This is a genomic window from Microbacterium sp. LWH11-1.2 (assembly GCF_038397745.1).
Classification (GTDB): domain Bacteria; phylum Actinomycetota; class Actinomycetes; order Actinomycetales; family Microbacteriaceae; genus Microbacterium.
The window spans coordinates 4,084,236-4,196,236 of sequence record NZ_CP151636.1; the positions used below are offsets into that span (position 1 = coordinate 4,084,236).

Genomic DNA, 112,001 nt, shown 5'->3' on the forward strand with positions numbered 1-112,001 from the left:
GCAGGTGCCAGCCGAGGAAGCCCCCGGCACCGGTGACGGCGAGTCCGCTCACGAGTCCGACCCGCTCACGGGGATCCCCGCCAGGCGGAGCTCGTCGCGCACCTCGGGGAGCGTCAGCAGCAGCTCCTCGACCTCGCCGACCGACATCTGCTGCACGGTGTGCGAGTCGTAGTCCTCGAAGCGGTTCTGTGCGACGTCGCCCTCTTCGAAGTAGACACTGTAGTTGAGGTCGCGGTTGTCGGCGACGACGCGGAAGTAGTCGCCCATGTCGCGGGCGCGAGAGAGCTCTTCCCGCGTCGCGAGCGCTTCGGACAGCTTCTCGGCGTGCCGGGTGCCGATCACCTCGAGCTTCGCATCCGAGCGGAAGAGGTTCAGCACCGCCTGCGCGAGGGTGCCGATCGAGGTCGCCCTCGCCTTGCGGACGAACAGGTCGCCCTGCGAGGCGTTCTGGAACGCGAACTCGACGAGGTCGACCGAGTGCGCGAGCGACATCATGAAGCGCGTCATGTCGGGGTTCGTGACGGTGATGTTCTTCCCCGCCTTGAGCTGACGGATGAACAGCGGGATCACCGATCCGCGCGAGTACATGACGTTGCCGTAGCGGACGCACGAGACGGTCGTGGCGGTGTTGGGGTTGTTCAGGCCGTGCGACTGCGCGACCTTCTCCATCAGGGCCTTGGACATGCCCATCGCGTTCACCGGGTAGACGGCCTTGTCGGTGCTGAGCGCCACGACGGAGCGCACACCGTTGCGGTCTGCCGCGCGCACGACGTTCTCGCTGCCGTGCACGTTCGTGCGCACGGCCTCCATCGGGAAGAACTCGCAGGACGGCACCTGCTTGAGCGCCGCGGCGTGGAAGATGAAGTCCACGTCGCGCGTGGCACGGTCGACGCTGTCGTAGTCGCGCACGTCGCCGACGTAGAACCGCAGACGAGAATCGGGGATCTCATGGCGCATAAGATCCTGCTTGGCCTCGTCGCGGCTGAAGATGCGGATCTCGGAGACGTCGCGCTCGAGGAGCTTCTTCGCGACCGTGTGGCCGAACGATCCCGTTCCGCCGGTCACCAGCACCCGCGCTCCGCCGTATGACTCGCTCATCGTCGTCTACTCGTTCCCTTCGCGGCTGCCGAGAGCAGCTCTTCGATCCTTGCGATTCCCGACTCGCGGGAGAAATGGTCGTCGTACATCGTGCGTCCGCGCCGGCCCATCGCCGCGCGCTCATCGGAGGTGCGTGCGGCCGCCGAGCGGAATGCCACTTCGAGCGAGTCCACGCTCTCGGCATCCGCCGTCAGTCCCACGTCCCCGTCTTCGACGAGGCGGCGCACATCGCCCTGGACCGTGGTCACGACGGGAACACCCGCCGACAGCACGGCCTGGAACTTCGAGGGGATGGTGCCGCGGAAGACCGGCATGTCCTTCAGCGAGACGAGCGCGTAGTCGGCGCGCGCGTAGACCTCCGGCATCCGCTCGCGCGGGACCGGGTCCTGGAAACGCACGTTGTCGGCGCCCAGGTCGCCGACGAGCGACTGCAGGTCGGCCTTCACCACGCCGTCGCCGACGAGCGTCAGCGTCACGCCGGCATCCGCCGCAGCGTGAGCCGCTCGGACGGCCGTGTCGAGGTCCTGCATGTCGCCCACGTTGCCCGCATAGACGATCTCGGCGCGCGGCTCCTCGGCCGCGGGGAGCACGGATGCGACGGGCTCGCCGGCATCCGCCCAGTTGTAGACGAGATGGGCGCGGTCGGCCGGCACACCTCGCGACACCAGCGTCGACACCATGGTCGGAGCGATGCCGATGACACCCGCGGCCCGCCGGTAAGCGCTGCGCAGCCACGGTCCGAGCGCTCCGGAGATGACCCGTTCCTTCGTGCCACCGGACATCATCGACGAGCCGACGATCGAGTCGGGCCACAGGTCCTGCACGTGCAGCACGTACGGGCGTCCGCCCGTGACCCGCCACAGCCAGGGGCCGAATCCGGCCGTCATCTGGGTGGCGTACACGTAGACGACATCCGCTCCGCGGGAGAGGCGCCGGGCCGTCGCCGAGCTGAACGCGAACGAGAAGTAGTTGAGCATGCGCTTGAGCGCGCTCTGCGAATGGTCGGCGAACAGCGGGACCCTGCGGATCTCGACCCCGCCGTCCTGCTCCGTCGAGCGCCAGCGCTGTCGATAGCCCGGGAAGACCTTGCCGGTCGGATAGTTCGGGAAGCCCGTGAGCACCTTCACCTGATGCCCGCGCGCGGCGAGCCCCTGAGCGAGGTCCGCCGGCAGCGGCACAGCCTCGGGCGGGTAGTACTGCGAGACGATCAGCACCCTCATGACGCCGTCCCGTCTCCGAGCAGGCGAGCCGGCACGCCGACCACGACCGTCCCCGCCACGACATCCTTGGTGACGCAGGCCGCAGCCCCGACGGTCGCACCCGCCCCGACCGTCAGCCCCGCGAGCACGACAGAGCCGGCGCCGAGAAGCACTCCGCTCTCGACGACGACGTTGCCCGAGACGATCGCCCCGGGATTGACCGAGACGAAGTCGGCCAGCGTCGCGTCATGGCCGAGGATGCTGGCCGGATTGAGATGCACGTGGTCGCCGATGCCGACGTTCGTCGAGACCTGCACACCCGAGGTGATGACGACGCCGTCGCCGATGCGCGCCCGCGATCCGATCACCGCGCGCGGGTGGATGAGCGTCGTGGCGCGCAGCCCCGCGTTCGAGAGCCGCTGAGCGACGGCCTCGCGCACCGACGGCGAGCCGATGGCCACGACGAAGCGCTCGTCCCCCGCCGCGGTCGGCAGCCATTCCTCTTCCGTGCCGAGATAGACGATGCCGCGCTCCGCGAGACGGCCGAGGTCGACCGGGCGCGGCCCGGAGTCGACGACTCCGAGAAGCTGCAGGGGCTCGCCTGCGGCGATCAGAGCCTCGACGACATCGAGGGTCTCTCTGCCGAAGCCGCCGGCTCCGACGATCACGATCCGCTCAGCCATGCGCCTCACCGAACTTCGTCATGGTCACGTGCCCCTCAGCCGAGATGCCGTCGCGCTTCACGACCGAGCCGACGGTCCGGGCGACGATGCGGAGGTCGAGGCCGACGCTGCGGCGATCGACGTAGCGGACGTCCTGGGCGAACTTGCTCTCCCAGGAGATCGCGTTGCGGCCGGTCACCTGGGCGAGGCCGGTGATCCCCGGGCGCACCTCGTGCCGCCGGGCCTGCTCCGGCGAGTAGCGCTCCAGGTACTCGACCAGCAGCGGCCGCGGGCCGACGATGCTCATGTCGCCGCGCAGCACGTTCCAGAGGCTGGGGAGCTCGTCGAGGCTCGTCGAGCGCAGCCGCATGCCGAACGGCGTGAGCCGGTCGGCATCCGTCACCCATCCGCGGGCCTCGTCGACCGAGCGCATGGAACGGAACTTGTACAGCGTGAAGATGCGGCCGTCCTTGCCGGGGCGCTCCTGCGCGAACACGACGGGGCGTCCGAGCTTCACCGCGACGAGCACGGCCGTGGCGACGATGATCGGCGAGAGCACGACGAGCGCCACCGCGGCGGCGACGATGTCGAGACCCCGCTTGACGACGTCGTAGGGACGGAAGCGGGCGCTCATCGCGTCAGGAAGCCGCGGATCGCCGCCAGCACGCGCTCACGCTGCGGCGATGTCAGAGCGGAGCCGCTCGGCAGGGTGAGACCGCGGGCGAACAGGGACTCGGAAGCACCGCTGGTCTTCCGACGGGCGCCCGCGAACACGGGCTGCGCGTGCATGGGCTTCCAGAGCGGACGGCTCTCGATGTCATCCGCGGCGAGGGCGGCGGCGAGCTCGGAGGGCTCCCAGCCGGTCTTCGCCGGATCCACGACGATCGACGTGAGCCAGACGTTGTCGGCCTCGTCGCCCTCTGCCCCGAAGACCTCGACGCCGTCGACATCCGCGAACAGCTGCTTGTACAGCTCGCGCACCTCACGACGACGCGCGATCATCGCATCGAGGCGGGCGAGCTGCGCGCGCCCGAGAGCCGCGAGCAGATTGCTCATCCGGTAGTTGTATCCGATGTCGGTGTGCTCGTAGTGCACGACCGGCTGACGGGCCTGCGTGGCCAGGTACCGCACGTGCTGTGCGAAGTCCGCGTCGTCCGTGAGCAGCATCCCGCCGCCGGACGTGGTCATGATCTTGTTGCCGTTGAAGGAGACGATGGATGCTCGGCCGAAGCTGCCTGCCGCGCGCCCCTGGTGCGTGGCGCCCAGCGACTCCGCGGCATCCGACAGGACGGGCACCCCGAACTCGTCCGCGATCGCGAGGATCGCGGTGTAATCGACGGCCTTGCCGAGCAGATCGACCGGAACGATCGCCGACACCCGCTCGCCCGCTTCACGGAGCTCGACGAGCGCCTCGCGGAGCAGCGCGGCATCCATGTTCCCCGTCAGGGCGTCGGCGTCGATGAAGTACGGCTCAGCACCCGTGTAGACGATCGCATTGGCGGTGGCCGCGAAGGTCATCGACGAGGTCAGCACGACGTCGCCGGGCTTCACTCCCAGAGTCAGGAGACCGAGGTGCAGGGCCGCGGTGCCCGAGCTGAGGGCCACCGCATGGGCGACGCCCACGCGTGCGGCGAGCTCGCGCTCGAAGGCGTCGACATCGGGACCGAGCGGGGCGATCCAGCCGGAGCGCATCGCGGCGACGACGGCCTGTTCCTCGGCCTCTCCCACGTCGGGCGAGGACATGTAGATCCGTTCGCTCACGCCTCTGCGCCCTTCGGGAGGCGGATCGGCTCGATCACGACCGTGTCGTTGTTCCGCGGGCTCGCGAACATGCGTTCCATCCATCCGGTCTTGTCGAGTCGCTCGGGGGTGATCACGTCGGCGCGCGTGTGCGACACCTTCGGGTGGAACGGACGCTCGAGGTTCTCGCGGGACCCGACGAGCTCCTCGTGCAGCTTCTCGCCCGGACGCAGGCCCGTGAACACGATCTCGATGCTCTTGCCCGACATCGCGACCATGCGCTTCGCGACCTCGAGGATCGACACCGGCTCGCCCATGTCGAGGATGAGCACCTCGCCGGCGCGGCCGATCGCTCCCGCCTGGACCACGAGCTGGCAGGCCTCGGGGATCGTCATGAAGTACCGCGTCGCATCGGGGTGGGTCACGGTGATCGGGCGACCGTCGGCGATGAGGCGCTGGAACGTCGGCAGCATCGACCCGCGGCTGCCGATGACGTTGCCGAAGCGCACCGAGAGGTAGCGCATCCCGGTCTCCTCGCCGGCCCAGGCGGTCAGCTTCTCGGCGACGCGCTTGGAGTGCCCGAGCACGCTCGTCGGGTTGGCCGCCTTGTCCGTCGAGATGTTGACGAACGTCGAGACGCCCACGCGGCGCGCCGCGTTGAGCACGTTCAGCGATCCGATGACGTTGGTCTTCCACGCCTCGTCGGGGTACTGCTCGAGCATCGGGAGGTGCTTCAGCGCTGCCGCGTGGAAGACCACCTCGGGCTTGCGCTCGTCGAAGATACGGTCGAGGAGCTCGACATCGCGGATGTCGGCGAGGACCACGTCGTTGGTGTCGAGCAGCCCGTGGCCGGAGGTGCCCAGCTGCGCGTCCTGCAGCCCGGTCTCGTCGCGGTCCAGCATGATCAGCTCGCTCGGGCCGTACTTGGCGAGCTGTCGGCAGAGCTCGGACCCGATCGATCCCCCGGCACCGGTCACCAGAACTCGGCGGCCCGTGACGTAGCCGGCGATCAGCTCGACATTGGTGTCGACCGGATGCCGGCCGATGAGGTCTTCGATGCTGATGTCGCGGACGTCGCTGATCGACTGCTCCCCCGACGCCAGCGTGTTGAGCGAGGGCGTGACGGCGACACGGAGACCGGCGGCCTCGGCGCGGTCGCTGAGCTTGCGCAGCAGCGCGCTATCGGCGCGGCCGATCGCGATGATCGCGAGCTCTGCTCCGGTGCGCTGGGCGGCCTCCGCGAAGTCACGCGTGGTGCCGATGACCGAGACGCCCCTCAGCCGCAGGTTGCGCTTGTCCGGGTCGTCGTCGATCAGTCCGACGGGGCGGATCGGCGACGTCGGATCGGTCGTCACGTTGGCGAGCAGCTTGTCGGCGATGAAGCCGGCGCCGACGATGAGCGCAGGCGAGGCGTCCTCCCCGGGCTTGCGTGCGCGCTCGATGAGGAGGCGCGCGAAGTAGCGCACGCCGAACATCAGCAGGAGCACGAACGGGAAGGCCAGCAGGAGCGTGCCGCGCGGCACGCCGACGGCCGGACCGATCGGGATCACGATGAGCGAGAGCGCGACGGCCTCGATCACGACGATGACGCCGACGGCGCGCACCTCGTCGAAGGACCCGTAGGTGAAGCGTCCGCGGTACAGCGCGGTCGCGTAGCCGATGACGATCTGGATCGCGCCGGCGATCAAGGCGAGCACCGTGGTCGAGATCCAGCCGCGTGCGTCCATGATGAACTCGAAGCGCAGAGCGACGGCGAGCACGACGCCGAAACTCCAGGCGAGTCCGTCGACGATCGCCGCCAGCATCCGGCGTCGCTTCTGTGTCACGGACACCTCCGCGACAACCGGTATATCGCCGGTCGAAGTATCGACGAACGACTTTTTCGCATTCAAGACTGGAAGCCCCCTCAGACTTACTCACTCCCCTGGAGATATGTTCTCACAGGTATTGAGCAGGTCCGTGAACTATGGCGTCCCTTCGCCCTCGGGCGGCGTCTCGGGATCGACCGGGGTCTCCGGCGCGGGCGGGTCCGTCGGAGTGGTCGGATCCGCCGGCGGCGTGGTCTCCTCGGTCACGGGTCGCCGGGCCGTCTGGCGCGAGCTCTGCTCCTGCTCCTGCTCGGCATCCACGCGCGCCTGGTCGGCGACCACGGCGACGAACGCATCGTGGTAGCCCTGGAGCACCGTGGCACCCCCGGGACCCCAGAGCCCGGTCGCGCCGATGCGGGCCGCAGCCTCCGACAGTCGGGCCTTCAGCGCCTCGTCCGCCTCGGGATAGGCCGACTTCGCGGCCTCCGCCGCGCCGGCGAAGCTCGCCGCATAGGCCGCCACCGCGGCGTCCGCGGGAGGGCGGAGCGCGTCGAACTGCGTGCGGATCGACCGCATCTCGGTGGTCGCGCCGTCGAGTGCGACGAGCTTCTCCTGCGCGCGGTCGATCGCGCTTCCCACGTCTTCCAGCGACTCCTCGTCGATGTCGCCGCGTCGGTACTCCGCGGGCAGCTTCGGCACCGTGATCGCCGCGAGGCCCGCTGCATAGACGTCGACCGCCGCGACGGCAGACGCCAGCGCCGCGGGATCGGTCACCGCGATCACGCCGCCGCCGTCGGATGCCGGATCCGGTGCGGTACTCGTCGACACCAGCGCGCTGCGCAGGGATGCAACGGCCGCCGTCTGCGTCTCGATGTCGGCGACGATGCGGTTCCTCGTCGACGTCAGCGCCTGATGCGCGTTCTGCAGCGTCGCCTCATCCGCCTCGAGCGACACGAGCGAGCTCGCCGCCGGACTCGCGGTCGCCATCTGCACGCCGCCGACCGCCGCTGCCGCGACCACGGCGACGACGGCGAGCGCACCGACCGACGTGGCCAGCGGATCCCAGCGCCGGCGGGAGCGCTTCGCGGGACGCCCGGCATCCGCAGACCCAGCCGCGATCGGCGCGGCGTTCTGCGCGGCGACCTCGACCCGGCGCATCAACTCGTTCGTGTCCGCCAGCGGCCGCACGGGGCCGCGCGTGTCGCGGGGCTCGCCGATCATCTCCCGCAGGCGCCGGACCGTGTGATGATCGTCCAGCGGCGCGCGCCCGGACGCACCGTCGCGCGGGCCGTTCGGGAAGAGTTCGCTCAGACCAGTCATGGTGCCTTCATAGGAATCGGTAGTCTCAGAAGACGATACCGTCGATCCGCGCCGAACCGACCGGGAGAGCCATGGAGTTCCACGACTACGTCCGAGTCCTGCGACGGCAGATCATCCTGATCATCGCCGGCGCGGTCATCGGTCTCTCGACAGGCGCGCTCGTCGCGATGCTCACCCCGCAGCGTTTCGAAGCCTCGGCCGACGTGATGGTCACGGTGCAGCTCAGCGACACCGCGACCCCCGCCGAACGGGCGCTCGCCACCAGCTACGCGATGCAGACGGTGGGCACCTACCGTGCGATCCTCACCAGCACGCTGGTGCTCGAGCCGGTGATCGAGGACCTGAACCTGTCGACCACGCCCGCCGGTCTCGCCGGTCGCATCCAGACGAGTGCCGCACTCAACAGCGCGATCATCACGATCAGCGTCGAGCACGGCAACCCCGGCCAGGCCGCGCGCATCGCGAACGCGGTGAGCGAGAGCTTCACGACGGTCGTCACCGAGACCCTCGAGAAGCGCGAGCAGCAGACCGCGTATTCCGTGCGCCTCGTGACCCTCCAGGCCGCACAGGTCCCGACCACGGCCGTCGCGCCCAACATGCAGCTGTCGCTCACCCTCGGTGGGATCATCGGTCTCGCCGCCGGCATCGGGATCGCGCTCCTGCGTGCGACGCTCGACCAGCGGGTGCGCACGGCATCCGATGTCGAGGCCGCCGTCGCGGTGCCCGTGCTCGGGCAGATCCCCCTGGATGCCGACACCGGCGACCACCCGCTCGCCGTCAGCTCGGCTCCCCACGGACTCAGGGCCGAGGCGTTCCGCGCCCTGCGCACCAACGTGCGCTTCCTCTTCACCGAGGGTCAGGGCGTGTTCGTCATCACCAGCTCCGGCCCCGGTGAGGGCAAGTCGACGACAGCAGGCAACCTGGCCCTCGCGTTCGCGGATGCCGGTCACCGCGTCGCGCTCGTCGACGGCGATCTGCGCCTCCCGCGCGTCGCCGAGTACTTCGGCATCGAAGGCGGGATCGGTCTGAGCGACGTGCTGGCGGGTCGCGTCGAGCTGAACGACGTGATCCAGCCCTGGGGACGCAGCGCGCTGTTCCTCCTCCCCGCCGGGACCGTCCCGCCGAATCCGGCGGAGCTCCTGGGCTCCCGTGCGATGGCGCAGCTCGTCGAGGCGCTGACGGCCGCGTTCGACGTCGTGATCATCGATGCCCCGCCGCTGCTGCTCGTGACGGATGCCGCCGTCATCGCCCGCGTGGCCACCGGGGCCATCCTCGTCGCGGCATCCGGATCGACCCACGCCACGCGGCTCTCCGACGCCGCGAAGAGCATCGAAGCCGTCGACGCCCGCGTGCTCGGCACCGTCGTCACGAAGGTGCCGGTACGCGGTGCCGAGAAGAATCCGTACGGCTCGGAGGCCGAGCGCGTCAGCACCTGACGCGCGACGCGCGGTGCCGGAGGGCGACGCGCGCCATGAAACAATGTCGAGAATCGTCATGCGGCTCGTCTCAGCAGACGGGGACCGCACACAACAGGGGGAATCTGCCGCGTGGAACTTCGCGACTATGTGCGTATCCTGCACCGCAACTGGATCCTGATCGTCATCCTGCTGATCCTCGGGCTGGCCGGCGGCGCGGGATACGCCGCGCTCCAGCAGCCCAAGTACGTGGCGTCCACCCAGCTGTACGTCTCGGTCCACACCGAGGGCGCCGCCACCGGTGACCTCGTGCAGGGCACCACCTTCGCGCGTCAGATGGTCACCAGCTACGTCGACGTCGTCAGCACGGCGCTCGTGCTCGAACCCGTCATCGACGAACTCGGCCTCGACGACAGCGTCGCAGACCTCAGCGGCCGGGTGACGGCCACGACCCCGCTCAACACCGTGCTGATCGACATCACCGTCACCGACGGAGAGGCCGGGCAGGCGGCGGAGATCGCCAACACGGTCGCCTCGAGCTTCCAGGACGCGGTCCAGGAGACGCTCGAGCAGCCCGCCGTCGAAGGCGCCGTCAGCCCGGTGCAGATCACCGTGACCGAACCGGCCGTCACTCCGACGCAGCCGACCAGCCCGAATGTGCGGATGCTCATCATCCTCGGCGGCATCATCGGCCTGGCCGTCGGCATCGCGATCGCGACGCTGCGGACCGTGCTCGACAACCGCATCCACACTCTGCACGACATCGAAACCCTCACCGACCGCCCCGTGCTCGGCGGCATCGCCTTCGACCCGGAGGCGACCAAGCGTCCGCTGATCGTGCACGCCGACCCGCGCAGCCCCCGCGCCGAGTCGTTCCGCAGCCTTCGCACCAACCTGCAGTTCCTGAACGTCGACGCGGGACCGCGGATCTTCGTGATCTCCAGTGCCGGCCCCGGTGAGGGCAAGTCGACGACGACCGCCAACCTCGCGATCGCCCTGGCCGAGACCGGTGCGCGCGTCGCCCTCGTCGACGGCGACCTGCGCCTGCCGCGCGTCGCCGACTACATGGACATCGAAGGCAGCGTCGGGCTGACCGACGTGCTCATCGGGCGCATCGACGTGGCCGACGCCCTGCAGAAGTGGGGCACGAACGACCTGTACGTGCTGCCGAGCGGGCAGGTGCCGCCGAACCCGAGCGAGATGCTGGGCTCCGCCGCGATGGACCAGGTGCTGGCACCCCTCGGCGAGTACTTCGACTACGTGCTCATCGACGCACCGCCGCTCCTGCTCGTGACCGACGCCGCGGTCGTCGGCGCCAAGACCCGCGGAGTCATCGTCGCCGCAGCATCCGGCAAGACGAAGAAGCAGGAGCTCGAGGGCGCGGTGCGCTCGCTCGAGACCGCCGGCGTCAACCTGCTGGGCGTGGTCGTCACGATGCTGCCGACAAAGGGCCCGGACAGCTACGGGTACGGTGCCTACACCTATGGCGCGACCCATCCCGAGGACGCGAGCCCGAAGAAGCGCAAGCGCGCCAAGACCCCCGCCTGACTTCTCCTCCCCTGCCGCGGCGCTTTCGACGCTCCCGTGGCAGTTGTGGTGGGTGTTCGGCCGGAATACCCACCACAAGTGCCACGGGAGCATCGCTCTGCCTGTGGAGGAACGGGGCGCGGAGAGAGACGGCGGCGGATGCTGGGGGCATGACCCGGATCGGAGAGCTGCCGCCGTCGCTCGGACAGCACTTCAGCGTGTCCACGGCACGGGAGGAGGGCGTGCTGCGGAGCCGATTGCGCGCGAGCGACCTGGAGTCGCCGTTCCGCGGGACGCGTCGACGCGCGTCCGCGCTCGAGACGACGGATGCCGCGACCGACATCGGCCCGATGACCGGACCTCATCGGGCCGAGCAGCTGCAGCGCCGCGCCGGCGCGCACGGGTACGCGCCGCGGATGCACCCGGAGCACTTCTTCGCCCTCGAGACCGCTGCAGCACTGTGGGGTGCTCCCCTCCCGCTCTTCCGGCGCCTCGGAGAAGACGACGAAGAACTGCCCGTGCATGTCGGGGTCTTCGGCACCGGCTCGCTGCCGCGCCTCGCAGGGGTGACGGGGCATCGTATGCGCCCCGCGACGACCGCGGTCTGCACTCTGGAAGGACTGCGCGTCACCACTCCGGCCAGTACTTGGGCGAGTCTCGGCACTCTGCCCCTGCACGACCTCGTCGCCCTGGGGGACTACTTCTGCCGAGTGTGGCGGCCGGGGTACGGTCGACCTCGCACCGACCGGCAGCCGCTCACGACTCCGGCTCGGTTGCGCGCCGCCACGGCATCCGGTCGACGCGTCGGCGTCCGCCGTCTGCGAGAGGCGCTCGCACTCGTGCGCACCGACTCCTGGTCGCCGCGCGAGAGCAAGGTGCGCTGCATCCTGGTCGAGGCTGGGCTTGCGGAGCCGGAACTCAACATCGACGTGTTCGACGACGACGGCCGATTCCTCGGCTGCGCCGACATGGCCTACCCGCGAATGAAGGTCGCCGTCGAATATCACGGCATCTGGCACAGCTCGACGTACGCGCGCGACGTCGAGCGGATCGCCCGTCTACGGGCCGCGGGGTGGACAGTGATCGAGGTGACCGCTGATCTCGTCCGCCGCCCCGCCGACCTGGTCTCTCGCGTCCGCCAGGCTCTCGGCTGACCGCTCCCGTGGCAGCGTCAGCGCTTCACCCGGAACACGACCCAGTGGTACAGGACGAAGCGCAGCAGCACGACGATCACGATGCTCACGAGGTTCACGACGTTGACCGCGAACGCGCCGGGCGTGCGTCCGAGCGACGCGGCCACCAGCTCGACACCGACCCAGACGAGCGCGGCGCCGATGGCCGTGCACACCGCATTGGTCGCGAGGAACAGCGCGACCTCGGCGATGCGGCCCCGGCGGTCGCGGTGGCGGAACGTCCACTCGCGGTTCCCGATGTAGGCGTTGATCAGCGCGACCAGTGACGCGGCGATCTTGGCGGCGACGACGTCCCAGCCCCACACGTAGACGAGAAGGTTGAAGACCCCGATCTCGATGAGGGTGCTGAGCGCCCCGACGACGAGGAAGCGGCTGCCGACGCCGACGAAGCGGCGCAGTCGGGAGGGAGGATTCATGGCTCAACTAGGCTACTTGCAGAATGCCCTGCGCCCGGCCACCCCTAGGACCCCCGTGACACTCACCCATCTCGCCATCGTCATGCCCGCCTACAACGAGGCCGAGGGCATCCGTGGCTTCATCGACGAGATCAGGGATTCCGTGGCCCCCCTGGCCGACCGCGTCACGTTCCACATCGCCGACGACCGGTCGACGGATGCCACGGCGTCGGTGTTCGACGACGTCGCCGACGTGACGGTCGACGTGCAGCCGGTGAACCGCGGGCACGGCCCGACCGCCCTCGCCGCCTACCGGGCAGGGCTCGCCGCCGACCCGACCGTGCTCATCCACGTCGACGGCGACGGGCAGTTCTACGGCCGCGACTTCCCCCGTCTGCTCGCCGCCCTGGACCAGGCGGATGCCGATGTCGTGCACGGCGTCCGCGACGGGCGCACCGACCCCTGGTACCGGAAGGTCCTCACCTCGGCCGTCGGCCTGCTGATCGCCCTCGCCGCCGGCCGCCGCATCCCCGATGTCAACACTCCGCTGCGGGCGTATCGTCCCGACGCCCTGCAGACTTTGATCGACGCGATCCCCGCCGATGCGACGGTGCCGCATGTGCACTTCTCGCTGGCCGAAGCCCGCGCCGGCTTCACGGTGCGCTACCTGCGGGTCGCCAGCATCCCGCGTCGCGGCGCATCCACCACGGGCACGATGTGGGGTCGCGGCAACGGTGTCAGCCTGCCGCCCAAGCGCCTGCGTGCCTTCGTGCGCACCGCGCTGGGCGAAGCCTGGACGCTCTCCCTGCGCCCCTCGGCTCCGCTGCGCGGCATCCGTCGGCCGGAGCCCGTCTCGCGATGACCCGCACGCGCACGATCCTGTTCTGGGCGGTCGCGGCCGCCCTGCTGATCGGACACGTGATCGTCGCGTGGCACAGCCTCGTGGTCTGGCGCTTCTGGGAGGACGAGGCGTTCAACCTCACCGTCCCCCGCAATCTCCTCGCCGGTCTCGGCTATTCGAGCGACGGCGCCCTCTCCGGCTCGACCATCACGCCGTTCGATCCGCGCATCTCCACGGGGCCTGTCGTGCTGCTGCCGGTGGCCCTGCTGCTCGCCACGGGCATCGACCCCGTGCTGGCCGCGCGCCTGGTCCCCCTCGCGTACTGGGTGCTGCTGCTCGCCGGACTCGCCGTCATCGGTCGGAGGATCGCCGGGCGGTGGGCGGCGCTGCTCGCCGTCGCGGTGCCGCTCGCGTTCACGGCCGGAGCCGGCGTCTCCCCGATCCAGGGGCCGGGCGACCTGCTCGGCGAGATCCCTGCCGCCGCACTCCTCGTCTGGGCGCTGATCGTGCTGCCGCGGCGCGCCTGGCTGGCGGGACTGCTCGTCGGACTCGCCATCCAGGCCAAGCTCATCGTGCTGCTCGCCCTCCCCGCGTTCGCGGTCGCCCTCTGGGCGCTGTCGGACGGCACGGGCTGGGCGCGCCTGCGCGATCTGCTGCGACGCGCCTGGCTCCCGCTCGTCCTCGTCGCCGTGCCGACGCTCGTGTTCGAGCTGGCGGCGCTCATCTCCCTGGGCGCCACCGGATTCGTCGAGCATCTGCGCAACCTCGTGAACTTCGTCCGCAGCGGCGGGCAGGGGGACGCGGCGACCTCCATCATCCAGAAGCTCGGCGAGCTCGCGGACTCCTGGTCGCTGCCCGGAGTGATCGCGGCCATCGGAGCGGTCATCGCGATCGGACTCGCCGCCACGGGGATCGTCCTCCGCTGGCGCTCGGCCACCCCTGAGGAGCGCGTCGTGATCGCCTACGCGCTGGCGGCGTTCGTCGGCGCGCTCGCCTTCGTCGGCTGGTGGGCGACCGCGTCGCGGCTTCCGCTCTGGGTGCGGCATCCGGCTCCCGGCATCTTCGCGTTCTTCCCGATCATCGCCGCGGTCGCGGTCTGGGCCGTCGTGCGGATGCCGCGGGGCAGGGCCGTGCGGATCGCCGGTGTCGTGGCGGCATCCGCTCTGGCGCTCGTCGTCGCGGCCGGCGGCGTGCTGCACGTCGCGGCCCAGTTCGCCCCGCGCACCCTCATCACGCTCGACGAGCAGCGCGCGGGAGTGGCTCCGCTCACCGCCTGGGTCGAGGAGAACGACGTGGAGTGGCTCGCCGCAGATCCCTGGGGCGCGGCCGTCGCGCCGATCGTCCTCACCGGGGCGCACGTCGGCCTGTTCGACGCCGTGGCGATGCAGGACGCACCGCGCCTCACCGGCCTCGCCTGCACGACCGAGACCCTCGCCGACAGCGGCTACTTCCGCATCTGCGCCGCGCCCTGAGCGCACGGCGGAGCCCCCGCAGACGCGCGAAACGCCCCCGGCCCGAAGGCGCGGGGGCGTTTCGACGTCGTACCGCAGACGGTCGTGTCAGAGAGCGAGGCGCTCCTGCACGACGCCGGCCAGACGATCCGCGTACTCGCGCACCGACTCGGCATCCGCCGCTTCCACCATGACGCGCACGAGCGGCTCGGTGCCGGACTTGCGCAGCAGCACGCGCCCGGTCTCGCCGAGCTCGGCTTCGACCTCTCGGACGGCCTGCTGCACGTGCTCGTCGTCGGCCACGCGGTCCTTGTCGACGTCGCGGACGTTGATGAGCACCTGCGGGTAGACGTTCATCACCGAGGCGAGCTCGGCGATCGACTTCTTCTGACGCGCCATCTCGGCCACGAGGTGCAGACCCGTGAGGAGTCCGTCGCCCGTGGTCGCGTACTCGCTCATGATGACGTGACCCGACTGCTCGCCGCCCAGGGCGTAGCCGCCCGCGTTCATGTCCTCGAGCACGTAGCGGTCGCCGACGGCGGTCTGACGCACCGTGATGCCGTGCTCGCGCATGGCGACGTGCAGACCGAGGTTGCTCATCACGGTCGCGACGAGCGTGTCATCGGTGAGGTGCCCGCGCTCCTTCATCGAGACGGCCAGGATCGCCATGATCTGGTCGCCGTCGATGTGGTTGCCCTCGGCGTCGACAGCCAGGCAGCGGTCCGCATCGCCGTCGTGGGCGATGCCGATGTCGGCGCCCAGACGCACGACGGCCTCAGCGAGGTTGTCGAGGTGCGTCGAGCCGACGCCGTCGTTGATGTTCCAGCCGTCGGGGTCGGCGCCGATCACGGTCACCTCGGCGCCCGCGTCGCGGAACGTCTCGGGAGACACACCGGATGCGGCACCGTGGGCGCAGTCCAGCACGACGTGCAGGCCGTCGAGCTGGTTCGGCAGGGATCCGAGGAGGTGAAGGACGTAGCGGTCCTCGGCGTCGGAGAACCGCTCGATGCGGCCGACGCCGGCGCCGGTCGGGCGGAGCATCTCCCCCGACATCGCCTCTTCGATGCGCTGCTCGACCACGTCGGGCAGCTTGCGCCCGCCGCGCGCGAAGATCTTGATGCCGTTGTCGGGCGCGGCGTTGTGAGACGCCGAGATCATCACGCCGAAGTCGGCGTCACGGTCTGCGACGAGGAACGCGAGCGCCGGCGTCGGGATGACGCCCGCCTCGAGCACATCGACGCCCGAGGACGCGAGCCCCGCCGACACGGCGGCCGTGAGGAAGTGTCCCGAGACCCGGGGGTCGCGGGCGACAACTGCGGTGAGTCGCTTGCCTTCGGCTTTGCGAGACTCCGCAGTACGGCCCTGGCCCAGGACGACAGCAGTCGCCTGGGCCAGGGTGAGCGCCAGGTCGGCGGTGAGGATGCCGTTGGCAAGTCCTCGCACGCCGTCCGTGCCAAAGATCGGCATCGGAGCAGTGGACCTTAACGCTTCGAGTACTGAGGCGCCTTACGGGCCTTCTTGAGACCAGCCTTCTTGCGCTCCTTGACGCGAGCGTCGCGCGAGAGGAAGCCGGCCTTCTTGAGGGTCGGGCGGTTGTTCTCCTCATCGATGCCGTTCAGCGAACGGGCGATGCCGAGACGGAGCGCGCCGGCCTGACCCGAGGGGCCACCACCCGAGATGCGGGCGATGACGTCGTAGGCACCGGTGAGGTTGAGCACCGTGAACGGGTCGTTGATCAGCTGCTGGTGCAGCTTGTTCGGGAAGTAGTCCTCGATCGTGCGGCCGTTGACCGTGATCGTTCCCGAGCCGGGGACGATGCGCACGCGGGCGATGGCCTGCTTGCGACGGCCGACAGCGGCACCCGGGACGCTGAGCACGGGGCGGGGAGCCGCCTCGACTGCTTCGGTCTCGGGGGTCGACGTCGAGAAGTTCTGGGGGGTTTCGGTGGTGTCCTGGATGTCAGCCACGAGTATGTCCTTAAGTCTTTACGGCGCTTACTGGGCGACCTGGTCGAGGGTGTACGGCTGGGGCTGCTGCGCGGCGTGCGGGTGCTCGGCACCGACGTACACCTTGAGCTTCGACAGCTGCTGACGGCCCAGGCTGTTCTTGGGGAGCATGCCACGGATGGCCTTCTCCACAGCGCGGATCGGGTTCTTCTCGAGGAGCTCGGCGTAGGTGACCGACTTGAGGCCGCCCGGGTAGCCCGAGTGACGGTAAGCCAGCTTCTTCTGGAGCTTCTGACCGGTGAGCGCGACCTTGTCGGCGTTCACGATGATGACGAAGTCACCCGAGTCGATGTGGTTGGCGAAGGTGGGCTTGTGCTTGCCACGCAGGAGCGTAGCGGCGTGCGAAGCCAGGCGGCCGAGAACGACGTCGGTGGCGTCGATGACGACCCAGTCACGCTGGACCTCGCCGGCCTTCGGGGTGTAAGTGCGCGTCACGATAGTGCTGCTTTCTTGTTCGAACGGAGAAGTTCGTGAATCCCACTCCGGGGTGGTTCTTCCCCAGGGGGAGGAACACGCCAGTGGAGGGCTCACGTTCGGATAGTGCATGTTCCCCGCAGTGAGGAGAAGGGCACCAAAGAGACAGCATACGCCACCCGGTGCCCTTCCCCCAAACCGGCCTCAGCCGATCGCGACGCGCTCCCCCGCCGCCAGCGCGCGGAGCCGGTCGCCCTGCCCGGCGTACTCGAACATCGCGACGAGCCGCTCCCGGGTCTCGGAGAAGTGGAACCAGCCCTCCGCGTGCACCGGGACGATGACGGCGGAGGAGAGCACCTCGGCCGCCTCCAGCGCGGTGCGCGCGTTCAGCGTCAGGTCGATGTCTCCGAAGCGCCCCACGTTCGCGGCTCCGGCGAAGAGCACGGCGACCCCGATGCCGGGGAATCGCGCGGCGATCTCGCGGACCAGGTCGACGGAGGCGTTGTCGCCGGAGACGTACACCGTGGGGTGACCCTCGGCTTCGAGCACGAATCCCGTCACCGGACCGGACAGGGCCTCGGCGCCCTCGGGCCCGTGCAGTGCCGGCACCGCGGTGACGACGACGTCGCCGACGCGGTGCTGCTGCCAGGGGGCGAGGCCCGAGATGCCCGAGATGCGCGTGGCCGACTCCTCGGTGCCGAGCACGAGCGGCACCTCCTCGAGCAGCGCCCGTCCGGCCGTGTCGAGGTTGTCATCGTGCTGGTCGTGCGACAGCAGCACGACGTCGATCGCACCGAGCGCGGATGCCGGCACCGCCGGGCCCGTCAGCTTGCGGAGCACGATCGGACCCTCGTACGAGCCCGGCTCGTCGAAGGTCGGGTCGGTCAGGAATCCGAGTCCCGCGTAGGTGAAGTGGAGCGTGGGGCCTCCGACGAGGAGAGCAGAGATCTGTGTCATGGATCGAGTCTCCGCCATCCTCCGTCGCGGGCCCAGTGGCCTGAACGCACACTTCCGATAAGATCGGGCCATGCTCTCCCCCGCTTCCCGCTCTCGCGTCGCGGTGCTCGCCTTCCCGCACATCAGCCCCTTCCACCTGTCCGTCCCGACGCTCGTCTTCGGCGGAGCCGGGCTCGACGGCGTGAGCGGCCTCTACGACGTCGAGGTCTGCGCCGAGCAGCCCGGATCGATGCCGACCGCGGCGGGATACGGCATCCGGGTCGAGGCCGGGCTCGAGGCGATGGACGAGGCCGACCTCGTCGTCATCCCCAGCTGGCGCCACGGGTCGGAGCCCTCGACCGAGCTGCTCGACGCGGTGCGGAGAGCGCATCGTCGCGGTGCGCGCATCGTCGGGCTCTGCCTGGGAACCATCGTGGTCTCCGCGTCCGGCATCGCGGATGGGCGCGAGGTGTCGACGCACTGGGCCGCCGCCGACCGGCTGTCGGCCGCGGAGCCGCAGGTACGGGTGCGCGACGACGTGCTGTGGTCCGATCTGGGCGACGTGGTGACGTCCGCCGGCGCCGCGGCAGCGCTGGACTGCTGCCTCCACATCGTCCGCTCGGACCACGGGAGCGTCGCGGCGGCGGCGCTGGCCCGCTCCCTGGTGCTCGCGCCTCACCGCACGGGTTCGCAGGCGCAGTACATCCCCGCTCCGGTGGTCGCCGTGTCGGCCGACGACCCGATCGGCGGGGCGATGCGGTGGGCGCGCGAGCGCCTCGGCACGCCCATCGATGTGGACGGCTGGGCGGCGTCGACGCACATGTCCCGGCGCACGTTCACGCGACGCTTCCGCGACCGCACCGCGACGAGTCCGCAGCAGTGGCTGCTCGACCAGAGGGTCGAGTTCGCTCGCACCCTGCTCGAGAGCGGCGACGACACGGTCGAGAGGGTCGCGGAGCTCGCCGGCTTCGGCAGCGCGGTGTCGCTGCGTCTGCACTTCCGTCAGAGACTCGGCGTCAGTCCTGCGGCGCACCGTGCGGCATTCCGCACCGGCGCGGCCTGAGCGGGCGGCTCTCAGTCCGGCTTGACCGTCACCAGGATCGGTCGATGGTCGCTCGACCCCTGGGGCAGCGTGGTGATGCGCTCGATCTCGAAACCCGTCGAGGTGGCGAAGTCGTAGTGCCCGCGGAACACGCGGTAGCGCGTGTAGGTGTGGTCGTCGCTCAGGGTCAGCGCATACCCGTGGTCGCGAACCGCCTGTCCGAGGTTCTCCTTGAAGATCGGGTAGTTGTAGTCCCCGACCATGAGCTGCGGCAGCCCCTCGCCGAGTGTCGCGAGCTCGGTGAGCGCGGCACGGATCTGATGACGGCGGAGGGAGTTGAGCGCTGTCAGGGGGGCGGCGTGGAACGAGGCCACGATGAAGTCCTGACCGTCGTCGATGTCGCGCAGACGCGCCCCGAGCACGCGCTCGTGCGCCGGCTTCGCGATCCGGTCGTGCAGGGACTTCTTGAGCCCGAGCATGCGGATCCCCTGCAGGTGATAGGTGCTCTCCCGATAGAAGAGCGCGATGCCGAGCCGGTTGCCGTGCGTGGCGTCCGCGAGGACGAGTCCGCCGATCCGCGGCGGGAGCTCCGGCACGTCGCACTCCTGCAGGCAGAGGATGTCGGGGTCGTGCTCGCGCACGAGAGCGGCGAGCTCGCCCGCGGCCCGGTGCTTCTGGAGGTTGTACGAGATGACCTTCATGACCCCTCCCACGCTACCCGTCGCGGCTGTGCACCGGCTCCGATCACTCGTCGTATCCCCAGCGGATGCCGAGCACCCCCGGCCCGAATCCGTGACGCACGAGGTGCACGGAGCCGCTCTGCACCGGCCGCATCGACGACGTGAAGTCGTCGTCGGTCTCGATGTACTCCTCGCACCAGGACGGAAGGGCATCCGGGTGGAAGCGGACCCAGATCAGGGTCTCGCGCGCGGGCCGCGACGTCGCATGCCAGGCGGACTGGCGCGGCGGATAGCCGGGCGGGAACGTCTCGGTGAACTCCACGAGCGTGGTGCCGCCGGTCGTGATCGGCTGATCGAGCGCGATCACCACCCCGGAGAGAAGATGGCCGGGATGCAGGTACTCCCGGTCGATGCGACCGCCGACGACGTCGGTGATCACCGACATCACCTCGGTCTCCTCGGGAGCGACGTCGACGAGCGGGAGCTCTGTGATCACGCCCTGCGTGGCCTGCACGAGCGAGCGCATCACGACGCTCTCGACTGCGCCGCTCGCTCCGACCCGCACGGTGACATGGGTGGAGAGATCGCGCAGCGCCTCCTGCGGGGAGGACTTCAGCGCGCGCAGCGTCTCCTCCGTCTCCCGGTTCTCACGCTCCTCGTCGAACGGCAGCCGAGGCGGCGCCACCGGTCCGAGTCGTGTCGACGGCCCGAGCAACGAGCTCAGGTGCCCGCGGGCGAGTCCGAGGCGATCCTCGATGCCGTCGACCGCGCTCAGCGACTGGGCGCCCTCCGGCTGTCGGTCACCCGACCGCCAGTAGCTGAGGGTCGCCATCGACACGAGGTTGCCGTCGTCGGCGAGCCCCTGCTGGAGCCGTGACAGCGTGATGCCGCGCTCGGAGATCGCCGCGCGCAGGGCCGCGGCGAAGGCCCCTGTCCGGGCGTCGATCCGATCCGTCACGTTTCCCCCGTCGTACCGTGAAGAGGTCTGCCGGGTTCAGCTTACGGTCGGTCGGCGCCGTCGCGGGGAACGGCTTGCACGACCTCCGAGACGACGGATGCCGTCAGGCGCCGTCGTCTTTCGCGTCGCGGCGAGCGCGCGTCTGCTCCGCGCGGGCGGCGAGCAGCTCGTCGGCCGGGTAGCCGACCTCGGTCAGCGTCAGGCCGCGCGCCGCCAGCACCTTGAACTCGCTCGTGCGCGTCAGAGCGTCCCTCAGCACCACGAGGTCGCCGATGTCGAGCCGCCCCTCTCCGACGGCGACGCATCCGCCCACGAGGGCACGCACCATGCTGTGGCAGAACGCGTCGGCCTTGACCTCGGCCACGAGCACGCCGTCGGCGTCGCGCGTCCAGCGGTAGTCGAGGAGGGTGCGGATCGTCGTCGCCTCCTCGCGCGGCTTGCAGTAGGCCGCGAAATCGTGGAGTCCGATGAGGGTGCGGGCCGCGGCATCCATCGCCTGCGCGTCGAGTCGTCCGCGGATGCTCGTGGTGTCGAGCCGCCGCAGCGGATCGAACCCGGCCTCCGCATCGGCGAGCCGGTAGCGGTAGCGACGCCACACGGCGGAGAATCGGGCGTCGAAGCCCTCGGGAGCGAGCGACGTCCGGGTGACCGTGACGTCGGAGTATGCGCCGAGCACGCCGCGCAGGCGTCCTGCGATCGAGCCGGCGGGGTCCTGCGCCGCGCGACCGTGCCGGGCTTCGATCCGTGCCCACTGCGCCTCGTCGAGGTCGACGTGCGCCACCTGCCCGGTGGCGTGCACACCGGCATCCGTGCGTCCGGCGACGACGAACTGCACGTCGGAGCCGACGATGCGGGCGAGCGCGGGCTCGAGCGTTCCCTGCACCGTGCGGAGCGTGGGCTGCTTCGCCCAGCCGCGGAAGTGGGTGCCGTCGTAGGCGATGTCGAGCCGGATGCGCACGGAGCAAGCCTAGGGCAGACCCCCGCGCCGCCCGGTGACGCTCAGATGCCGCCGTCGATCGAGCGGATGGTCACGCTCGGCTCGTCGGGCACCATCACCTGCGTCTCGCGGTTCAGGCTCTCACCGCGGAAGAACCGCTTCGAGCGCGGGAACAGGTACCAGACGAACATGAGCACCAGTCCGATGGCGAGGGAGCCGATGCCGATCACGAACGTGCCCCCGATGCCGAAGAGCACGGTGTAGCCGTAGTCGACGTCCCACATGTCGATCGCGGACTGGATGAACGCCCACGCCAGCATCAGGCCGCCCAGCAGCGGGAACAGGCCCTTGAAGAAGAAGTCGCGGGCCGACCGGGTCAGGTCCTTGCGGAAGTACCACACGCACGCGAAGCCGGTGATGGCGTAATAGAAGGCGATCGCGAGCCCGAGAGAGAGGATCGAGTCCTGCAGGATGTTGTCGCTGATCAGCGTCATCCCGACGTAGTAGGCCACTGCGACGACGCCCATGACGATCGTCGAGAACGACGGCGTCTTGTACGTGGGGTGCACGTCCTTGAACTTCGCCGGCAGCGCCCGGTAGACGCCCATCGCGAGCGTGCCGCGGGCGGTCGGCAGGATCGTGGTCTGGGTGGAGGAGATCGCCGAGATGACCACGGCGACCACGAGAACCCACCCGAACGGGCCGAGCAGACCGTCCTTGATGGCCAGGAAGAAGTCGTCGGCGTTGGCCTCGTTGCCGAGACCGGTGCCGGTCTCGCCGAGCCCCGCGTACATCATGGCGGCGATGGTCACGCCCACGTACGTGAACAGCAGGATGACGGTGGTGAGCAGAGCGGCGCGGCCGGGGATGCGCTTCGGGTCCTTCGTCTCCTCGTTCAGCGCGAGGCAGGTGTCCCAGCCCCAGTAGATGAAGAGGGCGAGCAGGATGGCCTCGGTGAATCCGGCGAAGTCGGTGAAGGCGAACGGGTTGAGCCAGGCCATGTCGAACGGCGTCGGGTCGGGTGCCGTGCCGGCGAAGAACTGCCAGAGCGCGGTGACCACGAAGATCGCGAGCGCGAGGTACTGGATGCCCAGCAGGATGTTCTGGATGCGCTCGCCGATCTCGACCCCGCGCCAACTGACCCAGGTCATCGCGGCGATGAAGAGCACGGCGACCAGCACGACGCGCCAGTCGTTGTTCTCCAGGTCCTGACCGATCAGCGACCAGAAGTAGACCGAGGCGATCTGCGCGAGGTTGGCGAGCACCACCATGCCGGCGACCGCGACTCCCCAGCCGCCCATCCAGCCGACCCACGGACCGAAGGCCTTGGTCCCCCAGGTGAACGTCGTACCGCAGTCCGGCACCGCGTTGTTGAGCTCGCGGTAGGCGAAGGCGATGAGCAGCATCGGCACGAACGCGATGATGAACGCGATCGGCGCCTGAGCACCCACCGCGAGGACCACGAATCCGAGCGTTGCGACGAGCGAGTACACCGGAGCCGTCGAGGCCAGACCGATGACGGTCGATCCCCAGAGTCCCAGTGTTCCCGCAGCCAGACCCTTGCCGTCGGGTCGTTCCAGATGAATCGGCGTCGTTGCTGCCATGTCAGAACAGTAGAGCCACTGCTGTTCTCGCGTCAATCGTTTTCTTTCACCGACTGATTCCGCACTTCGATGCCGGGTACTACGACGGATTCCGCAGGTTCAGTCGCGCCCGAGCATTCCGTCGGCGTGGTCGGCGACCCACTCCATCAGCGGCAGCATCCGCTCCATCAGATCGCGGCCGAGCGGAGTCAGGCTGTACTCGACGTGCGGCGGCACGGTGGGCAGGGATTCGCGGTGCACGAGACCGTCGTCGGCGAGCGTGCGGAGAGTGGACGCGAGCATCTTCTCGCTGATGCCGTCGACCGCACGGCGCAGCTCGCCCCATCGATGCGTCCCGTCGGAGAGGGAGGAGAGGATCAGCACGCCCCATTTGCTCATGATGTGGTCGAGCACGACCCGGGTGCCGCATCCCTGATCGAAGACGGCAGGGGTGGACTCCTTGATCTGCGCGAAACTCACCGACATGTAGGTACCTTACCTGAAAGTGGGTACCCTCCGGGTGGAATGCGCCGAGGGGTTCCGGGGGTTGTCGAGGGTGTCATCCACGAAAGGACTCCCATGACCACCCTCGTCACCGGCGCCACCGGAAACCTCGGCCGCCTCATCATCGCCAGCCTCATCGAGCGCGGAGCCGATCCGCAGTCCATCGTCGCCGGCGCGCGCGACGTCGCCAAGGGCGCCGACCTCGGCGTGCGCGTGGTGCACCTCGACTACGCGGATCCCGCCTCGATCGCGGCGGCGTTGGAGGGCGTCGACTCCGTCGCGCTCGTCTCCGGCTCCGAAGTCGGTCAGCGCGTCGCTCAGCACCAGGCGGTCATCGACGCCGCGAAGACGGCAGGCATCACGAAGCTCGTCTACACGAGCGCGCCGAAGGCCTCGACGAGCGACCTGGTCCTGGCCCCCGAGCACAAGGCGACGGAGGAGCTCATCGCCGCGTCGGGTGTTCCCGCCGTGATCCTCCGCAACAACTGGTACACCGAGAACTACGTCGCCGATCTCCGCCGTGCCGCCGAGACCGGGGTGCTCGCCGCCGGCGTCGGCGAAGGACGGGTCGCCTCGGCGAGCCGGAAGGACTTCGCGGATGCGGCAGCCGTGGTGCTTCTCGAAGACGGTCACATCGGTCAGGTGTACGAGCTCGGCGGCGACGTCGCGTGGAGCTACGGGGAGCTCGCCTCGGCGATGTCGGAGGTGTCGGGGCGTCCGGTCGCGTACCAGGCCCTCACCGCCGAGGAGCAGAGCGCCGCGCTCGAAGCCGCGGGACTCGATGCCGGGACCATCGGCTTCGTGGTGGCCCTCGACGCGGGCATCCGCGGCGGTGCGCTCGCCGACACCGACGGCACCCTCGCGCGCCTGATCGGGCGGTCGACCACGCCTCTCGTGGACGGGCTGCGCGCCGCGGCCTGATCACCGCCGCTGAGACAGCAGTGCCGCCCTCCCCTGTCGAGGAGGGCGGCACTTCCTGTCGGCGCAGGATGCGTCAGGCGGCGTCGCGCGACTGCACGTACACGACCGTGAGCGTGATGCTCTCCCTCTGCAGCCCCGCGGCGCGGAGCACAGCGTCGACCCTCTCGTACGCCTCGCGCAGGACGACGCCCGATGACGCGGTGACGTCGACGCCGAGCGAGGCCTCGACGGCGACGCCCTCGTCCCTCACGACGACCGAGACGATCGGCCGTTCGTCGTCACCGACACCGAGCGCGACAGCTCCCGCGCGGAGCAGGTTGGAGACCAGCGAGCCGGATCGGTAGACGTTCCGGACACCCGGCGTCGCCCGCACGGCCCCTTCGATCTCCTGCGCGAGCCCGGTGCGGACCTCCGGCGTCATCGCTTCCGCTCCGTTCACGACGAGACCTCCTGGATGTCGCGGATCGCGATGTCGATCGCGACGATGACGAGCTCTGTGTGCAGGCGCAGTCGCCTGTCGATTTCCGCGCGGAGACGATCCGCGAGAAGCGGGATCGGCTCGCCGTGGAAGACGTTCGCCTCGATCTCGACCCGGATGGGTGTCCCCGGCACCGTGACGTCGCCATCGAGTCGGCAGCGCCCGAGCAGCAGTCCTGGTACCGCGTTCTCGGCCGATCGGATGAGGCCGCGCACCGCGCCCTCGGTGATCGCGAGATCCGCGCCCGGCTCCGGCGACCCGAGCGGGATCCTCCGGCCCGCGCGCGCATCGATCGCGATGCCCGCGAGGATCCGGTCGACCCAGCCCGCCTCGACCTCGGGAGCCGCCGCGGCATCGGCGTCGATCAGCTCGCCGCTCAGTCCGTGGAGACGCTCGAGGGCGTCGAGGGCCAGCTGACAGCCCGGCGACTCCTCGATGGAGCGGTTCAGCGGCTGTCTGCCGGCGTCGAGGTACTCCGTCAGCTCCTCGATGGTGTGCCCGTCCAGATCGGTCGGCTCGAGTCCGAGTCGACGGCGGTCGGGGGTGCCGTGGTCGTCGCTCATCGCCACTCCTCCATCCGTACGATCATGTACTTCCTCGCACGGGCCAGCAGGCCGCGTGCGGTCGTGACGGGTATGCCGAGCTCCTCGGCGATCTCGTCGTACGAGTAGCCGCCCATCTCGCGGAGGACCCAGCATTCGCGCTGTGCATCCGGGAGCTCGCGCAGTGCGGCCCCGAGTGCCGCGATCCCGGCCCGCGCCTGCACGACCTCATCCGGTGAGGTGTGCGCGGGGGCAGGGCGGTCGAGGTCGTCGATGTCGACGACGGGACGGAGCGCGCGAATCCGGTCGACGGCCTTGCGGCTGACGATCCTCATCAGCCAGCTCTTGACCTTCGACGGATCCTCGAGCTCGGAGAACCGCTGCCATGCGGTGACGAACGCCTCCTGCACCACGTCGTCCACGTCGGCCGAGGCGTTCAGCATCCGGTGGGTGTACGCGCGCATCATCGGCGTGTACCGCCGGACGAGCACCGCGAACGACTCGACGTCGCCATCCATGGCGCGTCCGGCCACGATGCGGTCGTCGGCGTGCTCGAGCGCGCTGCGAAAGCGTTCGTCTGCCATCTGCTCACCTCCTCGTCCCGATCCCCCAGGAGATTCGGAACGGATGCGCCATCGGATCGGATCATCGCGCATCGACTCAGTCGTCGTCCGTCGCGATGTGCACGTCGTTGACCGTGACGTTGACCTCGGAGACCTCCTTGCCGACGAAGTCGACCATCGCGCGATGGATCGCAGCGCGCACATCGTCGGCGACCTTCTGGAGGGAGACCGGGTACTCGGCGACGATGGTCACGTCGACGGCGACCTGTGTCTCGCCGACCTCGACGGCGATGCCCTGCGTGAGGTCGCTGGTGTTGAGCGCATCGCGGATCGCGCCGACCATGCGGGCGGCTCCTCCGCCGAGGGCGTGCACGCCGCTCACCTCGCGCGCAGCGATGCCGGCGATCTTGGCGACGACGGCATCCTCGATCGTGGTCGTGCCGAGCGCGAACGCCTCATGAGGCGCGACGGCCGGGGTCCCGGCCTGAGCGGCATTCGTCACATTCGCCATGGTGGGCTCCTTCGTACATGTCTCGCATCCGCGCGGGGTGCGGGTCGCAGGTCAGCGACACCACTAGGACGGATGCCGGGCGCCGATCGTCACAGATCCGTCCGACATTTCTCTGTGAAGCGTGCCGCCGGGACTCACAGTGCACTCCAAGCTTGAGAGTGCAAACTTGCACTCTATGGAGCAAGGTGCAGATTCACTGAGAGAGCAGCGCAAGCGGGAGACCTCGCGTGCGCTGACGAAGGTCGCCAGGCGGCTCACGGCAGACCGAGGCTTCGCCGGCTTCACGGTCGAGGAGCTCTGCGCCGAGGTCGGGGTCTCCCGGCGCACGTTCTTCAACTACTTCGAGAGTAAGGAGAACGCGGTCTTCGGCTTCGCCACCATCGACTCCCGGCAGGAAGCCCTCGAGGAGACGTTCCTGACGGAGCGCGGAGAACTGCTGGACGACTTCCTCCGCCTGACGATCCTCCGGTTCGGACTCTTCAACCCGCTCGAGGACGCCGTAGAGCTCTTCGCGGTCGTCGAGCAGGAGCCGCGGCTGCTGAAGGCCGCGTTCGAGCAGATCGCGAAGAACGAACGCCGCGACATCGAGCTGATCGTGCGCCGCATGGGCGATGTCGCCGATGCCGACCTGCGCGCCGAGGTCATGGTGCACTCCGTCGGCGCCCTCGTGCGGCTGTCCATGGACCAGCTCCTGCACCACCACTCGACCGATACCTTCGAGGCGCTCATCACGCGACGTCTCGAACTCGCCCGCTCCGTCTACGCACCGACACAGAAAGTCGACTGAATGTCCGCCACCGCCACGAAGGATGCGCCCTTCCTCCTCACGAAGCGCCGCATCTGGATCATCTTCAGCGCGCTCATCGCCGGGATGCTGCTCTCCAGCCTCGATCAGACGATCGTCTCCACGGCGATGCCGACGATCGTCGGCCAGCTCGGGGGCGTCGACCACCAGGTCTGGATCACCACCGCGTACCTGCTGGCGACCACGATCGTCATGCCCATCTACGGCAAGTTCGGCGACGTGCTCGGCAGGCGGAACCTGTTCCTCGTCGCGATCGCCCTGTTCACGCTGGCATCCGTCGGCTGCGCCTTCGCCACCGACTTCTGGATGTTCGTCGTGTTCCGCGCTCTCCAGGGCCTCGGCGGCGGCGGCCTGATGATCCTGTCGCAGGCGATCATCGCCGACATCGTCCCCGCCAATGAGCGCGGCAAGTACATGGGCCCGCTCGGCGCGGTGTTCGGCCTCTCGGCCGTCGCCGGCCCCCTCCTCGGCGGATTCTTCGTCGACCACATGACGTGGCAGTGGGCGTTCTACATCAACATCCCGGTCGGCATCGCCGCGTTCATCATCGCCCTCGTGGCGCTGAAGCTCCCGAGCAAGAAGGCCGAGAAGCCGATCGACGTCTTCGGCGTGATCTTCCTCTCGATCGCGACCACGTGCCTGATCTTCTTCACGGACTTCGGCGGCGACGCCGAGTTCGGCTGGGACTCGCTGGCCACCTGGGCCTGGGGCGCCGGACTGATCGCCGCAGCCACCGCCTTCGTCATCACGGAGTCGCGGGTGCAGGACCCGATCATCCCGCTGAGCCTGTTCCGGAACCCGATCTTCGTCAACGCGACGGCCATCGGCCTCGTGCTCGGCATCGGCATGTTCGCCGCGATCGGATTCGTGCCCACGTTCCTGCAGATGTCGTCGGGCACCTCGGCCGCGGCATCCGGTCTGCTGATGATCCCCATGATGGTCGGCCTCATCGGCACGTCGATCTTCTCCGGCATCGCGATCTCGAAGACCGGGAGATACCGGATCTACCCGATCGTCGGCACCATCCTCACGGGTGTCGCGATGGTGTCGATGACCACGCTCTCGGCGGCCACGCCGATCTGGCTCATCTGCGTCTTCCTGTTCGTGTTCGGCGCGGGACTCGGGCTCATCATGCAGGTCGTCGTGCTCGTCGTGCAGAACGCGGTGCCTGCGGGCGAGATCGGCACAGCGACCAGCACGAACAACTACTTCCGCGAGGTGGGAGCCTCGCTCGGCACCGCCGTGTTCGGCACGATCTTCACCACACGGCTGACCGAGAACCTGCTCGGCGTGTTCGCCGACGCCGGGGCATCGCCGGATGCCGCATCGCAGGCCGCGTCGACGATCGACCCCTCCACGCTGAACTCGCTGCCCGACGAGGTGCGGGACGGCATCGTCACCGCCTACGCCGACGCGCTGGCGCCGGTGTTCTGGTACCTCGTGCCGTTCATCGTGCTGGCCCTGGTGCTGTCGCTGTTCCTCAGGCAGATCCCGCTCTCCGACCAGGCAGGACTCGTCGCCCGCGGCGAGGCCATCAGCGGCGCGGAGGCCGAGCGGCTGGAGGCCGAGCTCCGCGGCGGCGGACCGACGCATGCCGCGTCGACCGATGCCGGGAGCGATCCGGCCGGCTCGGAGGGCGGCGGCGAGACGTCGCCCGCCCGCCGCTGACGCGGGACCGGCGCGGCATCCGCTCGTGATCCTGTCAAGGGGCTACCCGTCTCCTCCTGCTCCCGGCATCCTTCACAGTGAGGACAGGCAGGAGAATGATGGAGCAGGCGTCAGACCCACGGTTCGTGCTGACCCCGGTCAGCACCGAGGCCTGGGCGATCCACGACCTGCAGTATCCCTACGGCGATCACCGGCGGATCGTGTGCCGGATCTACGAGGACACGCCGACCGATGTCGAGGTGCTGTGGTTGCGCGACCTCCCGCTGGCCCCGCGCTATCCGTCCGTCGACGACGTCCTCGAGTCGGTCCGCCGCTTCCAGGACGCATCCCGCGCCACGCGCCCGATCCCGATCCCGCACCGGCCGCCGCCCTCGCTGCGGCGCGGAGAGCGCGGGTGATCCGCAGGGTCCTCTAGGAGGTGCTCGAGCTGCCGGAGCGTTCGGTCAGGTAGGGCTCGATGGCTGCCGCGAGCTTCGCGGGCGTCATCGACTGCAGCCAGATGCGTCCGGGGCCGTGGATCTCGGCGAGGAACAGCGAGTCACCGAAGAACTTGTTCTTGATGCCCTTGATCGAGGTGAACTGCAGATCCATGTTCGCGTCGAACATGGCGAGGTGCCCCGGGTGGATGAGAAGCGACTGACCCGCCGCGAGCGTGTACTCCGTGATCTCCCCTGCGAGCTGCACCCACGCCGTACCGGAGCCGGTCAGCTTCTGGAACACGACGCCGGCGCCGCCGAAGATCCCTGCGCCGAGCTTCTTCTGCAGTCCGACCGTGACCTCCACATCGCGTGTGCTCGCCGTGTACGAGCCCGCCTGCACCATGAACTGATCGGCCGCGTCGATGTCGATCTGACGGATCGTGCCCGGCAGCTGCGCCGCGAACGCGACCAGGCCGCCCTGCGCGGGAGCGGTGTACTCGGTGAGGAACAGCTGCGCGCCGCCCAGCACGCGCTTCAGACCGCTCATGAAGCCACCCTGTCCTCCGGTGCCGTGCACGGTCGACGTGTCCAGGGCGAACCCCGGGGACATCCAGGCCACGTCCCCACCCTCCGCGACGATTCTCTCGCCCGGGTCGAGCGTGACCTCGAGGACGGGCATGGTCGTTCCTGAGATGGATGACTTCATGCATCCGACCATAGACGCGGCGACGACCGGCGCGCCAGCCTCTTCCGCCCCGCGGTCAGTACTCCCATTCGGCGTGCGCGTACTCCCCCAGGTCCGACGGCGGCCCGGTCCTCGGGTCGTCATCGATCGCGATGACGACCCGGCTCGACCGCGAGATCAGCGCGCTGAGGCGAACGCCCTGGGAGATGAAGCCGACGAAGGTGCCCTCCGATCGCGCGGCATCCTCGATCCGGCGCATCAGGTCTTCGAGGTCCTGCCCGGGACTGAGCAGGAAGTCGTGACCGTCGATGTCGACGTGGGTATGAGTTGTTGCCGGTGCAGGGCTCATGGGGTGAACGTACGCGCCCGCAGCCGACTCCCTCAGGGGGTTGCGCTCACGCCTCCGATGCGCACGGCCATGAGGTCACGGCTTCCGGGGGTGGTCATCGACCTTCACGAGCGTGCGTCCGCGCAGGGTGTAGACGACACCCTCCTCGTCGACGTTGAGGTGCGGTCCGCTGTACCAGCCGCCGTTGATGGCCGCCACGACGGTGGTGACCTCGAAGGACTTCGGGTCGATGCGGAACAGCGTGGTGTCGGAGACTCCGTAGATCACGCCACGAGCCGCCTTCATGGCCACGAACCCGGGGGCGATGGACTTCAGATCAGCGGTGTGGACGATCTTCCGACGCGGGCGGTCGATCACGAACAGGGTGCCCCGCTGCGTCAGCGCGAAGAGGTGTCGACCGTGGCTCGCGAGAGCACCGATCCCGTTCGCCTGCGCGGTCTCGATTCGCCAGAGCTCTCGATGAGCGATCGGATCCCACGCCACGATCGTGCCGCGCGGGCCCGTCTTCTGCGCGTTGTCGCCGCCGAGATAGGCGACGCCGTCCACGGAGACGACCGCACGGACGAGCTGCACGTCATCGATCGGATTGATCGCGTGCGTGCTCGCGCCCGTACGGGGGTCGTACGTCCAGAGCGAGCCACCGCCCTCGGTGTCGGCCTGCGCCGCCACCAGGAGCAGCCCGTTGCAGTCGTCCCAGTGCGTGTCGAGCGGCCGGTTCTGCTCGGAGGGGAACGACGCCACGCGGCGGATCGGCTCCCCGGAGGAGGGATCGTAGGACCAGATCCCCTGCGAGTTGTACTGACCGGTGAAGAGCACACCGCCGATGACCTCGGCATCCTTCGCCTCACCCGGTGCACGGAGGTTGATGACCTCGCCGCTGCCGAGATCGTGGCGCGCGATGCCGCCGTTTCCCCCCACGTACGCGAAACCGGCGCCGACCGCGATGCCCATGCAGGTCTGCGCACTGATCGGCGCGCCCGCATCGCCGAGATCGACCTCCGACCGAAGGGTGCCGTCGCGGTCGAAGGCCGCGACGACCGCGTATCCCGACACCGCGACGAGTCCGCCGTCGTGGGCATCGAGGCCCCAGATCTCGCCGAGCTCGATGGTCAGCGGAAGCTGCTCGACCGCCGCCGCTCCCGGTGACCAGCGCAGCACGCCCGCCTCGTTCGCGCAGTACACGTCGCCGTCGATCACGGCGAAGCTCTTGGCGGTCTTGCCGATCGAGGTGACGAGCTCGTACGACGTGTGATCCGCGAGCGAGATCGCGGCGATCTTCGACTGTTCGAGGGAACCCGCGGTCGATGCGAGCAGCCGATCGCCGTCGACGGCGAGTTCGCGGATGCTCGGGTCGTTCACCATCTCGGACGGCGTGATGTCGGTGAACGCGGCCGACGCGCGGTCGTACGCGTAGAGCGCCGCCCGGCTGGTCTCGGTGCCGCCGCCGAGCGTGCTGCCGGCGCCGAAGTAGACCGTCTGGTCGGTCGCCGCCACCGCACGGGCCAGCGTCGCCTTCGGATCGGGTACCCCGAGGCTCGTGACGGCCCCGGTCGACGGGGAGTACTGCCAGAGGGCCGGCGCGCCGGTGCCACCGCCGCCGACCGCGAAGACGGTGCCGTCGGGAGAGACGGCGAGATCGCGCACATCGCGGTCGCCGATCCGCCCGATCGAGACGGCGGGAGCGGAGAGATCGGCGAGGTCCCACCGGTAGAGGTTGTCGTTTCCCGCGGCCTTCTGCAGGATGCCGGCGTAGAGGACCTTCCGCACCGGATCGACCGCCAGCGCCTGGATGCTGTGCCCCGTGGCGAGCGTCGTCGAATGGGTCACCGTGCCGGAGGCGACGTCGAAGGCGAGGATGCCGGTCGGCTCGAGGTTGCGCGAGCCGATGTAGCAGACGCCGTCGAGGAGCACTCCGCTCATGAGGGAGTACTGCAGGATGCCGGGGCCGATCTCGGTGATCGTCGTCGAGCCGCGCCCGGCTCGCACGAGCGACGAGGCCTGAGCGGGCGACGGCGAGACGATGCCGACAGCGGCAGCGAGCAGACCGCCGGCTCCGGCGAGCAGCACGGTGCGGCGGGACATCGCGGTGTTTTCGGACATGGTGGAGCTCCTTGGGTCGTCGTTGAACTGCGGAGGGGTCGGGGACTCGGGTCGGAGAAGTGCGGTCAGGCGGTGATGGCGAGGAGATCCGGTGCGATCTCGTGCCGGAGCGGCTCGCCGCGGGCGATCCTCCGGAGCTCGTCGAGCATCGACCCGGAGAGCCGACCGAGCTCCGCACCGAGGGATCCGGCGATGTGCGGCGTGAGAAGGGCGTGCTCCGAGGCGTACAGCGGATGGTCCGTCTCCAGGATCCAGGGGACGGTGACGTCGAGGATGGCGAAGAGCTCGCCGTCGACGACCCTGCGGGTGAGGGCCTCCTGATCCACCAGTTCGCCCCGCGCCGTGTTGATCAGGGTCGCACCGCGGCGCATCATGCCGATGCCGCGGGCGTCCACCAGATCACGGGTCGACGGCAGCGAAGGCGCATGCACCGAGACGACGTCGCTCGTGCGCAGGAGCTCATCGAGCGGGACCGAGGCGACGCCCAGCGCTGCCGCCTCGGCGTCGCTCAGGTACGGGTCGTAGACCACGACCTCGAACGTGTAGGCCTTGAGCATGTCGATCACGATCCGGCCGATCTTCGACGCGCCGATGATGCCGATCCGCTGCCCGTAGTTCCCCATCCCCGGGAAGGCGGCTTCGATGTCGAAGTCCTCCTGGAGGTCCCGGTATCGACGGGCGATCGGGAGCACGCGTTTGCCCGCGAGGACGATCATCGCGACCGCGTACTCGGCGACGGGCACGGCGTTGGCCGCGGCCGCCGAGCTGACGCGCACCCCGCGGTCGAGGACTGCGCGATCCAGGTAGGGCTTGACCGTGCCCGCCGCGTGCAGAACCGCCTCGAGTCGAGGTGCGGCATCCAGCAGCGCGGCGTCGAGTCGTGGTGCCCCCCAGCCGGTGATCAGCACCTCGACGTCGCCGAGGATCCGACGCGCGGAAGCCGAATCGAACTCGGTGAGGTGACCCGCGACCTCGCCGACGCCCGCGTACTCCGTCATCGTCCGCGCCGAGAACACGCGCTGCCTGACGGATTCCGGCATCGCGAAGGCGATCACGGGGCGGCGGCTCATTTGACGCTCCCCGCGGAGAGGCCCGCCCGCCAGAACCGCTGCAGCATCACGAACGCGATGATCAACGGCAGGACCGAGACGAAGGATCCGGCGATGACGAGGGTCGAGAACTCCGGGTTCTGCTGCACCTGGCTCTGCCACAGCGCGATGCCGACGCTGGAGGGGAACAGATCGCGGTTCTGCAGCATGATCAGCGGGAGCATGAAGTTGTTCCAGATGCCCACGAACTGGAAGAGCGCGATCGTGACGAACCCCGGCACGAGCATCGGGAGTCCGACCTGGAGGAAGCTGCGGATGGGGCCCGCTCCGTCGACGCGCGCGGCCTCGAGAGTCTCCGCGGGCAGATAGCCCGAGGAGAACACTCTCGCGAGGTACACGCTGAACGGGTTGCACAGGGTCGGGATCAGCACCGCCCAGATCGTGTTCGTGAGACCGATCGACGCCGCCAGCAGATACAGCGGGATCACGGTCGCAGTGTTCGGGATCAGCACGCCGACGAGGACCGAGGCGTAGAGGCCCCGCTTGCCGCGGAACTCGAACTTGTCGAAGGCGTACCCGGCCATCAGGGAGACGAACCCTCCCACGACGGCGCCGACTCCGGCGTAGAGGATGCTGTTGCCCAGCCAGCGCAGGAAGATGCCGTCGTCCTGGCCGAGCAGTCGCTGCATGTTCGCGACGAGATCCGACCCGAAGGCGAAAGCGTCTCCGGAGTAGAGCTCGCCGGCGTTCTTCGTCGCGGCGAACACGAGCCACAGCAGCGGCAGCACCATGTAGGCCGAGCCGAGGATCAACAGGCCGTTGACCGCGACCTTCGACGGCAGGTGACGCCCGCCGGCGAGGTTTCGACGAGGGGCCCGCGGCGGTTTCACGGGTGCCGCGGCGCGGGGCACGGGACGATCGATCACGGCGGTCATTGCGCCCTCTCCTTCGAGGTGAATCGGGTGACGACGAACGACAGCAGTCCGGCGAGCAGGGCGAGGATGATCGACGCTGCTGCGGCCTGAGGAAGGTCGTTCCGGTTGAAGGCCGCGTCGTACGCCCACATGTTCGGCACCCAGGTGCTGGTCACCGCGGTCGTCGCGGAGGACAGGATCTTCGGCTCGGTGAACAGCTGGAGAGAGCCGATCACGGTGAACAGGAGCGCGACGCCGATCGCCGGCCAGACCAGAGGAGTCTTGATCGAGAACGCGGTGCGGATCTCCCCCGCGCCGTCCACCCTTGCGGCCTCGAGGATCTCGCGCGGCACGGCCTGGAGCGCGGTGAAGAGGATGATCACGTTGTAGCCCGCCCACTCCCACACCGCGATGTTCACCATCGAGGGGAGCACGAGCTGCACGGAGAGGAAGTCGATCCCGATGCCACCCGATTCGAGCGCCTTCACGATCGGGCTCACGCCCGGGGTGTACAGGTAGGCCCAGATGAGAGCCGCGATCACTCCCGGAACCGCGTGCGGCAGGAAGAGCAGCAGCTGGAATGCCCGCTTGGCATAGGCGACGGCCGAGTCGAGCAGGAGCGCGAGCACCAGGGCGACGACGAGCAGCGACGGAACGTAGAGCAGGCAGTAGAGGGCGAGGCGCCCGAAGCCATCGGTGAAGGTGCGATCCGCGAGGACCTCGACGTAGTTCCCGAGACCCACGAACTCGGTGGTCGAGCCGCCGAAGCCGAGGCCGCTGCGCTTCTCGGCGAACAGACTCATGCCGATCGCGTAGATCACCGGGGCGATCATCGTCAGGGCGAAGAGCGTGAAGAAGGGGATCAGGAAGACCGAGGCGGTGCGCCCGCCCGTTCCCGGGATCGTCTTCCTCGTCCGCCGCTTCGCGGGTGCCGGAGTTGTCATCATCGATGTCCTTCGATCTGAACCGCCGGGCGGGGTCCCTCCCCCTGCAACACCCGCCCGACGGAGCATCCGCTTATTCCTTGATGTCGAGGCCGAGCTTCTCGAGCCCGCCGACAGTGGCCTGCTGCGTGGCCGTCAGCGCGTCGCCCAGCGTGGGCGACGCGGTGACCGAGTCCTTGAGGGCAGTCGCCGTGAGGTCGTACTTCGGCCCCCAGGCCCAGGGGCCGAGGTTCGCGGACGCCTCGTCGAAGACCTCGTAGATGTCGTTGCCGTAGTAGTCGACGGGTGCGACGGATGCCGCGACGTCGGCCAGCCCCGGGAACGCCGGGTACGCGGTGCCGACAGCACCTCGCGCCTCGATGGCGTCGGGCGACGTCACGAGCCATTCGAGGAACACCGCCGCTGCGGCGGCGTTCTCGGAGTTCTCCGGGATCGCGAAGCTCGTGCCGCCGCTGAGCGCGCCTGTCGGCTCGCCGTCCCACGACGGCGGAGCGGCCGCGATCCACTTGCCGGCCATGCCGGATGCCTCGGTGCGGGTCTTGAGCGCGGACGCACTCCAGGAGCCGCCGACCCAGCCGTTGACCACACCGCTGTTGAGGTCGGCGGTCCATTCGTCGCTGAAACCGAGCTGCGCCTTGACCAGTCCGTCATCGATCAGGCGCTGCCAGTAGTCGGCGACCTCCTGCGACTTCTTGTCGTCGACCGAGACCTTCCAGCTCTCGTCCTCGACGCTGAACCACTCGGCTCCGGCCTGCCACGCCATGGGGGCGAGCTGCGGCTCGTTGGTGAAGAAGCTCGTCAGGTAGGCGTCGGGGTTCACGGCCTTCAGCGCGCGCGCCGCCTCTTCGAACTCGTTCCAGGTGGTCGGGACCTCGACACCGGCCGCCTCGAGGACATCCTGTCGGTACCAGACGACCATGGGCGGGGCGTCGTACGGCAGCGCGTAGGCGGCGTCGCCGAAAGTGACCAGGTTGCGCACCTGCTCGTCGTACTCCCCCAGGACATCGCCGGAGACCAGATCGCCGACGGGAGCGAGCTGCTCGGCTGCGACGAATCCGGGGAGCCGGTCGTATTCGATGCCGACGATGTCGGGTCCGCTGCCGGACTCGATCGCCGCGGACAGCTTGGTGTAGCCGCCGTTGGCTCCGTTCGGGATCTCCTCGAAGTTCACGGTGATGTCGTCCTGACTCGCGTTGAACGCGGCGGCGACATCGGCCATGCCGCTGAGGAACGACCAGAAGGTGACCTCGCCCTTCGGAGTCTCGGTCTTCACGGGTTCGGCTGCGGGACTGCTCGCAGCACAACCCGCGACGAGTGCGGAGGTGGCGACCAGTGCCGCCACAGAGAGGGAAGTTCGACGCAGGGACATCGCGGGTTCTCCTTCGAATCGTTGACCGTGCGAGTCCGATCTTTCGTCACCCGAAGCGATTCACCAAGGAGAGCGGTGGATTTCTCACAAAACCTAACATTTCACCCGGCGCGGACGGACGACTCCCGCACCACCAGGGCCGGGAGGAGCGCCATGCGCACCGGCGTGTGGGCGGAGGCGGCGGGGCGCTTCAGCTGATCGACGCACAGTCGCAGCGCGGTGTGCCCGAGCTCGTGCTTCGGCGGCGCGACGGCGGTCAGCGGCACGGTCGCGAAGGCGGCGACCTCGTCATCGTAGGCGACGACAGCGAAGTCCTCGGGGACGCGCAGCCCTCGCTCCAGGACCAGGTCGAGGAAGGCCATCGCATCCGCATCGCCCAACAGGATCGCCGCAGTGATCCCCTGCTGCACGCAGTCGTCGAGCAGGTCGCCGAGCTCTGCGATGTCGGCGTTGTCACCGATCCGCGGGTGCGGGAGGTCGCGGCGGAGCCAGAGCGCGGATGCCGGGTCCATCGCGGCCATCGCGCGCCGGAACCCCGCGTCGAGCCCGGCGACGGTCGCCGCGGGCCGCGCGGCGAGCGCGATCGCACGGTGCCCCTGCTGCGCGAGGTGACGCACGGCGACCTCGGCGCCGTGCGCGTGATCGGTGCGGACCCATTCGAGGCGTCCGGCGAGCTGGTCCTCGACCGACCTCTCGACCATCACGACCGGGATTCCCGCCTCCTCCAGCATCCGCTGCAGCGGCGAGCTCTCGGCGATCGCGTCGTGCGGGGTGATCATCAGCGCGTCGACGCCGCTGGCGATGAGGCGCTCCGCCTGACGGAACTCCTCCTGCGACGAGTAGTTCGTCGCACCGACGACGAGGCGGCAGTTCGCCTCATGGGCCGCCTGGCTCGCCCCGCGGATCACCTCGGGGAAGTAGTACTGGGTCGTCGGGACGATCATGCCGATGGTCGCCACCGGTCGGGGGCGGACGCGCGCCCCCGACCCGTCTTCGCGCGACTGCTGCTGGGCGACAGCGAGCGAGATCGCTCCCCCGTGAACGCGGGCGAGCAGGCCCCTCTGCTCCAGAGCGACGAGGTCCCGCCACAACGTCATCGGGGTCACGCCGAGCCGCGCCGCGAGGACGGCGCTGGTCAGCGAACCACGCAGCTCGAGCTCGCGGAGGATGGCATCGTGCCGGGCGGCAGCAGTCATAACCACATCACGATAGTGGATGCGCCTCTTCCGGCCAGTCGGTGACGACGACCTTGCCGATCGTCTGCGATGCCTCCACGATCTCATGCGCCCGGCGCATGGTCGCGGCATCCAGCGGCGTGAGGTGCTCCGTCATCGTGGTGCGGATCACCCCTTCGTCGACGAGTTCGGCGACCTGCTCGAGGAGCTCGTGCTGGTAGTGATCGGCGGGGTCGGTCACCGGACGGGTGAACATCAGCTCCCAGTGCCAGGTCACGCTCTTGCCCTTCAGCGCGTCAATACTGCCACCGGTCTCGTCGATCGAGACGACCTCGCCCCGCGGACGGATGACGTCGGCGATCGCGCGGACGTTGCCGGGCGTGAACGACGTGAAGACGTAGTCGACGCCGCTCGGGGCGATCGCGGAGACCTCGTCGACGAAGTCGCGGCCGACGACGTGATCGGCCCCCATCCGCTCCACCCATTCCACCGACTCCGGGCGCGAGGCGACCGCGATGACGGTGAGCTTCGTGAGCGCCTTGGCGAACTGGATGATGAGAGAGCCGACACCGCCGGCCGCACCGATGACAAGCAGAGTCCCCTCGCTCCGGCCGTCGAGACCCAGCTTGTCGAAGAGCGCCTCCCACGCCGTGATCGCGGTGAGCGGGAGCGCTGCCGCCTCCGCGGTGGACAGCGAGCGAGGAGCGTGGCCGACGATGTTCTCATTGACGAGGTGGTAGCGGCTGTTGGTGCCGGGGCGATCGATCTGTCCCGCATAGAACACCCGATCCCCCACGGCGAAGCGGGTCGCCTGATCGCCGAGGCCGACGACCACGCCGACCGCGTCGTAGCCGAGGATCCGATGCGCACCGGAGGTCGGCGAGCCCGCACGGACCTTCACATCGACGGGGTTGATCGAGACGCCCTCGACCTCGACCAGAAGGTCTCTGCCGGTGGGCGTCGGGACCGGCAGCGAGAGGTCGGTGAGCGATTCGGAGTCCGAGACGGGGCGGCGCCCGCGCGCGCCGATCGCGGGCATGCGGTCAGGGAGGGAGGAGGTGTCGTTTGCCATGACGTCACGCTATCCGAAGGCCCCCAGTTACCCGCAAGCGCCCCAAGTATCCAAGAGATACCATGGAGGGATGCCGACCGAGACCGTCTGCCGCATCGACGCCCCTCACGACGTGTACGACGCGCAGTGTCCCTGTCGCGGGGTGCTCGATCTGCTCGCGGACAAATGGAGCGCCCTGGTGATCGGCGCGCTCAGCGAGGGACCGCAGCGCTTCGGCGAGCTCAAGACCCGGCTGCAGGGCATCAGCCCGAAGGTGCTGACGGCGACCCTACGACGCCTCGAAGCGCGAGCGCTGCTGGTGCGCACGGTCTTCGCCGAAGTCCCGGTCCGCGTGGAGTACTCGCTCACCGACCTCGGCGTCGACGCTGAGAAGCCGTTGCGCGCGCTTCGCGGCTGGGTCGAAGCCAACATCGAACGTTTCCCGGCGATCGACTGACGGGGCCGCAGGTCTCAGGCCGAGACGTCGGCCTCGAGCATCCGAGCGGTGCTGACCCACTGGGATTCGATCAGCGACGGATCGTTGCGCAGCTTCGCGAGCAGGACGAGGCCCTCGAGGTTCGCGACGACGGCCGTCGCCATGTCGCGCCGCTCGTCCCCCAGCACGGCGGCGATCATGTCGACCTGGGTCTCGAAGATCTCCTGGAGACGCTCGCGGATGACCGGCTCCGTGGATGACAGCTCCAGGGCCAGGTTGCCGAACATGCACCCGGCCACGGCTCCGACCCCCGCCTGCGCTTCGCGCTGCACGGCGGCGGTGGCCTCGAAGAGCCGGTACAGGCGATCGACAGCGCTGCCCTCGGACGACAGGATGCTCGACCACTCCGCCTTCTGACGGCGCCAGTGCTCATCGATCACAGCGACGGCGAACTCCTGCTTCGAGGGGAAGTAGTAGTAGAAGCTGCCCTTCGGCGCACCCGCGGTCGCGCTGATCTCGGCGACGCCGATCGCTCCGTACGAGCGCTCGCCGAACAACCGCTCCCCTGCTTCGAGCAGCCGCTCCCGCGCATCCGATGTCCGACCCATTTGACAAGTATATGACCGATCGTCTATAACGGTCAATGTTAATAGTTGACCGATCGTCTATAGGAGAATCATGTCTGTTCAGAAAGTCGCGATCATCACCGGCGCGTCGCAGGGAATCGGCGCCGGACTCGTCGCCGCCTACCGGGAGCTCGGATACGCCGTCGTGGCCACGTCCCGCTCGATCACGGCGGGCGATGACCCCGGAGTCCTCGCCGTCCCGGGCGACGCCGCGGATCCCGCCACCGCCGCGAACGTCGTCCGCGCGGCCGTCGACCGCTTCGGACGGGTCGACACGCTCGTCAACAACGTCGGAGTGTTCACCGCCAAGCCCTTCACGGACACGACCGATGAGGACTACGCGCTCAACCTGGGCGTCAACCTCGGCGGCTTCTTCCACTTCACTCGGAACGCGATCGTCCCGATGCTGGAGCAGGGCGGCGGCCACATCGTCAACATCACCACGACGCTCGTCGAGTCCGCGCGATCCGACATCCCCTCCGTGCTCGCCTCCCTCACCAAGGGCGGGATCGCGGCAGCCACCAAGTCGCTCGCGGTGGAATACGGCGATCGCGGCATCCGCGTGAACGCCGTATCTCCCGGGATGATCCTCACTCCCCTGCAGGGCGGGGCGACGCCGGAGCAGCTCGCCGCCTTCCACCCTCTGCAGAAGGCCGGCACGGTGGATGACATCGCTCGCGGGGTCGTCTACCTCGAGCAGAACGAGTTCGTCACCGGCGAGTTCCTGCACATCGACGGCGGCCAGAGCGCGGGGCACTGATCATGACCGCACACACGACGGCAGCCGCAGCCCGGATCGCACCGGCGCTGACCCGATGGCAGCAGGGAATCGGCGCCGGGGATCTCGATCGCATCGCCTCCGCGTTCACGACGGATGCCCTGTTCCAGGGGCTGCGTCCGGAGCACTCGATCGGGCGTGCCGGGGTCGTGGCGTACTACGACTCCCAGCCGGTCCCCCTGACGGTGGAGTATGACGTCCTTCGGGCGCACGACCTGGGAGATGACGCGGTCGTGGCCTACCTCGAAGCGCTGTTCCACCTCGAGGGGCGCGAGGACATCGCGACCCACATCACGCTGGTCTTCGAGCGCGAGGCCGACGACCTGCTCATCTCGCATTACCACGTGTCCCGTGTGGACTGAGCGGAGGGGGTGGCGTCCCAGGACGGACACCACCCCCTCGTTCGACCGCTTCACCGGCACCGAAGTAGATTTGCCAGGTGACTGTGGAGATCCGCGCCCTGACCGATGCCGACGTCGAGCCGGTCATCGACCTCTGGCACGAGACCGGCCTCACCCGCCCCTGGAACGATCCTCGCGCCGACATCCGCCGCGCCCGCGCGGTGTGGCCCGAGCTGCTGCTCGTCGCCGTCGACCGGGACACCGTCGTCGGCGCCGTCATGGCGGGATACGACGGGCACCGCGGGTGGCTGTACTACCTCGCGAGTACGCCGGCGCGCCGCGGTGAAGGCATCGGTCGACGGCTCGTGCAGGAGGCGGAAGCCCGGCTCGAGGCGCTCGGATGCCCGAAGGTCATGCTGATGGTCCGTCCGGGGAACGACGCGGTGCTGGATTTCTACGACGACCTCGACTACACCCGCGAGGGCACGCTGCTCACCGGCAAGAGGCTCATCCCGGACGACTGAGGGCGCGTTCGCCCCTCGAGCCCGAGCGGTGCTTCAGCCCTCGGCGACTGCGTCTCGCGAGGCCCGCTTCTCGCGACGACTCGCAACGATGCCGCGCACACCGCTGACCAGCAGGACGATGCCGAGCAGCACCATCACGCCGAACGTGACGAATTGCCACCACTCTCGCGCTGCCGACACGAAGGACACGCTGAAGATCAGCGCCGCGACACCGAGGAGAGATTTTCCCCAGGCGAGGCTGACGGACGTGGTCTCATCTGGCATGGGCATGCAGCGAGCCTAACCATCGCGGAGGATGCCGTCGGGCAGAAACGACAAAGCCCCCGGAAACCGGGGGTCTTGATCTGTAGCAGGAGCGGGGCTTGAACCCGCGACCTCACGACTATGAGTTCGATGCGGTGGGCCGGTGGGTACTCGTTGATCGCCGTCTGCCCCGTGATTCCGCGCATACAGTCATGGTTGATGACAGCTGAATGAGGGTGGTTTCAGCGGAGCTCCCGGCACAGAACCGGCACGTCGCAACTACACCAGGTACCGCAGAGCCTCTTCAAGGCGATCGCTCGATTCGCTCCTCGCTCGCCACGACCACCATGCGTTGCCGACGCGCCGCTCGGGGTTTCCTCGCCGAAACCGCTGCAAGAGATTGAAGGCGACTTCATCCGCGATCCAGACTTTCTCAAGTGGGACGGTATCCAGCCCGGCTGCCACTAGAGGGCTGAGTACTCTCAGGATCTCTTCTCTCGCTCGCCGCTGGCCGACTTGGAGACGATCGTTTGCGTGAAGTGTGCGATACGCCTCGCCCGACAGCGAGATCATCTCATCTGAGAGGTCCGTTTCCGGGTCCACCAATGAGATCGTCCCGTTTTCATCACGACGCCAGGCGCGCCCCGTGTGGTCGCGGAACAGGAGATACGGGCGTGGCGCATGGACCATGTCGAGAAGGCATTCGCCTTCACCAGATAAGTGGAACGTTGATCTCCCACCGGGGCCAATGCTCCAGTTTCCGAACTGAGGACGGAGAACAATTCGCAATGTCATGACCGGTGATACATCATGGATCGGAAGCTCAGACCGGTTCTCAAGTACTAGCCGACTGCCCCAACATTCGTCGAGGCTGCGAGACATAAGCCAACCCATGCCATAGTCCTCCCCGACCCACTCAGGCACGTGATCGGGACATGGTTCTAACCACCAATGGACTTGCAGTGCTTGCTGTTTCAGTTGAAACTCTGCACGCTCGCGAGCTTCCGTCTGCCGAGACTTTCGATCTCGAAAGTACGTCGTCAATGTGATTGCGAGCGTGGCGACTACTGCACCGACCGTACCCAGCGCCGTCAGTTTGTCGGCCCACGAGAGCTGCGGCGCCCCCGGATCGGAACCAAGCAGCGGGAGCAAGGTGAGAGCAAACCAAAGAAGAACGAGTCCGAGAAGCGTTAGGCCTACCCGTGCGGCAACGCGTTTCTTGCGTCCCGGTTGATCGAAGGCTCGTTCCATAGCCTCATGGTAGGAGCAAACGACGGTGACTTGGGGGTCTCGTCTGCAGAGATGTCTGCTCCACGACCACGGCTAGGCTGGTGCCAACTCCAGCGATGAAGGAAGACAATGAGCCTACCGCCCTTGCCGTTTGACGACACGGAGTTGCAGGCTGCCTTCACCGGCCGATCTCTGGCTTTACCGCCGCTTGGGCGCGGTTCGTTCAAGGTTGCGTACTTTGCGGGCGACGGATCTGACGCGGTCGTCAAGATCCTGACGGACCCGCTGCCGGGAGACATCGATAACACCGAGGTCGACGCCTCGCTTTTGCCGGAGCGATTCGCTCGAGAGGTTCGGGCGATGCAATTGACGGATTCACCTCACCTCGGAACGGTCCTGGTCGAACCAACCGCCGTCCAAATAGGTGGAAGTCGCTTCGTTACCTATGAGGAACCGTTCTACGGCGGAGGAACCTTGGCGGACCGTCTTTCAGCTAGCGCAATGAGCGCGCCCGACGCCGAAAGCCTGGTCGTGTCGTTGCTGAAAGCGGTCAGAGAGCTCTGGGCGCATGACATCGTCCATCGCGACATCAAGCCGGGGAACATCATGTTCGACGGTCAGGGAAACGCGGTGCTCATCGATCCAGGGATCTCGCTCCACGTAGGTTTGGATGACCTCACCGACTCGTCCCAAACGTCGCCGATGACGCTCGGATACTCTGCCCCAGAACAGCACGAAGCACGCAGATACGCTCAGATCGACTTTCGCACGGACCACTTTCTAGTCGGAGTCGTCGGATATTGCGCGGTGACCGGTGGGCATCCGATCCTTGAGCCAGGGATGGACCGCAACGCCTTCATAGTGAAGCTTCTTTCGTTCGACAAGATCGACACAAGCGGCCTTCCGTGTTCAGATCGCCTGAAGCAGGTACTAGCTCGCTTGCTCGCTCCGAAACCTAACCGGCGATTCCGGACGACAAACGAACCACTCGAGATCTTGGAAGTGTCATGAACCTCTATCTGCAACACGGGTACGGCAAGGGGAACAAGATTCAGAGCCTTACGTCCTCAGGTGCACTGAGAGGAGTAATCCTCAGCCCCGGAGACGAAGATGCCGCGTCGCTTGCTCGAACGGCGTCCGAGGCGAAACGATTGGGTCTTCGCGTGTGTGTCGACCCGCAAACCTACGTCTACTCCACCGCCCCGAGGGGGGTCGGGCGCAAACATGAATCACACGGAATACAGTTCGATGATCTCCACTGGTCACAGCCGGTTTCCGCGATCATTCAGCAGGTTGCGCGTGTTGGCGAGATGCACGACCGGGTGAATCCGGGCGGCGTAAAATTCGCACCGACTGTAGTCCAGGCATCATTCGACGACGTTTGGACGTCGACAGCCTTTCAGCTCGCAAGAACTGCTGCGAGCGAGTGGGGGAAGGATCGAACCGTCGCAACCCTCGCTATCGAAGACACTGCACTGGATACCTGGCGGCAGATTGACGAGTGGCTCGACGTCGCCACAACGCTCGAGGTCAGAGGCTTCTACATCCTCGTCGGGCGCAAGGACACGTCCTATCCTCCGGCGGCGTGGGCCTCGGAGCGGCTGGCAAATCTACTGCGCATGATCTACGTCTTGACCGAGCTCAATGAGTACGAGGTGTGCTGGGGATACGCAGACGGAGAAGGTCTCGCCGGCCTTGCAGCTGGCGCTTCTGCGCTCGGCGCGGGTTGGAACTACTCGCTCCGTCAGTTCAAGCCGTCAAAGTGGCAGCCAACGGACCGAAAGGGTGGCGTCGCCCCTAACGCTCGGTTCTACATGGAACGCCTCTGGTCTCCAATCTTGGCTTCGGCCGAAGCTGACAACCTCTATGATTCCGACCTGCAGGACCAGGTCTTCACTCCCGAAGAACTGCAGCTGATCACTGGGCGGAGCTTCGACGAGATCGGGGTGGTCGACGCGCAGCTCCAGTTCTTGACCGGTCTGTCACGGCAGGCACAGTTGATCACAGGCATCGACGGCGTAGCACAAAGGCTCGATTACGTTCAGAGTTCGCTAAGTGCCGCGGAAGAACTTTTCGGCGCAATCGACAACGAGGGCATCCCGATGTCTGGGCGTTACCGCGGCAGAGTTCGCGCCTTGGCCTCGGGAATCGAGCGCTTCCGCGGCGCGGAGAGCCTGTAGGCACTACCGGATTCGAACGCACGGATGAGGAGTTCCGCAAGCCACAGTCGGCGGTACTCGGGAAGTGGCTGGTATCGGGCTGGCATTTCCCAAACTATGCGGCTATCCTCCGCAACAATGAGCCCGGCCCCGAAGCGTTCGAGAGTGGTCCTTGACGCGCGGTGTGCGGTTTCAACTGGCATGCAGATTGCGGCGCGGTGAGCAGAGACCCGAAACTTTCCTAACTGCTGCAGCGCACGCTTCGCGTCCTGCATCTTGACCTCAATTGCCATCGAGTCCGTCACGACGTTCGCGGCGCTTCGTACGGTTGCTTCAGTCCACCCTTGTCGGGCCAGCTCAGTACGGAGCGTCTGCGCATACTTTCGTGTAATTCCAGGCGCACTGTGAGAACTCGCAGCGAGAACACGCGCCGCAGACACGGTCGGAATTCGCAGTTTGCGGACTTGATGAGCGGCAACCGCAGTCGCCGACGCACGAACTATCAACACGTCTGGTACACCGAAGCCCGTCTGGGGTTCGAGGATCAACCATGAAGACCGTCCAGGGCCTGGTGGGAAGAGGGCGCCAGCGCTTGCAGCAAGCCTCCCAGTGAGCACTGCTTCATGGGTCGGCACACCAACTCGGCGCTCCTCACTGCTGGCGAATGCTGTGCTGTTGAGACTCGCCAGTGAAGCTTCGTCAGTCATACGACGATGAGTTCCAGTCCGTGGTGCCCGGGGTCCAGAGTCCGAGGAGCGCCCTGACCGGAGCGAAGCGAGGACCGGACGCACCGCAGGAACTCCGGACCCCGGGCACCGGTTCGCCGAAGGCGAGCCTTGAATGAGTAAAGAAAGTTCCCACAGCTCCACTATCCCCTGGATGAGCGCGATGCCCTCGCGCGCGCGGTCGCACGTCCGACCCTGAGTCTACGGTTGACCCGTGATCTTCCGCCCAGCCGACCGCGTCTACGTCGACGAGTCCAAGGCACGCGGATACTACGTGGTGGCGACGGCAACCTCGATCGGAAACCTCCGCGTGTCCGAGAAGGCCCTCCGTGAACTTCTCAAGCCCGGCCAGCGACGTATCCACTTCAAGAGTGAGAGCGACAGCCGGCGACGACAGATCCTCTCGAGCATGTGCGCGCTCGATGTGCGTGTCTCCGTCTGGATCGTGAAACGGAGACCTGACAAGGAGGCTCGACCTCTGTCTCTCGGCTCGCTCGTTGCGGAGGCGGTCAAGAGCGGTGCCGCACTCCTGGTCATCGAACGAGACGAGTCTCTTGAGCGCGCAGACCGTCGACTGATCGCCGAAGTGATCCGTCGCGCCGGAACATCCGAATTGCAGTACCGGCACGTCGCGCCCCACGAGCATCCGCTGCTCTGGGTGAGCGATGCCGTGGCTTGGTGCTATTCGAACGGCGGCGACTGGATCCGTCGGGTCGATGCGATCGTCGATGCACGGGTCTTCCGACTCTAGAAACACGTGAGCCTGGCTCGTCTACCGTCCGGAAGACTGCCAGGCTCCGAGGGCTACTGCCCGCCGTACCCCAAGTGTAACGCGCAGGCACCGACAGCGGCCAGCGTTCATCTGCCGCGCCGCGTCCGGCACAGAACCGGCACAACCCTCCCCCGCGCCGCTCCGGCCGTCGGGCAGAAACGACAAAACCCCCGGAAACCGGGGGTCTTGATCTGTAGCAGGAGCGGGGCTTGAACCCGCGACCTCACGATTATGAGTCGTGCGCTCTAACCAGCTGAGCTACCCTGCCGCGAGGCATCCGTCCGCGTGTGAGAAGAATGCTGCGAGCCCCGAGTCAGGATTGAACTGACGACCCCTTCCTTACCATGGAAGTGCTCTGCCACTGAGCTATCGGGGCGTGCTGCCCCTCTCGGGGCAACCACACGAGAATACCATCACCATGGCGTCCTCATGAAATCAAGGCGGGTCAGTACGAGGACCGGCCCGCGTTCGTGCGGAGCCACGGCAGCGGATCGATGGTCGATCCGTTGACGATGAGCTCGAAGTGCAGGTGTGCGCCGTAGGAACGGCCCGTGTTTCCGGTCTTGCCGACGATGTCGCCGACCTTCACCGTGTCGCCGGCCTTGACCTGCAGCGAGCCGTACTGCATGTGCGAGTAGTGGCTCGTGATGACCGCGCCGTCGATCACGTGATCGATGTAGACGGTCACGCCGTAGGCGTCGCCCTGCTCGGTCGCGATGCGCACGGTTCCGTCAGCGATGGCCTGGATCGGAGCGCCGTCGCCGGGGACGAAGTCGATGCCCTCGTGCAGACGGCCGCTGCGCATGCCGTAGCCGTCGGTCATTCCGACGCCGACGAGGAACGGCCACTGGATGGCCGCGTCGGGGTCGTTCGTGAAGACCTCGTTGGAGTAGTTGATGCCCTGCTCGGCCGCGACCTGGACGAGCGAGATCGTGCTGAAGCCGTCGGCGCGCGTGAGGGACTCGTTCTGAACGCCGGCCGGAGCGACGAAGGCCTGGATCTCATCGGCGGACTCACCGTCGGCGGCCTGCTGGGAGGAGGCGACGAGCGAGGTCGCGGCAAGGGACGTGCCCTGGGAGGCGGCCACAGCCTCGGCGGGGAGCGTCATCGAGACCGCGAGCAGACCCGCGAGGCTCATGACACCGACCGTCGCACCGACGGCGAAGACCTTGCGTGCGCTGCGCTCACGGCGGCTGGCGGCGGGAGCAGCCGCATCGCTCTCGCTCTTCGCGTCGGTCGCGGACTGGCCGACGGCCGGCTCGGACGGAGCGGATGCCGTGGGCACGGGCCCGGTCGCGCGGAATGCCCGGGACGCGCGCTCGAAAGCGTCGGCGTCCGCCGTGTCGTCCGCCGCCTCCGCGCTCGTCGCTGCAGGCATCTCGAAAGCCTCGGAGGCCTCCGGCTCGGAGAGCTCGACGAGGTCTTCGACCTTGTCGGTCTCGGCCGGGGCGTCGACGGTGACGGGCTCGGCTGCGTGCTGAGGCGCGTCGTCGATGCGGGTCAGGGGCGCGTCGTCGATCGGGGCGTCGGCGGCCACACGCTGGCGGGCGGCGCGGCGGGAGAGCGGGGCGACAGCGGCGAGGGCGATGACAGCCTCAGCTGCTGCGACAGATTCCGTCGGTCCCACCGCAGGGGCCTCAGAGGCCGTGGTGCGGAGTCGGCTGGACCGGCGCGTGGGCGCAGAGGCAGCCTGGGGATTCTCGAAGGGCAAAGCGTTGTTCTCTCAGTCGTGCGTCAAGCTCGGGGGCGCTAACTCAGCTTTCACCTTCGGGTGGTGAAAGTAACGATCGCGTAAAACCCTATCGGTATCCGCCTGGGAATGCCATGAACAGGTCAGTGTTTCTCCCCCAGAAGAGCGAGGAGCCGGGCGTGCACCTCGGGTCCTCCGGAGATCAGCATGGGCCGCGCCGAATCGACATCGTGGCGCGAGACGAGGCCGCCGGCCTCCTCGACGAGGAGCGCTCCCGCCGCGAAATCCCACGGCTTGAGCCCTCGTTCGAAGTAGCCGTCGAGTCGTCCCGCCGCCACATAGGCGAGATCGAGGGCGGCGGATCCCGACCGGCGCAGATCTCGCGCCATCGTCATCACGCGTCGCACGGTCGCGAGGTCGCCGTCGTGGGTGGCCGGGTCGTATCCGAAGCCGGTGGCGAGGAGCGCCCCGGCCGAGGTGTCGGACGTCACCGCGAGTCGGGTCTCCCCCGCCCAGGCGCCGTGCCCGCGGGCCGCCGTGAACAGTTCCCCGAGCGCCGGGGCGTTGACCGCGGCGGCCAGCGCCTCCCACGACCCGGGTTCCGCCGAGCCTCGCACGGCGGCGATGCTGACGTTGTAGGCCGGCATCCCGTAGGCGTAGTTGACGGTGCCGTCGATCGGATCGACGACCCAGGTGATGCCGCTGGTCCCGCTCTCGGCCCCGGACTCCTCGCCGAGGAATCCGTCGTCCGGGCGGGCCGCGTCGACGCGCGCACGGATCAGTGCCTCGACCTCGCGGTCGGCTTCGGTGACGATATCGGCGATCGTCGACTTGGTCGCGGCCAGATGCACGCCGTCACGGCGACGGCGGAGCGCGAGCTCGCCGGCCTCACGTGCGATCTCGGTCGCGAGATCCTTGAGTTCGCCCTCGAGCGTCACTGCGCCGGGTACTGCGGTGCGGGCGGAGGCGGCGGGAATGCGGGCGGAGCCGCCTGCTGCGGTGCGGCCGGAGGCTCGGCGACGGGAGCCTGCGGTGCCGGGGGCACCTCCGGCGCCTGCGGAGCGGGCGGGGCGAACGCCTGTGCGTACTGCGGCGCGGCCGGTTCCGGCGCGACAGGGAACGCTGCTGCCGGAGCCTGCCCGAGCGACTGCTGCTGCGGCGCGACACTCGGGTATCCGGTGTAGTAGGCGTTCCAGTCGGGCGACGCGTCAGGAAGCGCGGGGAGCGGGGTGACGCCGTCGGCGTACGTGGGCCAGGCCGGCGCGGCTGCGATGGCGGCTGATGCCTGCGTCGGCTTCTTCGGCGCGAAGAGCGCGTTCAGGAGCGGGATGAGCGTCGTGCCGACAGCCGCGAGGATCGTCAGCGCGACCACGATGCGCCAGTAGAGCTCGCTGTAGTCGAAGCTGTGCGGGAAGGCCAGGAAGAAGATGAGCAGACCCACGAGGCCGGCCAGGAACACGATCGTCGCGATGTAGATGATGCGGGTGAACGTCGTCACGTGGCGCCGCGCCGCAGGCGTGAAGAGACGCACGTGGAGCAGGGCGAGCTGCAGGATGCCGATGACGAGCAGCAGCTGGAAGAACCGCTCCGCCCCCGTGAAGTAGCCGTCCTCCTCGGGAAGCCAGATCTTCACGGCGCCGACCAGGAGCGCGACGATCCACGTCACCATGCTGGCGAGTGCGAGCCAGTCCGGCCGGTTCGGTGCGAGACCGGCCTCGAGGATCGCGATGCCGGCGAAGGCGGCGAGGAGCAGGATGGTGAGGAACGCCCGACCGATCAGGCCGTCCTGATCGCCGATCAGCACCCAGACCACGCACACGAGCGCCGCAGCGATCAGCGCGCCGATGGCGATCCAGATCGCTCCCCTGATGAGCAGCGACATGTTCTTCTTCTCACCCTGCGTCGTCTGATGCGCGGTGATCTCCGGCTGAGACATGGCCATCCTCTCGTTGAGCGGCGATGCCCTCATCCTGCCACGCGAGCGGCCCGTTGCCCCGGCGGCCGCCCGGACGGGGCGAAGTCACCGCGCGAGTGCGGTCGGTGCAGAAGCAGTCAGACGGATCGCTTCGCGGATGCCGCGGCGAAGGCCGCGACCCGCGCCTGCGCGTCCGGGGTCTCGAGGGCTGCCCCGATCGAACGGGCCTCCTCGCTCAGCTGCTCGACGAACGAGCGCTCCGGCTGGGATCGCACCAGGTGCTTGGCCTGTCCGTACGCGTCGGCGGCACCGGCCAGCCAGAAGCGTGCGATCTCCTCGCCGCGTGCCCGCACGCGCTCCGCCTCGGTCGCGGCATCCTCTCCCTCGACCGCCTCCGCGACCAGTCCCCACTCCACTGCCTCCTGCGCGGTGAGAAGACGGTCCTGCAGGACGAGCTGCAGCGCACGGCGCTGCCCGACGGCGCGGGCGAGCTGCGCCGAGACCGACAGGTCCGGGGTGAGACCGATGTTCGCGTAGAGGCTGCCGAGTCGGGATCGCGATCCGACGACGGCGTAGTCGCTGCAGAGGAGGATGCCGAGTCCCCCGCCCGCCGTCGTCCCGTGCGCCGCGGCGACGACGGGAACCGACGATTCGGTGAGCGAGCGGATGCCGGCGTTGATCACCTCGGCGAGCGCCGTGATGTCCGCCCCGGAAGACGATCCCATCGTCGTGGCCATGTCGATGACGTCGCCGCCGGCGCAGAAGGCCGGGCCCGATGCGTCGAGCAGGATCGCCTTCACATCCGCTCTCGACGTGGCCTCGGCCGTCACGTCCTTCCAAGCGTGAGCCAGGTCGGCGTTGAACGCGTTGAGCCGGGTCGGACGGTTCAGCGTGAGCCGTGCCATCCCCTCTTCGACACGGAACAGGATGGCATCGCTCATGGCTTCTCCTTCGAGCATGGGACGTGTGGGTCCAGCGTAACCGCGATCAGTCCTGCGCCCAGACGCGCGAGACGAACGCCTCCATCCGCCGACGGGTGCCGTCGAGCCGGAAGTCCACCTGCCCGGGTGAGCGCACCTCGTTGGGTGCGAGGGGGTGCGCCAACCGCACGTTCTCGTGGCACGAGAGGTCGGAGCAGATGTAGGTGCCGAAGGAGTCGCCGCGGCGTCCTGCTTCTCCTGTGCGGCGGGCAGAGAGCATGGCCACCTGGTTTCCCGGCTGCATCGTGTGGCAGATGTTGCACATGCCGGAGCGCCCTCGCCCCGGTTCTGACGCGCGGAGCACCACTCCGACGACGCCGCCGTCGTGCTGGATCAGGACGTACCCGCGCTTGGACGCGCTCGGGTCGCGCCACGCGAAGAAGTCGAGGTAGTCCCAGTCGACGAGCACGAAGTCGTGCGGCATCTCGAGGGTGCGCAGCTCGTCTTCGTCCGCGTTGACGAACGATGCCCGGACTTCGGCTTCGGTGAGCGCTCGCATCGTTCCAGTCTATGAACCCTCGGACGTCGTCGAGGCCGGCGCCGCCTCTTCCGCCGCCGTCCGATCGCGGATGAGGAACCCGAATCCGAAGGCGATGAAGAACATCAGCACGCCGTAGACGGCTGCGGGGAGGCTCAGTTCGACGGAGCCGAGCACGGACTGCGCGATGACGATCGCGAGGGTGGCGTTATGGATGCCGATCTCGAACGAGGTGGCGATGGCCTGTCGCCTGCCCACCTGCAGCCACCGCGGGACGAGGAAGCCGATGGTCAGGCTGATCACGCAGAACAGCACCGTGATCAGCGCGAGCTGGGTGAAGTTGGAGATGAGCAATGCCCAGTTCGACACGACGGCGCCGACGATGACGACGATGAGGATGACGACGGATGCTATCCGCACGGGCTTGTCCATCCCTGTCGCGAACCTCGGCCAGAACCGACGGATGAGCATGCCGAGCGCGACGGGGAGGAGCACGATCGCGAACACCTCGAGCGCCTTCGACCACTGCAGGCCGAGCCGGTCGTCGAACGGCTGGAAGTAGGCGATGGCGAAGTTCGTGATGAGGGGCAGCGTGATCACCGCGATCACCGAGTTCACTGCGGTCAGCGAGATGTTGAGTGCGATGTCACCCCGGAACAGGTGGCTGTACAGGTTGGCCGTCGTGCCGCCCGGCGATGCGGCGAGCATCATCATGCCGACCGCGAGGATCGGTGGGAGCTGGAACGCGAGCACCAGGCCGAAGCAGATCGCCGGAAGAAGCAGCAGCTGGCAGAGCAGCGCGATGATCACCGCCTTGGGCTGCTTCAGCACCCGCGCGAAGTCGGCGAGGGTGAGGCTGAGCCCGAGCCCCAGCATGATGATGCCGAGGGCGACGGGAAGTCCGATGGTGGTCAACGCTGATCCCATGGGACTCAGTGTGGCGGATGCAGGGCCTCGGTGTCACGGGGTGATCGTCACCGGAGACGGATCATCGAGTCCCTGCATCAGCTGAACCTGCGTCCACGGGACCGGCGCGTCGTCGAAAACCGGCTGGATCACCTCCCAGATGCGCTCCGCATCCGGACCGACGAAGTACAGCGCGTATTCGCCCGCTCCGATCTCGTTCCCGTCGATCTGGCCGGCATCCGCCCTCGTCAGCGCTTCGTCCGCCGCCAGCTCGGTCTCGAGCATCGCGTCCATGAGCGAGAGGTCGAAGTCGGCATCACGGTCCTCGAATGTCACGACGACCCACTCATCCACCACAGGACTGGCCGATTCCGCGGGAGCGGGGAGGGCCGTCGACGCGCCATTCGAAGGGAGGACGGCCGCAGTCATCTGCAGCACCAGCACCACAGTCCAGACCATCGCCGCGATGAAGACGGCGATCTGGATCGCGATCGTCACGATGAGAGGTGCTGCCCCCTTGCCTCCTCGGCGTCGGATGACGGCGTGGCGTCCGATCACGTAGGCAAGCGGAGACAGCAAGGTCCACAGCCAGTGGAATGGGTCTGCGAATCCGCGACGCTCGAGCTCTCGCGCATCGAGGAAAGCGAACCACACGTACAGGGCGGACGATCCCCAACCGATCACCATCAGAACGAGGAACCAGGGATTGAAGAAGAGGGCCAGCTCTGCGGCGACGAGGCGCTGGGGGTCGGGAGTCGAACCGCCGGTGGGGAACAGCGCCACCAGGTCGACCATCCCTCGCAACATCTGGTCGAGATACACGAACGCCGGGTAGAGGCTCAGCAGCGGGAGAAGCACGATGAGCCACACCCACACCGTGTGCGAACTCGTTCCCGGAGCGGCCTGCGGCGGCAGCGGGTCTGGCGGCGCCCGATACTCGTCGGCCCACCCATACCCGTCCCACCAGCGCGGAGCACCCGCAGCGTCGGGATACCAGCCTGCCGGCGCGCTCACGGCGCCTCGCGAAGGGCGACGGAGACGCCCACGGGGTTCATCATGAGGTCACTGTATCGGGCACGCGGCCGGTCGTAACGCGGGGAGAAACGCGACAAGCCCCGGGCGACCGGGGCTTGTTGCGTGTGATCTGCGCTGGTGGCGAGTGAGGGATTCGAACCCCCGAATGCGATGCAGTCTGATTTACAGTCAGATCCCTTTGGCCGCTTGGGTAACTCGCCAGAGCGCACCCGTCCGACTTCGACAGCCAACCGGGGGCACGAAAGACCATCATACCCGTCAGACGCGGGCACATGAAATCGACGCGTCAGCTGCCGAAGACGCCTCGTTCGGCCTCTGCGAGCGACTCCGGCGTGCGCAGCAGACCGCCCTCGGCGCGGCATGTCGCGGCGGCGATGTCCATGGCCCTGGTGAGCAGCGCGCGCCACTCGACGAGGCGTGCCGGACTCCCCCCGACGAGCCCGGCGGCGACCGCCGAGAGCGTCGCGTCCCCTGCGCCCACCGTGTCGACGACGCGGCCCGGGAGGTCCGAGATCGGTGCCGCCGCGGTGCCGGCGTCCGTCTCGAGGATCGCGCCGTCGGCGCCGGCCGTCGCGAGAACAGCCCCGACTCCGAGGTCGCGGAGTCGGGCGCGCAGCGCGCCGAGGTCGCCGTCGTAGAGGATCGCCGCGTCATCGGCGCCGACCTTGACGATGGCGGCACCCGCAGCAGCGCGCTCGAAGCCCTTCACGAACTCGTCCCGGTCGCTCAACATGCCGGTCCGCGGATTCGGATCGATCGTCAGGCGCGCTCCCGCTGCGGCCTCGAGCAGAGCGTCCACCTCCGCCGGCACGTCGAAGGGGAAGCAGCTGATCGCGACCAGTCCCGCCTCCGCGATGGCGTCGCGGGCCGCATCGGAATAGCGGATGCGGCGCTTCCGGGCCGCTTCGTTGAAGACGTAGTCGGGTTCCCCGTCGGCCGCCCGCTGCACGACGGCGCGCGAGGATCCGTGCGGGGCCGCGCTCTCGATGAGGCGGACGCCGTGATCGGCGAGGTATTCGCGGATGTGCTCCCCGGCCTCGTCCGCACCGACCATCGCGATGAGCGTCGTCGCGACGCCGAGTCGCCGGAGCCCCACGGCCACGTTCAGCGCCGCCCCGCCGACCAGCTCGCGCACACCCGAATCGTCGCGGATCTCGTCGATCAGGGCATCGCCGATCACGACGACGGATCCTGCGACGGAAGTCTCGATGCTCATCCGCCGACCTTATCGCGACGCGCCACCGCGAGTGCGCGGCACGAATGCTGTCGTGCGACCCGCGAGCGCGCTACGGTGTGCCCATGAACGCGCGATTCCCCGCAGGCGCCGCGGCACTCCTCCTCGTCGCGATCCTCACCGCGTGCGGAACGGCATCCGATGGCCCGGGGAATGCCGGCGGATCACCGAGTCCGTCGCCAGGAGCATCCGACGGCCCCGCCGAGACCGGATCGCCGACCCCTTCCCCCAGCCCGTCACCGACCGCGAAGGGCGTCGCCCTGCCGACCGACTGCCGGGCGATCCTCTCCGACGACGTGCTCGCCCAGCTCGAGGGCGTGCCCCTCAACGACGCGGCCTTCGGTCCCTCTGGCGTCGGCACCGACGGGACCCTCACCTGTATCTGGGCGGACCCCCGAGCCGACACGACCCGTCTCGTCACGACGATCTCCGCGATGAACCGCGGCCCGGCTCTCGACATGCTCAACGCACTCGCCGACACCGAGGGGTTCGCCTGCTTCACCCCTGACGGCGGCACCCGGTGCGAGAAGACGTGGCCGAACACGCAGTACCCGGTGACCGACGGACGCACCCTGTTCTGGCGCGACGACATCATGATCGACACCCGCTATTCCAACCTCGCGCCGTCCGGCTACACGTCGTCGATCGTCTCGCACCTCTTCGACTGACGACCGCGCGCCGGCCGGCGGGCGGGCGCTCACCCGCGCTGCACCGCCGGCACGCTGTCGTCCGTACCCTCGGAGCCGTCGTCGAAGACCGCGACGCCCTCGTCCTCACCCGGCTCCTGCGCGTCGAGCTTCTCCTGCTCGCGCCGCGCCCGCCGCTCTGCGCGCTTGGCCATGCGGCGCTCACGCGAGCGTTCGAGCAACAGGTACAGGATCGGCACGAGCACCAGCGTGAGAAGGGTCGAGCTGATGAGGCCGCCGATCACGACGATCGCGAGCGGACGGGAGATGAACACCCCGCCTCCCGTGATCCCGAACGCCATCGGGAGCAGCGCGAAGATCGTCGCCGTCGCCGTCATCAGGATCGGGCGCAGACGCAGTCGCGTTCCGTGGTAGACCGCCTCAGCGAGATCGGCCCCGCCCTCCCGCAGCTTGTTGACCAGGTCGAGCAGCACGATCGCGTTGGTGACCACGATGCCGATGAGCATCAGGAGTCCGATCAGCGCCGGGAGGCCGAGCGGCGTGCCGGTGAGCAGCAGCCCGACGATCGCTCCGGTGGCGGCGAACGGCACCGCGATGAGCAGGATCGTCGGCTGACGCAGATTGCGGAACGTCATGACCATCACCAGCAGGACCAGGGCGATCGCGGCGAGCATGGCGAGGCCGAGCTGCCCGAAGGCGTCATCCTGATCGGCAGCGACACCGGCGACCTCGAATCGGGTGCCCGCAGGCAGATCGAACTTCGCGGTCGCCGCGTCCAGCGCCTGCGTCGCCGCATCGAGCTGCCCGCTCTTCGGCGTGACCGTGATCGTCACGACGCGTTCGCCGCCGATCCGCGAGATCGACGGTGCCGTCATCTCCTCGGTCACGGTCGCGACATCGGCGACGCGCACGGCCGTGCCGCGCACCTCCGCCGCGGCCTTCTGCTCGGCCTCGAGCCGGGTCGCCTCCTCCTGCTGCGCGGCGGCCTCCGTCTGACTCTCCCGGAGCTGCGTCAGCTGCGCGTCGGCGGCCTCGACGCCGGCCTGTGCCTGTCCGATCGCGGAGAGCATCGCGGCGATCTGCTCCTGACGCTCGCGCTCGGCGTCGATCGCCGCCTGTGTCTCGGGCGTGACCGGATCCGGCACGACGGGCGCTGATGCCTCCAACTGGGCCAACTGGCCTCGGAGGGTGCTGATCTGATCGCGGAGCTCGGAGCGCTGGTCGGTCGTGTCCGCGATCTGCTTGTCCATCTCGCGCTCGGCCTTCGCCTTCTGCTCCTCGGCCTTCTGCTTCTGCTGCGCCTCGAGCGCGTCGAGTGCTGCCTTCTGCGCCGCCGCGGTCTGCTTGGACGTGACCGGGAGCGCCATCGCGGCGACCGCGTCGACACCTCCGCTGACCGCGGCGGTGCGGATGACGATGTCACGCTCTCGACCGTCGAGCATCACGCTGCCGGCAGGCGTGCCGTTCAGCGCAGCGGTGATCGCCGACGCGATCTGCTGCTGATCGAAACCGAGCGCCGCCGCCTTGAGAGGATCGACCGTCACCTGCACGAGCGGCTGCTCGCCGCTGATGTCGCTGGAGGCGTTCTGGATGCTCCCCTCCTTCTCGAGAGCCTTGATCAGGGACTCGCTCGCCGCCGCGAGCGCCTTCGGATCGTCCCCGATCACGCGCAGATCGATTCCCGATCCCGCGCCGCTGGAGTCGGCCGTCTGCACCTCGAACTGCTCGGGATCTCCGAGCTCCTCGAGCTTGCGGTCGATGCCGTCCTGCACATCCGCGACCTTCGCGCCCTTGTCGAGCGTGACGTCGAAGGTGTTGACGTTCTCCTCGCCGGCGCCGGTGGATGCCCCGGGGATCGTGGAGCGGACGCTCTCGACGCCCGTGACCTTCTGCAGTGCGCGCTCGACGGGCTCAGCCGCCGCCACACGGTCCTCGACCGTTCCCGCCTCCTCCGGCGTCTGCGTCACCGTGATGCTCTGCTGGCTGGACTCCCCGAGGAAGTCCGTGGGGATCTGCGTCGCGAGGACGAACGTCGCCAGCAGCACCGCGGTCGAGGCGGCGAGCGTGATGACCGGCCTCCGATGGGTCGCACCGAGGAACGACATGAACCCCCGCTGCAGCCTGTCCTCCGGTGCGCTCATCTCGGCGCGGGCGAACGCACCTGCATCCTCGACGGGCGCCTCCGCCTCCGCCGCGGCGATCGCGCCGCCTGCCGTCGCCGCTGCGGCACGTCGCGCGCCGCGTGACCGCAGGAAGACGTACGCCAGGACCGGGACGATCGTCAACGCGACGACGAGGGACGCGGCCAGCGCGATCGTCACCGTGATCGAGAACGGACGGAACAGCTGTCCGGTGACGCCCGACACGAACGCGATCGGCAGGAAGACCGCGATCGTCGTGGCCGTCGAGGCGATGATCGCTCCCGACACCTGCTTGACCGAGGCGACGATGTCCGCCGCCGTCGGCACCTTCCTCTCCGCATGTCTGTTGATGTTCTCGATGACGACGATCGAGTCGTCCACGACGCGTCCGATCGCGATCGTGAGGGCGGCGAGCGTGAAGATGTTGAGGGTGTTGTCGGTCCAGAGCAGCGCGATCATCGTGATCAGCAGCGAGAGCGGGATCGACACGGCCGCGATGATCGTCGAGCGCCAGGACCGCAGGAACGCGAAGATGATGACGACCGCGAACAGCAGCCCGAGTCCGCCCTCGGTCGAGAGGTCTTCGATCGACTGCTCGATGTAGGGAGCCTGATCGAAGATCGGGAGGAACTCGGCCTTCAGCGAGTCGCTGTACCGATCGAGGATCGCGGTGACACCGTGCGAGATCTCGACGGCGTTCGAACCGATGGCCGGCATCACCTGGATCGTGAGAGCCGCCTTGCCGTTCACGCGCGACAGCGAACCGGTCGGCTCTGGCTGCAGCGTGACGTCCGCGACATCCTGGATCTGGACCGCGCCCTCGGCGACCTGCACGGGAAGCGCCGCGATCGTCTCGATGCTGTCGACGCCAGGACCGACGTTGACCGCCACCTGGCCCTCGTCGGTGCCGACCTGACCGGCGGACAGCACGGCGCTGTTGCTCTGCAGCGCCGCCAGCACCATGGCCGGGTCGACCTTCAGACGGTCGACGTCGGCCGGACGCAGCGAGACCTCGATCCGCTGCGACTCGCGGCCCTCCAGCGTGGCCGCGCGCACCCCGGCCACAGCGCGGATCTCGGGCAGGACGCTCTGCTCGAGGGCCTCCGCGAAGGTGTCGGCATCCGATGTCGAGCCCGCGCTCAGCACCATGGCCGGGATGTCTGCGGCGGAACCCGACTGCACGATGACGGTCGAGTCCTTCGGCAGCGCGGTCTTGGCCCCGTCAACGGCCGCCTTGATCGCGCGGAGCGTCTCCTCGGCGTCGAGCTCGAACGGCCAGTTGACCATCACCTGCGCACTGCCGCTCTGAGTGGTGGAGCTGACCGAGGTCAGCCCGCTCATGCCTCCCAGCGCCTCTTCGACCGGCTCTGTGGCGAGCTGGACCATCTGGTCGGGCGCGAGCCCGCTGGAGCTCACCGAGATGTACGCTCCCGGTTGCGTCATCGACGGCGTCAGCTCCTGACGGAGCGAGGACATCGCGATGATGCCGAACACGGCGACGGCGATCGTGATCAGGCCGACGATGGCACGGTTGGCGAGGCTGGCGCGCGTGAGGAATGTCATGTGTGGCGAGGAGTTTCGTTCGGTGCGACAGGGCAGAGGCGCGGCCCTGTCGCGGCTCCCGGCCGCGGTCGTGCGCGATTCCTGGCCGCCGTCGAGCAGCGATGAGTCCAGCCAATCGTCTCCGGTCCACCCCGGCATCCGCCGGTGGTACCGACCGGGTCCGCCTACGGGACGATTTCTCCTCCCCCGTGCGAGGGAGGAGGCGCGTGAACGCACGAAGAAGGCCCCGGGGCGAACCCCGGGGCCTTCTTCACTTCGTCACACCTCAGTTATAGGTACCGGGCGTGATGTCGTCCGTCGAGAACGCGTCGAAGTCGACGTAGCCGAAGTCGCCGTCGGCGTACGCCCCGTCGGATGCGAAGATCCGGTTCGGGTAGCGCTCGCTCTTGGCTTCCTCGGTCGCCTCGACCGTGACGTCACGGTACTTCGAGAGTCCCGTTCCGGCGGGGATGAGCTTACCGATGATGACGTTCTCCTTGAGACCGACCAGCGGGTCGCGCTTGCCCTGCATCGCAGCCTCGGTGAGCACGCGGGTCGTCTCCTGGAACGACGCAGCCGACAGCCACGACTCGGTCGCGAGCGACGCCTTCGTGATACCCATCAGCTCCGAACGACCGGAAGCCGGACGCTTGCCCTCGGCCACAGCCTCGCGGTTGATCGCCTGGTAGCGCTTGAGGTCGACCATCTCACCCGGGAGCAGGGTCGTGTCGGCGTGATCGACGACGGTGACCTTGCGGAGCATCTGACGGACGATGACCTCGATGTGCTTGTCGTGGATCGGCACACCCTGCGAGCGGTACACGCCCTGGACGCCGCCGACGAGGTAACGCTGCACCTCGCGAGCACCCATGACGCGCATGATCTCCTTGGGGTCGAGCGTTCCGACCAGGATCGGCTGACCGACCGTGACGTGCTGGCCGTCTTCCACGAGCAGCGTCGCACGACGCAGCACCGGGTAGATGACCGGCTCGTCGCCGCTGTCGGGCGTCAGGATGACCTTCTTGCCCTTGTCGGTCTCGTCGATCGTGATGCGACCGTCGGCCTCGGCGATCGGGGACGCACCCTTGGGGGTACGAGCCTCGAACAGTTCCTGCACACGGGGAAGACCCTGCGTGATGTCGTCTGCCGACGCGGAACCACCGGTGTGGAACGTACGCATCGTCAGCTGGGTACCGGGCTCACCGATCGACTGGGCCGCGATGATGCCGACGGCCTCACCGATGTCGACCGTCTTGCCGGTGGCCAGCGAACGGCCGTAGCACTGCGCGCAGACACCGACGGCGGAGTCGCAGGTCAGGACCGAGCGGACCTTGATGGTCTCGACACCCAGACCGACCAGCTTGTCGATCAGGACATCGCCCACGTCGTCGCCGGCCGAGGCGAGGACCTCGCCCGAGTCGCTGACGACATCCGAGGCCAGGGTACGGGCGAACACCGAGTTCTCGACGTTCGCATCGCGGACCAGCTCACCCTGCGAGTTCGGAGCGGCGATCGGGAGCTCGAGGCCCTTCGACGTGCCGCAGTCCTCTTCGCGGATGATGACGTCCTGCGAGACGTCCACCAGACGACGGGTCAGGTAACCCGAGTCGGCGGTACGCAGAGCGGTGTCGGCCAGACCCTTACGGGTACCGTGCGTCGCGATGAAGTACTCCGCCACCGACAGACCCTCGCGGTACGAGGAGATGATCGGACGCGGGATGATCTCACCCTTGGGGTTGTTCACCAGACCACGCATACCGGCGATGTTCCGGATCTGCAGCCAGTTACCACGGGCGCCGGAGGACACCATGCGGTTGATGGTGTTGTCCTCAGGGAAGTGCGCCTTCATCGCGGCCTGCACCTCGTCGGTCGCCTCGGTCCAGATCTTGATGAGCTCCTGACGACGCTCGGCGTCGGTCGTGAGGCCCTTCTCGTACTGGGACTGGACCTTCGCGGCCTGCTTCTCGTAGCCCGCGACGATCTCCGCCTTGTTCGGCGGGGTGAGGATGTCGCTCAGGGCGACGGTCACACCGGAGCGCGTGGCCCAGTAGAAGCCGGCGTCCTTGATGCGGTCCAGCGATGCGGCGGTCTCGACCTTGGGGTACTCCTCGGCCAGCTTGTTGACGATCTGCGACAGCTTGTTCTTGTCAGCCTGCTCGCGGACGAAGGGGTAGCCCTTCGGGAGCGTGTCGTTGAAGATCGCCTGACCCAGCGAGGCGTCGACGAGACCGTGACGCTCGTAGCCCTCGGGCGCGTCGCCCTCGAGGAACGTCAGACCCGGGATGCGGATGCGGACCTTGGCCTGCAGGTCGAGGCTGCCCTCGTCCTTCGCCAGGATCGCCTCTCCCACCGAACCGAACGCACGGCCCTCGCCGGCTGCGCCCTCCCTGACCGTGGTCAGGTGGTGCAGACCGATGATCATGTCCTGCGAAGGCAGGGTGACCGGACGGCCGTCGGACGGCTTCAGGATGTTGTTCGACGCGAGCATCAGCACGCGGGCCTCGGCCTGAGCCTCGACCGACAGCGGCAGGTGCACGGCCATCTGGTCACCGTCGAAGTCGGCGTTGAACGCCGCGCAGACGAGCGGGTGGAGCTGGATGGCCTTGCCCTCGACGAGCTGCGGCTCGAACGCCTGGATGCCGAGACGGTGCAGGGTGGGTGCACGGTTCAGCAGCACCGGACGCTCGCGGATGATCTCCTCGAGCACGTCCCAGACCTCGGGACGGGTGCGCTCGACGGCACGCTTGGCCGCCTTGATGTTCTGCGAGTGACCGAGGTCGATCAGGCGCTTGATCACGAACGGCTTGAAGAGCTCCAGAGCCATCTGCTTGGGCAGACCGCACTGGTGCAGCTTCAGCTGCGGTCCGACGATGATCACCGAACGACCCGAGTAGTCGACGCGCTTTCCGAGCAGGTTCTGACGGAAGCGACCCTGCTTGCCCTTGAGCATGTCGCTGAGCGACTTCAGGGCGCGGTTGCCGGTACCGGTGACGGGACGACCACGGCGACCGTTGTCGAACAGGGCGTCGACGGCCTCCTGCAGCATCCGCTTCTCGTTGTTGACGATGATCTCGGGAGCACCGAGGTCGATCAGACGACGAAGACGGTTGTTGCGGTTGATCACACGACGGTAGAGGTCGTTGAGGTCGGAGGTCGCGAAGCGGCCACCGTCGAGCTGCACCATCGGGCGCAGCTCCGGCGGGATCACCGGGACGACATCCAGGACCATGGCGGCCGGGCTCATGCCGGTCTCCAGGAACGAGTTGACGACCTTCAGACGCTTGATCGCGCGGATCTTGCGCTGACCCTTGCCCTCGGAGATCTGCAGGTGCAGGTTCTCCGCCTCGGCAGCGAGGTCGAACGCCGCGAGGCGACGCTGGATCGACTCGGCGCCCATGTAGGCCTCGAAGTACTGACCGAAGCGGTCCTGCAGCTCGTGGAAGACGTCGTCCTCGGGACGGAGTGCGCCGACCTCGAGCGTGCGGAAGTCCTCCCACACGCGCTCCAGCTTGAGGATCGCCTCGTCGGCGCCCTTGCGGATGAGGGACATCTCCTTCTCGGCGGCGTCCTTCACCTTCTTCTTGGCGTCGGCCTTCGCACCCTCGGCCTCGAGAGCAGCGAGCTCCTCCTCGAGACGAGCGAGGCGCTCGGCGATCTTGGCGTCACGACGGTCGCCGAGCGTCTTCAGCTCGAGACGGATGTTGTTCTCCTGCGTGCCCAGGTCGCGGTGACGAGCATCCTCGTCGACCGAGATGACCATGTAGGCGGCGAAGTAGATGACCTTCTCGAGGTCCTTCGGCGCCATGTCGAGCAGGTAGCCGAGACGCGAGGGGACACCCTTGAAGTACCAGATGTGGGTGACGGGAGCGGCGAGCTCGATGTGACCCATGCGCTCACGACGGACGGAGCTCTTGGTGACCTCCACGCCGCAGCGCTCGCAGACGATTCCCTTGAAGCGGACGCGCTTGTACTTTCCGCAGGCGCACTCCCAGTCGCGGGACGGGCCGAAGATCTGCTCTCCGAAGAGACCGTCCTTCTCCGGCTTCAGGGTGCGGTAGTTGATGGTTTCGGGCTTCTTGACCTCGCCGTAGGACCACGCGCGGATGTGGTCTGCGGTCGCCAGGCCGATGCGAAGCTCATCGAAGGTTGTGGACTCGAGCACTAGTTCTCCTGTGTCGGAAATTCTTTTTGAGAAGTCTGGCGCCGGCAAGCTCAGTCACCCGGGTGGGCTCCTGAGCTTGCCTGCGGATTAGATCTCGTCGATCGAGGCGGCCTCGAAGCGGCTGGAGATGTTGATCCCGAGCTCCTCCGCTGCGCGGAAGGCCTCGTCGTCGGTGTCGCGGAGGTTGACCAGCGTGCCGTCGGCCGAGAGGACCTCGACGTTCAGGCAGAGCGACTGCATCTCCTTCATGAGCACCTTGAACGACTCGGGGATGCCCGGCTCCTGGATGTTCTCGCCCTTGACGATCGCCTCGTACACCTTGACGCGGCCGAGGATGTCGTCGGACTTGATCGTGAGGAGCTCCTGGAGCGCGTATGCGGCGCCGTAGGCCTCGAGGGCCCACACCTCCATCTCACCGAAGCGCTGTCCACCGAACTGCGCCTTACCACCGAGCGGCTGCTGGGTGATCATCGAGTACGGACCCGTGGAACGTGCGTGGATCTTGTCGTCGACCAGGTGGTGCAGCTTCAGGATGTACATGTAGCCCACCGAGATCGGAGCCGGGAACGGCTCACCCGAGCGGCCGTCAAACAGCTGCGTCTTGCCGGTGGAGTCGATCAGGCGGACACCGTCGCGCGTCGGGAGCGTCGCGTCGAGGAGACCGGCGATCTCCTCCTCGCTCGCACCGTCGAACACCGGGGTCGCGACCTTCGTGCCGGGGGCGGCCTCGAACGCGTCCTTCGGGAGCCGTGCGGCCCACTCCGGAGTGCCCTCGACCTTCCAGCCCTGGTTGGCGATCCACCCGAGGTGGGTCTCCAGGACCTGGCCGAAGTTCATTCGACCCGGGATGCCGAGCGGGTTCAGCACGATGTCGACCGGGGTGCCGTCCGAAAGGAACGGCATGTCCTCGATCGGGAGGATCTTCGCGATGACACCCTTGTTGCCGTGACGGCCGGCGAGCTTGTCGCCCTCGGTGATCTTGCGCTTCTGGGCGATGTAGACCACGACGCGGCGGTTCACGCCGGAGCCGAGCTCGTCGTCGCCGTCCTCGGCGTTGAACTCCTTGACGGCGATGATCGTGCCCTGCTCGCCGTGGGGCACCTTCAGGGAGGTGTCGCGGACCTCGCGGCTCTTCTCGTTGAAGATCGCGCGGAGCAGGCGCTCCTCGGCCGACAGCTCGGTCTCGCCCTTCGGCGTGACCTTGCCGACGAGGATGTCGCCGGGGCGGACCTCGGCGCCGATGCGGATGATGCCGCGCTCGTCGAGGTCCTTCAGCAGCTCAGGGCTGACGTTGGGGAGGTCACGGGTGATCTCCTCCTTGCCGAGCTTCGTGTCGCGGGCGTCGACCTCGTACTCCTCGATGTGGATCGAGGAGAGGGTGTCGTCCTTCACGAGGTCCTGGCTGAGGATGATCGCGTCCTCGAAGTTGTAGCCCTCCCACGTCATGAAGGCGACGAGGAGGTTCTTCCCGAGGGCCAGCTCGCCGTTCTCGGTCGCGGGGCCATCGGCGATGACCTCTCCGACCTCGACGCGCTCGCCGGCGGAGACGACGACCTTCTGGTTGTACGACGTGCCCTGGTTGGAGCGGTCGAACTTGCGCAGGTGGTACTCCTGCGTGCCGCCCTCGTCGAGCATGACGACGACGCGGTCCGCGGAGACCTCGGAGACGACACCGGCCTTGTCGGCGGTGAGCACGTCACCGGCGTCGATGGCCGTGTAGCCCTCCATACCGGTTCCGACGAGCGGCGAGTCGCTGCGGAGCAGCGGCACAGCCTGACGCTGCATGTTGGCACCCATGAGGGCGCGCTGTGCGTCGTCGTGCTCGAGGAACGGCACGAGCGAGGTCGCGACCGACACCATCTGGCGCGGGGAGACGTCGATGTAGCCGATCTCCTCGGGCAGGAACAGGTCGACCTCGCCGCTGCCGCCCTTGGGGCGGGCCAGGACGTGGCTCTCGCGGAAGCGACCCTTGGCATCGAGCGGGGCGTTGGCCTGCGCGATGTTGAAGTCGACCTCTTCGGAAGCCGTCAGGTAGTCGATGTGCTCGGTGACGACGCCACCCTCGACCTTGCGGTACGGGGTCTCGATGAAGCCGAACGAGTTGATTCGCGCGAAGGTCGCGAGCGCACCGATCAGACCGATGTTCGGGCCTTCCGGCGTCTCGATCGGGCACATGCGGCCGTAGTGCGACGGGTGGACGTCACGCACCTCGACACCGGCGCGGTCACGGCTCAGACCACCGGGGCCGAGCGCGGAGAGACGACGCTTGTTGGTCAGACCCGCGAGCGGGTTGTTCTGATCCATGAACTGCGACAGCTGCGACGTTCCGAAGAACTCCTTGATCGCGGCGACGACGGGGCGCACGTTGATCAGGGTCTGCGGCGTGATCGCCTCGATGTCCTGCGTGGTCATGCGCTCGCGGACGACGCGCTCCATGCGGGACAGACCGGTGCGGACCTGGTTCTGGATCAGCTCGCCGACCGCGCGGATGCGACGGTTGCCGAAGTTGTCGATGTCGTCGGTCGCGAGACGGATCTCGGCCTTCTTGCCACCGCGGATGCCCGTGAAGGTCTCCTCGGTACCGGCGTGCAGACGCACGAGGTACTTGATCGTGGCCACGATGTCCTCGACGGTCAGGACCGAGGAGTTCAGCGGCTGGTCGAGACCGAGCTTGTGGTTGATCTTGTAACGACCGACCTTCGCCAGGTCGTAGCGCTTCGGGTTGAAGTAGAAGTTGTCCAGCAGCGCGCGGGCGGCCTCGGCGGCGACCTGCTCGCCCGGACGGAGCTTGCGGTAGATGTCGCGGAGCGCATCTTCCTTGGTGACGATCGTGTCCTTCGCGAGCGTCTCCTCGATCGAGGTGTAGCCGGCGAACTCCGCGAGGATCTCCTCGCTCGTCATGCCGAGCGCCTTGAGGAAGACGGTGACCGACTGCTTGCGCTTGCGGTCGACGCGCACGCCGACCTGGTCGCGCTTGTCGATCTCGAACTCGAGCCATGCGCCACGGCTCGGGATGACGCGCGCCGACACGATGTCCTTGTCGGACGTCTTGTCGGGGGTCTTGTCGAAGTAGACACCCGGCGAGCGCACGAGCTGCGAGACGACGACGCGCTCGGAGCCGTTGATGATGAACGTGCCCTTGTCGGTCTGGAGCGGGAAGTCGCCCATGAAGACCGTCTGGGTCTTGATCTCACCGGTGAGGTGGTTCATGAACTCGGCCTCGACGTACAGCGGAGCGGCGTAGGTCTTGCCACGCTCCTTGCACTCGTCGATCGAGTACTTCTCCGGCTCGAGGTACGGGTTCGTGAACGACAGCTGCATCGTCTCGCCGAGGTCCTCGATGGGAGAGATCTCCTCGAAGATCTCGCCCAGACCCGAGTTCTCGTTGACGTCGGTGCGGCCGGCCTTCTTGGCCTCGGCCACGCGCGCCTTCCAGGCGTCGTTGCCGACGAGCCAGCCGAAGGACTCGGTCTGCAGAGCCAGAAGGTCAGGGACCGTCAGGGTGTCGGAGATCTTGGCGAACGAAAGACGGGATGCTCCGCGTCCGTTCTTGGTGGTGGTGGATGTGGATGCGTTGCGAGCAGCAGCCAAGGGAATAACCTCCGTGAGCCCCGCAGGGCTTCTCGATTCCTTTGTCGTCAGGTGGAGTGTGCGCTCAAAGACTCAACGAATGCCGACCACCATATGAGGGCAGGGAGAAGCGAGCGCAACTACCAACTATACGTGTGATTCTGCGACATGGCAAGCTCAGTCCTTGACCAATCTCGGAAGCTGCGGTAAAAGCATCCGAGATCGGCCGGTCAGGACGCGATGTTCAGCTCGTTGCCGGGGATCGAGGCCAGCAGCTTGCGCGTGTACGGGTCGCGCGGGTTCGTGAAGATCTCCTCCGAGGAGGCCGCCTCCACGAGCTTGCCGTCCTTCATCACACACACGTAGTCGCTGATCAGTCGCACCACCGCGAGGTCGTGCGAGATGAACAGGTAGCTCAGGCCGTACTCCCGCTGCAGCTCGCCGAGCAGCTTCAGGATCTGGTCCTGCACGAGCACGTCCAGCGCGGAGACCGGCTCGTCGCACACGATCAGATCCGGCGAGAGCGCGAGCGCCCGCGCGATCGCGACCCGCTGTCGCTGCCCGCCGGAGAGCTCCGACGGGTAGCGGCGCAGCATCGACTGCGGCAGGGCCACATCGTCGAGGAGCTGTCGCACGCGCTTGCGCCGGTCGGCACCGCTCCCCCTCTTGTAGAAGTCCAGCGGCTCGGCGATCAGTCGCTCGATCGTGAACATCGGGTTCAGGCTCGAGTACGGATCCTGGAAGATCGGCTGCACCTGCTGGCGGAAGTTCTTCGTCTCCGCCCGGCTCAGCGACGAGATGTCCTTGCCCTCGTAGCGGATCAGCCCGCTCGTGGGCTCGATCACCTTCAGCAGCATCCGCGCGGTCGTCGTCTTGCCCGAACCGGACTCCCCCACGATCGCGACCGTCTCGCCGCGCGGGATCGCGAGCGATACGTCGTCGACGGCCACGAAGTCCTCGCCGCGACCCCTCACCGGGTAGACCTTGGTGAGGTTCTCGATCTCGACGATGTTGTCCTTCGGCTTCGCCGCCTCGGCTTCGTCCGCAGCCTCCGTCCGCTCCTCGACGTGGAACGCCTCCGGCCGCAGGCGCGCGGCCGCGACCGACGGCGCCGCCGCCACGAGGGACTGGGTGTACGGATGCTGCGGAGCCTCGAGGATCTGCCGCGCAGGGCCCTGCTCCACGACCTTGCCGCGGTGCATCACGACGACCCGCTCGGCGCGCTCGGCGGCGAGACCCAGGTCGTGCGTGATGAGCAGGACCGCCGTTCCGAGCTCTCGCGTCATCGCGCCGATCTGGTCGAGGATCGTGTGCTGCACGGTGACGTCGAGCGCGCTGGTGGGCTCGTCCGCGATCAGCAGACGCGGCTTGCACGCCAGGCCGATCGCGATGAGCGCTCGCTGGCGCATGCCGCCGGAGAACTCGTGCGGATACTGCTTCGCACGACGCTCCGGGTCGGGCAGCCCCGCGGCGGTGAGCGCCTCGACGACCTTCCCCTGCACGTTCTGCCGGTTGGCGAGACCGTGGGCGAGCAGCGTCTCCGCCACCTGCGTCCCGATCTTCGCGACCGGGTTCAGGTTCGACATCGGATCCTGCGGCACGAGACCGATGTCACGACCGCGGATCATCCGCAGCTCGTTCTCCGGCGCGTGCGCGATCTCCCTGCCGTCGAGACGGATGCTGCCCGAGGCGACCTTCCCGCCGCCGGCCAGCAGTCCGATGATGGCCATCGCGGTCGTGGACTTGCCCGAGCCGGACTCCCCCACGATCGCCACGGTCTCGCCGGCGGCGATCTCGAGATCCACTCCCTCGACGGCGTGCACGACGCCGTCCATCGTGGCGAAGTCCACGGCGAGGCCCTGGACCGACAGCAGCGGTGCGGTCGACATCTGATTCTCCTTCGCGGCGTTCATCGCGCCCTCGTCCGGGGATCCATCGCCTCGCGCAGCGCCTCACCCAGCAGGGTGAAGCCGAGCGCGGTGACCGCGATGCAGATACCGGGCAGGAACGCCAGCCATGGTGCGATCGCGAGCTCCGCCTGCGCGTAGGTGAGCATGCGGCCCCACTCCGCCGTCTCGGGGCGACCGCCGCCGAGACCGAGGAACGACAGCGCGGCCGCGTCGATGACGGCGGTGGCCAGCGTCAGCGTGCCCTGCACGATGACCGGGCCGATGGCGTTCGGCAGCACGTGCGACATGGTGATCTGTCCGCGGCCGAGTCCCAGCGTCTGCGCGGACAGCACGTAGTCGCTCGACCGCTGCTGCAGCATCGAGGCGCGCAGCAGGCGCGCGAAGATCGGCACCTGGGACGCTCCGATGGCGATCATCACCGCGAACGGCGTCTGACCGAGGATGGCCGCGATCGACACGGCCAGCAGCAGGTTCGGCACCGACAGGATGATGTCGACGACGCGCATGATGACGGTGTCGACCCATCCCCCGAACGTGCCGGCGAGCAGGCCGAGAACCATGCCGCCCACCAGGCCGAGGGCCGTGGAGATCACGCCGACCAGAAGCGATGCCTGCGCTCCCCAGATGAGCTTCGAGAGCACATCACCGCCGAAGCGGTCGAGACCGAGCGGGAACTCCGGCAGCTCACCGGGACCGGGGATGTGCGTCGGGGTGATGAACTTCGCACCGGGCAGCGCCGTCTCCGGATAGGGAGCGAGCAGGGGTGCGAGTGCCGAGACGAGCAGGAAGGCGAGCACGATGGCCGCGCCGATCCACGCCGTCGGGTTGCGGCGGAGTCGGCGGAAGACGTCGCGCCAGAACCCTCCGGATCCGTCCTTGAGACCGGCCTGGGCGATCGCGACGGTGTCGATGACGCCGCCGCTCTCCGCCGACGGTCCCTGTGCGGGTGGGAGTGCGACGCTCATGATGCGGCCTCCGTGCGGACGATGGTGAGGGACATCACTGCACTCTCACTCTCGGATCGATGAAGCTGTAGGAGACATCCACCGCCAGGTTGATCAGCGCGTACGCGATCGCGATGAAGATGATGAATCCCTGGAGCACGGGGAAGTCCCGCGTGAAGATCGCTCTCGCGAGGAACGAGCCGATCCCGGGGAAGGCGAACACGGTCTCGGTGAGCACCGCGCCCGAGATGAGCAGACCGGTCTGGAGGCCGATCGTGGTGATCACCGGGAGCATCGCGTTGCGCAGGATGAAGCGGCTGCGCAGCGTCGACGACCCCACGCCCTTCGCCCGACCGGTGCGCACGTAGTCCGCGTTCTGCACCTCCAGGACGCTGGCCCTGGTGATGCGGACGATGATGGCGAGCGGGATCGTGCCGAGAGCGAGCGCCGGCAGGATGAGATGCAGGATCGCATCCCAGGACGCGTCGAACTCGCCGGTGATGAGGCCGTCCCACACGTAGAAGCCCGTGGGATGGGTGGCGTCTATTCGCGGATCCTGCCTGCCGTCGGACGGCAGCCAGCCCAGCTGCACCGCGAAGACGTACTTCAGGATGAAGGCCAGGAAGAACACCGGGATGGTGATGCCGACGAGGCTCAGCACGACGGACGCGTGGTCCGTGAGCTTCCCGTGACGGCGCGCGGCCCAGTAGCCGAGCGGGATGCCGACGCCGACGGCGAAGATGAGCGCCATGACGCTCAGCTCGAGCGTCGCAGGGAAGCGGCGGAAGAACTCCTCCACCACGGGACGGTTGGTCTGGATCGACGTGCCGAAGTCTCCCTGGAGGAGGCGTCCGATCCAGATGAAGTACTGCTCGAGCAGCGGCCTGTCGAAGCCGTAGAGCTCGTTGACTCTGGCGATGGCGTCGGGAGTCGCCTTCTCACCGAGAAGAGCGACGGCGGGGCCGCCGGGGAGGGCCCTGACCCAGGCGAACAGCAGGATGCTGAGCCCGAACAGGGTGGGGATGAGGAACAGCAGTCGCCTGCCGATGGTGCGCAGCAAAGAGATCTCCGATGATCGGAAGGTACGCCGTGTTCCGGTTCTCGCGATGCGCGAGAACCGGAACACGGCTCCTCAGATGGTCAGACCTACTTGGTGAGGACGATGTCGGTGAAGACCTCGTCGTTCACGGGGCTGGCCGGGTAGCTCTTCACGCGCGGGTCGAACGCCAGGGTCGGCGCCGGGTGCGCGAGCGGGACACCGGGGATGAACTGCGCGACATCCTCGTTGATCTGCTCGTAGAGCGGGGTCTGCTCGTCGAGGCTGGAGACACCGCGTGCCTCGGCCAGCTTCTGGAACAGCTCCGGGTTGTTGAAGCCCCACTCGGAGCTCTCCTGACCGAAGAAGACGCCGACGAAGTTGTCGGTGTCGTTGTAGTCACCGGTCCAGCCGAGCAGGTGGATGCCGTGGTCCGGCGTTCCGGTGGTGCGGTCGAGGTACTCGACCCACTCCTCCGAGACCGGGGTGGTCTCGACGCCGACCTCGGCGAGCTGCGAGGACAGCACGGTGAAGATCTGCTCGGGGTCCGGCATGTAGGGGCGCGACACGTTGACCGGGTAGTTGAAGTCCAGCTTCAGCGGGTTGGCCTCGGTGTAGCCCGCCTCGGCGAGAAGCGACTTGGCCTTCTCCGGGTCGAACTCGTAGGTCGTGACGTCGGGGTTGTAGCCGTTGACGACCTCGGGAACGAACTCGATCGCCTTCTTGGTGCCCTCGGGGAGGACCTGGCTGATCAGCGCATCCTTGTCGATCGCGTACGACAGCGCCTCACGGACCTTGGGGTCCTGGAGCGCCGGCACGGCCTGGTTGAACGCCAGGTACAGGATCGTGAACGGCGGGCGCGACACCATGGTGAAGCCGTCGTCCTCGAGTGCCTTGGTGTCGGCGGGGCCGACGAGGTCGTAGCCGTCGATCGAACCGGACTCCAGCGCCTGGCGGCGGGCGGTCGGGTCGTCGATGGTGCGGAAGATGATCTCGTCGACCTGTCCGGCGTCGCCCCAGTAGTCGCCATAGGCCTTCAGGGTGACCTGCTCACCCGGCGCCCACTCGTCGAACTGGTAGGGGCCGGTGCCGACCGGGTGCCCCATGGCGTACTCGGAGAGCTGCGGGGCCTCGGCCGAGCCGCCGACCTCGTCTGCACCGAACTCGGCGAGCGCCGACGGGCTCTGCATGCCGAACGACGGCAGCGACAGCGAGGCGACGAAGCCGGCGAACGGCTTGTTCAGCTCGATCGTGACCTTGCCCTCGCCGTCCGGGGTGCAGGACTTGTAGACCGCTTCCTCGGGGTTGGACGAATAGCCCTTGAAGAGCTTGTTGTAGTAGTACCCGAACGCCTCGGACGCGGCCAGACCGGTCCAGTTGTACCAGCGGTCGAAGTTGAAGCACACGGCCTCGGCGTTGAACGGCGTGCCGTCGTGGAAGGTCACGCCCTCCTTGAGGGTGAAGGTGTGGGACATGCCGTCCTCGGACGACTCCCACGACTCGGCGAGGAGCGGTGCGGGGTCTGCGGTGCCGGGCTCCGTGCCCACGAGGCCCTCGAAGATCTGGCGGGAGACGCGGAAGGTCTCACCGTCCTGAGCGAACGCGGGGTCGAGGCTGGCCGGATCGGACGATGCCGCGAAGACGAAGGTGCCGTCGACATCTCCGGATCCTTCTCCACCGTCGTCTCCCCGCTCGCTGGCGACGCATCCCGCCAGGACGAGAGCGGCGAGCGCTGCTCCGGTGACGGCGATGAGACCTCGCCGACGTGTGACTGTGTGGTGCATTCTGTGACCTTCCCTGTAGGGCGCTTCTGCACGTTCCGGGGCCTCTTCGCCCCGGACACGGTGATTCCTCGACGCTACCCAGTGAATTCTCAGATACCAAACACCCGCATGTTGCGATCCGGTATCGACATCTCGCGACTCGGTGTCATCCGGTAGTGTCCACATCGTGCCCGACTCCTCCCCTCTCGTCGTCTGCTTCGGTGAGGGCATGGTCTCCCTCGTCCCCGCCCTCGCGGCCCCGCTCGAGGACAACCGCACCTTCCACCGCTCGCTCGCGGGCGCGGAGTGGAACACCGCGATCGCGCTGGCATCGGCCGGCATCCGCACCGCTGTGGTCTCACGCGTGGGCGACGACGGGTTCGGGCGGTTCCTGACGGCGGAGCTGCGCCGACACGGCGTCGACGACTCCGCGGTGGAGATCGATCCGGATGCTCCGACCGGACTCTACGTGAAAGAGCTCGCGCCTCGACCCGACGGCGCCGTGGACGGGACGATGCACTACTACCGTGCGGGGTCCGCCGCGGCAGACCTGTCGCCCCAGACGCTGGAATCGCCCGCGGCATCCGCTCTCCTCGCCGAGGCGGCGCTCGTGCACACGTCCGGGATCACCCCGGCCCTCTCGCCGTCGGCCCGTGCCGCGCAGGAGTCGCTGTTCGCGGATCGTCGCCCCGATCGACTGCTCAGCTTCGACGTGAACTGGCGTCCGGCGCTGTGGCGCGCCCGCGAGGAGGAGGGCAGGGCGCTGATCAGCGAGTTCGCCCGCCGGTCCGATGTCGTGTTCTGCTCGCGCCCCGACGCCGAGGCCGTGTTCGGGGCCGGCGATCCGGATCGGCTGCGCGCACTGTTCCCGCAGCCCCGGTACCTCCTGGTCACGGATGCGAACGGCGCGGTGGCGTTCGACGGCGCCGAACGCGCCGAGAGCTCCGCACTGGAGGTACCGGTCGTGGAGACCATCGGTGCCGGAGACGCCTTCGCCGCCGGCTTCCTCGCCGGGGTGCTGACCGGTCTCTCGCTCGCGGGGAGCCTCGCGCGAGGCCACCGCATCGCCACGCGCGCTCTCGCCAGCACCCGCGACCACGTCGACTGACCCGCCGTCGACCGGTCGTTGAGCGAGCGCCAGCGAGACGAAACGCCCACCGCCCGCCTCATCGCGTTTCGTCTCGTCGCTGGCGCTCCTCGCTCAACGACCGAGACGGGGCACGTTTCGTCTCGTCGCCGACGCTCCTCGCTCGACGCCCGGGATCTGTCAGCGACGGCGGCGCGGGGCTGCGGCGTCGTGCGTGAGCTGGAGAGACACGGCGACGGGCTCGCCGCGGTGCTGCACCACCCGTACGAACAGCACATCGACGAGCGCGAGCTGGGCGATGCGGCTCGACATCGCCGCCATCCGGAACGGCGACTCGTGCGCATGGGTGAGCAGCACCACGTCGGCGACCTGGGCGAGGGTCGAGTCGGCCACGCTCGTGACGGCGACGACGAGCGCGCCCGCGTCTCGCGCGACCTCGAGGGCCCGCACCGTCTCCAGGGTCTCCCCGCCGTGGGAGAACGCGATGGCCACGTCGTCGCTCGTACGCAGCGACGCCGTCGTCACGGCGAGATGCGGGTCGGGCGAATGCGACACCGAGCAGCCGATGCGGGACAGCTTCAACTGCAGATCCTGCGCGGTCAGGGACGAGGCGGCCTGCCCGAAGAGGTCGATGTGCCGGGCCGCAACCACGGCCCTCGCGACGCGATCGATTCCGGCCGCGTCGATCGCCAGCGCGGTCTTCTCGATCGCGTCGATCTCCATCGCGGCGAGCTTGGCGGCGATGGCGGGAGGCTCGTCCTCGGGGTCGATCGTCGTGCTGTCGAGCCCGAACCGCGCCTGCTGAGCCTGCGCGAGCGTGACGGTGCGCGCGACGGCGACCCGCAGCTCGCGATACCCGCTGTAGCCGAGCGTCTGCGCGAAGCGCGCGACCGTCGACAGCGACGTGCGGCAGAGCTTCGCGAGATCGTTGATCGCGAGGTCGATCACGAGCGTCGGGTCGCCCAGGATGGTCTCCGCGACGCGCGCCTCGGCCGCGCTCAGCTTCGGCAGCGAGCGTCGCACCAGTGCGAGAACGTCGGCGTCCATCGGCGGATCCCGCCTCAGCCGGCGGCGTCGACCCTCTCGGGCGGGGCGGAGCGACCCAGCAGGGTCTCCCTCGCGACCTGGGCGCCGAGTCGACTGGCCGCCGCGACCTCGACGGTCGGCAGAGGCAGCGGATGCCGAGCGGGCAGGCCGACGTTCACGACGACCGCCTGCGGGTCGCGGACCGCCGCACGTTCCACGAGCGCGCGCTGCGCGGCATCCGCGTCGGGCCGATCGATCAGGACCACGGTGGTCCCGGCCGCCGTGGCGGCCTCGTCGAGGACTCGGTCCTGCTCGGCCACCGGATTGCTCGCGACGTCGAGCCGCACGCGGAAGCCGTCCGCGGCGAGCGCGTTGGAGACGTAGCCCGCGGCGCTGTCGACCGCCAGCGACGATCGGCGCCGCGCGTCGATCACCGCGAGTCCGGATGCCGCCGCCGGGGCGTGACCTGTGAACGAGACGACGCGACGGACGATCTCGGCCGCGTCGAACTCCTCGGTCGTCTCGTGCTGCCCGTCCGCGGCGATCCGGAGCCGTGCAGCGAGCACGGCGACCCGCCGAGCGGCCTCTTCGACCCGCTCCCGTGAGAGCGATCCGTCGCGCAGGGCGTCGACGATGCCGTCGCGGGCGGCGAGGAAGTCGCGTCGGTCCTGGTCGGGGAACGCGGCCGCGCCGGGGTTGGTCGGATTGCCGATGCAGAGGAGGTCCGCGCCGGCGGCGAGCGCGAGAGCCGCCCCGCCTCCGATGCCGACGGTCTCGCGGATGGCGGCCATGTCGAGCGCATCGGTGATGATCACGCCGTCGAAGCCCCACTCGCGCAGCATCCCCAGGACTCGGGGATTCAGGGTCGCCGGCGCCTCACCCCAGGCGGGGACGACGATGTGCGCCGTCATGACGGCATCCACTCCGGCGTCGATCGCGGCACGGAAGGGCTCCAGGTGCACGCGCTCGAACTCCTCGATGTCGAGGGAGATCTCGGGCAGCGCATGATGCGAGTCGACGTGCGTGTCGCCGTGACCCGGGAAGTGCTTGACGCACGCGGCGACCGCGCCGTCCTGGATGCCGTCGACCGTCGCGACGACGTGCCGGGAGACCAGGTCCTCATCGGCCCCGAACGCGCGCACGCCGATGACCGGATTGCTGGGGTCGGTGTTGACGTCGGCGACCGGCCCGAGGATCACGTTCGCGCCGACGGCACGCACGCGCCGAGCGAGCTCGGCGCCGGTCCGCTCGGTGGCGACGAGATCGTCGAGCAGGCCCAGCTGCGCGGCGCCGGGGACGGTCGAGCCGGAGGCGGACTCCAGCCGGGTGACGCTTCCGCCCTCCTCGTCGATGCCGATCAGGGCATCGGGGTTGGCGGCGAGGATCTCGTCGCTCAGGTCTGCGAGCCCGTCGCCGACGTTCTGCCCGAAGTAGACCACCCCGGCGAGACCGTCGCGCAGCTCGTCGAGGAGCCAGGACGGCGCCTCCGTCCCGAGGAACCCGGGCCAGAGCACACCGTTGGCGAGACGTTCGAGTTCGATGCTCATCCCTTCACCGCTCCCGCGACCATGCCGGAGGCGAGGCGGCGCTGAACGATCACGAAGAAGATCATGACAGGAACCGTGATGATCGTCGAGGCGGCCATGATGCTGCCCCAGTCGTTCGAGAACAGTCCGAAGAAGGACTTCAGGCCGATCGAGACGGTGTACTGGTCGGTCTCGGCGCCGAGGATCGTCATCGCGAAGATGAACTCGTTCCAGGCCGTGATGAAGCTGAAGATGCTGGTCGCGACGAGGCCGGGCATGACCAGCGGCAGCAGGATCGAGCGGAACATGCGCCACCAGCTCGCGCCGTCGATGTACGCGGCCTCCTCGAGCTCGACGGGGACGGCGGCGACGAAGCCGCGCAGCATCCAGATGCCGAACGCGAGCGACAGGGCGATGTAGACGATCATCAGGCCGAGGATGCTGTTCAGCAGTCCGAGGCTCTTCACCTGGAGGAACAACGGGATCACGAGGGCCTCGAGCGGCACCATCTGCACGACGAGGATCATCATGAGGACGGTGGTGCGGAACTTGAAGCGGAAGCGCGCGACGGCGACCGCCGCCAGCAGGCAGACGAGGGCGCTGACGAGGACGGTCACGAGGGCGACGATCGCGGAGTTGCGCAGGAAGGTTCCGAAGCCGCCCTCGTTGAGCACGAACGCGAAGTTGTCGAACGTGAACTCCTGCGGGAGCAGCGACTGCCCACCGCTGGACGCCTTCTTGTCGAAGGCGCTCGACACCATCCAGTAGACCGGGAACAGCGTGAAGATCAGGACCGCGGCGACCGCGATGCCGAGTCCGATGCGGGACCGGAGCGAAGCGCGGGGATTCACAGCTCGTCCTCCTTCATGAGGGAGCGGATGTAGACGATCGTGATGCCGATCAGGACGAGCGTCAGCAGCACCGCGAGAGCGGCGCCGAAGCCGTACCGGTTCTGGCCGAACGACTCGACATACGACCAGACGCCGAGGTTGAGCACGGAGCGGTTGCCTCCGCTGCCGCCGGGCATCAGATAGACCTGCGCGAACACCTTGAAGTCCCAGATGGTCGACAGGATGATCACGACCGAGAACACCGGCTTGAGCGTCGGGAAGATGATCTTCCAGAAGCGGCGCCAGGCGCCGGCGCCGTCGAGGGCCGCCGCCTCGAGCATCTCCTTCGAGACGCCGAGGAGACCGGCGAGCACCGTGATCGCGACGAACGGGAATCCGTGGTGCACGACGTTGAGGAGAACGATGGCATAGAACGACCACTGGTTCGTGAACCAGTTGACCGAGCCGTCCATGAGACCCAGGTCCTTGAGCACGGTGTTGAAGATGCCGCGGTCGGCATCGAAGATGAAGGTCCAGACATAGGTGCCGGTCACGGCGGGCATCGCCCACGCGACCATGATGCAGCTCGACACGATGACGCGCCACGTGGTGCCGAGGCGGGCGAGCAGCAGGGCGACGAGCGTGCCGACCGCCACGGTGACGAAGACGGCGACGGCCGCGAAGCCGACCGTGTTCGGCAGCACCACCGTCCAGAGCGTCGGGTTGGTGAGCGCCTCGGCGTAGTTCTCGAGGCCGATCCAGTTGTTCTCGCCCGTGTTGATCTCGCGCAGGCCGTAGTCCTGCAGAGAGTAGATGACGACCTGGACGAGCGGCCAGAGCATGAGCACCGCGAGGATGATCAGCCCGGGAGCGAGGAGGAGCCAGGGGCGGGCCTTGAGGAGCGAGACGCCCCGCTTCGGCCGGCCGCCGACCACGGAGGCGGAGGTGGACTCCGCCTTCGTGGTCGGCAGTGGCGCTTGCACCATCGACATGGAAGGGATGCTTCCTTACTGGTTGAGCAGTTCGGTCATCTCGGCGGCGGCGTCCTTCGTCGCGGTCGCGACGTCCTTCTGCCCGCTGAGGATGGCCTGGATCATGGCGTTGGTCGTCTTCTTCGCCTGGACGGCTCCGAAGTTCGGCGTGACCGGGACGGATGCTCCGCCGTCGACCATCTGCTCGGCGAACGGCGCGACGAGCGGGTCGGTCGAGGCCAGGGCCTCCTCCATGGCCGACTGGACGCCCGGGAAGTAGCCGGTCTCGTTGGACCACTGCTCGGCGAACTCGCCGGTGGTCATGAGCTTGACGAACTCCCACGCGAGGTCGGCGTTCTTCGTGGTGTTGAACACGGAGAGGTGCGACCCGCCGAGCACGGACGGAGCGATGCCGCCGTCTTCGCCGGGGATGACCGCCGCGCCGATCTTGCCCTCGAGGTCGGGGTTCGCCTCGATGAGCGCCTTCGGGGTCCACGAGCCCGAGAGCATCATGGCGACGTTGCCCTGCGTGAACGCGTCACGGAGGTCGGTCTCCTTCCAGGTGGTGGCACCGGCCGACGAGAACCCGTGCTGCGTCGCGAGGCCCGTGTAGAACTCGATGCCGGCCTGCGACTCCTTGCTGTCGAGCTCGCTGGTCCACTCGCCGCCGTCCTGCGTGGCGATCTCTCCGCCTGCGCCCCAGACCCAGGGGTAGACCTGGAACTCGGCGTCGCCGGCGACGGGGAACGGGAGCATCTCGGGCTTCGCGGCCTTGATGGCCTCGCCTGCGGTGACGATGTCGTCCCACGTCTTCGGAGCCTCGAGACCGAGCTCCTCGAACACGTCGGTGCGGTAGACGATCGAGCGGACGCCCGCGTACCACGGCATGCCGTAGAGCGCGTCGTCGTAGGTGCCGGCGACCGCGAGGCCCTCGACGAGGTCGTCGCGCAGACCCTTCTCCGCGTCGACGTACTCGTCGAGCGGCTCGAGCGCGCCGGCGTCGGCGAACTCGGCGGTCCAGGTGGTGCCGGTCTCGGCGATGTCGGGGGTGGTGCCGCCGGCGATGGAGGTCACGAAGCGATCGTGGGCGTCGGCCCACTGGATCTCCTCGATCGTCACCGTCGCGCCAGTCTCATCTTCGAAGGCCTCGGAGACCTTGTCGTAGAAGGCGGTCGCGTCGGGGTTGGTGCCCTTCATGATCCAGACGGTGAGCTCCTGGCCCTCTCCGTCGGTGCCGCTCTCGGTGGCACCGCCGGCGCAGGCCGCCAGGCCGAGCGTGGCCGCGGCGCCCAGCGCCACGACCGGAAGAATGCGCTTGTGCATCAGGGGATCTCCTCTTCGAAATTTCTCCTGGCGGGCATCGGGTGCTCACCGGATAGGAAAAAGTATCCACGACTAACTAATTCGCTGCAAGTTACTCTCACAATCGTCACGCGCCCGTAACATCGGTCTTCCCTGCACCTTCTCGGCTGGTCGTGCACTGCCGTGGGTATGCTCACCGGATGCCCAGACGCTCCCGAGACGACGACCGATCCACCGCCGCTCGCCACGCGGACACGCGCACACGCGGCGCCGCCCCGCGGTTCCTGAAGATCACCGGCATCGTGCTGGCGATCGTCCTCACGTCGGCGCTCGCCGTCGTCGCATTCGTCGTCGTGGACCTCGTCAACCGCATGGGCGACGGCGCCGTGACCCTGGAGGATGCCCCCGAGGTCGAGCCGCCGACGATCGACGCCTACCCCGGTGAGTTCAGCATGCTCATCATCGGCACCGACGAGTGCGGCGAGGTCTCGACCGGCCTGCTCGGCGAGCGCTGCTCGGAAGCGGACGGGGGCGTGCTCAACGACGTCAACCTGCTCGTGCATGTCTCCGCCGAGCCGCGGAACGTCACCGTGGTGTCCTTCCCCCGCGACCTCATGATGTCGACGCCGGAGTGCACCCTGGCGGATGGATCGGTCGCCTCGGCCACCGACTACTCCGCCATCAACGAGATCTACCAGCGCGCCGGCCTCTCCTGCGTCGCGAAGAGCGTCACCGATCTGACCGGCATCGAGATCCCCTTCGCGGCCAAGATCGGTTTCGACGGCGTGATGGAGGTCACCGATGCGATCGGGGGCGTCGAGGTCTGCATCGGCGGCGAAGGCATCCGCGACGAGCAGACCGGCATCGACTGGCCCGCCGGCATGCGCTCGGTGTCCGGCATCGAGGCACTGCAGTTCATCCGCACGCGACACGGTGTCGGCGACGGCAGCGATCTCGCCCGCATCTCCAACCAGCAGCAGTACATGTCGCGACTGGTCCAGAAGATCATGAGCGACGAGGTCCTCACCGACCCGGCGAAGCTGCTCGGCCTCGCCAACACCGTGGTCGACAACATCGAGCCGAGCGATGAGCTCTCCAACCCGATCCGCCTGGCCCAGCTGGCCCTCTCGGTCAAGGACGTGCCCTTCTCGGACTTCGCGTTCCTGCAGTATCCGGTGTTCGTGGACCCGGATGACGAGGACAGACGAGTGCCCGACTACGACGCGGCCGAGACGATCTGGGCCGCGCTGCGCGCCGGACAGGCCGTGCAGATCACGGGCGACGTGACGACCAATGAGGGCGTCGAGCTCGTGGATCCGGCGCCCGGGACCGAGGAGGAGACTCCGGAGGGCGAGACACCCTCGACCGACGCCCCGGCCACCCGCGCCCCGCTCGCCCCGAGCGTCTCGGGCCAGACCGCGGATCAGGAGACCTGCGCGAACGGCAGGCAGAACTGACCGCAGCGCCCGGGCGTAGGCTCGTGCGCATGGGACGGATGCGATCGCGGGACACCGAGCACCCCCAGGCCCGCCTCGATCACGGCGGAATCGCCCGCATCGTGCCGAGCGAGTTCACCACCGGATTCGAGCTCGTCGTCGACGAGACTCCACAGTCGCATGTCGATCTGGACGACCCCACCCACCTGCACTTCGAGTACATCGTGCGCATGGGCGCGGTGATCGATCAGCTGCCTCCCGGCCCTCTCACCGCGGTGCACCTCGGCGCGGGAGCGCTGACGATCCCCCGCTACATCGATGCCACGCGTCCCGGTTCGCGACAGCAGGTGATCGAGCTCGAGGCGCCGCTCGCGCAGCTCGTCCGAGAGCATCTGCCTCTCCCGAAGGGCGCCGGCATCCGCATCCGCATCGGCGACGCACGGGAAGGGGTCCGCCGGCTCCCCGCCGCCCTGCAGGAGAACTGCGACCTCGTCGTCTCCGATGTCTACTCCGGCGCGCAGACGCCTGCGCACCTCACCAGCATCGAGTTCTACCGCGAGCTCGCCGCACTCCTCGCTCCGGCCGGTGTGCTGTTGGTGAACGTCGCGGACGGGCCGGGCCTCGCGTTCGCCCGGCGTCAGGCCGCCACGATCGCCGAGGTGCTCCCCGAGATCGGCATCCTCGCCGACACGCAGGTGCTGAAGGGGCGGCGATTCGGGAACCTCGTGATCGCGGCATCCGCTGCTCCGCTCCCGACCGAGTGGCTTCCGCGGATGCTGGCGGCCGGTCCGCATCCCGCGAAGATCGCTCAGGGCGCCGAAGTCGACGCCTTCGTGCAGGGCGCGCGCGTGGTCACGGATGCCGACGCCGTGGCATCCCCGCGCCCTGACGCGTCGCTCTTCCTGCGCTGAGCGCCCACCGGTGCCGCCGCGTGGATCGGCGGCGTCCCGATCTGCGGATGGTGGCACGATCTGCGGATGTTCTCGCCCGGAACGTCCGCGAATCGGGACAGGCTCCGCAGATCGTGCCCGAGAAGGACATCCCGGAGAGCGGATGCCGACGTGCGGGGCGCGCCGCCCCGGGGAGCGCGCGACCGCCAGGCAGACTGAACGGGGACGCTGCGGAAGGAGAGCAATGAGTTTGATCCAGGGATACGACCAGGAGACCCTCCGCGAGCTGGTCGATCTCGACGAGTGCGCGGTGCGCCTCGCGGAGATCGAATCGCAGCGCAGCCTCCCCGCGCTGCTCGAGCGCGTGTGGCTGCTGAAGGTGCTCGATCGGCTCGACGAGGCACTGCGACTGGCCGACGAGACGGTGCGGCAGGCGCGCATGGCGGGCACCCGGAAGGACGTGCTGCGTGCGCGGGTGCTGCACGCGACGATCCTCCAGTACCGGGGCGCGTACGCCGCCGCCGAGCAGGAGCTGGCGACCTGCGCCGATGAGGCGGAGGGTCAGCGCTGGGTGTCGATCGCGGCGTTCGCGCATCACCACCACGGCAAGAACGCCTATGACGCGGAAGACTACGAGACGGCTCGCGAGAGCTTCAAGCGCTCGCTGTTCCTGCGGCGGGAGTCCGGCGCGGAGGATCGCGATCTGGAGACCGCGCTGCTCGCGATCGAGGCGGCCGAGCGGCGCCGCTCCACGCAGCTCGTCGCGGGCTGAGCAGGCCTCGGCCCCGATGTCCGCGGCATGGCTTACCCTGGGCGCATGGCCGAACTTGACCGTGTGCGCATCTGGGGCGAGGCACTGATCAGGCTGCATCTGGATGACAGCTGGTCCTTCGGCTTCGACAACGCCAAGCGCCGTGCCGGACTGTGCGATTACACGAAGAAGCGCATCACCGTGTCGCGGTATCTCGCCGCCCGCTTCGAGGACGACGAGATCCATCAGGTGCTTCTGCACGAGGTCGCGCATGCCCTCGCCGGGCACACCGCGGCGCACGGCCCGGCCTGGAAGGGCGTCGCACGCGACCTCGGCTACGTCGGCGGCACCACGCACCGCGGCGAGACCGCCGTCGAGCTCGCCCCGTGGGTCGGCCGCTGCCCGGCCGGACACGTCACGTATCGCCACCGCCGCCCCACGAGAGCGACCTCGTGCGCGCGGTGCTCGCGCACCTTCGACCCGCGGTACGTGTTCTCCTGGACGCGCCGCGAGATCACGACCGACGCACGCCTGTCCGCCCAGATGCCGCGCTGACCGCGCTGCTCCTCCGAGAGCCGGTCAGTCGATCGGCTCGGCGGGGTCGTCGGCCACGGCCGCGTCACCGGTGGGCTGAGAGCCGCGGACGCGCCGCACGAGCGCCGCGATCCCGCGCCAGCCGACGAGGAAGACGCCGAGCACGATCGTCGCGACGATGATGAACGGCACCTCCGCGGTGTCGCCGGCGAGGACGCGCACGAGCATCCCGCCCGCGACCGTCACCACCCAGACGATCGCACCCCACATCAGGGACCACGGTCGGCGGGGCCTGCCCGGCAGCAGTGCGGCCGCGAGGTGCCCGATCACCAGAGCGACCAGGAACGGCCAGGCCGTCAGCAGGAATCCCGCCGGGTCCTCCTGATGCGACGCGCGACCGATCGCGGCGAAGATCAGTACGAAGAGGGCGTCGACGATGACTGCGGGGAGGAACCTCATGCCACGACCCTACGTGTCGACCGCTGAGGCCGCGCGCGCCCCGCGGCCCGGGGCGGAGATCACCCCGACGGGCGGAGGACGCGACGCGGAGGCTCCTCCCATCGCCGAGAAGTCCTCCCGTCGGAGGCGCGGCCCCTCACTCGAAACGCGTGAACAGCCCGTCGCGCAGCACCGGCACGGCGTCGACCGCGTCGAGCACGGCCGCATCCCCCGGCGCGGTCGGCACCACGCCGGATGCCGCCATCCGCTCGGTCGACGGCACGCCGACCTCGAGCTCGCGGGCCGAGCCGCTCGCGCTCAGCAGATGACGGAGGGCCCTCCGCAGCGCGCGGAACCCCTCTGCCGCGACCGCCGCGTCCGGTGCCGTGTGGTCGATGCCCAGATCCGTGAGCGCCGCGATGATCGCTCCCGCGCCGAGGTGATCCTCGACCGCGAACCGGGGACGCCCCGCCTCGTCCCACTCCCCCGCCGCGATGACGGCGACCGAGGTCCGCTCCTGCCGGCGCTCCTGCACCGTCTGCACGGCCCGGGCCACCGCGGAGGCGTTGCGGATGCCGCCGACGAACACCGTGGCGTCGGCACTCGCGGCCGCCGCCACGGCTGCGCCGTTGGTCGACCACTCCACCGCGTCGGACAGGTCGATCTCGTGGCCACCGGCGACGGCATCCGCCACCGTCGAGGAGAACCGCAGCACGTCGACGACCACGACGATGTCGGCCGGGGCCAGACGGGCGAGGCCCGCGGTCCCCCAGTCGAGACGGACCTGATACGTGGACTGATCGAACGGCGACGACATCCGTCCAGCCTAGAGGCGTCAGTCGGCGGCGAGCGCCTCGACCGGGGCCACTCGTGTCGCCAGTCGGGTGGGCGTCGCGGCGGCGACGAGAGTGAGCACGGCGGTGGCCACGACGATGATCGCCACCGGGATCCACGGGATCTGCGGCGCCACGAGTCCGGCCGGCGTGAAGTCCGGCAGGGTCGGCACGGAGCCGAGCAGCGACTGCGCTGCGATCCAGCCGTAGACGACGCCCAGGACGAGCCCGGTCAGGGTCGCGGTGACCGTGATGTGCGTCGCCTCGAGGAGCACCATCGTCCGCACCTGGGCGTTCGACAGTCCGATCGAACGCAGGAGTCCGAGCTCGCGGCGACGCTGCACCACGCCGATCGTGAGGAGGTTGACGAGTCCGACGGCCGCGATCACCGCCGAGACCGCCACGAGCACCATCATGATCGCGGCGAACGCGTCGAACGGCGCGAAGAACTCCTCCGGGATCTCTCCGGTCACCTGGCTCATCATGAGCCGCTTCGCCGACTCCAGCGCGACCGCGAACATCGTCACCAGCGTCACGCCCATGACAACGCCGATCGCCATGCGCGACGACCGCTCCGGATACCGCAGCGCGTTCTCCGCCGCGAGACGGGCGGTCGCACTCGACCCGAACATCCGCCCGACCAGGCGCAGCACCGGCGGCATGAACATCACCGACCCGAGGACGAGTCCGGTGAACGAGAGGATGCCGCCGAAGAACGCCACGACGACCCCGAGCGGACTCACCAGACCGATCACGACGCCGCCGAGGAGCAGCACCGCTCCCGAGATCAGCAGGATCCAGGAGCCGATGTGCCGCGCCGGCTTCCCGGACACCTCGTCGTGCGTGCGCTCGACCGAGCCGCCGAGAGCCTGCAGCGGGGTGACCGAGAGCACCCGACGCGACCCGGCCCACGCCGCGGCCCAGGTGGTGAGGGCGACGCCGACGACCGGCAGCACGATGAACGGCTGCGCGAGCGAGAACCCGGTCGGGTCGTTGTCGAGGAGCTGGGACCCGATCTGCACGCCCATTACCGCCAGCAGCAGTCCCGCGAGCAGCCCGATCCCCGCTCCGAGCACGCCGACGAGGAAGCCCTGCCTGCCGACCTGCGCGCGCTGCGAGCGCGCGGTCGCGCCGATGAGGCGCATCAGAGCGATCTGCCGGGTGCGTCCGGCGATGATCGTCGCGAAGGTGTTGGCCGTGACGATCGCGGCGACATACATCGCGACCGCGGTCAGCAGGATCGACAGCATCCCCACGATGAAGGCGAGGGTGCCGCTGTCGCCGATGAGCGGATCGGCCTGCAGCACCGCGCCGATGTACGCCGTGACCTCGACGAGGATCACGCCGAACGCCGCCGACAGGGCGGCCACGAGGATGCTCGCCCCCATGCCCCGGTCGCGGAGCCACGCGAGGCGCGGACCGGTGGCGGCGGTCTCGGGGACGACCGTGGCGACGGCGGTCATGCCGCCACCTCCGCGGCGAGCATGTACGCGGAGATCTGCTCGGCGGTCTGCCGAGGGTGGTCGGCGACGATGCGGCCGTCGCCGAGGTACAGCACCCGGTCGGCGTGACTCGCGGCGATCGCGTCATGCGTGACCATCGCGATCGACTGGCCGTGCTCTCGGCTCGCAGACGCAAGCAGGCGCAGCACCTCGCGGCCCGTCTGGGAGTCGAGGTTGCCGGTCGGCTCGTCGGCGAACACGAGGTCGGGCGCGGTGGCGAGCGCCCGGGCGATCGCCACGCGCTGCTGCTGCCCGCCCGACAGCTGGTGCGGCCGATGATTCAGGCGTGCGCCGAGTCCGAGGGAGTCGATGAGGCCGTCGATGCGTGCCCGTTCGATCGCGCTCGGACGGCGTCCGTCGAGCTCGAACGGCAGCATGATGTTGCCCAGCGCATCGAGGGTCGGCACGAGATTGAACGCCTGGAAGATGAACCCCACGCGCCGGCGGCGGAGGATCGTGAGCTCGAGGTCGCCGAGACCGGTGATCTCGGTGTCGCCGATCCAGGCTCGCCCTTCGCTCGGACCGTCGAGCCCCGCCATGATGTGCATGAGCGTGGACTTTCCCGAGCCCGACGGGCCCATGATGGCGGTGAACTGCGCGCGGCGGATCCCGACGCTCACATCGTCGAGGGCGTGCACGGTGCCCTCACCGGAGCCGTAGGTCTTCTTCAGGTGCTGGACGCGGGCGGCGAGCCCGAGGTCGGTGGTCGTGATCTCCATGCTTCGACGCTATTTTCCGCGTCCATCCCGGCGCGTCGCCCGGAGGGGGCATCCGTGTACATCGCAAGGATGATCACCACGCCTCGCCGAGCGCCGAAAGGGTGGCTCGGCGTCAGGCGAGGCCGTGCTCGAACGCGAAGACGACGAGCTGCACCCGATCGCGCAGGGCGAGCTTGGTCAGGATGCGGCTGATGTGTGTCTTCACCGTCGCCTCGCTGAGGTACTCGCGTCCGGCGATCTCGGCGTTGGACAGACCTCGTGCGGCGAGCGCGAAGATCTCCTTCTCGCGGTCGGTGAGATCGGCGAACTGCGGCGGCACCGGCTTCGGCGCCTCGGAGAAGTGCTCGAACAGGTCGCGGGTGGCGGATGCCGCGATGACACTGGACCCTGCATGCACCGTGCGGATCGCCGCGAGCAGGAACTCCGGGTCGGCGTCCTTCAGGAGGAAGCCGCTCGCCCCCTGACGGATCGCCCGGGCCGCGGCCTCGTCGAGGTCGAAGGTCGTGAGCATGACGATGCGCGGCGGCTCCGGCCGATTCAGGATCTCCGCGGTGGCGGTCAGCCCGTCCATGACCGGCATCCGGATGTCCATCAGCACCACGTCCGGACGGCTGGTGCGCACGATCTCGAGCGCCTCCTTTCCGTTGCCGGCCTCTCCGACCACCTCGAGGTCGGGCTGCGAGGCGACGAGCATGCGGATGCCGGCGCGGAACAGGGCCTGATCGTCGACGAGGACGACTCTGATCATGCGTGCTCTCGTTCCTGGGTCTCTGCGGCTGTCGACGGGCCGATCGGGAGCGAGCCGCGGACGACGAACTGCGCCCCTCGGCGTTCGGCTTGCAGACTACCGCCGACGAGCTGCGCCCGTTCGCGCATGCCGATGAGCCCGTGCCCGCCGGGGGCCGCGGATGCTCCTCCGGACACCGTGTTGCGCACCTCGATGTCGACGCGCTCCGGCAGCCACGCCAGGTGCACATGGACGCTGCCGTCGCCGTGGCGGATCGCGTTCGTCAGCGCCTCCTGGAGGATGCGGTAGACCGCCAGCTGAATCGACCCCGGCGGCTCGCCCGGGGGCATCGGGTCGACCGTGACGAGCGGCTCCACCCCGGCCTGACGCACCTGCGCGAACAGCGCCTCGAGGTCGGCGAGCGTCGGCTGCGGCCCGTCGCCCTGACGGTGGCGGAGCTGCGTGAGCAGCATCCGCACGTCGCTCAGGGCTCCGCGAGCCGTCGAGGCGATCGTGCCGAGCGCCTCGGTCGCCATCTCGGGCTTCGTCGCGGCTGCATATCGAGCACCGTCGGCCTGCGCGATGACGACCGCCAGCGAGTGGGCGACGATGTCGTGCATGTCGCGCGCGATGCGCACGCGCTCCTGCTCCTCGGCGGCGAGCGACTCCGCCTGCAGCTGCGCGGAGCGGGTGCGCCGAGCGCGCAGCACGACACGCCAGAGCAGACCGCAGACCCACGCGAAGCCCAGGGCGAGCACCGAGACGATCAGCAGCAGGGTCCCCGCGGTCAGCTTCTCCCAGCCGGTGCCGGGCCCGAGCGCGACGCCGTTGACGAAGACCATGTACAGGGCGGCGATGAGTCCGCCGCCGAGCGCCGATCCGAACCCCCACCAGAGCACGCGCCTGGTCCCCCAGGCAGACGTCGCGTAGAGCACGAGCAGGATCGCGAAGTCGATCGGAAGCGGGCCGAAGCCCGCCAGCATCTGCACGACCGCACCCGCCCAGGCGGCGGCGAGTGCGAGTCCCGGGGCGAGTCGGCCGATCGCGACGCCGCCGAACATCAGGAAGCCCGAGACGGCGACGGCGCCGACCGCGACGCCGTTGATCGCCTGGTTGCCCGTGCCGGGGCCGTAGAACACGACCGACATGGGCGTCAGGACGAGGAATAGCAGCGCTGCCCCGACGATGTCGAGGATCAGCGCCGTACGGGAGAGCGGGCGGATCACTCCCCCACGCTACGCGAGCGCCTCAGCGCCGGCATCCGCCTCGAGATGTATCCGTGCGCCTATGCGCGGCAGAGGATCTCGCCGTGCGGAACCAGGTACCACCCGTCGCCGTCATCGGCCCAGCGCTTCCAGGCGTCGCTGATGGCGCGGAGGTCTTCCGGCGTCGCCATCCCGCTGTCGACGAGCTGGCGCGCGAGCGCGGACTCGAGGATCCGGTCGGCCCACATGCCTCCCCACCATGCCCGTTCGGCGGGTGACGCGTAGCACCACGTGGATGCCGTCGCCGTGACGTCGTCGAACCCTGCTGCCCGCGCCCAGGACAGCAGACGACGGCCGGCATCCGGCTCCCCGCCGTTGGCCCGAGCGGCCTCGCGGTACAGGGTGAGCCAGCGGTCGAGTTCAGGAAGCACGGGGAACGACAGGAAACCGGCGTAGTCCGCATCGCGGGCCGCGACGATCCCGCCGGGGACGGTGACGCGACGCATCTCGCGGAGCGCCTGCACGGGATCGCCGACATGCTGCAGCACCTGGTGCGCGTGCACGACGTCGAAGGAGTCGTCCGGGAAGCTCAGCGCGTGGACGTCCTCCACCGAGAAGTCGACATTCGTGAGGCTGCGCTCGGTGACGAGGCCCCGCGACAGGGACAGCGCGGACTCGTCGATCTCCGTGGCCGTGACGTGGGCGACGACGCCCGCGAAGTCGACCGTGATCGATCCGGGGCCGGCGCCGACGTCGAGGAGGCGGGTCGTCTTCTCGAGGTGAGGGCGGAGATAGGCGGCGGAGTTCGCGATGTTCCGGATGTTGTGCGAGCGCAGGACGGACTCGTGATGTCCGTGGGTGTACAGGGCCATGCGGATCAGTCTGGCAGGTGCGCCCGCACCTGCTCGGCGACCTCGGACGCCGACATCCCGGCCCTGCCGATGAGAAGCTCTCCCGCGCGCACAGGCGTCTGCCGCTGACGCGCACCCAGGGCGACGATGTCGTCGACGGCCTGCGGGGAAGCCCCGATCAGATCGTCACCGGCCAGCAGCGGACCGGTACCCGCGGCCCCCTGCAGCGCGCGAGCGCGGCGGGTGTCGTCGTCGGCATCCAGCCGGAAGAACCGGATGTCGGAGCCGGGGAAGGCATCCCGCACGGCCGCCGGGCTCGTCTCGAAGGGGGCCACCGCGACGAGGGTCCGCGCTCCGGCTCCGGCGAACAGCCGCTGCAGCGAGGTCGTGTTGCGCAGCCCCACGGTGCGGTCGACGTTCCATACGAACCCGAGCTGGGCGACATCGACGAATCCCGTGCGCTGCCCGGCCCTCCACGACTCGGCGGCGATCTCCCAGCCGACACTGGACGCTCCGGCGCATCGTGGCCCCGTGATCCAGATGATTCTTCCCGCCACGTCGGGCTCCCTCCGCGGGAACTCCGCGGGTGTCGCGACGGATCCGGGAGACGGCCGTTCGAGCACGATGCGCACGGTCTCCTCGACGGCGCTGCCGTCTGTGGCGACCCTCGCCCACGCCGGATGAGCCGCCGCGGCCTCCGCCGTGCCGACCGCGAGCACATCGTCGACCTGCTTCTGCGGCCAGCCCCGGGGAGCGAGACGCACTCGCCTCGTCGCCTCATCCGCATCCAGCCAGAGCGAGACCGTGGGGTGACCGTTCGCCCGGGGCGGGTCCGCCGGATCAGCGACTCCCGAGACGACGAGCCGCTCGACACCGGCAGCGGCGAAGGACCGGGCGACGCGTCGGAGCGCGTTCTCCTTGAGATCCCAGCGGTCGGGATCCTCAGACGGGGCGGGATAGCACATGCCGAGCTGGTCGATGTCGACGTATCCGACGCGCACGCCGTCGGCCGTCAGCTGGCGGGCGACGGCCCACGCGACGGTGCTCTTGCCCACGCCGGGCACTCCGGCCAACCGCAGTATGTCCATCCGACGAGTCTGGCAGGAGCCCCGGGTGTCAGTGGAGCTCGGCGGCCACGCGCCGGATCGCCTCGCGGTCGGGCTTGCCGGAGGCGAGCGCCGCCAGCTCGTCGACCACGATCATCCGGGCCGGCCGTGCGTGCTTGCCGATCTCCTCGCCCACGGCGTCGCGTGCCTGCGCGAGCTGCTCCCCCTCGCTGCGCCGCAGGACCTCGCCGCGTGCGACGACGATCACCGAGGCCTCCCCCCAGCGTTCATCCTCGACGCCGACGACGACAGCCTGGTGCAGGCCGGGGATGCGCCGCACGATCCGCTCGACGCGGTCAAGCGAGATGTTGATCCCCCCGGACACGATGACGTTGTCGGCGCGCCCGTGCACACGGACGACGCCGTCCTCCACGAGTCCGAGATCACCCGTGCGATACCAGCGGATGCCGTGCTCGTCGCGCACGAATGTGCGCGCGGTCAGGGCCGCGTCCCCGAGGTAGCCCTCGGCGAGCATCGGGCCCGCGATCCGCAGTTCGCCGTCGACCGATCGCACCGTGACCGTCTCGAGCGGCACCCCGTCGTACACGCAGCCGCCGCTCGTCTCGGTCGAACCGTAGGTGCGGACGAGACGGATGCCGAGGTCGGCGGCGCGCTCTCGCAGCGGTTCGGGCAGCGACTGGCCGCCGACGAGGATCGCCCGATACGCCTGCAGGGCGGCACGCACGGCCGTGTCCCCGGCCGCGTCGAGCAGCGTCGCGACCTGGGCGGGCACGAGGGATGTGAACAGGTCCGGGAGGCCGGCGCTCGACCCTGGCGCCGGTCGCAGCATCTCGAACGTCGCCTCGGCGAACGAATTCGGCGAGAAGCGGCCGTCGATCACCGCCGGCTCCGTGCCGGCGAGAATCGATCGCACCAGGACCTGGAGCCCCGCCACGTAGCCGGCGGGCAGTGCGAGCAGCCACCGCCCGCTGCCGATGCGGCTCGCTGTCGCCTCGGCACTCGCCCGCAGCGCCTCCGCGCTCAGGGAGACGCGCTTCGGGATGCCGCTCGACCCGGAGGTCGCGATGACCGCCGCGATACCGTCCGGCACCTCGTCCGGTGCACCCGCGAGCATTCCGAAGCCCAGGGCCGGCCCGTCGTCGAGAGCGCGCTGCAGCGCGTCGCGGAGCTGCCCCGGGTCTTCGGCATCCGTCGCGATCAGGGCGGTCATGGCAGGTCCGCGGGCTTCAGTAGTGCCAGGGGAACGACGACCAGTCGGGGTCGCGCTTCTCGAGGAACGAGTCGCGTCCCTCGACGGCCTCGTCGGTGCCGTAGGCCAGGCGGGTCGCCTCACCGGCGAACACCTGCTGTCCGACGAGCCCGTCGTCGACCGCGTTGAACGCGAACTTCAGCATCCGGATCGCCGTGGGCGACTTGGTCAGCACGGTCCGTGCCATCTTCAGCGCCTCGACCTCGAGCTCGGCATGCGGCACGACGCGGTTCACCGCGCCGGCCTCGTAGGCGCGCTGCGCGGAGTACTCCTCCGCCAGGAAGAACACCTCCCGCGCGAACTTCTGCCCGGTCTGGCGGGCCATGTAGGCGGAGCCGTATCCGGCGTCGAAGCTGCCGACGTCGGCATCCGTCTGCTTGAAACGCGCCTCTTCCGCCGAGGCGATCGTCAGGTCGCACACCACGTGCAGCGAGTGCCCGCCGCCGGCTGCCCATCCCGGGACGACGGCGATGACGACCTTCGGCATGAAGCGGATGAGACGCTGCACCTCGAGGATGTGGAGACGTCCCACGCGAGCGGAGGAACCCTCGGCCTCTGAGCCCGTCGCCCCTTGGGCCCCTGAGCCTGTCGAAGCGTCGGAGTACTTGTACCCGTCGCGTCCGCGGATGCGCTGGTCGCCGCCGGAGCAGAACGCCCACCCGCCGTCCTTCGGGCTCGGGCCGTTGCCGGTCAGCAGCACCGCGCCGATGCGAGGGTCCTGACGCGCGATGTCGAGAGCGCGGTACAGCTCGTCGACCGTGTGGGGGCGGAAGGCGTTGCGCACCTCCGGCCGGTCGAACGCGATGCGGGCGACGCCCCCGTCGTGCGTCACGTGGGCGGTGATGTCCGTGTAGTCCTCGGCTCCGGGCGCGAGCACCCATTCGGCGGGGTCGAACAGATCGGAGACGAATGCGGTGGTCACGGGATCCAGCCTATTCCCGCCCTCCCCGAGAACGACGAAACGCCGCCCCGAAGAGGGCGGCGTTCCGTCTGCCGGGAGTTCAGCTCCGGCGCGCGCGCGAGGCCTTCAGCCAGCCGTCGATGATGTCCCACACGACGATCCCTGCCGTGACGACGCCGAGGACGACGCTGACCACACGCAGCACCCCGCCCTGCTCGGCGGCACCGGCGTTCGCATTCGCGAGGTCGTCTGCGTGGTTCGTCGCGAGGTAGTCGAGGAACTCCGGGTTGACCAGCTGACCCGAGGCGAGCAGGTACAGCGCGGGAACGGCGAAGGCGATGGCCAGTACGGTGTTCACCACGGCGAAGCCGGCGTTCCAGCGTCCGGCGCGGTAGACGGCGATCGCGAGCAGCAGCTCCGCCGCCATCAGGACGAGCAGCGCCGTCATCCACCACGGCCACAGCTCCGGGTTCAGGATGGGCAGCGCCTCGCCGTCCGTGCGGACGAAGCCTCGCAGCGCATCCCACAGGATCGCGGCACCCGCTAGCACGAGGAAGATGATCGAGCCGATCATCTCGGAGAAGCCGGCACGGGTCTCGTAGATCTCCGGCAGCTGGTCGACGCTCCACTCGGTCTCCGGCACCGGCACCGTCCGCTCCAGGATCGCGAAGACGAGCGTGGTCCAGAAGCCCACGTTCACGATCACCTGGATGATCACGACGACGACCGCGCCGATGGTCTCGCCGATCGTCGCGAATTCCAGGATCTTGGCGATCGTGACGCCGAATGCCGCACAGGCGGGAACGATCCAGAGGAGCAGCTTCAGCAGTCGCCACCAGACGAGGAAGTAGCGCGGGCCGATCAGGTGCAGCGGGCGATCGGCGTAGCCGGCGGCGAGGACGCCCGGGTCGCCGAGCTCCGTGAGCACGGAGTGCTCGGCGGCCTCGCGCGGCTCGCCCTGCTCGACGCGGGCCTCGACGGCGTCGGCGATCGATGCCTCGAGCTCGGCCCGCACATCGGCCTGCGCCGTCGCGGGCAGGCTGCGGATGGTGGCGGTGATGTACCGCTCGGTGAGGGTGGTCTTGGTAGGCATGTCAGTTCTCCTCTGAGGTGAGGGATGCGATCGCCGTCGTGAGAGATCGCCATTCGTCGGTGAGGGTGTCGGCCAGCCGGACGCCGGTCTCCGAGGTGCGGTAGAACTTGCGGGGCCTGGCCTCGTCGGTGTTCCACTCGCTCGTCAGGTACTCCTGCTTCTCCAGTCGGCGAAGCAGCGGGTACAGCGTGTTCGCGTCGGTGGCGAAGCCGCGGCGCTCGAGGTCCTCGAGCAGTCCGTAGCCGTACCCCGCCGTGCGCAGCAGCTGCAGGCAGGCGAGCACGATGGTGCCGCGCCTGAGCTCCTGCAGATGTGTGTCGAGCGTCTCGTTCATGAATCACACGTTACTGTGCGTCACACACCATTGTCAATCACACATTTATGTGAGGGCTCCCGTGACAGTTCTGGCGGGTGTCTCCATCCACGACCCGCCACAGCTGCCACGGGAACGAGAAGCATGGGGGCACAATGGGGTCATGCTCCCCCCGCTCGCAGACCTCCTCGCTTCCGCCCGCGTCGCCTCGCTCCCGATGCACACCCGCTTCCGCGGCGTCGACACGCGGGAGGCGCTCCTGTTCGAGGGGCCGGAGGGGTGGGCCGAGTTCTCCCCCTTCGTGGAGTACGACGATGCGGAGGCCGCGAGCTGGCTCGCCGCCGCCATCGATTTCGGCTGGCATCCCCAGCCCGCGCCGCTGCGCGATCGAGTACGCGTGAACGCGACGATCCCCGCGATCCCGGCGGAGCGCGTCGCCGAGGTCCTGGCGCGCTTCGCCGGATGCCGGACGGCGAAGGTGAAGGTCGCCGAGCCCGGCCAGACGCTCGCGGACGACGTCGCCCGGGTGCGCGCAGTGCGGGAGGCGATGGGCCCGGAGGGTCGCATCCGCGTGGACGCGAACGGGATGTGGAACGTCGACGAGGCCGAGCACGCGGTGCACGCCCTGAACGAATTCGACCTCGAGTACGTCGAGCAGCCGTGCGCGACCGTGCCGGAGCTCGCCGACCTGCGCAAGCGGGTGAAGTACATGGGCATCCCGGTCGCCGCTGACGAGAGCGTGCGAAAGTCGTCCGATCCGCTCGCCGTCGCCCGCGCCCGCGCCGCAGACATCCTGGTGATCAAGGCGCAACCGCTGGGCGGAGTGACGCACGCACTGCAGATCGTGACGGCCGCCGGTCTCCCCGTCGTCGTGTCGAGCGCACTCGACACCGCGATCGGCCTGTCACAGGGCGCCGCCCTCGCGGCTGCTCTCCCGAACCTGGACTACGACTGCGGACTCGGCACCTCGTCGCTCTTCCTCGATGATGTCGCCGACCTGCGCCCTGTCGATGGCGCGATCCCCGTCGGCCGGGTGACGCCGGATGCCGCAGCGCTCACGCGCCTGGCCGCCTCGGCCGAGCGCCGCGACTGGTGGCTGGCCCGACTCGAGCGCTGCCACGGAGTGCTCGCCGAGGCCTGAGCCGGCTCAGCCCTCGATGAGCAGCTGCACCAGCCGGCCGAGCTCTTCGCTCCCGGAGTGGCGGAGCTTCTCGTCGTCCTGGCCGGCCATCGCACCGCGGACGGTCATGCCCTCCCAGACGATCATGAGCATGCGGGCCGCGACGTCGGCCGGCAGTCGCAGCTTCAGCCGCCCCGCCGCGACGATGTCCTCGACGATCTGCGCGATGCTCGCGACCATCTCGCGCTCCTGCGCCAGGTAGGCGATGCCGAACTGCTCGTCGCGCAGGGCACGGATGCGGATCTCGCTCATCAGCATCACCCCGAGGCGATCATCGCCCCCGAGCTCCATGACCTGCTGCACCAGGTCGATGGGGTCGCAGCCTTCGGCGAGCGCGCCCTCTGCCGTCATCTCCTCGACCCGGGTGCGGACCGCGTTCACGCGCACCTCGGCCACACTGGCCGTGAGCATGAGGAACAGCTCGTCCTTCGACTCGAAGTTGGAGTAGAAAGCGCCGCGAGTGAAACCGGCGCGCTCGCAGACGGCCTCGACGGAGGCGCCGTCGAGGCCGACCTCGGCGAAGACCTGTGCCGCCGCCTCGAGGAGTCGGGCACGCGTGTTCTCCCGACTGCGGGTTGCGGGTGTCGTCATCGAAACCTCCTGACCCTTCACTCTCGCATGATTCACACCCCGCACACAGACTCCAGCGGGCGGGTCACTTTACGATACATCTATGTATTGAGTACACCTGTGTATCCAATCGGCATCTCTCGGAGGAACGCGTGTCCACTCTCCTGTCCTCGCTCGGTCGCTGGTCCTATCGGCATCCGTGGCGTGTCCTCGTCTCCTGGCTCCTCGCGCTCGGCATCGCCGGGGCGGGCGCCCTGGTCCTCGGTGCCGGAACGGACAACTCGTTCTCGATCCCCGGCACCGAATCGCAGGCCGGTCTCGAGCAGCTGTCGCGCTCGTTCCCCCAGGTGAGCGGCACCAGCGCGCAGATCATCGTGGTCGCCGCCGACGGCGACAAGGTCACCGACGACGACTATCGCGACGAGATCGAGCAGTCCATCGGCGAGATGGAAGACCTCGACGGCGTGCTCGCGGCCAACTCGCCCTACGACGAGATGGTCAGCGGCATGATCAACGACGACGAGACCGCCGCGATCGTGCGGCTGCAGTTCGACGGCGAATCCACCGACGTCTCGGACGAGACGAAGGACTCCCTGCGGGCGGTGTCCGATGAGCTCGGCGAAGCGCTCCCCGACGGCGCGCAGACAGCGCTCGGCGGCGACCTCTTCGCCACATCGATCCCCGGCCTGACGCTCACCGAGGCGGTCGGGCTGCTGATCGCGCTGCTCGTGCTGATCGTGACGTTCCGCTCCTTCGTCGTCGCCGGGCTCCCCCTCCTCACGGCGGTCCTCGGCGTCGGCATCTCGATGGCCGGCATCTTCGCGGCCACCGCGTTCGCCACCGTCTCCTCCACCACCCCGCTTCTGGCACTCATGCTCGGCCTCGCGGTCGGCATCGACTACGCGCTGTTCATCATGGCCCGGCATCAGGACCAGGTGCGCGACGGCGTCGATCCCGAGGAATCCGCGGCCAGAGCCGTCGGCACGGCCGGATCTGCTGTCGTTTTCGCCGGCGTCACGGTGCTCATCGCCCTGATCGGTCTCGGATTCGCGGGCATTCCGTTCCTCACGACCATGGGCATCGCGGCATCCGTCGCGGTGGCCATCGCGGTCGCGATCGCGGTCACTCTCACTCCGGCACTGCTCGGCTTCATGAAGGGCAAGGTCGTCGGCCGCCCGCGCCGCGCACCCAAGCCCAAGAAGGGACAGAAGGTCGCCGCTCCGCGTCGCGGGTTCAGCGACCGCTGGGTCGGCGGCGTCACCAAGCATCCCGTCCTGGTCTCGCTCGCCGTGGTGATCGGGCTCGGCATCGTGGCAGTGCCCGCGCTCAGCCTGAACCTGGCCCTCCCCAACGCCGGCGTGCTGCCGAAGGACTCCGAGGCGCGCCAGAGCTACGATCTCGTCGGCGAGGAGTTCGGGCCCGGTTTCAACGGTCCCCTGATCCTCACCGGAACCATCGTCACCTCGACCGATCCGCTCACGCTCATGGAGGATCTCGGGGACGCCGTCGCCGACATCCCCGGCGTCAAGGAAGTCGCCCTCGCGACCCCCAATGAGACCGCCGACACCGGCATCGTGCAGATCATCCCGGAGACGGCACCCGACGATCCTGCGACGGCCGACCTCGTGCGCGAACTCCGGTCTCACCACGACGAGTGGCTCGACGAATTCGGGATCGACCTCAAGGTCACCGGCTTCACGGCCGTCGGCATCGACATCTCCGATCAGCTCGGCAACGCCCTCCTGCCGTTCGGCATCTTCGTGATCGGGCTCTCGCTGATCCTGCTCACGATCGTGTTCCGCTCGCTCTGGGTGCCGATCACCGCCGCCCTCGGCTACCTGCTCTCGATCGTCGCCGCATTCGGCGTCGTCGGCGCGGTCTTCGAATGGGGCTGGTTCGCCGATCTCCTCCATGTCGCCAAGGTCGGCCCCATCATCAGCTTCATGCCGATCATCCTGATGGGCGTGCTGTTCGGCCTGGCCATGGACTACCAGGTGTTCCTCGTCTCCCGCATGCGCGAGGACTTCGTGCACGATCCCGCCTCGAAAAGCCCCGATCGCGCGACCCGTCGTGCCGCCGCCCTCCGCGCCGTGCGCAGCGGATTCACCGGCTCGGCGAAGGTCGTCACGGCCGCAGGGCTCATCATGTTCGCGGTGTTCGTCGCATTCGTCCCCGAGGGCGACTCGTCACTCAAGCCCATCGCCCTCGGCCTCGCGGCCGGCATCGCGATCGACGCCTTCCTCGTGCGCATGACCCTGATCCCCGCGCTGATGGCCATCCTCGGCGAGCGCGCCTGGGAGATCCCGACCTGGCTGGAGAAGATCCTCCCCCGCGTCGACATCGAGGGCGAGGCCGTCGAACGCGAGCGCCACCTGTCCGAGTGGCCCGGCGACGGCTCCGTCGTGGCAGCGGACGACCTGGTGATCAGCGCGGACGCGCCGGTCATCGAAGGCCTGACGGTGCGCATCCTCGAGGGCGGCGCCGTGGTCGCGACCGGAAGCGACGCGCGCACCCGCCGCGCTCTGGCGCTCACGATCGCCGGCCGCATCGCCCCGAGCGACGGGCGTCTCCGGGTCGGCGGCCACCTGCTCCCCGGCCGCGCGGCCTGGGTGCGCTCGCACGTCGGGTGCGTGCTCGTCGACGATGCGGATGCCGCGCTCGACGATCTCGCCGAAGCCCTGCGGGGCACCTCCGCGGTCGTGGTGATCGACGGCCTCGACCGGCTCACGGGCGGCCAGCGCGACCAGGCGGCAGCGATGCTCCGGGATGCCGCGGCCTCACGGCCCCTCGCCGTCTTCGCGACCGCTGCCGATGCCGCATCGGCCCGCACGACTCTCGCCGAGGCCGGCTGGCCCGACGCCGACACACTCGACACGCGCGCTCCGCGCCGAATCGCCGCAGAATCCACCGAGGTGACCGCATGACACTCCCCATCGAGCGCGCCCGCTCCCGCAAGCCGGTCACGTGGCTGACCATCCTCGGCATCCTGCTCCTGCCGGCGGCCGTCGGCGGCATCCTCGTCGCGGCGCTGCAGAACCCGACCGAGCGGCTCGACTCCATGACGGCGGCGATCGTGAACCTGGATGAGCCTGTCACGATCGACGACCAGCTCACGCCCCTCGGGCGTCAGCTGGCCTCGGGACTCGTGGAGGGCTCTGACGAGCTCGACTCGAACCTCACCTGGGTCATCTCGAACGAGGACGACGCGAAGGAAGGGCTGGCCGACGGCACCTACCAGGCCGTCATCACGATTCCCGAGGACTTCTCCGCGGCGGCGACCTCCGCGGGGCAGGCCGTCGCCGACGGCGGAGGGGATGCCGAGAAGGCCACCATCACGGTGACCACCCCCGACGACGGCCTCGTCGCCGACGACCTCATCACCGGTCAGATCGCGAACGTCGCCGCATCGACCATGGGAACCATGCTCACCGAGGCGACGACCGACAACATCCTCGTCGGCTTCACCACGATCGGCGATCAGATCGGCGAGGCAGCCGACGGCGCCGTCGAACTCGCCACCGGCGCCCGATCGGCCGCCGACGGCGCGGCCGCCATCCCCGACGGCGCCACGCAGCTCGCCTCCGGGGCGAGCCAGCTCGCGACGGGGGCGTCGTCGTTGGCCTCCGGGCTCGACACCATCGCGGGCAAGACGCGCGAAGCGGCCACCGGCGCCGGGCAGATCGGCGCCGGACTCACGAGCGGAGCTGCAGCTCTGGAGCAGAACGTCGGAGGCATGAACCAGCTCGTCGGAGCGATCCAGGCAGGTTCCGCTTCCGCGGGATCGGCGGCGACGCAGTCGGCCGATCTGGCCCAGCGTCTCGGCGAGATGGCGGCTGCCTGCGTCCCCGCCACGAACGGACAGGCGATGTGCGATGAGCTCTCCGCGGCAGCCGCGGATGCCGGCGTCGCCGCGGAGTCCGCCGGCACCGCATCCGGAGTGCTGAACAGCGACCTGGTCGCCCCCGGTGTCGCCGCGATTCCCGGAACCTTCAGCACTCTCGCGGCGAGCATGTCTCAGGCCGGCGCCGGCGCCACGCAGCTCGCGGGCGGGTTGAACCAGCTCGCCGGTGAGGGCATCGACCAGTCCGCGGCCGGTGCGCGCTCGCTGTCGTCCGGTGCGACCCAGCTGTCGGGCGGCGCGACCGAGCTCGCCACCGGCACGTCCGAGCTCGCCACAGGACTGGACACCCTCGCGACCGGCACCGGCGATCTCGCCGGCGGCCTGCGCACCGCGGCCGAGTCCCTCCCCTCGTTCAGCGATGAGGAGTCGACGTCGCTCGCCTCGGTGATCGCCGACCCGGTGTCGACGAACTCGTCGATGAACACCATCTTCGGCCCGACCGCGATCCCGCTGCTCGCGGCCGTGGTGCTGTGGTTCGGCGGATTCGCGTCGTTCCTGGTGATGCGCGCGCACACGGCCCGCACTCTGACCTCGCGGCGTCCGTCGGCCGCCCTGACGCTGCGCGCGTTCGCTCCGGCCGCACTGATCGGTGCGGGCCAGGGCCTGCTCGTCTCGCTGGTCGTGCAGATCATCGCCAGCTACGACGCCGCCGCGTGGTGGGCGTTCGCGGGCACCGCGGTGCTCGCCGGGATCGTGTTCGCCGCCGTGAACCAGGCGCTCGTCGCGCTCTTCGGCGGCACGGGGCGCTGGATCGCCGCCCTGGTCGGCGTCCTCGCGGTCGCGACGGGACTCATCTCCACGGTTCCCGACTGGCTCGCCGGTCTCGGAGCCGCCCTGCCGACGGCTCCGGCCTTCGCGGGCCTGATCGCGGGCAACGGCTCGGCGATCGCGGCGCTGGTCGTGTGGGGCGTGCTGTCCCTCGTCGCGACGACGCTCGCGGTGACCCTGCGCCGCACGACCTCGGCGAAGGCGGTCCTCGCCACCGCTTAGCCCCGGCACCCCCACCGCACGACTTCGGAGATCGGCCTCGACTCGCCGAGAATCGCCCCTCGAACACGGCGAGTCGGGCCGCAGCTCCGAAGCCGTGCCCGGGATCGCACGTGTTCGGCGTACGCTCGCGTCATGCGCCGACCGTTCATGGACACGCCCGACCAGCTCGCCTCACTGGAGGGTCAGCAGTACCTCGTGCTGCGTCCGACGCTCGGCGTCGCCTCCCTCTTCCGAGAGGTGCAGGATGCCGCGCTCGCGCGTTTCGGCGGTGAGATCCGGCATCCGCACACCGAGCATGCGACGCTGCGCGCGTTCTTCGAGCCGGACCGTCGGGCGGAGCTCGGCGCGCTGATCCGCCGGTGGGCGGCGGACCAGCCCCCGATCGAGGTCACGGCCGAGGCGATCGACGCGTTCCCCGCACCGTGGCAGGTTCTGATCGTGCGTCTCGCACGCACACCCTCCCTCGTCGCGGCCTATGCGAGCCTCTCCGCGGCCCTGGCGGGCACCGACTTCCGACGGCTCGACGAGCTCAGCGTCGACGACTGGACGTTCCATCTCTCCGTCGTCTACGGCAGGTCACTCGAGCCTGCGGTGTGGGAGGAGTTCCGTCAGACGTCGGTGAGCGAGCTCGGACGCACACCCACCGAGACGATCGCCGAGGCGGAACTGGTCTGGTACCAGGACGGCGCCGAGCACGCGGAGCTCATCCCCCTCGGCGGCTGAAGCCTGGGAACCCCAGACCCTTCGCGGAGCACTCGGCGCGTCCCCGCTCGACACGCCGAGGCGACGGCATCCGCTCTCCGTTCTCCGAGAGCGAGCCGGACTCAGCTGAGGCCGGAGTACGCGTGCAGGCCCTTGAAGAAGACGTTGACGATCGTGAAGTTGAAGATCACGGCCGAGAAGCCGACGATGGCGAGCCATGCCGAGGGGTTGCCCCGCCAGCCACGGGTCGCCCGCGCGTGGATGTAGCCGGCGTAGATGACCCAGATCACGAAGGTCCAGGTCTCCTTCACGTCGAAGCCCCAGAAGCGGCTCCACGCGTAGTACGCCCAGATGGATCCGGCGATGAGCGTGAAGGTCCAGAGGATGAACCCGATGATCGTGAACCGGTACGCCATGCTCTCGAGCCGCTCGGCGGAGGGGAACGTGCGGAGGAAGCCGGGGCCCGTCTTCTGCGCGTCCTCGGAGATGAGGCGCTCGCGTCGCGACTGCATGAGCTGGATGACCGAGAGCGCGAAGGCGAGCGCGAAGAAGGCGGTCGCGAGCGACGCCACGAAGACGTGGATGATGAGCCACACGCTCTTCAGCGGGTCCATCAGCGGCGAGACCTCGACGTAGAAGTTCGTCGCCGCGAGCCCGAGGAGCACGACGACGAGACCCGTGATGAACGTGCCGAGGAAGCGCAGATCGATGCGGGTGAGCACCACGAGGAAGACAGCCACGATGAGCAGCGTGCCGATCATCGCGAACTCGTAGAGGTTCGCCCACGGCACGCGACCGGCCGCGATGCCGCGGGTCAGCGTCGCCCCGAGATGGAAGAGGAACGCGAGCACGGTGAGCGAGGTGCCGATCCGCGCCATCACGAACCGCTGCGGCTTCGCGTCGGTGACGGATGCCGTACCGGAGGCCTTGACGGCGCCTCCCCCTGCGCCGACGAGGGCGGACTCGCGCACGGTCTGCGCATCCGCAGACACCTCGGAGCGGCGCGCGAGATCGAAGGCGTAGGCCACGAAGGCCGCCGCATAGATCGCGATCGCCGTCCACAGCAGGATCGGCGAGATCTCGTTGAGCTCGAGCATGGTGTCAGTCTACTTTCGGGGAATCGGATGCCGGGGCCTGCTGCGCCGTGGACGGATCGGCGTCGGCCTGGGGTTCGCGGGCGGTGGTGCCCCCCGCTGCATCGAGCAGACGCGCGTGCCCGGCGACGAGGTCGTCGACGGCAGCGGCGAGGGTCGGGTCCTCACCGCGGGCGAGCGCGGCGTACTCGATGGTCACGGCGCCACCGTCGGCGGTCGCCTTGACCCAGACGCGGCGTCGGGGGACGAACAGCGCGATCATGAGGCCCGCGAGGGCGAGCAGCGCGAAGCCGAGCACCCAGGGGCCGGAGTCGTCGCGGTGGATCTGCAGCGACGCGAACCGCTTGACGGACTCCGAGGCGTCGGTCGCCCCCGCGGGGGACTCGTCGTCGAACGTCACGCTGCCGAGGCCGTTCGGCAGCTGGGCGGTCTCCCCCGGCGTGAGCTCGATCGACTCGACGTCGGTGGTGCGTCCGGTCAGCTTCGTCATGCCGGTGGTGTCGAGCACGTAGACCGAGCGGGGGACGCCGTCGTTGATGCCCAGGTCGCCGGTGTAGACGTCGAGGGTGAGCGTCGGGTTGATGAGGTCGCCGTAGGCCGAGAAGAACGCGCCGCTCTCGAGGATGCTGGTGGTCGGGTAGAAGAAACCGACCAGGCCGACCTGCTCGGCGAGTCCGTCGGGGATCTTGAGGACGCCGAGCGACGTCATGTTGTTGTCCTGCGGGAGGAACGGCGTGCTGTTGGTGAAGACGACGTCGCCGTCGGGGTCGCGCACCGTGACGGTCGGGGCGTACCCGTTGCCGAGCAGGAAGACGTCGTCGTCGGCGACCGCGAGGGGCTCGTTGACCTTGACCGCGCCGGTGCGCTCCTCGCCCTTCTCCTGCACGGTCATGTTCGCGGAGAAGTCCCCGGCCTGCCCGGATCCGGGCTCGCCGAACGGCTGGTACGACACATCGAACGAGTCGAGGCGCATCGAGTAGGGCGCCAGCGCATCGTCGCCGACGAAGCGCCCGCGGTTCATCGAGTCGTAGTCGACCAGCGTGTTCGCGAAGGTCTCGCCCTCGACCAGCACGCGCTGGCCGGTGTACGAGAAGCCGCCGCCGATGCCGACCGTGACGAGCACGCCGACGAGCGCCAGGTGGAAGAGCAGGTTGCCCGTCTCGCGCCAGTAGCCGCGTTCGGCCGAGACCGAGAAGGTCCGTCCGCGGTCATAGCGCTCGACGCGGTATCCGAGTGCCTTGAGCTGCGTGGTCGCGACGTCGACGGAGGCGGATGCCGCGGCCTCGGCCTCGGCATCCGTCCCTGAGCTTGTCGAAGGGTCCCGCACCACCGACCGGTAGTCCTCGAGACGCTGCAGACGGGCGGGTGTGCGCGGCGGACGCGCGCGCAGCGCCTTCGCGTGGTGCTTGATGCGCGGGATGACGCAGCCGACCAGCGAGGCGAACAGCAGCAGGTAGATGGCCGAGAACCACGGCGACAGGTAGACGTCGAACAGCTTCAGGGCGTCGAGCACCGGGAAGAGGTCGGGGTTGTCGCGCTGCCACTGCGTGACGCCGTTCGGGTCGGCCATCCGCTGCGGGAAGATCGAGCCGGGGATCGCGGCGATCGCGAGCACGAGCAGCAGGATGAGCGCGGTGCGCATCGAGGTGAGCTGTCGCCACCCCCACCGGAGCCAGCCGACGAGGCCGAGGCGCGGCTGCGAGATCGAGTCGTCGCCGTCGACATGGTCGGACGGGCGCAGGGGGTCGCTGATGTCGCTGTTCACAGCATCCTTGTTCTTCGTGGCGTCGGTCTCAGAGCGGGAGGATGACACTGCCGATCACCGCCGTCAGCCGGGACATGATGTCGGTCCAGAGTCCGGTCACCATCAGGATGCCGAGGACGACGAGCAGCACGCCCCCGATGATGTTCACGACGCGGATGTGGCGGCGCAGGAAGCCGATCGCCTTGGTGGCCCAGCCGAATCCGAGAGCGACCAGCAGGAACGGGATGCCGAGGCCGAGCGAGTAGGCGAGTCCGAGGAAGCCCGCGCGCACGGGGTCACCGGCGTTGAACGACAGCGCGACGATCGCGGCCAGCGTCGGCCCCATGCAGGGCGCCCAGCCGATGCCGAGCGCGATGCCGAGGAGCGGGGCTCCGACGACGCCGTACTTCGAGTCGACGTGGAACCGGAACTCGCGCTGCGCGAATCCGAACAGCCCGAGGAACACCAGGCCCATCGCGATGATGACCACACCGAGGATGCGGGTGATCAGATCGCCCCACTGCAGCAGGAAGACGCCCGCCGTGCCGCCGAGCACCGTGTAGAGGATGAAGACGATGCTGAACCCGAGGATGAACAGCAGCACCCCGAGCACGAGCCGCCCCCGCGTGGCCGTGGCCGTGGCCGTCGCGTCGGTCGCACCGCTGGGTCCCTGAGCCTGTCGAAGGGCGCCATCCGACGAAACCGACCGAGGCGCGACCGCACCCCCGAGGAATCCGAGGTACCCGGGCACGAGCGGCAGCACGCACGGGGACAGGAACGACACGAGCCCGGCCAGCATGGCGACAGGGATAGCGAGCCAGAGGGCGCCGGATCCGATGATCGTCTCGGTGTTCACAGCGCTCCCGTGGCGGTCACGAGGACTCCGCGAGCGCGTCCCCCACGAGCGTGGAGAGGATCGAGGTGCCGTCGATCGGCCCGATGATGCGAGCGGCGACACGGCCCTGCTTGTCGAGGACCAGCGTCGTCGGGGTGGCGGCGATCGGGGTGACCTCGGCGAAGGCGAGCTTGGCCTCGGCCGTGTCGACGTCGATCAGGCTCGGGTACGTGATGCCGTACTCCTCGGCGAACGCGACCGCCGTGTCGGCCTGGTCGCGGGTGTTGATGCCGACGAACGAGACGCCGTCTCCCTCGTACTCCTGCCAGACGCTCTCCAGAGCGGCGGCCTCCACACGGCACGGTGCGCACCCGGCGTACCAGAAGTTGACGACCGTGACCTGCCCGGCGAGGTCGGCGCTGTCGAGCTTCTCCCCGGTCTCGGTGACTCCGCCGAAGTCCACCGGCTCACCACGCTCGGCCTCGGGGATCTCGACGATCGCGCCGTCGGCGGCAACGTAGCCGGTGTTGTCACCGCTCAGGAACGACTCGCTCACCGGATCCGGGGCGCACGCGCTCAAGCCGACGGCGAAGAGCGCGGCGAGCGCGACTCCGAGCGCACGCCGCGGGAGGCGGGTGCGGGAGGGGCGGCCGCTGCGGATCGGCCCTTCGACAGGCTCAGGGACCCAGCTGGTCTGTGGCACGATTCCCAGTTTACGTGCGGGTTCCTATGCATGGGGTGGACGAGGCTGCCGGTCAGACCGCCCCGACGTCGACCGCGCCGTCGGTCGCTGCGGGCTCCGCGTAGGCGACCTCGCGCCAGACATCGCCGACCCTCTCGAACGAGGTGACGCTCGACAGCGCACAGCGCCGTGTGCGCGGATCGTGGCGGAGCGGAAGACCCGCCACCCGAAGGTGGGTGATCCAGATCGGCGCCTGGTGCGAGACCATGACCACGTCGCCGCCGTCGGCGGCATCCCACGCCTCGTCCATGATGCCCAGCATCCGCTCGGCGATCGACGCGTACGGCTCGCCCCAGCTCGGCAGCGCCGGCTGACGCAGGTGCCACCAGTTGAGCGGGTTCATCAGGGATCGCCGCATCTGGGTTCCCTCGAACACGTTGGTCGGCTCGATCACGCGCACGTCGATCTCCGGCACCAGGTCGAAGCGCTCGGCGAACGGCTCGGCCGACTCCTGCGCGCGTTCCAGCGGCGAGGAGTAGAGCGCGGCGATCGGGCGGTCGAGGGAGGCGACGTGGTCCGCCGCCGCCCTCGCCATGCGCCGGCCGGCTTCACTCAGGTGATAGTCCGGGAGTCGCCCGTAGAGCACACGATGAGGATTGTGCACCTCACCGTGTCTGACGAGATGCAGGCGCTCTCGCGACATCAGACCTTGTTGTACTGGGCCGAGCCGAAGCCGATGATCAGGTGGCCGATGAAGGGGAACAGCCAGAGCAGGAAGAAGGAGAAGACCCCGCCCTTGCCGAAGTTCTTGCCCTCCTTGATGGCGACGACGATCGCGAAGATGACGTTCACGATCGGGATGAGGTAGAGCAGCGCCGCCCAGCCCGACATGCCGGCGATCTTGACCAGGAACACCCAGTTGACGATCGGGATCAGCGCGAGGATTCCCGGGTATCCGGCCTTGGAGAAGACCTTCCACATCGTGATCGCGTAGATCAGGTAGTAGATCACCGAGATGACGACCGAGCTCGTGCTGAAGACCTGCTCGCTCAGCATGTTGGAATCCATGGGTTCTCCTTCGTTGTTCGCCCGCCGGCCCCTCGTACCGTCGTGGCTTCGGCGTGAGTCTAGCGACTGCCCTCGTCGCGTCGTGGCGTCGTGGCCGACCCCGCATCGTTCCGGGTTCCCGCGCCCGTAGACTGGGCGGGTTCGCCATTTCCCAGATCAGAAGGAATCCTCCGTGCTTCGCACCCACTCGGCAGGCTCTCTGCGAGCCGAGCACATCGGTCAGACCGTCACCCTCACGGGTTGGGTCGATCGCCGTCGTGATCACGGAGGAGTCGCCTTCATCGATCTTCGGGATGCGTCGGGCATCGCCCAGGTCGTCATCCGCGACGAGGAGATCGCCCACCCGCTGCGCAACGAGTTCGTGCTGAAGGTGACCGGCGAGGTCTCGCAGCGCCCCGAGGGCAACGCGAACCCCAACCTGCCGACCGGCGAGATCGAGCTCATCGCGAGCGACGTCGAGGTGCTCAACGAGTCCGCTCCGCTGCCGTTCCAGGTGTCGACGGCTGTCGCCGACACCGAGACCGTCGGCGAGGAGGCACGCCTCAAGTACCGCTACCTCGACCTTCGTCGTCCGGCTCAGGCGTCGAACCTGCGCCTGCGCTCGAACGTCTACAAGGCGATCCGCGACGTGCTGCACGCCGAGGACTTCACCGAGGTCGAGACGCCGACGCTCACTCGCTCCACGCCCGAGGGCGCCCGCGACTTCCTCGTGCCCGCGCGCCTCAGCCCCGGCAGCTGGTACGCGCTGCCGCAGTCCCCGCAGCTGTTCAAGCAGCTGCTGATGGTCGGCGGCGTCGAGAAGTACTTCCAGATCGCGCGCTGCTACCGCGATGAGGACTTCCGCGCCGACCGCCAGCCGGAGTTCACGCAGCTCGACATCGAGATGAGCTTCGTCGACCAGGAAGACGTCATCGCGCTGATGGAGTCGCTCGTCGTCGCGATGTGGAAGACGATCGGCGTCGAGGTCGCGACCCCGCTGCCGCGCCTGACCTACGCCGACGCGATGGCGAAGTACGGCTCCGACAAGCCCGACCTGCGCTTCGGACTCGAGCTCGTCGAGGCGACCGAGTACTTCGCCGAGACGCCGTTCCGCGTCTTCCAGGCCGAGTACGTCGGCGCCGTGCGGATGCCCGGCGGCGCGAGCCAGCCGCGCAAGCAGCTCGACGCGTGGCAGGACTGGGCCAAGCAGCGCGGTGCCCGCGGTCTCGCCTATGTGCTCTTCAACGACGACGGCTCGCTCGGCGGCCCTGCCGCGAAGAACCTGTCCGAGGCGGAGCAGGCGGGCCTCGCGGCCTTCGTCGGCGCCGAGCCGGGCGACTGCGTCTTCTTCGCCGCGGGTTCCACCAAGGAGAGCCGTGCGCTCCTCGGCGCCGCGCGCGTCGAGATCGGCCGCCGCCTCGGCTACCTGAACCCGGACGAGTTCGCGTTCACCTGGGTCGTCGACGCCCCGATGTTCGAGCCTGCGGCGGATGCCGTGGCCTCGGGCGACGTCGCCGTCGGCGCCGGCGCCTGGACCGCCGTGCACCACGCGTTCACCGGCCCGAAGCCGGAGTTCGCCGACACGTTCGACACCGACCCCGGCTCGGCCCTCGCCTACGCGTACGACATCGTGTGCAACGGCTCCGAGCTCGGCGGCGGCTCGATCCGCATCCACCGCGAAGACGTGCAGAAGCGCGTGTTCGAGGTCATGGGGATCAGCGACGAGCAGGCCGACGAGCAGTTCGGGTTCCTCCTCGACGCGTTCAAGTTCGGCGCTCCGCCGCACGGCGGCATCGCGCTCGGCATGGACCGCGTGCTGCAGCACCTGTCGAAGACCGAGTCGATCCGCGAGGTCATCGCGTTCCCGAAGTCCGGCAACGGCTTCGACCCGCTGACCGCCGCACCTGCGCCGATCACGCCGGCGCAGCGCGCCGAGGCCGGGGTCGACTTCGAGCCCGAGGACGACGACGCGGCCTGATCCGCGCGTCTCGTCTCGCGGCGTTGCGTCTCGCTTCGATCGCTCGACGACCGGGCTCCTCCGGTCGTCGAGCCTGCCGCCGCTTGGGCCCCTGAGTCTGTCGAAGCGCCTGGGCCCCCGAGCCCTGGGTCCCTGAGCCTGTCGAAGGGCCCCGTCGCTGGTGCTTCGACAGGCTCAGCAACCCAGAAGGCACGCTCAGCAACCCAGAAGGCAGGCTCAGCAACCCAGAGGGTGGTCTCAGCAACCCAGAGGGCGGGCTCAGCACTCGGGGTGATGGTCAGGCCGCGGCCAGCGCCGGCGCGATGTTCTCGTTCCAGACGTCGACGCCGAGCTTGCCGATGAGCCCGATCACCACGACGAGGAACACGACGCGGATGAACGTCGTGCCGCGCGAGATCGCCATCCGCGACCCGAGGTAGCTGCCGCCGACGTTCGCCACCGCGAGGATGCCGCCGAGCAGCCACAGCACCGATCCGTTCGGGATGAACAGCAGCAGGGCACCCGCGTTCGTCGCGAAGTTCACGATCTTGGCCTTGGCGCTCGCCTGCAGGAAGTCGTAGCCGAGCAGCGCCACCAGGGTGATGACGAGGAAGGTGCCGGTTCCCGGGCCGATCATCCCGTCGTAGAAGCCGATCGCGAGACCCGCGAGACCGGCCATGACGTGGTGCTTATGCCCGTGGAACCGCAGCTTCGTCGCCGCCCCCATCTGCGGTCGGAACGCGGTGAAGAGCGCGACGGCCAGCAGCGCGACCACGATGATGGGCTTGAAGGCGGCGGGCGGCAGGATCGTCGCCACCGCCGCCCCGCCGAAGGACCCGGCGAGCGCGATCCCCGCCATGGGCAGGGCCGTGCGGATGTCGGGTTTCGCGCGCCGGTAGTACGTGACACTGCTGGTCGCCGTGCCGAAGACCGAGGCGAGCTTGTTCGTCGCGAGGGCCTGGATGGGCGCCATCCCGGGGATCAGCAGGAGGGCAGGAAGCTGGAGCAGACCTCCCCCGCCGACGACCGCGTCGATCCAACCGGCTGCGAAAGCCGCCACGATGACGAGGATCAGCATCCCCCAGGTGAGCTGCTCGAGCCCGAGGAGTGCGCCGATGTCCATCCCCTCAGGATGTCAGACTGGACGCATGCTCGATGCCCTCGCCCTGCCGCATCCGATCGACTCCCGCGCCGGCGCCGCCGTCCTGCGTCGGGCGACGATCGACGACGCGGATGCCGTCATCGCCCTGCTCGCCGACGACGCGATCAGCGCTGCCCGCGGTGACGTGGCATCCGACGACGATCGCCCCGCGTACACCGCCGGACTCGTCGAGATCCTCGCCGACGCCTCGAACGATCTGCTCGTCGTCGAACTCGACGGCGCCATCGTCGGAACCCTGCAGCTCACCTCGATCCCCGGCATGTCGCGACGGGGCGCCCGTCGGCTTCTCGTCGAGGCCGTACGGGTGCGCAGCGACCTGCGCTCTTCCGGCATCGGCTCCGCACTGATGCGCTGGGTCTCCGACGACGCTGCACCGGCCCTCGGCGCCGCCATGGTCCAGCTCACCTCGGACGCGAGCCGCATCGACGCGCACCGCTTCTACGAGCACCTCGGGTACGTCGGCTCGCACAAGGGCTTCAAGTACGCGGTCCCGCAGGGCTGAACGCCACCGGCATCCGCTCCGCAGCGCAGGAGTAGCGCGCTTCCGAAGGATGAATCGTCCGGATTCGTCCTCCCGTAGCGCACTTCTCCTCCGCAGGCGCTCGCGAGCGCGTTCTCGCCACGACCCGGTCACCTGACGTTCACCCTCGCCGGCACAATCGGCAACCTCGCCCTCATAGTGTCCTCTCGCAACCCCGAACCGGCCTTCGCCGGTCACCCGAGAGGAATCACATGGCTCGCAACATCCGCCGCGCGCGCATCGGCGCCGGCATCGCCCTGGCCACCACGGCCGTACTCGCGCTCACCGCGTGCTCCGGCGCCGCTGACGCCTCCGCCGGTGGCGGCGACTCCGCCGTCGATGCGGCATCCGCGACGTCGGTCGCCGACTTCGGCACGTTCGCCGACCTCGAGGCTGCAGCGAAGGCGGAAGGCCAGCTCAACGTCATCGCACTCCCCCGCGACTGGGCGAACTACGGCGAGATCCTCGATCTGTTCGCCGAGAAGTACCCGGAGATCACGATCAACGAGGCGTCGCCCGACGTCTCCAGCGCCGAGGAGATCCAGGCCGCCGAGACCAACCAGGGCCTCGACACCGCCCCCGACGTGTTCGACCTCGGTCTGACCGTCGCCCTGCAGAACACCGACGTCTTCGCGCCGTACAAGGTCGAGACCTGGGACGACATCCCCGACGCCCTCAAGGAGCCGACCGGCCTGTTCGTCGGCGACTACGGCGGATACATGTCGATCGGCTACGACTCCTCGAAGTTCGATGCCCCCGAGTCGCTCGACGACCTGAAGAGCGCCGACTACAAGGGCGCGGTCGCGATCAACGGCGACCCGACCCAGGCCGGTGCGGCGTTCGCCGCGGTGGGCCTCGCAACGGTCCAGTCCGACGGCACGCTCGACGACTTCCAGCCCGGCATCGACTTCTTCTCGGAGCTGCAGAAGGCCGGCAACCTGCTCAAGGTCGACGTCACGACCGCGACCGTCACGAGCGGCGAGACCCCCGTCGTCTTCGACTGGGACTACCTGAACGCGTCGCACGTGGCCGACAACGAGAACTGGAAGGTCGTCGTGCTCGACGGCACCGGCTACGCGGGCTACTACAACCAGGCGATCAACAAGGATGCCCCGAACCCGGCCGCCGCGCGCCTGTGGCAGGAGTTCCTCTACAGCGACGAGGTCCAGAACCTGTGGCTCAAGGGCGGCGCACGTCCGGCCCGCATGGAGGCCATGACCGAGGCGGGCACGATCGACGCCGACCTGGCCGCGGCCCTTCCCGAGGTTCCGGCCGAGACCGTCGTGCCGACCGAGGAGCAGTCCACGAACGCCGGTACCCTGCTCGG

Annotated in this window: 104 protein-coding genes and 3 tRNA genes (2 of these 107 cut by a window edge); 30 read left to right on the forward strand and 77 right to left on the reverse strand. The window is 68.7% G+C overall.

The window, feature by feature from the left end; translation table 11 throughout:
* From MRBLWH11_RS19900 to MRBLWH11_RS19935, 8 genes are all read right to left on the reverse strand, one after another.
* Positions 1–52, reverse strand: the 5' end (the start) of a protein-coding gene (locus tag MRBLWH11_RS19900; RefSeq protein WP_341946158.1) for an NAD-dependent epimerase/dehydratase family protein. Its footprint begins 1,043 nt before the window's first position; the window shows 52 of its 1,095 coding nt (coding positions 1–52); it begins with the start codon at positions 50–52; its stop codon lies beyond the left edge, outside the window.
* A complete protein-coding gene (locus tag MRBLWH11_RS19905; protein ID WP_116634537.1) occupies positions 49–1,098 on the reverse strand; it encodes a polysaccharide biosynthesis protein in 1,050 nt (349 codons plus the stop codon). Before MRBLWH11_RS19905 ends, MRBLWH11_RS19900 begins: the two co-directional genes overlap by 4 nt.
* The gene (locus MRBLWH11_RS19910) at positions 1,095–2,318 is read right to left on the reverse strand and encodes a glycosyltransferase family 4 protein (protein ID WP_341946159.1); all 1,224 of its coding nucleotides are present in this window, start codon (positions 2,316–2,318) and stop codon (positions 1,095–1,097) included. Before MRBLWH11_RS19910 ends, MRBLWH11_RS19905 begins: the two co-directional genes overlap by 4 nt.
* Complete coding sequence (locus tag MRBLWH11_RS19915) at positions 2,315–2,980, reverse strand: NeuD/PglB/VioB family sugar acetyltransferase (protein WP_341946161.1); 666 nt, start codon at positions 2,978–2,980, stop codon at positions 2,315–2,317. Before MRBLWH11_RS19915 ends, MRBLWH11_RS19910 begins: the two co-directional genes overlap by 4 nt.
* Positions 2,973–3,593, reverse strand: a complete 621-nt coding sequence (locus MRBLWH11_RS19920; protein WP_341946163.1) for a sugar transferase — start codon at positions 3,591–3,593, stop codon at positions 2,973–2,975. The genes MRBLWH11_RS19915 and MRBLWH11_RS19920 overlap by 8 nt, the downstream gene beginning before the upstream one ends.
* Positions 3,590–4,720 carry an aminotransferase class I/II-fold pyridoxal phosphate-dependent enzyme gene (locus tag MRBLWH11_RS19925; protein ID WP_341946165.1) on the reverse strand — a complete coding sequence of 377 codons (1,131 nt, stop codon included), beginning with the start codon at positions 4,718–4,720 and terminating at the stop codon, positions 3,590–3,592. Before MRBLWH11_RS19925 ends, MRBLWH11_RS19920 begins: the two co-directional genes overlap by 4 nt.
* A complete protein-coding gene (locus MRBLWH11_RS19930) occupies positions 4,717–6,525 on the reverse strand; it encodes a nucleoside-diphosphate sugar epimerase/dehydratase (protein WP_341946168.1) in 1,809 nt (602 codons plus the stop codon). The genes MRBLWH11_RS19925 and MRBLWH11_RS19930 overlap by 4 nt, the downstream gene beginning before the upstream one ends.
* A gap of 138 nt (positions 6,526–6,663) precedes the next feature.
* A complete protein-coding gene (locus MRBLWH11_RS19935; RefSeq protein ID WP_341946170.1) occupies positions 6,664–7,827 on the reverse strand; it encodes a hypothetical protein in 1,164 nt (387 codons plus the stop codon).
* A 71-nt stretch (positions 7,828–7,898) separates the two neighbouring features.
* Here MRBLWH11_RS19935 and MRBLWH11_RS19940 point away from each other — a divergent pair, with 71 nt between their 5' ends.
* From MRBLWH11_RS19940 to MRBLWH11_RS19950, 3 genes are all read left to right on the forward strand, one after another.
* Complete coding sequence (locus MRBLWH11_RS19940) at positions 7,899–9,263, forward strand: polysaccharide biosynthesis tyrosine autokinase (protein ID WP_341946172.1); 1,365 nt, start codon at positions 7,899–7,901, stop codon at positions 9,261–9,263.
* 111 nt (positions 9,264–9,374) lie between these two features.
* Positions 9,375–10,790 carry a polysaccharide biosynthesis tyrosine autokinase gene (locus MRBLWH11_RS19945; protein WP_341946174.1) on the forward strand — a complete coding sequence of 472 codons (1,416 nt, stop codon included), beginning with the start codon at positions 9,375–9,377 and terminating at the stop codon, positions 10,788–10,790.
* Between the two features lie 149 nt (positions 10,791–10,939).
* Entirely contained in the window at positions 10,940–11,923 is a 984-nt protein-coding gene (locus tag MRBLWH11_RS19950; protein WP_341946176.1) for a hypothetical protein, read from the forward strand.
* A gap of 17 nt (positions 11,924–11,940) precedes the next feature.
* On the opposite strand, the gene MRBLWH11_RS19955 is transcribed toward MRBLWH11_RS19950, so the two are convergent.
* Positions 11,941–12,378 (reverse strand): GtrA family protein, encoded by a 438-nt coding sequence (locus tag MRBLWH11_RS19955; RefSeq protein ID WP_341946179.1) that lies wholly within the window; start codon positions 12,376–12,378, stop codon positions 11,941–11,943.
* Between the two features lie 55 nt (positions 12,379–12,433).
* Between MRBLWH11_RS19955 and MRBLWH11_RS19960 the strand changes: the two genes are divergently transcribed.
* Together MRBLWH11_RS19960 and MRBLWH11_RS19965 are read left to right on the forward strand one after the other, a co-directional pair.
* Positions 12,434–13,219 carry a glycosyltransferase family 2 protein gene (locus MRBLWH11_RS19960; RefSeq protein ID WP_165808018.1) on the forward strand — a complete coding sequence of 262 codons (786 nt, stop codon included), beginning with the start codon at positions 12,434–12,436 and terminating at the stop codon, positions 13,217–13,219.
* On the forward strand, positions 13,216–14,670 hold the full coding sequence (locus MRBLWH11_RS19965) for a hypothetical protein (protein ID WP_341946182.1): 1,455 nt from the start codon (positions 13,216–13,218) through the stop codon (positions 14,668–14,670). The genes MRBLWH11_RS19960 and MRBLWH11_RS19965 overlap by 4 nt, the downstream gene beginning before the upstream one ends.
* An 87-nt stretch (positions 14,671–14,757) precedes the next feature.
* Here the strand turns inward: MRBLWH11_RS19965 and glmM are convergent, their stop codons facing one another.
* The 4 genes from glmM to MRBLWH11_RS19985 all read right to left on the reverse strand — a co-directional run bounded on the left by glmM (position 14,758) and on the right by MRBLWH11_RS19985 (position 18,026).
* Positions 14,758–16,116 carry a phosphoglucosamine mutase gene (gene glmM / locus MRBLWH11_RS19970; protein ID WP_116634524.1) on the reverse strand — a complete coding sequence of 453 codons (1,359 nt, stop codon included), beginning with the start codon at positions 16,114–16,116 and terminating at the stop codon, positions 14,758–14,760.
* A gap of 14 nt (positions 16,117–16,130) precedes the next feature.
* Positions 16,131–16,616 carry a 30S ribosomal protein S9 gene (gene rpsI, locus MRBLWH11_RS19975; protein WP_046012472.1) on the reverse strand — a complete coding sequence of 162 codons (486 nt, stop codon included), beginning with the start codon at positions 16,614–16,616 and terminating at the stop codon, positions 16,131–16,133.
* A 27-nt stretch (positions 16,617–16,643) separates the two neighbouring features.
* Positions 16,644–17,090 carry a 50S ribosomal protein L13 gene (rplM, locus tag MRBLWH11_RS19980; protein WP_116634523.1) on the reverse strand — a complete coding sequence of 149 codons (447 nt, stop codon included), beginning with the start codon at positions 17,088–17,090 and terminating at the stop codon, positions 16,644–16,646.
* Between the two features lie 183 nt (positions 17,091–17,273).
* Positions 17,274–18,026, reverse strand: coding sequence for an MBL fold metallo-hydrolase (locus MRBLWH11_RS19985; protein ID WP_341946183.1), 753 nt, complete (start codon positions 18,024–18,026; stop codon positions 17,274–17,276).
* Positions 18,027–18,096: 70 nt separating this feature from the next.
* Here MRBLWH11_RS19985 and MRBLWH11_RS19990 point away from each other — a divergent pair, with 70 nt between their 5' ends.
* Positions 18,097–19,068, forward strand: a complete 972-nt coding sequence (locus tag MRBLWH11_RS19990; RefSeq protein ID WP_341946184.1) for a helix-turn-helix domain-containing protein — start codon at positions 18,097–18,099, stop codon at positions 19,066–19,068.
* A gap of 11 nt (positions 19,069–19,079) precedes the next feature.
* On the opposite strand, the gene MRBLWH11_RS19995 is transcribed toward MRBLWH11_RS19990, so the two are convergent.
* From MRBLWH11_RS19995 to MRBLWH11_RS20015, 5 genes are all read right to left on the reverse strand, one after another.
* Positions 19,080–19,748, reverse strand: coding sequence for an endonuclease/exonuclease/phosphatase family protein (locus tag MRBLWH11_RS19995; protein ID WP_282214285.1), 669 nt, complete (start codon positions 19,746–19,748; stop codon positions 19,080–19,082).
* 43 nt (positions 19,749–19,791) lie between these two features.
* Positions 19,792–20,685 (reverse strand): hypothetical protein, encoded by an 894-nt coding sequence (locus MRBLWH11_RS20000; protein WP_341946185.1) that lies wholly within the window; start codon positions 20,683–20,685, stop codon positions 19,792–19,794.
* Between the two features lie 103 nt (positions 20,686–20,788).
* A complete protein-coding gene (gene truA / locus MRBLWH11_RS20005) occupies positions 20,789–21,643 on the reverse strand; it encodes a tRNA pseudouridine(38-40) synthase TruA (protein WP_341946186.1) in 855 nt (284 codons plus the stop codon).
* A 41-nt stretch (positions 21,644–21,684) separates the two neighbouring features.
* Positions 21,685–23,226, reverse strand: a complete 1,542-nt coding sequence (locus MRBLWH11_RS20010) for an APC family permease (RefSeq protein WP_116634517.1) — start codon at positions 23,224–23,226, stop codon at positions 21,685–21,687.
* A gap of 99 nt (positions 23,227–23,325) precedes the next feature.
* Positions 23,326–23,691: a helix-turn-helix domain-containing protein gene (locus MRBLWH11_RS20015; RefSeq protein WP_116634516.1), complete on the reverse strand. Its 366-nt coding sequence runs from the start codon at positions 23,689–23,691 to the stop codon at positions 23,326–23,328.
* 93 nt (positions 23,692–23,784) lie between these two features.
* On the opposite strand from MRBLWH11_RS20015, the gene MRBLWH11_RS20020 reads away from it, so the two are divergent.
* Complete coding sequence (locus tag MRBLWH11_RS20020; protein WP_341946187.1) at positions 23,785–24,630, forward strand: SDR family oxidoreductase; 846 nt, start codon at positions 23,785–23,787, stop codon at positions 24,628–24,630.
* A 73-nt stretch (positions 24,631–24,703) separates the two neighbouring features.
* Here MRBLWH11_RS20020 and MRBLWH11_RS20025 read toward each other — a convergent pair whose 3' ends face one another.
* The 4 genes from MRBLWH11_RS20025 to MRBLWH11_RS20040 all read right to left on the reverse strand — a co-directional run bounded on the left by MRBLWH11_RS20025 (position 24,704) and on the right by MRBLWH11_RS20040 (position 26,724).
* On the reverse strand, positions 24,704–25,069 hold the full coding sequence (locus tag MRBLWH11_RS20025) for a hypothetical protein (protein WP_341946188.1): 366 nt from the start codon (positions 25,067–25,069) through the stop codon (positions 24,704–24,706).
* Positions 25,066–25,671: a hypothetical protein gene (locus MRBLWH11_RS20030; protein WP_341946189.1), complete on the reverse strand. Its 606-nt coding sequence runs from the start codon at positions 25,669–25,671 to the stop codon at positions 25,066–25,068. The genes MRBLWH11_RS20025 and MRBLWH11_RS20030 overlap by 4 nt, the downstream gene beginning before the upstream one ends.
* Complete coding sequence (locus tag MRBLWH11_RS20035; protein WP_341946190.1) at positions 25,668–26,234, reverse strand: RNA polymerase sigma factor; 567 nt, start codon at positions 26,232–26,234, stop codon at positions 25,668–25,670. The genes MRBLWH11_RS20030 and MRBLWH11_RS20035 overlap by 4 nt, the downstream gene beginning before the upstream one ends.
* Positions 26,235–26,310: 76 nt before the next feature.
* Positions 26,311–26,724, reverse strand: a complete 414-nt coding sequence (locus tag MRBLWH11_RS20040; RefSeq protein WP_341946191.1) for an Asp23/Gls24 family envelope stress response protein — start codon at positions 26,722–26,724, stop codon at positions 26,311–26,313.
* Positions 26,725–26,899: 175 nt separating this feature from the next.
* Between MRBLWH11_RS20040 and MRBLWH11_RS20045 the strand changes: the two genes are divergently transcribed.
* The 3 genes from MRBLWH11_RS20045 (at position 26,900) to MRBLWH11_RS20055 (ending at position 29,595) form a co-directional block, all read left to right on the forward strand.
* Positions 26,900–27,511 (forward strand): TetR family transcriptional regulator, encoded by a 612-nt coding sequence (locus tag MRBLWH11_RS20045; protein ID WP_341946192.1) that lies wholly within the window; start codon positions 26,900–26,902, stop codon positions 27,509–27,511.
* On the forward strand, positions 27,512–29,197 hold the full coding sequence (locus MRBLWH11_RS20050) for an MDR family MFS transporter (RefSeq protein WP_341946193.1): 1,686 nt from the start codon (positions 27,512–27,514) through the stop codon (positions 29,195–29,197).
* Positions 29,198–29,295: 98 nt separating this feature from the next.
* Complete coding sequence (locus MRBLWH11_RS20055) at positions 29,296–29,595, forward strand: hypothetical protein (RefSeq protein WP_341946194.1); 300 nt, start codon at positions 29,296–29,298, stop codon at positions 29,593–29,595.
* A 13-nt stretch (positions 29,596–29,608) separates the two neighbouring features.
* On the opposite strand, the gene MRBLWH11_RS20060 is transcribed toward MRBLWH11_RS20055, so the two are convergent.
* The 9 genes from MRBLWH11_RS20060 to MRBLWH11_RS20100 form a co-directional block, all read right to left on the reverse strand.
* Entirely contained in the window at positions 29,609–30,322 is a 714-nt protein-coding gene (locus MRBLWH11_RS20060) for a TIGR00266 family protein (RefSeq protein ID WP_116634774.1), read from the reverse strand.
* A 55-nt stretch (positions 30,323–30,377) separates the two neighbouring features.
* The gene (locus MRBLWH11_RS20065) at positions 30,378–30,650 is read right to left on the reverse strand and encodes a hypothetical protein (RefSeq protein ID WP_341946195.1); all 273 of its coding nucleotides are present in this window, start codon (positions 30,648–30,650) and stop codon (positions 30,378–30,380) included.
* A 75-nt stretch (positions 30,651–30,725) separates the two neighbouring features.
* Positions 30,726–32,750, reverse strand: a complete 2,025-nt coding sequence (locus MRBLWH11_RS20070) for a DUF5074 domain-containing protein (RefSeq protein ID WP_341946197.1) — start codon at positions 32,748–32,750, stop codon at positions 30,726–30,728.
* A gap of 65 nt (positions 32,751–32,815) precedes the next feature.
* Entirely contained in the window at positions 32,816–33,820 is a 1,005-nt protein-coding gene (locus MRBLWH11_RS20075; protein ID WP_341946199.1) for a hydroxyacid dehydrogenase, read from the reverse strand.
* Positions 33,817–34,734, reverse strand: a complete 918-nt coding sequence (locus tag MRBLWH11_RS20080; RefSeq protein ID WP_116634506.1) for a carbohydrate ABC transporter permease — start codon at positions 34,732–34,734, stop codon at positions 33,817–33,819. Before MRBLWH11_RS20080 ends, MRBLWH11_RS20075 begins: the two co-directional genes overlap by 4 nt.
* Entirely contained in the window at positions 34,731–35,657 is a 927-nt protein-coding gene (locus tag MRBLWH11_RS20085) for a sugar ABC transporter permease (RefSeq protein WP_116634773.1), read from the reverse strand. The genes MRBLWH11_RS20080 and MRBLWH11_RS20085 overlap by 4 nt, the downstream gene beginning before the upstream one ends.
* Before the next feature lie 73 nt (positions 35,658–35,730).
* Complete coding sequence (locus MRBLWH11_RS20090) at positions 35,731–36,930, reverse strand: sugar ABC transporter substrate-binding protein (RefSeq protein WP_341946200.1); 1,200 nt, start codon at positions 36,928–36,930, stop codon at positions 35,731–35,733.
* Positions 36,931–37,127: 197 nt separating this feature from the next.
* A complete protein-coding gene (locus MRBLWH11_RS20095; RefSeq protein ID WP_341946201.1) occupies positions 37,128–38,222 on the reverse strand; it encodes a substrate-binding domain-containing protein in 1,095 nt (364 codons plus the stop codon).
* 7 nt (positions 38,223–38,229) lie between these two features.
* Positions 38,230–39,273 (reverse strand): zinc-binding alcohol dehydrogenase family protein, encoded by a 1,044-nt coding sequence (locus MRBLWH11_RS20100; RefSeq protein WP_341946202.1) that lies wholly within the window; start codon positions 39,271–39,273, stop codon positions 38,230–38,232.
* 70 nt (positions 39,274–39,343) lie between these two features.
* On the opposite strand from MRBLWH11_RS20100, the gene MRBLWH11_RS20105 reads away from it, so the two are divergent.
* A complete protein-coding gene (locus MRBLWH11_RS20105) occupies positions 39,344–39,709 on the forward strand; it encodes a helix-turn-helix domain-containing protein (RefSeq protein WP_341946203.1) in 366 nt (121 codons plus the stop codon).
* Between the two features lie 14 nt (positions 39,710–39,723).
* On the opposite strand, the gene MRBLWH11_RS20110 is transcribed toward MRBLWH11_RS20105, so the two are convergent.
* On the reverse strand, positions 39,724–40,296 hold the full coding sequence (locus MRBLWH11_RS20110) for a TetR/AcrR family transcriptional regulator (protein WP_341946204.1): 573 nt from the start codon (positions 40,294–40,296) through the stop codon (positions 39,724–39,726).
* 70 nt (positions 40,297–40,366) lie between these two features.
* On the opposite strand from MRBLWH11_RS20110, the gene MRBLWH11_RS20115 reads away from it, so the two are divergent.
* The 3 genes from MRBLWH11_RS20115 (at position 40,367) to MRBLWH11_RS20125 (ending at position 41,957) form a co-directional block, all read left to right on the forward strand.
* On the forward strand, positions 40,367–41,074 hold the full coding sequence (locus tag MRBLWH11_RS20115; RefSeq protein ID WP_341946205.1) for an SDR family oxidoreductase: 708 nt from the start codon (positions 40,367–40,369) through the stop codon (positions 41,072–41,074).
* A 2-nt stretch (positions 41,075–41,076) separates the two neighbouring features.
* On the forward strand, positions 41,077–41,454 hold the full coding sequence (locus tag MRBLWH11_RS20120) for a nuclear transport factor 2 family protein (RefSeq protein WP_341946206.1): 378 nt from the start codon (positions 41,077–41,079) through the stop codon (positions 41,452–41,454).
* Between the two features lie 77 nt (positions 41,455–41,531).
* The gene (locus tag MRBLWH11_RS20125) at positions 41,532–41,957 is read left to right on the forward strand and encodes a GNAT family acetyltransferase (RefSeq protein WP_341946207.1); all 426 of its coding nucleotides are present in this window, start codon (positions 41,532–41,534) and stop codon (positions 41,955–41,957) included.
* Between the two features lie 33 nt (positions 41,958–41,990).
* On the opposite strand, the gene MRBLWH11_RS20130 is transcribed toward MRBLWH11_RS20125, so the two are convergent.
* Both MRBLWH11_RS20130 and MRBLWH11_RS20135 read right to left on the reverse strand, forming a co-directional pair.
* The gene (locus MRBLWH11_RS20130) at positions 41,991–42,227 is read right to left on the reverse strand and encodes a hypothetical protein (RefSeq protein WP_341946208.1); all 237 of its coding nucleotides are present in this window, start codon (positions 42,225–42,227) and stop codon (positions 41,991–41,993) included.
* Between the two features lie 252 nt (positions 42,228–42,479).
* Positions 42,480–43,451 (reverse strand): hypothetical protein, encoded by a 972-nt coding sequence (locus MRBLWH11_RS20135; protein ID WP_341946209.1) that lies wholly within the window; start codon positions 43,449–43,451, stop codon positions 42,480–42,482.
* A gap of 108 nt (positions 43,452–43,559) precedes the next feature.
* On the opposite strand from MRBLWH11_RS20135, the gene MRBLWH11_RS20140 reads away from it, so the two are divergent.
* The 3 genes from MRBLWH11_RS20140 to MRBLWH11_RS20150 all read left to right on the forward strand — a co-directional run bounded on the left by MRBLWH11_RS20140 (position 43,560) and on the right by MRBLWH11_RS20150 (position 47,065).
* The gene (locus MRBLWH11_RS20140) at positions 43,560–44,441 is read left to right on the forward strand and encodes a protein kinase (protein ID WP_341946210.1); all 882 of its coding nucleotides are present in this window, start codon (positions 43,560–43,562) and stop codon (positions 44,439–44,441) included.
* Positions 44,438–45,610, forward strand: a complete 1,173-nt coding sequence (locus MRBLWH11_RS20145; protein ID WP_341946211.1) for a hypothetical protein — start codon at positions 44,438–44,440, stop codon at positions 45,608–45,610. The genes MRBLWH11_RS20140 and MRBLWH11_RS20145 overlap by 4 nt, the downstream gene beginning before the upstream one ends.
* 918 nt (positions 45,611–46,528) lie before the next feature.
* Entirely contained in the window at positions 46,529–47,065 is a 537-nt protein-coding gene (locus tag MRBLWH11_RS20150) for a hypothetical protein (protein WP_341946212.1), read from the forward strand.
* A gap of 215 nt (positions 47,066–47,280) precedes the next feature.
* Here MRBLWH11_RS20150 and MRBLWH11_RS20155 read toward each other — a convergent pair.
* The 11 genes from MRBLWH11_RS20155 to MRBLWH11_RS20205 all read right to left on the reverse strand — a co-directional run bounded on the left by MRBLWH11_RS20155 (position 47,281) and on the right by MRBLWH11_RS20205 (position 55,306).
* Positions 47,281–47,354 (reverse strand) — tRNA-Met (locus MRBLWH11_RS20155).
* 36 nt (positions 47,355–47,390) lie between these two features.
* A tRNA-Thr gene (locus tag MRBLWH11_RS20160) sits at positions 47,391–47,462 on the reverse strand.
* Between the two features lie 69 nt (positions 47,463–47,531).
* Positions 47,532–48,713 (reverse strand): peptidoglycan DD-metalloendopeptidase family protein, encoded by a 1,182-nt coding sequence (locus MRBLWH11_RS20165; RefSeq protein WP_341946213.1) that lies wholly within the window; start codon positions 48,711–48,713, stop codon positions 47,532–47,534.
* A gap of 206 nt (positions 48,714–48,919) precedes the next feature.
* The gene (locus MRBLWH11_RS20170) at positions 48,920–49,714 is read right to left on the reverse strand and encodes an inositol monophosphatase family protein (RefSeq protein ID WP_341946214.1); all 795 of its coding nucleotides are present in this window, start codon (positions 49,712–49,714) and stop codon (positions 48,920–48,922) included.
* Positions 49,711–50,712, reverse strand: coding sequence for a hypothetical protein (locus MRBLWH11_RS20175; RefSeq protein WP_341946215.1), 1,002 nt, complete (start codon positions 50,710–50,712; stop codon positions 49,711–49,713). Before MRBLWH11_RS20175 ends, MRBLWH11_RS20170 begins: the two co-directional genes overlap by 4 nt.
* A 116-nt stretch (positions 50,713–50,828) precedes the next feature.
* Entirely contained in the window at positions 50,829–51,632 is an 804-nt protein-coding gene (locus tag MRBLWH11_RS20180; RefSeq protein ID WP_341946216.1) for an enoyl-CoA hydratase/isomerase family protein, read from the reverse strand.
* A gap of 46 nt (positions 51,633–51,678) precedes the next feature.
* The gene (locus MRBLWH11_RS20185; RefSeq protein ID WP_116634493.1) at positions 51,679–52,170 is read right to left on the reverse strand and encodes an FBP domain-containing protein; all 492 of its coding nucleotides are present in this window, start codon (positions 52,168–52,170) and stop codon (positions 51,679–51,681) included.
* Positions 52,171–52,179: 9 nt separating this feature from the next.
* Positions 52,180–53,064, reverse strand: a complete 885-nt coding sequence (locus tag MRBLWH11_RS20190; RefSeq protein ID WP_341946217.1) for a bile acid:sodium symporter family protein — start codon at positions 53,062–53,064, stop codon at positions 52,180–52,182.
* A gap of 45 nt (positions 53,065–53,109) precedes the next feature.
* Positions 53,110–54,069, reverse strand: coding sequence for a DUF2510 domain-containing protein (locus tag MRBLWH11_RS20195; protein ID WP_341946218.1), 960 nt, complete (start codon positions 54,067–54,069; stop codon positions 53,110–53,112).
* 136 nt (positions 54,070–54,205) lie between these two features.
* Positions 54,206–54,290: transfer RNA gene (locus tag MRBLWH11_RS20200), tRNA-Tyr, on the reverse strand.
* 86 nt (positions 54,291–54,376) lie between these two features.
* Complete coding sequence (locus tag MRBLWH11_RS20205; protein ID WP_341946219.1) at positions 54,377–55,306, reverse strand: PfkB family carbohydrate kinase; 930 nt, start codon at positions 55,304–55,306, stop codon at positions 54,377–54,379.
* A gap of 83 nt (positions 55,307–55,389) precedes the next feature.
* Here MRBLWH11_RS20205 and MRBLWH11_RS20210 point away from each other — a divergent pair, with 83 nt between their 5' ends.
* Positions 55,390–55,992 carry a hypothetical protein gene (locus MRBLWH11_RS20210; protein WP_341946220.1) on the forward strand — a complete coding sequence of 201 codons (603 nt, stop codon included), beginning with the start codon at positions 55,390–55,392 and terminating at the stop codon, positions 55,990–55,992.
* A 29-nt stretch (positions 55,993–56,021) separates the two neighbouring features.
* On the opposite strand, the gene MRBLWH11_RS20215 is transcribed toward MRBLWH11_RS20210, so the two are convergent.
* The 7 genes from MRBLWH11_RS20215 to MRBLWH11_RS20245 all read right to left on the reverse strand — a co-directional run bounded on the left by MRBLWH11_RS20215 (position 56,022) and on the right by MRBLWH11_RS20245 (position 73,060).
* The gene (locus tag MRBLWH11_RS20215; RefSeq protein ID WP_341946221.1) at positions 56,022–59,675 is read right to left on the reverse strand and encodes an efflux RND transporter permease subunit; all 3,654 of its coding nucleotides are present in this window, start codon (positions 59,673–59,675) and stop codon (positions 56,022–56,024) included.
* A gap of 265 nt (positions 59,676–59,940) precedes the next feature.
* A complete protein-coding gene (gene rpoC, locus MRBLWH11_RS20220) occupies positions 59,941–63,816 on the reverse strand; it encodes a DNA-directed RNA polymerase subunit beta' (RefSeq protein WP_341946222.1) in 3,876 nt (1,291 codons plus the stop codon).
* An 87-nt stretch (positions 63,817–63,903) separates the two neighbouring features.
* Complete coding sequence (locus MRBLWH11_RS20225) at positions 63,904–67,407, reverse strand: DNA-directed RNA polymerase subunit beta (protein WP_116634487.1); 3,504 nt, start codon at positions 67,405–67,407, stop codon at positions 63,904–63,906.
* A 209-nt stretch (positions 67,408–67,616) separates the two neighbouring features.
* The gene (locus MRBLWH11_RS20230) at positions 67,617–69,275 is read right to left on the reverse strand and encodes an ABC transporter ATP-binding protein (protein WP_341946223.1); all 1,659 of its coding nucleotides are present in this window, start codon (positions 69,273–69,275) and stop codon (positions 67,617–67,619) included.
* 20 nt (positions 69,276–69,295) lie between these two features.
* Positions 69,296–70,261, reverse strand: a complete 966-nt coding sequence (locus MRBLWH11_RS20235; RefSeq protein WP_116634486.1) for an ABC transporter permease — start codon at positions 70,259–70,261, stop codon at positions 69,296–69,298.
* Between the two features lie 34 nt (positions 70,262–70,295).
* Positions 70,296–71,300 carry an ABC transporter permease gene (locus MRBLWH11_RS20240; RefSeq protein ID WP_116634769.1) on the reverse strand — a complete coding sequence of 335 codons (1,005 nt, stop codon included), beginning with the start codon at positions 71,298–71,300 and terminating at the stop codon, positions 70,296–70,298.
* A gap of 86 nt (positions 71,301–71,386) precedes the next feature.
* Positions 71,387–73,060 (reverse strand): ABC transporter substrate-binding protein, encoded by a 1,674-nt coding sequence (locus MRBLWH11_RS20245; protein WP_341946224.1) that lies wholly within the window; start codon positions 73,058–73,060, stop codon positions 71,387–71,389.
* A 166-nt stretch (positions 73,061–73,226) separates the two neighbouring features.
* On the opposite strand from MRBLWH11_RS20245, the gene MRBLWH11_RS20250 reads away from it, so the two are divergent.
* On the forward strand, positions 73,227–74,147 hold the full coding sequence (locus tag MRBLWH11_RS20250; protein ID WP_116634484.1) for a sugar kinase: 921 nt from the start codon (positions 73,227–73,229) through the stop codon (positions 74,145–74,147).
* Between the two features lie 159 nt (positions 74,148–74,306).
* Here the strand turns inward: MRBLWH11_RS20250 and MRBLWH11_RS20255 are convergent, their stop codons facing one another.
* The 5 genes from MRBLWH11_RS20255 to MRBLWH11_RS20275 are packed head-to-tail and all read right to left on the reverse strand — an operon-like array spanning position 74,307 to position 79,802.
* Positions 74,307–75,173 carry a MurR/RpiR family transcriptional regulator gene (locus MRBLWH11_RS20255; protein ID WP_341946225.1) on the reverse strand — a complete coding sequence of 289 codons (867 nt, stop codon included), beginning with the start codon at positions 75,171–75,173 and terminating at the stop codon, positions 74,307–74,309.
* A gap of 14 nt (positions 75,174–75,187) precedes the next feature.
* Entirely contained in the window at positions 75,188–76,699 is a 1,512-nt protein-coding gene (locus MRBLWH11_RS20260) for a glycoside hydrolase family 3 N-terminal domain-containing protein (protein WP_341946226.1), read from the reverse strand.
* The gene (locus MRBLWH11_RS20265; RefSeq protein ID WP_116634481.1) at positions 76,696–77,529 is read right to left on the reverse strand and encodes a carbohydrate ABC transporter permease; all 834 of its coding nucleotides are present in this window, start codon (positions 77,527–77,529) and stop codon (positions 76,696–76,698) included. The genes MRBLWH11_RS20260 and MRBLWH11_RS20265 overlap by 4 nt, the downstream gene beginning before the upstream one ends.
* Complete coding sequence (locus MRBLWH11_RS20270; protein ID WP_116634480.1) at positions 77,526–78,500, reverse strand: sugar ABC transporter permease; 975 nt, start codon at positions 78,498–78,500, stop codon at positions 77,526–77,528. The genes MRBLWH11_RS20265 and MRBLWH11_RS20270 overlap by 4 nt, the downstream gene beginning before the upstream one ends.
* A 15-nt stretch (positions 78,501–78,515) precedes the next feature.
* Positions 78,516–79,802, reverse strand: a complete 1,287-nt coding sequence (locus MRBLWH11_RS20275) for a sugar ABC transporter substrate-binding protein (protein WP_341946227.1) — start codon at positions 79,800–79,802, stop codon at positions 78,516–78,518.
* Between the two features lie 179 nt (positions 79,803–79,981).
* On the opposite strand from MRBLWH11_RS20275, the gene MRBLWH11_RS20280 reads away from it, so the two are divergent.
* The 4 genes from MRBLWH11_RS20280 (at position 79,982) to MRBLWH11_RS20295 (ending at position 83,413) form a co-directional block, all read left to right on the forward strand.
* The gene (locus MRBLWH11_RS20280) at positions 79,982–81,238 is read left to right on the forward strand and encodes an LCP family protein (RefSeq protein ID WP_116634478.1); all 1,257 of its coding nucleotides are present in this window, start codon (positions 79,982–79,984) and stop codon (positions 81,236–81,238) included.
* 29 nt (positions 81,239–81,267) lie between these two features.
* A complete protein-coding gene (locus tag MRBLWH11_RS20285) occupies positions 81,268–82,128 on the forward strand; it encodes a fused MFS/spermidine synthase (RefSeq protein ID WP_341946228.1) in 861 nt (286 codons plus the stop codon).
* Positions 82,129–82,351: 223 nt separating this feature from the next.
* Positions 82,352–82,879: a hypothetical protein gene (locus tag MRBLWH11_RS20290; protein ID WP_116634476.1), complete on the forward strand. Its 528-nt coding sequence runs from the start codon at positions 82,352–82,354 to the stop codon at positions 82,877–82,879.
* 45 nt (positions 82,880–82,924) lie between these two features.
* Positions 82,925–83,413: a SprT-like domain-containing protein gene (locus MRBLWH11_RS20295; RefSeq protein ID WP_341946229.1), complete on the forward strand. Its 489-nt coding sequence runs from the start codon at positions 82,925–82,927 to the stop codon at positions 83,411–83,413.
* A 24-nt stretch (positions 83,414–83,437) separates the two neighbouring features.
* Here MRBLWH11_RS20295 and MRBLWH11_RS20300 read toward each other — a convergent pair whose 3' ends face one another.
* From MRBLWH11_RS20300 to MRBLWH11_RS20355, 12 genes are all read right to left on the reverse strand, one after another.
* Entirely contained in the window at positions 83,438–83,851 is a 414-nt protein-coding gene (locus tag MRBLWH11_RS20300) for a DUF3054 domain-containing protein (protein WP_341946230.1), read from the reverse strand.
* 136 nt (positions 83,852–83,987) lie between these two features.
* The gene (locus MRBLWH11_RS20305) at positions 83,988–84,647 is read right to left on the reverse strand and encodes a 2-phosphosulfolactate phosphatase (protein ID WP_341946231.1); all 660 of its coding nucleotides are present in this window, start codon (positions 84,645–84,647) and stop codon (positions 83,988–83,990) included.
* An 18-nt stretch (positions 84,648–84,665) separates the two neighbouring features.
* Positions 84,666–86,126, reverse strand: a complete 1,461-nt coding sequence (locus MRBLWH11_RS20310; RefSeq protein ID WP_341946232.1) for an FtsX-like permease family protein — start codon at positions 86,124–86,126, stop codon at positions 84,666–84,668.
* Complete coding sequence (locus tag MRBLWH11_RS20315) at positions 86,123–86,884, reverse strand: ABC transporter ATP-binding protein (RefSeq protein WP_341946233.1); 762 nt, start codon at positions 86,882–86,884, stop codon at positions 86,123–86,125. Before MRBLWH11_RS20315 ends, MRBLWH11_RS20310 begins: the two co-directional genes overlap by 4 nt.
* Before the next feature lie 112 nt (positions 86,885–86,996).
* Complete coding sequence (locus MRBLWH11_RS20320) at positions 86,997–87,632, reverse strand: response regulator transcription factor (RefSeq protein WP_341946234.1); 636 nt, start codon at positions 87,630–87,632, stop codon at positions 86,997–86,999.
* Positions 87,629–88,837: a histidine kinase gene (locus MRBLWH11_RS20325; RefSeq protein WP_116634469.1), complete on the reverse strand. Its 1,209-nt coding sequence runs from the start codon at positions 88,835–88,837 to the stop codon at positions 87,629–87,631. The genes MRBLWH11_RS20320 and MRBLWH11_RS20325 overlap by 4 nt, the downstream gene beginning before the upstream one ends.
* A 59-nt stretch (positions 88,838–88,896) precedes the next feature.
* Positions 88,897–89,688, reverse strand: a complete 792-nt coding sequence (locus MRBLWH11_RS20330) for a class I SAM-dependent methyltransferase (protein WP_116634468.1) — start codon at positions 89,686–89,688, stop codon at positions 88,897–88,899.
* 5 nt (positions 89,689–89,693) lie between these two features.
* Positions 89,694–90,755, reverse strand: a complete 1,062-nt coding sequence (locus MRBLWH11_RS20335; protein ID WP_116634467.1) for an AAA family ATPase — start codon at positions 90,753–90,755, stop codon at positions 89,694–89,696.
* Between the two features lie 28 nt (positions 90,756–90,783).
* Positions 90,784–91,944, reverse strand: a complete 1,161-nt coding sequence (locus MRBLWH11_RS20340) for an AMP-binding protein (protein ID WP_116634466.1) — start codon at positions 91,942–91,944, stop codon at positions 90,784–90,786.
* Positions 91,945–91,960: 16 nt separating this feature from the next.
* Entirely contained in the window at positions 91,961–92,905 is a 945-nt protein-coding gene (locus tag MRBLWH11_RS20345; RefSeq protein WP_116634465.1) for a 1,4-dihydroxy-2-naphthoyl-CoA synthase, read from the reverse strand.
* 79 nt (positions 92,906–92,984) lie between these two features.
* The gene (locus MRBLWH11_RS20350) at positions 92,985–93,977 is read right to left on the reverse strand and encodes a permease prefix domain 1-containing protein (RefSeq protein WP_116634464.1); all 993 of its coding nucleotides are present in this window, start codon (positions 93,975–93,977) and stop codon (positions 92,985–92,987) included.
* 1 nt (position 93,978) lies between these two features.
* Complete coding sequence (locus tag MRBLWH11_RS20355) at positions 93,979–94,311, reverse strand: helix-turn-helix transcriptional regulator (RefSeq protein ID WP_116634463.1); 333 nt, start codon at positions 94,309–94,311, stop codon at positions 93,979–93,981.
* A 142-nt stretch (positions 94,312–94,453) separates the two neighbouring features.
* Between MRBLWH11_RS20355 and MRBLWH11_RS20360 the strand changes: the two genes are divergently transcribed.
* Positions 94,454–95,431: an o-succinylbenzoate synthase gene (locus MRBLWH11_RS20360; RefSeq protein ID WP_341946235.1), complete on the forward strand. Its 978-nt coding sequence runs from the start codon at positions 94,454–94,456 to the stop codon at positions 95,429–95,431.
* 6 nt (positions 95,432–95,437) lie between these two features.
* Here MRBLWH11_RS20360 and MRBLWH11_RS20365 read toward each other — a convergent pair whose 3' ends face one another.
* Positions 95,438–96,061: a TetR/AcrR family transcriptional regulator gene (locus MRBLWH11_RS20365; protein WP_116634461.1), complete on the reverse strand. Its 624-nt coding sequence runs from the start codon at positions 96,059–96,061 to the stop codon at positions 95,438–95,440.
* Positions 96,062–96,192: 131 nt separating this feature from the next.
* On the opposite strand from MRBLWH11_RS20365, the gene MRBLWH11_RS20370 reads away from it, so the two are divergent.
* From MRBLWH11_RS20370 to MRBLWH11_RS20380, 3 genes are all read left to right on the forward strand, one after another.
* Entirely contained in the window at positions 96,193–98,964 is a 2,772-nt protein-coding gene (locus MRBLWH11_RS20370) for an MMPL family transporter (protein WP_341946236.1), read from the forward strand.
* A complete protein-coding gene (locus tag MRBLWH11_RS20375) occupies positions 98,961–100,931 on the forward strand; it encodes a YhgE/Pip family protein (RefSeq protein ID WP_341946237.1) in 1,971 nt (656 codons plus the stop codon). Before MRBLWH11_RS20370 ends, MRBLWH11_RS20375 begins: the two co-directional genes overlap by 4 nt.
* 132 nt (positions 100,932–101,063) lie before the next feature.
* Positions 101,064–101,654 (forward strand): 2'-5' RNA ligase family protein, encoded by a 591-nt coding sequence (locus tag MRBLWH11_RS20380; RefSeq protein WP_341946238.1) that lies wholly within the window; start codon positions 101,064–101,066, stop codon positions 101,652–101,654.
* A gap of 101 nt (positions 101,655–101,755) precedes the next feature.
* On the opposite strand, the gene ccsB is transcribed toward MRBLWH11_RS20380, so the two are convergent.
* From ccsB to MRBLWH11_RS20410, 6 genes are read right to left on the reverse strand one after another with little or no spacing between them, the layout of a single operon-like run.
* Positions 101,756–102,730 (reverse strand): c-type cytochrome biogenesis protein CcsB, encoded by a 975-nt coding sequence (gene ccsB, locus MRBLWH11_RS20385; protein WP_341946239.1) that lies wholly within the window; start codon positions 102,728–102,730, stop codon positions 101,756–101,758.
* A 4-nt stretch (positions 102,731–102,734) separates the two neighbouring features.
* Positions 102,735–104,492 carry a cytochrome c biogenesis protein ResB gene (locus tag MRBLWH11_RS20390; protein WP_341946240.1) on the reverse strand — a complete coding sequence of 586 codons (1,758 nt, stop codon included), beginning with the start codon at positions 104,490–104,492 and terminating at the stop codon, positions 102,735–102,737.
* A gap of 28 nt (positions 104,493–104,520) precedes the next feature.
* Complete coding sequence (locus tag MRBLWH11_RS20395; protein WP_341946241.1) at positions 104,521–105,327, reverse strand: cytochrome c biogenesis CcdA family protein; 807 nt, start codon at positions 105,325–105,327, stop codon at positions 104,521–104,523.
* 16 nt (positions 105,328–105,343) lie between these two features.
* Positions 105,344–106,009 (reverse strand): TlpA disulfide reductase family protein, encoded by a 666-nt coding sequence (locus tag MRBLWH11_RS20400; RefSeq protein ID WP_341946242.1) that lies wholly within the window; start codon positions 106,007–106,009, stop codon positions 105,344–105,346.
* 52 nt (positions 106,010–106,061) lie between these two features.
* Positions 106,062–106,691, reverse strand: coding sequence for a histidine phosphatase family protein (locus MRBLWH11_RS20405; protein ID WP_116634455.1), 630 nt, complete (start codon positions 106,689–106,691; stop codon positions 106,062–106,064).
* A complete protein-coding gene (locus MRBLWH11_RS20410; protein ID WP_116634454.1) occupies positions 106,691–107,056 on the reverse strand; it encodes a DUF5684 domain-containing protein in 366 nt (121 codons plus the stop codon). The genes MRBLWH11_RS20405 and MRBLWH11_RS20410 overlap by 1 nt, the downstream gene beginning before the upstream one ends.
* Positions 107,057–107,228: 172 nt before the next feature.
* Here MRBLWH11_RS20410 and aspS point away from each other — a divergent pair, with 172 nt between their 5' ends.
* The gene (aspS, locus tag MRBLWH11_RS20415; RefSeq protein ID WP_341946243.1) at positions 107,229–109,013 is read left to right on the forward strand and encodes an aspartate--tRNA ligase; all 1,785 of its coding nucleotides are present in this window, start codon (positions 107,229–107,231) and stop codon (positions 109,011–109,013) included.
* Between the two features lie 277 nt (positions 109,014–109,290).
* On the opposite strand, the gene MRBLWH11_RS20420 is transcribed toward aspS, so the two are convergent.
* Positions 109,291–110,115 carry a TSUP family transporter gene (locus tag MRBLWH11_RS20420; RefSeq protein WP_116634452.1) on the reverse strand — a complete coding sequence of 275 codons (825 nt, stop codon included), beginning with the start codon at positions 110,113–110,115 and terminating at the stop codon, positions 109,291–109,293.
* 25 nt (positions 110,116–110,140) lie between these two features.
* Between MRBLWH11_RS20420 and MRBLWH11_RS20425 the strand changes: the two genes are divergently transcribed.
* Entirely contained in the window at positions 110,141–110,656 is a 516-nt protein-coding gene (locus MRBLWH11_RS20425) for a GNAT family N-acetyltransferase (protein WP_341946244.1), read from the forward strand.
* A 230-nt stretch (positions 110,657–110,886) separates the two neighbouring features.
* Positions 110,887–112,001: the 5' portion of an ABC transporter substrate-binding protein gene (locus MRBLWH11_RS20430; RefSeq protein ID WP_341946245.1), read on the forward strand. Its footprint extends 28 nt past the window's final position; only the first 1,115 of its 1,143 coding nucleotides appear in the window; it begins with the start codon at positions 110,887–110,889; the stop codon falls past the right edge of the window.

What these genes read in the sequence shown, in the direction of transcription:
- MRBLWH11_RS20230 (WP_341946223.1), bottom strand. Translation starts at nt 69,275, where the DNA reads ATGTCGACCGCACCGCTGCTGTCGGTCCAGGGCCTCGCCGTGGACTTC.
- MRBLWH11_RS20115 (WP_341946205.1), top strand. Translation starts at nt 40,367, where the DNA reads ATGTCTGTTCAGAAAGTCGCGATCATCACCGGCGCGTCGCAGGGAATC.
- MRBLWH11_RS20040 (WP_341946191.1), bottom strand. Translation starts at nt 26,724, where the DNA reads ATGGCGAATGTGACGAATGCCGCTCAGGCCGGGACCCCGGCCGTCGCG.
- MRBLWH11_RS20110 (WP_341946204.1), bottom strand. Translation starts at nt 40,296, where the DNA reads ATGGGTCGGACATCGGATGCGCGGGAGCGGCTGCTCGAAGCAGGGGAG.
- MRBLWH11_RS20060 (WP_116634774.1), bottom strand. Translation starts at nt 30,322, where the DNA reads ATGAAGTCATCCATCTCAGGAACGACCATGCCCGTCCTCGAGGTCACG.
- MRBLWH11_RS20020 (WP_341946187.1), top strand. Translation starts at nt 23,785, where the DNA reads ATGACCACCCTCGTCACCGGCGCCACCGGAAACCTCGGCCGCCTCATC.
- MRBLWH11_RS20360 (WP_341946235.1), top strand. Translation starts at nt 94,454, where the DNA reads ATGCTCCCCCCGCTCGCAGACCTCCTCGCTTCCGCCCGCGTCGCCTCG.
- MRBLWH11_RS20410 (WP_116634454.1), bottom strand. Translation starts at nt 107,056, where the DNA reads ATGGATTCCAACATGCTGAGCGAGCAGGTCTTCAGCACGAGCTCGGTC.
- MRBLWH11_RS20205 (WP_341946219.1), bottom strand. Translation starts at nt 55,306, where the DNA reads ATGAGCATCGAGACTTCCGTCGCAGGATCCGTCGTCGTGATCGGCGAT.
- MRBLWH11_RS20245 (WP_341946224.1), bottom strand. Translation starts at nt 73,060, where the DNA reads ATGCACCACACAGTCACACGTCGGCGAGGTCTCATCGCCGTCACCGGA.
- MRBLWH11_RS19910 (WP_341946159.1), bottom strand. Translation starts at nt 2,318, where the DNA reads ATGAGGGTGCTGATCGTCTCGCAGTACTACCCGCCCGAGGCTGTGCCG.
- MRBLWH11_RS20380 (WP_341946238.1), top strand. Translation starts at nt 101,064, where the DNA reads ATGCGCCGACCGTTCATGGACACGCCCGACCAGCTCGCCTCACTGGAG.
- MRBLWH11_RS20350 (WP_116634464.1), bottom strand. Translation starts at nt 93,977, where the DNA reads ATGCCTACCAAGACCACCCTCACCGAGCGGTACATCACCGCCACCATC.
- MRBLWH11_RS20285 (WP_341946228.1), top strand. Translation starts at nt 81,268, where the DNA reads ATGGGACGGATGCGATCGCGGGACACCGAGCACCCCCAGGCCCGCCTC.
- MRBLWH11_RS20065 (WP_341946195.1), bottom strand. Translation starts at nt 30,650, where the DNA reads ATGAGCCCTGCACCGGCAACAACTCATACCCACGTCGACATCGACGGT.
- MRBLWH11_RS19955 (WP_341946179.1), bottom strand. Translation starts at nt 12,378, where the DNA reads ATGAATCCTCCCTCCCGACTGCGCCGCTTCGTCGGCGTCGGCAGCCGC.
- MRBLWH11_RS20045 (WP_341946192.1), top strand. Translation starts at nt 26,900, where the DNA reads ATGGAGCAAGGTGCAGATTCACTGAGAGAGCAGCGCAAGCGGGAGACC.
- MRBLWH11_RS19990 (WP_341946184.1), top strand. Translation starts at nt 18,097, where the DNA reads ATGCTCTCCCCCGCTTCCCGCTCTCGCGTCGCGGTGCTCGCCTTCCCG.
- MRBLWH11_RS20095 (WP_341946201.1), bottom strand. Translation starts at nt 38,222, where the DNA reads ATGACTGCTGCCGCCCGGCACGATGCCATCCTCCGCGAGCTCGAGCTG.
- MRBLWH11_RS20235 (WP_116634486.1), bottom strand. Translation starts at nt 70,261, where the DNA reads ATGAGCGTCGCACTCCCACCCGCACAGGGACCGTCGGCGGAGAGCGGC.
- MRBLWH11_RS20185 (WP_116634493.1), bottom strand. Translation starts at nt 52,170, where the DNA reads ATGCGAGCGCTCACCGAAGCCGAAGTCCGGGCATCGTTCGTCAACGCG.
- MRBLWH11_RS20365 (WP_116634461.1), bottom strand. Translation starts at nt 96,061, where the DNA reads ATGACGACACCCGCAACCCGCAGTCGGGAGAACACGCGTGCCCGACTC.
- MRBLWH11_RS20305 (WP_341946231.1), bottom strand. Translation starts at nt 84,647, where the DNA reads ATGTCGTCGCCGTTCGATCAGTCCACGTATCAGGTCCGTCTCGACTGG.
- MRBLWH11_RS20145 (WP_341946211.1), top strand. Translation starts at nt 44,438, where the DNA reads ATGAACCTCTATCTGCAACACGGGTACGGCAAGGGGAACAAGATTCAG.
- MRBLWH11_RS20180 (WP_341946216.1), bottom strand. Translation starts at nt 51,632, where the DNA reads ATGAGCGATGCCATCCTGTTCCGTGTCGAAGAGGGGATGGCACGGCTC.
- MRBLWH11_RS20010 (WP_116634517.1), bottom strand. Translation starts at nt 23,226, where the DNA reads ATGGCAGCAACGACGCCGATTCATCTGGAACGACCCGACGGCAAGGGT.
- MRBLWH11_RS20215 (WP_341946221.1), bottom strand. Translation starts at nt 59,675, where the DNA reads ATGACATTCCTCACGCGCGCCAGCCTCGCCAACCGTGCCATCGTCGGC.
- MRBLWH11_RS20055 (WP_341946194.1), top strand. Translation starts at nt 29,296, where the DNA reads ATGGAGCAGGCGTCAGACCCACGGTTCGTGCTGACCCCGGTCAGCACC.
- MRBLWH11_RS20300 (WP_341946230.1), bottom strand. Translation starts at nt 83,851, where the DNA reads ATGAGGTTCCTCCCCGCAGTCATCGTCGACGCCCTCTTCGTACTGATC.
- MRBLWH11_RS20210 (WP_341946220.1), top strand. Translation starts at nt 55,390, where the DNA reads ATGAACGCGCGATTCCCCGCAGGCGCCGCGGCACTCCTCCTCGTCGCG.
- MRBLWH11_RS20135 (WP_341946209.1), bottom strand. Translation starts at nt 43,451, where the DNA reads ATGGAACGAGCCTTCGATCAACCGGGACGCAAGAAACGCGTTGCCGCA.
- MRBLWH11_RS20175 (WP_341946215.1), bottom strand. Translation starts at nt 50,712, where the DNA reads ATGTCTCAGCCGGAGATCACCGCGCATCAGACGACGCAGGGTGAGAAG.
- MRBLWH11_RS20255 (WP_341946225.1), bottom strand. Translation starts at nt 75,173, where the DNA reads ATGGACGCCGACGTTCTCGCACTGGTGCGACGCTCGCTGCCGAAGCTG.
- MRBLWH11_RS20105 (WP_341946203.1), top strand. Translation starts at nt 39,344, where the DNA reads ATGCCGACCGAGACCGTCTGCCGCATCGACGCCCCTCACGACGTGTAC.
- MRBLWH11_RS19935 (WP_341946170.1), bottom strand. Translation starts at nt 7,827, where the DNA reads ATGACTGGTCTGAGCGAACTCTTCCCGAACGGCCCGCGCGACGGTGCG.
- MRBLWH11_RS19915 (WP_341946161.1), bottom strand. Translation starts at nt 2,980, where the DNA reads ATGGCTGAGCGGATCGTGATCGTCGGAGCCGGCGGCTTCGGCAGAGAG.
- MRBLWH11_RS20320 (WP_341946234.1), bottom strand. Translation starts at nt 87,632, where the DNA reads ATGATCAGAGTCGTCCTCGTCGACGATCAGGCCCTGTTCCGCGCCGGC.
- ccsB (WP_341946239.1), bottom strand. Translation starts at nt 102,730, where the DNA reads ATGCTCGAGCTCAACGAGATCTCGCCGATCCTGCTGTGGACGGCGATC.
- MRBLWH11_RS19965 (WP_341946182.1), top strand. Translation starts at nt 13,216, where the DNA reads ATGACCCGCACGCGCACGATCCTGTTCTGGGCGGTCGCGGCCGCCCTG.
- MRBLWH11_RS20130 (WP_341946208.1), bottom strand. Translation starts at nt 42,227, where the DNA reads ATGCCCATGCCAGATGAGACCACGTCCGTCAGCCTCGCCTGGGGAAAA.
- MRBLWH11_RS20355 (WP_116634463.1), bottom strand. Translation starts at nt 94,311, where the DNA reads ATGAACGAGACGCTCGACACACATCTGCAGGAGCTCAGGCGCGGCACC.
- MRBLWH11_RS20075 (WP_341946199.1), bottom strand. Translation starts at nt 33,820, where the DNA reads ATGAGCCGCCGCCCCGTGATCGCCTTCGCGATGCCGGAATCCGTCAGG.
- MRBLWH11_RS20420 (WP_116634452.1), bottom strand. Translation starts at nt 110,115, where the DNA reads ATGGACATCGGCGCACTCCTCGGGCTCGAGCAGCTCACCTGGGGGATG.
- MRBLWH11_RS20080 (WP_116634506.1), bottom strand. Translation starts at nt 34,734, where the DNA reads ATGACCGCCGTGATCGATCGTCCCGTGCCCCGCGCCGCGGCACCCGTG.
- MRBLWH11_RS19920 (WP_341946163.1), bottom strand. Translation starts at nt 3,593, where the DNA reads ATGAGCGCCCGCTTCCGTCCCTACGACGTCGTCAAGCGGGGTCTCGAC.
- MRBLWH11_RS19940 (WP_341946172.1), top strand. Translation starts at nt 7,899, where the DNA reads ATGGAGTTCCACGACTACGTCCGAGTCCTGCGACGGCAGATCATCCTG.
- MRBLWH11_RS20405 (WP_116634455.1), bottom strand. Translation starts at nt 106,691, where the DNA reads ATGTCGCGAGAGCGCCTGCATCTCGTCAGACACGGTGAGGTGCACAAT.
- MRBLWH11_RS19995 (WP_282214285.1), bottom strand. Translation starts at nt 19,748, where the DNA reads ATGAAGGTCATCTCGTACAACCTCCAGAAGCACCGGGCCGCGGGCGAG.
- MRBLWH11_RS20085 (WP_116634773.1), bottom strand. Translation starts at nt 35,657, where the DNA reads ATGACAACTCCGGCACCCGCGAAGCGGCGGACGAGGAAGACGATCCCG.
- MRBLWH11_RS20140 (WP_341946210.1), top strand. Translation starts at nt 43,560, where the DNA reads ATGAGCCTACCGCCCTTGCCGTTTGACGACACGGAGTTGCAGGCTGCC.
- MRBLWH11_RS20375 (WP_341946237.1), top strand. Translation starts at nt 98,961, where the DNA reads ATGACACTCCCCATCGAGCGCGCCCGCTCCCGCAAGCCGGTCACGTGG.
- MRBLWH11_RS20425 (WP_341946244.1), top strand. Translation starts at nt 110,141, where the DNA reads ATGCTCGATGCCCTCGCCCTGCCGCATCCGATCGACTCCCGCGCCGGC.
- MRBLWH11_RS20120 (WP_341946206.1), top strand. Translation starts at nt 41,077, where the DNA reads ATGACCGCACACACGACGGCAGCCGCAGCCCGGATCGCACCGGCGCTG.
- MRBLWH11_RS20340 (WP_116634466.1), bottom strand. Translation starts at nt 91,944, where the DNA reads ATGACCGCCCTGATCGCGACGGATGCCGAAGACCCGGGGCAGCTCCGC.
- MRBLWH11_RS20070 (WP_341946197.1), bottom strand. Translation starts at nt 32,750, where the DNA reads ATGTCCGAAAACACCGCGATGTCCCGCCGCACCGTGCTGCTCGCCGGA.
- MRBLWH11_RS20035 (WP_341946190.1), bottom strand. Translation starts at nt 26,234, where the DNA reads ATGGCAGACGAACGCTTTCGCAGCGCGCTCGAGCACGCCGACGACCGC.
- MRBLWH11_RS20015 (WP_116634516.1), bottom strand. Translation starts at nt 23,691, where the DNA reads ATGTCGGTGAGTTTCGCGCAGATCAAGGAGTCCACCCCTGCCGTCTTC.
- MRBLWH11_RS20030 (WP_341946189.1), bottom strand. Translation starts at nt 25,671, where the DNA reads ATGAGCGACGACCACGGCACCCCCGACCGCCGTCGACTCGGACTCGAG.
- MRBLWH11_RS19950 (WP_341946176.1), top strand. Translation starts at nt 10,940, where the DNA reads ATGACCCGGATCGGAGAGCTGCCGCCGTCGCTCGGACAGCACTTCAGC.
- MRBLWH11_RS20295 (WP_341946229.1), top strand. Translation starts at nt 82,925, where the DNA reads ATGGCCGAACTTGACCGTGTGCGCATCTGGGGCGAGGCACTGATCAGG.
- MRBLWH11_RS20290 (WP_116634476.1), top strand. Translation starts at nt 82,352, where the DNA reads ATGAGTTTGATCCAGGGATACGACCAGGAGACCCTCCGCGAGCTGGTC.
- MRBLWH11_RS19985 (WP_341946183.1), bottom strand. Translation starts at nt 18,026, where the DNA reads ATGACACAGATCTCTGCTCTCCTCGTCGGAGGCCCCACGCTCCACTTC.
- MRBLWH11_RS20315 (WP_341946233.1), bottom strand. Translation starts at nt 86,884, where the DNA reads ATGGAGATCACGACCACCGACCTCGGGCTCGCCGCCCGCGTCCAGCAC.
- MRBLWH11_RS20335 (WP_116634467.1), bottom strand. Translation starts at nt 90,755, where the DNA reads ATGGACATACTGCGGTTGGCCGGAGTGCCCGGCGTGGGCAAGAGCACC.
- MRBLWH11_RS20275 (WP_341946227.1), bottom strand. Translation starts at nt 79,802, where the DNA reads ATGCACAAGCGCATTCTTCCGGTCGTGGCGCTGGGCGCCGCGGCCACG.
- MRBLWH11_RS20270 (WP_116634480.1), bottom strand. Translation starts at nt 78,500, where the DNA reads ATGTCGATGGTGCAAGCGCCACTGCCGACCACGAAGGCGGAGTCCACC.
- MRBLWH11_RS20100 (WP_341946202.1), bottom strand. Translation starts at nt 39,273, where the DNA reads ATGGCAAACGACACCTCCTCCCTCCCTGACCGCATGCCCGCGATCGGC.
- glmM (WP_116634524.1), bottom strand. Translation starts at nt 16,116, where the DNA reads ATGCCGATCTTTGGCACGGACGGCGTGCGAGGACTTGCCAACGGCATC.
- MRBLWH11_RS20280 (WP_116634478.1), top strand. Translation starts at nt 79,982, where the DNA reads ATGCCCAGACGCTCCCGAGACGACGACCGATCCACCGCCGCTCGCCAC.
- MRBLWH11_RS20260 (WP_341946226.1), bottom strand. Translation starts at nt 76,699, where the DNA reads ATGAGCATCGAACTCGAACGTCTCGCCAACGGTGTGCTCTGGCCCGGG.
- MRBLWH11_RS20050 (WP_341946193.1), top strand. Translation starts at nt 27,512, where the DNA reads ATGTCCGCCACCGCCACGAAGGATGCGCCCTTCCTCCTCACGAAGCGC.
- MRBLWH11_RS20310 (WP_341946232.1), bottom strand. Translation starts at nt 86,126, where the DNA reads ATGACCGCCGTCGCCACGGTCGTCCCCGAGACCGCCGCCACCGGTCCG.
- MRBLWH11_RS20330 (WP_116634468.1), bottom strand. Translation starts at nt 89,688, where the DNA reads ATGGCCCTGTACACCCACGGACATCACGAGTCCGTCCTGCGCTCGCAC.
- MRBLWH11_RS19905 (WP_116634537.1), bottom strand. Translation starts at nt 1,098, where the DNA reads ATGAGCGAGTCATACGGCGGAGCGCGGGTGCTGGTGACCGGCGGAACG.